Annotated in this window: 108 protein-coding genes and 7 pseudogenes (2 of these 115 cut by a window edge); 77 read left to right on the top strand and 38 right to left on the bottom strand. The window is 64.7% G+C overall.

Annotated features, from left to right (window positions below; translation table 11 throughout):
- From KIH31_RS15680 to KIH31_RS15655, 6 genes are all read left to right on the top strand, one after another.
- Positions 1-1076, top strand: the 3' portion of a protein-coding gene (locus tag KIH31_RS15680; protein WP_214428066.1) for a hypothetical protein. The gene continues 1834 nt to the left of window position 1, outside the view; 1076 of the gene's 2910 nt are visible here — the last part of the coding sequence; the start codon falls outside the window, past its left edge; the stop codon is at positions 1074-1076.
- A gap of 65 nt (positions 1077-1141) precedes the next feature.
- The gene (locus tag KIH31_RS18430) at positions 1142-7432 is read left to right on the top strand and encodes an RHS repeat-associated core domain-containing protein (protein ID WP_214428065.1); all 6291 of its coding nucleotides are present in this window, start codon (positions 1142-1144) and stop codon (positions 7430-7432) included.
- Positions 7429-8022 (top strand): SMI1/KNR4 family protein, encoded by a 594-nt coding sequence (locus tag KIH31_RS15670; RefSeq protein ID WP_214428064.1) that lies wholly within the window; start codon positions 7429-7431, stop codon positions 8020-8022. The genes KIH31_RS18430 and KIH31_RS15670 overlap by 4 nt, the downstream gene beginning before the upstream one ends.
- Before the next feature lie 584 nt (positions 8023-8606).
- Entirely contained in the window at positions 8607-9023 is a 417-nt protein-coding gene (locus KIH31_RS15665; RefSeq protein ID WP_214428063.1) for a hypothetical protein, read from the top strand.
- Between the two features lie 260 nt (positions 9024-9283).
- Positions 9284-9538, top strand: a complete 255-nt coding sequence (locus tag KIH31_RS15660; protein ID WP_214428062.1) for a hypothetical protein — start codon at positions 9284-9286, stop codon at positions 9536-9538.
- Positions 9539-9807: 269 nt separating this feature from the next.
- Positions 9808-10455 (top strand): recombinase family protein, encoded by a 648-nt coding sequence (locus KIH31_RS15655; RefSeq protein WP_214428061.1) that lies wholly within the window; start codon positions 9808-9810, stop codon positions 10453-10455.
- 686 nt (positions 10456-11141) lie between these two features.
- Here the strand turns inward: KIH31_RS15655 and KIH31_RS15650 are convergent.
- Positions 11142-11759, bottom strand: coding sequence for a bacterial transcriptional activator domain-containing protein (locus KIH31_RS15650; protein ID WP_214428060.1), 618 nt, complete (start codon positions 11757-11759; stop codon positions 11142-11144).
- 580 nt (positions 11760-12339) lie between these two features.
- On the opposite strand from KIH31_RS15650, the gene KIH31_RS15645 reads away from it, so the two are divergent.
- Positions 12340-13014, top strand: a complete 675-nt coding sequence (locus KIH31_RS15645) for a DUF1345 domain-containing protein (protein WP_214428059.1) — start codon at positions 12340-12342, stop codon at positions 13012-13014.
- Positions 13015-13208: 194 nt separating this feature from the next.
- Here the strand turns inward: KIH31_RS15645 and KIH31_RS15640 are convergent.
- The 4 genes and pseudogenes from KIH31_RS15640 to KIH31_RS15630 form a co-directional block, all read right to left on the bottom strand.
- Positions 13209-14465 (bottom strand): annotated as a pseudogene (locus tag KIH31_RS15640) (IS256 family transposase).
- A 205-nt stretch (positions 14466-14670) separates the two neighbouring features.
- Positions 14671-14847: a DUF3105 domain-containing protein gene (locus KIH31_RS18195; RefSeq protein ID WP_307857678.1), complete on the bottom strand. Its 177-nt coding sequence runs from the start codon at positions 14845-14847 to the stop codon at positions 14671-14673.
- Positions 14781-15296, bottom strand: coding sequence for a DUF3105 domain-containing protein (locus KIH31_RS15635; protein ID WP_250546080.1), 516 nt, complete (start codon positions 15294-15296; stop codon positions 14781-14783). The genes KIH31_RS18195 and KIH31_RS15635 overlap by 67 nt, the downstream gene beginning before the upstream one ends.
- A 70-nt stretch (positions 15297-15366) precedes the next feature.
- Positions 15367-16551 carry a TDT family transporter gene (locus KIH31_RS15630; RefSeq protein WP_214428058.1) on the bottom strand — a complete coding sequence of 395 codons (1185 nt, stop codon included), beginning with the start codon at positions 16549-16551 and terminating at the stop codon, positions 15367-15369.
- 106 nt (positions 16552-16657) lie between these two features.
- Here KIH31_RS15630 and KIH31_RS15625 point away from each other — a divergent pair, with 106 nt between their 5' ends.
- The 7 genes and pseudogenes from KIH31_RS15625 to KIH31_RS15600 all read left to right on the top strand — a co-directional run bounded on the left by KIH31_RS15625 (position 16658) and on the right by KIH31_RS15600 (position 27095).
- Positions 16658-17605, top strand: coding sequence for a LysR family transcriptional regulator (locus KIH31_RS15625; protein WP_214428057.1), 948 nt, complete (start codon positions 16658-16660; stop codon positions 17603-17605).
- 150 nt (positions 17606-17755) lie between these two features.
- Positions 17756-18730 carry an IS481 family transposase gene (locus tag KIH31_RS15620; protein ID WP_214428056.1) on the top strand — a complete coding sequence of 325 codons (975 nt, stop codon included), beginning with the start codon at positions 17756-17758 and terminating at the stop codon, positions 18728-18730.
- A 653-nt stretch (positions 18731-19383) separates the two neighbouring features.
- Positions 19384-21195, top strand: a complete 1812-nt coding sequence (locus KIH31_RS15615) for a glycosyltransferase family 2 protein (RefSeq protein WP_214428055.1) — start codon at positions 19384-19386, stop codon at positions 21193-21195.
- A gap of 206 nt (positions 21196-21401) precedes the next feature.
- A pseudogene (locus KIH31_RS18520) lies at positions 21402-21635 on the top strand (lecithin retinol acyltransferase family protein); the annotation flags it as partial.
- A gap of 129 nt (positions 21636-21764) precedes the next feature.
- The gene (locus KIH31_RS15610; protein WP_250546078.1) at positions 21765-23942 is read left to right on the top strand and encodes a bifunctional diguanylate cyclase/phosphodiesterase; all 2178 of its coding nucleotides are present in this window, start codon (positions 21765-21767) and stop codon (positions 23940-23942) included.
- Positions 23943-24200: 258 nt separating this feature from the next.
- The gene (locus KIH31_RS15605; RefSeq protein WP_214428053.1) at positions 24201-24782 is read left to right on the top strand and encodes a recombinase family protein; all 582 of its coding nucleotides are present in this window, start codon (positions 24201-24203) and stop codon (positions 24780-24782) included.
- Positions 24783-26123: 1341 nt separating this feature from the next.
- A complete protein-coding gene (locus tag KIH31_RS15600; RefSeq protein ID WP_214428052.1) occupies positions 26124-27095 on the top strand; it encodes a magnesium transporter CorA family protein in 972 nt (323 codons plus the stop codon).
- 504 nt (positions 27096-27599) lie between these two features.
- Here the strand turns inward: KIH31_RS15600 and KIH31_RS15595 are convergent.
- Complete coding sequence (locus tag KIH31_RS15595) at positions 27600-28241, bottom strand: DedA family protein (protein ID WP_214428051.1); 642 nt, start codon at positions 28239-28241, stop codon at positions 27600-27602.
- Between the two features lie 84 nt (positions 28242-28325).
- Positions 28326-29033, bottom strand: a complete 708-nt coding sequence (locus tag KIH31_RS15590; protein WP_214428050.1) for a phosphatase PAP2 family protein — start codon at positions 29031-29033, stop codon at positions 28326-28328.
- Between the two features lie 152 nt (positions 29034-29185).
- Here KIH31_RS15590 and KIH31_RS15585 point away from each other — a divergent pair, with 152 nt between their 5' ends.
- Positions 29186-29857 (top strand): response regulator transcription factor, encoded by a 672-nt coding sequence (locus tag KIH31_RS15585; RefSeq protein WP_214428049.1) that lies wholly within the window; start codon positions 29186-29188, stop codon positions 29855-29857.
- A gap of 127 nt (positions 29858-29984) precedes the next feature.
- Here the strand turns inward: KIH31_RS15585 and KIH31_RS15580 are convergent, their stop codons facing one another.
- Together KIH31_RS15580 and KIH31_RS15575 are read right to left on the bottom strand one after the other, a co-directional pair.
- Positions 29985-30281: a hypothetical protein gene (locus tag KIH31_RS15580; protein ID WP_214428048.1), complete on the bottom strand. Its 297-nt coding sequence runs from the start codon at positions 30279-30281 to the stop codon at positions 29985-29987.
- A 100-nt stretch (positions 30282-30381) separates the two neighbouring features.
- Positions 30382-31776, bottom strand: coding sequence for a cell wall metabolism sensor histidine kinase WalK (locus KIH31_RS15575; RefSeq protein ID WP_214428047.1), 1395 nt, complete (start codon positions 31774-31776; stop codon positions 30382-30384).
- A gap of 157 nt (positions 31777-31933) precedes the next feature.
- Between KIH31_RS15575 and KIH31_RS15570 the strand changes: the two genes are divergently transcribed.
- The 8 genes from KIH31_RS15570 to KIH31_RS15535 all read left to right on the top strand — a co-directional run bounded on the left by KIH31_RS15570 (position 31934) and on the right by KIH31_RS15535 (position 38117).
- Positions 31934-32263: a hypothetical protein gene (locus tag KIH31_RS15570; RefSeq protein ID WP_214428046.1), complete on the top strand. Its 330-nt coding sequence runs from the start codon at positions 31934-31936 to the stop codon at positions 32261-32263.
- Between the two features lie 216 nt (positions 32264-32479).
- Positions 32480-33229 (top strand): ABC transporter ATP-binding protein, encoded by a 750-nt coding sequence (locus KIH31_RS15565; RefSeq protein WP_214428045.1) that lies wholly within the window; start codon positions 32480-32482, stop codon positions 33227-33229.
- Positions 33226-34152, top strand: a complete 927-nt coding sequence (locus KIH31_RS15560) for an ABC transporter permease (RefSeq protein ID WP_214428044.1) — start codon at positions 33226-33228, stop codon at positions 34150-34152. Before KIH31_RS15565 ends, KIH31_RS15560 begins: the two co-directional genes overlap by 4 nt.
- Positions 34149-35180, top strand: a complete 1032-nt coding sequence (locus KIH31_RS15555) for an ABC transporter permease (protein ID WP_214428043.1) — start codon at positions 34149-34151, stop codon at positions 35178-35180. Before KIH31_RS15560 ends, KIH31_RS15555 begins: the two co-directional genes overlap by 4 nt.
- A gap of 3 nt (positions 35181-35183) precedes the next feature.
- The gene (locus tag KIH31_RS15550) at positions 35184-35762 is read left to right on the top strand and encodes a hypothetical protein (protein ID WP_214428042.1); all 579 of its coding nucleotides are present in this window, start codon (positions 35184-35186) and stop codon (positions 35760-35762) included.
- Positions 35763-35996: 234 nt separating this feature from the next.
- Positions 35997-36452, top strand: a complete 456-nt coding sequence (locus tag KIH31_RS15545; protein WP_214428041.1) for a DUF3566 domain-containing protein — start codon at positions 35997-35999, stop codon at positions 36450-36452.
- 275 nt (positions 36453-36727) lie between these two features.
- Positions 36728-37411 (top strand): DedA family protein, encoded by a 684-nt coding sequence (locus KIH31_RS15540; RefSeq protein ID WP_214428040.1) that lies wholly within the window; start codon positions 36728-36730, stop codon positions 37409-37411.
- A 553-nt stretch (positions 37412-37964) separates the two neighbouring features.
- On the top strand, positions 37965-38117 hold the full coding sequence (locus KIH31_RS15535) for a DUF3566 domain-containing protein (RefSeq protein ID WP_214428039.1): 153 nt from the start codon (positions 37965-37967) through the stop codon (positions 38115-38117).
- 266 nt (positions 38118-38383) lie between these two features.
- Here KIH31_RS15535 and KIH31_RS15530 read toward each other — a convergent pair whose 3' ends face one another.
- The gene (locus KIH31_RS15530; RefSeq protein ID WP_214428038.1) at positions 38384-39112 is read right to left on the bottom strand and encodes a hypothetical protein; all 729 of its coding nucleotides are present in this window, start codon (positions 39110-39112) and stop codon (positions 38384-38386) included.
- Positions 39113-39636: 524 nt separating this feature from the next.
- Between KIH31_RS15530 and KIH31_RS15525 the strand changes: the two are divergent.
- The 5 genes and pseudogenes from KIH31_RS15525 (at position 39637) to KIH31_RS15500 (ending at position 45945) form a co-directional block, all read left to right on the top strand.
- Positions 39637-40790, top strand: a pseudogene (locus tag KIH31_RS15525) (IS3 family transposase).
- Between the two features lie 1086 nt (positions 40791-41876).
- Positions 41877-42293, top strand: coding sequence for a DUF6153 family protein (locus KIH31_RS15520; RefSeq protein WP_214428037.1), 417 nt, complete (start codon positions 41877-41879; stop codon positions 42291-42293).
- A 124-nt stretch (positions 42294-42417) separates the two neighbouring features.
- A complete protein-coding gene (locus tag KIH31_RS15515; RefSeq protein ID WP_214428036.1) occupies positions 42418-43044 on the top strand; it encodes a DUF305 domain-containing protein in 627 nt (208 codons plus the stop codon).
- A gap of 145 nt (positions 43045-43189) precedes the next feature.
- The gene (locus tag KIH31_RS15510) at positions 43190-44743 is read left to right on the top strand and encodes a multicopper oxidase family protein (RefSeq protein WP_307857677.1); all 1554 of its coding nucleotides are present in this window, start codon (positions 43190-43192) and stop codon (positions 44741-44743) included.
- Between the two features lie 38 nt (positions 44744-44781).
- A pseudogene (locus tag KIH31_RS15500) lies at positions 44782-45945 on the top strand (permease).
- 247 nt (positions 45946-46192) lie between these two features.
- On the opposite strand, the gene KIH31_RS15495 reads toward KIH31_RS15500, so the two are convergent.
- From KIH31_RS15495 to KIH31_RS15485, 3 genes are all read right to left on the bottom strand, one after another.
- Complete coding sequence (locus KIH31_RS15495) at positions 46193-46753, bottom strand: sulfocyanin-like copper-binding protein (protein WP_307857676.1); 561 nt, start codon at positions 46751-46753, stop codon at positions 46193-46195.
- The gene (locus KIH31_RS15490; protein WP_214428034.1) at positions 46750-47001 is read right to left on the bottom strand and encodes an SHOCT domain-containing protein; all 252 of its coding nucleotides are present in this window, start codon (positions 46999-47001) and stop codon (positions 46750-46752) included. The genes KIH31_RS15495 and KIH31_RS15490 overlap by 4 nt, the downstream gene beginning before the upstream one ends.
- Positions 47002-47104: 103 nt before the next feature.
- Complete coding sequence (locus KIH31_RS15485; protein ID WP_214428033.1) at positions 47105-47782, bottom strand: metalloregulator ArsR/SmtB family transcription factor; 678 nt, start codon at positions 47780-47782, stop codon at positions 47105-47107.
- Positions 47783-47888: 106 nt separating this feature from the next.
- On the opposite strand from KIH31_RS15485, the gene KIH31_RS15480 reads away from it, so the two are divergent.
- Together KIH31_RS15480 and KIH31_RS15475 are read left to right on the top strand one after the other, a co-directional pair.
- Positions 47889-49283 carry a rhodanese-like domain-containing protein gene (locus KIH31_RS15480; RefSeq protein ID WP_214428032.1) on the top strand — a complete coding sequence of 465 codons (1395 nt, stop codon included), beginning with the start codon at positions 47889-47891 and terminating at the stop codon, positions 49281-49283.
- A complete protein-coding gene (locus KIH31_RS15475) occupies positions 49280-50569 on the top strand; it encodes an MFS transporter (protein ID WP_214428031.1) in 1290 nt (429 codons plus the stop codon). Before KIH31_RS15480 ends, KIH31_RS15475 begins: the two co-directional genes overlap by 4 nt.
- Positions 50570-50793: 224 nt before the next feature.
- On the opposite strand, the gene KIH31_RS15470 is transcribed toward KIH31_RS15475, so the two are convergent.
- The 9 genes from KIH31_RS15470 to KIH31_RS15430 form a co-directional block, all read right to left on the bottom strand.
- Positions 50794-51618: a cation diffusion facilitator family transporter gene (locus KIH31_RS15470; protein ID WP_214428030.1), complete on the bottom strand. Its 825-nt coding sequence runs from the start codon at positions 51616-51618 to the stop codon at positions 50794-50796.
- Positions 51615-51941, bottom strand: a complete 327-nt coding sequence (locus tag KIH31_RS15465) for a helix-turn-helix transcriptional regulator (RefSeq protein WP_214428029.1) — start codon at positions 51939-51941, stop codon at positions 51615-51617. Before KIH31_RS15465 ends, KIH31_RS15470 begins: the two co-directional genes overlap by 4 nt.
- 52 nt (positions 51942-51993) lie before the next feature.
- Complete coding sequence (locus KIH31_RS15460) at positions 51994-52908, bottom strand: cation diffusion facilitator family transporter (protein ID WP_307857675.1); 915 nt, start codon at positions 52906-52908, stop codon at positions 51994-51996.
- Positions 52905-54041, bottom strand: a complete 1137-nt coding sequence (locus tag KIH31_RS15455) for a cation diffusion facilitator family transporter (protein ID WP_214428028.1) — start codon at positions 54039-54041, stop codon at positions 52905-52907. Before KIH31_RS15455 ends, KIH31_RS15460 begins: the two co-directional genes overlap by 4 nt.
- Positions 54038-54418 carry a metalloregulator ArsR/SmtB family transcription factor gene (locus KIH31_RS15450; RefSeq protein WP_214428027.1) on the bottom strand — a complete coding sequence of 127 codons (381 nt, stop codon included), beginning with the start codon at positions 54416-54418 and terminating at the stop codon, positions 54038-54040. The genes KIH31_RS15455 and KIH31_RS15450 overlap by 4 nt, the downstream gene beginning before the upstream one ends.
- Before the next feature lie 1442 nt (positions 54419-55860).
- Positions 55861-56274, bottom strand: coding sequence for a hypothetical protein (locus tag KIH31_RS15445; RefSeq protein WP_214428026.1), 414 nt, complete (start codon positions 56272-56274; stop codon positions 55861-55863).
- Positions 56268-56903 (bottom strand): AAA family ATPase, encoded by a 636-nt coding sequence (locus tag KIH31_RS15440; RefSeq protein ID WP_214428025.1) that lies wholly within the window; start codon positions 56901-56903, stop codon positions 56268-56270. The genes KIH31_RS15445 and KIH31_RS15440 overlap by 7 nt, the downstream gene beginning before the upstream one ends.
- A 239-nt stretch (positions 56904-57142) precedes the next feature.
- A complete protein-coding gene (locus KIH31_RS15435; protein WP_214428089.1) occupies positions 57143-59002 on the bottom strand; it encodes a MarR family transcriptional regulator in 1860 nt (619 codons plus the stop codon).
- Positions 59003-59229: 227 nt separating this feature from the next.
- A complete protein-coding gene (locus KIH31_RS15430; RefSeq protein WP_214428024.1) occupies positions 59230-59457 on the bottom strand; it encodes a hypothetical protein in 228 nt (75 codons plus the stop codon).
- 458 nt (positions 59458-59915) lie between these two features.
- On the opposite strand from KIH31_RS15430, the gene KIH31_RS15425 reads away from it, so the two are divergent.
- The 15 genes from KIH31_RS15425 to KIH31_RS15355 all read left to right on the top strand — a co-directional run bounded on the left by KIH31_RS15425 (position 59916) and on the right by KIH31_RS15355 (position 74479).
- Positions 59916-60440, top strand: a complete 525-nt coding sequence (locus KIH31_RS15425; protein ID WP_214428023.1) for a hypothetical protein — start codon at positions 59916-59918, stop codon at positions 60438-60440.
- Positions 60437-61435, top strand: a complete 999-nt coding sequence (locus KIH31_RS15420) for an MAB_1171c family putative transporter (RefSeq protein ID WP_214428022.1) — start codon at positions 60437-60439, stop codon at positions 61433-61435. Before KIH31_RS15425 ends, KIH31_RS15420 begins: the two co-directional genes overlap by 4 nt.
- 26 nt (positions 61436-61461) lie before the next feature.
- Positions 61462-62562, top strand: coding sequence for a S9 family peptidase (locus tag KIH31_RS15415; RefSeq protein WP_214428021.1), 1101 nt, complete (start codon positions 61462-61464; stop codon positions 62560-62562).
- A 93-nt stretch (positions 62563-62655) separates the two neighbouring features.
- The gene (locus tag KIH31_RS18185) at positions 62656-63096 is read left to right on the top strand and encodes a hypothetical protein (protein ID WP_250546077.1); all 441 of its coding nucleotides are present in this window, start codon (positions 62656-62658) and stop codon (positions 63094-63096) included.
- 87 nt (positions 63097-63183) lie between these two features.
- Positions 63184-64239, top strand: a complete 1056-nt coding sequence (locus tag KIH31_RS15405; RefSeq protein ID WP_374224892.1) for a CHAP domain-containing protein — start codon at positions 63184-63186, stop codon at positions 64237-64239.
- Complete coding sequence (locus tag KIH31_RS15400) at positions 64236-64745, top strand: hypothetical protein (RefSeq protein WP_214428020.1); 510 nt, start codon at positions 64236-64238, stop codon at positions 64743-64745. The genes KIH31_RS15405 and KIH31_RS15400 overlap by 4 nt, the downstream gene beginning before the upstream one ends.
- Before the next feature lie 41 nt (positions 64746-64786).
- Positions 64787-66175, top strand: a complete 1389-nt coding sequence (locus tag KIH31_RS15395; protein ID WP_214428019.1) for an AAA family ATPase — start codon at positions 64787-64789, stop codon at positions 66173-66175.
- A 33-nt stretch (positions 66176-66208) separates the two neighbouring features.
- A complete protein-coding gene (locus KIH31_RS15390) occupies positions 66209-66814 on the top strand; it encodes a DUF6668 family protein (protein WP_214428018.1) in 606 nt (201 codons plus the stop codon).
- Between the two features lie 11 nt (positions 66815-66825).
- Entirely contained in the window at positions 66826-67095 is a 270-nt protein-coding gene (locus KIH31_RS15385) for a hypothetical protein (protein WP_214428017.1), read from the top strand.
- A 29-nt stretch (positions 67096-67124) separates the two neighbouring features.
- Complete coding sequence (locus KIH31_RS15380) at positions 67125-67886, top strand: hypothetical protein (RefSeq protein ID WP_214428016.1); 762 nt, start codon at positions 67125-67127, stop codon at positions 67884-67886.
- A gap of 1 nt (position 67887) precedes the next feature.
- Positions 67888-69183, top strand: a complete 1296-nt coding sequence (locus KIH31_RS15375) for a type IV secretion system protein (protein WP_214428015.1) — start codon at positions 67888-67890, stop codon at positions 69181-69183.
- Positions 69170-70678, top strand: a complete 1509-nt coding sequence (locus KIH31_RS15370; protein ID WP_214428014.1) for an SCO6880 family protein — start codon at positions 69170-69172, stop codon at positions 70676-70678. Before KIH31_RS15375 ends, KIH31_RS15370 begins: the two co-directional genes overlap by 14 nt.
- Positions 70679-70722: 44 nt before the next feature.
- Complete coding sequence (locus tag KIH31_RS15365; RefSeq protein ID WP_250546076.1) at positions 70723-72291, top strand: helicase HerA domain-containing protein; 1569 nt, start codon at positions 70723-70725, stop codon at positions 72289-72291.
- Positions 72288-74045 carry a type IV secretory system conjugative DNA transfer family protein gene (locus KIH31_RS15360; RefSeq protein ID WP_214428013.1) on the top strand — a complete coding sequence of 586 codons (1758 nt, stop codon included), beginning with the start codon at positions 72288-72290 and terminating at the stop codon, positions 74043-74045. The genes KIH31_RS15365 and KIH31_RS15360 overlap by 4 nt, the downstream gene beginning before the upstream one ends.
- A complete protein-coding gene (locus KIH31_RS15355; RefSeq protein WP_214428012.1) occupies positions 74042-74479 on the top strand; it encodes a DUF4913 domain-containing protein in 438 nt (145 codons plus the stop codon). Before KIH31_RS15360 ends, KIH31_RS15355 begins: the two co-directional genes overlap by 4 nt.
- 236 nt (positions 74480-74715) lie before the next feature.
- On the opposite strand, the gene KIH31_RS15350 is transcribed toward KIH31_RS15355, so the two are convergent.
- On the bottom strand, positions 74716-75720 hold the full coding sequence (locus tag KIH31_RS15350; protein WP_214428011.1) for a hypothetical protein: 1005 nt from the start codon (positions 75718-75720) through the stop codon (positions 74716-74718).
- Between the two features lie 119 nt (positions 75721-75839).
- Between KIH31_RS15350 and KIH31_RS15345 the strand changes: the two genes are divergently transcribed.
- The 6 genes from KIH31_RS15345 to KIH31_RS15320 all read left to right on the top strand — a co-directional run bounded on the left by KIH31_RS15345 (position 75840) and on the right by KIH31_RS15320 (position 80155).
- Positions 75840-76256 carry a GNAT family N-acetyltransferase gene (locus KIH31_RS15345; RefSeq protein ID WP_214428010.1) on the top strand — a complete coding sequence of 139 codons (417 nt, stop codon included), beginning with the start codon at positions 75840-75842 and terminating at the stop codon, positions 76254-76256.
- A gap of 261 nt (positions 76257-76517) precedes the next feature.
- Positions 76518-77405 (top strand): hypothetical protein, encoded by an 888-nt coding sequence (locus KIH31_RS15340; protein WP_214428009.1) that lies wholly within the window; start codon positions 76518-76520, stop codon positions 77403-77405.
- A complete protein-coding gene (locus tag KIH31_RS15335) occupies positions 77378-77770 on the top strand; it encodes a hypothetical protein (RefSeq protein ID WP_214428008.1) in 393 nt (130 codons plus the stop codon). The genes KIH31_RS15340 and KIH31_RS15335 overlap by 28 nt, the downstream gene beginning before the upstream one ends.
- A 26-nt stretch (positions 77771-77796) precedes the next feature.
- Positions 77797-78384, top strand: a complete 588-nt coding sequence (locus KIH31_RS15330) for a M15 family metallopeptidase (protein ID WP_214428007.1) — start codon at positions 77797-77799, stop codon at positions 78382-78384.
- A 253-nt stretch (positions 78385-78637) separates the two neighbouring features.
- Positions 78638-78907, top strand: a complete 270-nt coding sequence (locus KIH31_RS18515) for a hypothetical protein (protein ID WP_374224890.1) — start codon at positions 78638-78640, stop codon at positions 78905-78907.
- Positions 78908-78964: 57 nt separating this feature from the next.
- Positions 78965-80155 carry an ATP-binding protein gene (locus tag KIH31_RS15320; RefSeq protein ID WP_250546075.1) on the top strand — a complete coding sequence of 397 codons (1191 nt, stop codon included), beginning with the start codon at positions 78965-78967 and terminating at the stop codon, positions 80153-80155.
- A 132-nt stretch (positions 80156-80287) separates the two neighbouring features.
- Here KIH31_RS15320 and KIH31_RS15315 read toward each other — a convergent pair whose 3' ends face one another.
- From KIH31_RS15315 to KIH31_RS15305, 3 genes are read right to left on the bottom strand one after another with little or no spacing between them, the layout of a single operon-like run.
- Positions 80288-80980: a hypothetical protein gene (locus KIH31_RS15315; RefSeq protein WP_214428006.1), complete on the bottom strand. Its 693-nt coding sequence runs from the start codon at positions 80978-80980 to the stop codon at positions 80288-80290.
- Positions 80971-81762 (bottom strand): hypothetical protein, encoded by a 792-nt coding sequence (locus tag KIH31_RS15310; protein ID WP_214428005.1) that lies wholly within the window; start codon positions 81760-81762, stop codon positions 80971-80973. The genes KIH31_RS15315 and KIH31_RS15310 overlap by 10 nt, the downstream gene beginning before the upstream one ends.
- Positions 81759-83117: a hypothetical protein gene (locus KIH31_RS15305; protein ID WP_214428004.1), complete on the bottom strand. Its 1359-nt coding sequence runs from the start codon at positions 83115-83117 to the stop codon at positions 81759-81761. Before KIH31_RS15305 ends, KIH31_RS15310 begins: the two co-directional genes overlap by 4 nt.
- Positions 83118-83357: 240 nt before the next feature.
- Here KIH31_RS15305 and KIH31_RS15300 point away from each other — a divergent pair, with 240 nt between their 5' ends.
- The 6 genes from KIH31_RS15300 (at position 83358) to KIH31_RS15275 (ending at position 87097) form a co-directional block, all read left to right on the top strand.
- The gene (locus tag KIH31_RS15300) at positions 83358-83546 is read left to right on the top strand and encodes a hypothetical protein (protein WP_214428003.1); all 189 of its coding nucleotides are present in this window, start codon (positions 83358-83360) and stop codon (positions 83544-83546) included.
- A 67-nt stretch (positions 83547-83613) separates the two neighbouring features.
- The gene (locus KIH31_RS15295; protein ID WP_214428002.1) at positions 83614-83811 is read left to right on the top strand and encodes a hypothetical protein; all 198 of its coding nucleotides are present in this window, start codon (positions 83614-83616) and stop codon (positions 83809-83811) included.
- Positions 83812-83838: 27 nt separating this feature from the next.
- Positions 83839-84624 carry a hypothetical protein gene (locus KIH31_RS15290; protein WP_214428001.1) on the top strand — a complete coding sequence of 262 codons (786 nt, stop codon included), beginning with the start codon at positions 83839-83841 and terminating at the stop codon, positions 84622-84624.
- Positions 84625-84627: 3 nt separating this feature from the next.
- Complete coding sequence (locus tag KIH31_RS15285; protein WP_214428000.1) at positions 84628-85767, top strand: hypothetical protein; 1140 nt, start codon at positions 84628-84630, stop codon at positions 85765-85767.
- Positions 85764-86474: a hypothetical protein gene (locus KIH31_RS15280; protein WP_214427999.1), complete on the top strand. Its 711-nt coding sequence runs from the start codon at positions 85764-85766 to the stop codon at positions 86472-86474. Before KIH31_RS15285 ends, KIH31_RS15280 begins: the two co-directional genes overlap by 4 nt.
- The gene (locus tag KIH31_RS15275) at positions 86471-87097 is read left to right on the top strand and encodes an OmpA family protein (protein ID WP_214427998.1); all 627 of its coding nucleotides are present in this window, start codon (positions 86471-86473) and stop codon (positions 87095-87097) included. The genes KIH31_RS15280 and KIH31_RS15275 overlap by 4 nt, the downstream gene beginning before the upstream one ends.
- A 40-nt stretch (positions 87098-87137) precedes the next feature.
- Here KIH31_RS15275 and KIH31_RS15270 read toward each other — a convergent pair whose 3' ends face one another.
- Both KIH31_RS15270 and KIH31_RS15265 read right to left on the bottom strand, forming a co-directional pair.
- Positions 87138-87305, bottom strand: coding sequence for a hypothetical protein (locus KIH31_RS15270; protein ID WP_284676031.1), 168 nt, complete (start codon positions 87303-87305; stop codon positions 87138-87140).
- Complete coding sequence (locus KIH31_RS15265; protein ID WP_214427997.1) at positions 87302-87478, bottom strand: hypothetical protein; 177 nt, start codon at positions 87476-87478, stop codon at positions 87302-87304. The genes KIH31_RS15270 and KIH31_RS15265 overlap by 4 nt, the downstream gene beginning before the upstream one ends.
- A 396-nt stretch (positions 87479-87874) precedes the next feature.
- Between KIH31_RS15265 and KIH31_RS15255 the strand changes: the two genes are divergently transcribed.
- Positions 87875-88177: a DUF4193 domain-containing protein gene (locus KIH31_RS15255; protein WP_214428085.1), complete on the top strand. Its 303-nt coding sequence runs from the start codon at positions 87875-87877 to the stop codon at positions 88175-88177.
- A gap of 194 nt (positions 88178-88371) precedes the next feature.
- Here the strand turns inward: KIH31_RS15255 and KIH31_RS15250 are convergent, their stop codons facing one another.
- Complete coding sequence (locus tag KIH31_RS15250) at positions 88372-88842, bottom strand: MarR family transcriptional regulator (RefSeq protein WP_214427996.1); 471 nt, start codon at positions 88840-88842, stop codon at positions 88372-88374.
- 9 nt (positions 88843-88851) lie between these two features.
- On the opposite strand from KIH31_RS15250, the gene KIH31_RS15245 reads away from it, so the two are divergent.
- From KIH31_RS15245 to KIH31_RS15230, 4 genes and pseudogenes are all read left to right on the top strand, one after another.
- On the top strand, positions 88852-89982 hold the full coding sequence (locus KIH31_RS15245) for an ABC transporter substrate-binding protein (RefSeq protein WP_214427995.1): 1131 nt from the start codon (positions 88852-88854) through the stop codon (positions 89980-89982).
- 81 nt (positions 89983-90063) lie between these two features.
- Positions 90064-91515, top strand: coding sequence for an APC family permease (locus tag KIH31_RS15240; protein WP_214427994.1), 1452 nt, complete (start codon positions 90064-90066; stop codon positions 91513-91515).
- Between the two features lies 1 nt (position 91516).
- Positions 91517-92524, top strand: coding sequence for an acetamidase/formamidase family protein (locus KIH31_RS15235; protein WP_250546074.1), 1008 nt, complete (start codon positions 91517-91519; stop codon positions 92522-92524).
- A gap of 93 nt (positions 92525-92617) precedes the next feature.
- Positions 92618-92915 (top strand): annotated as a pseudogene (locus KIH31_RS15230) (DUF4193 family protein).
- A gap of 56 nt (positions 92916-92971) precedes the next feature.
- Here KIH31_RS15230 and KIH31_RS15225 read toward each other — a convergent pair.
- The 7 genes from KIH31_RS15225 to KIH31_RS15195 form a co-directional block, all read right to left on the bottom strand.
- Complete coding sequence (locus tag KIH31_RS15225) at positions 92972-93934, bottom strand: D-2-hydroxyacid dehydrogenase family protein (RefSeq protein ID WP_214427992.1); 963 nt, start codon at positions 93932-93934, stop codon at positions 92972-92974.
- 101 nt (positions 93935-94035) lie between these two features.
- Positions 94036-94686 carry a GntR family transcriptional regulator gene (locus KIH31_RS15220; RefSeq protein ID WP_214427991.1) on the bottom strand — a complete coding sequence of 217 codons (651 nt, stop codon included), beginning with the start codon at positions 94684-94686 and terminating at the stop codon, positions 94036-94038.
- A gap of 131 nt (positions 94687-94817) precedes the next feature.
- Positions 94818-95711: an NAD(P)-dependent oxidoreductase gene (locus KIH31_RS15215; RefSeq protein ID WP_214427990.1), complete on the bottom strand. Its 894-nt coding sequence runs from the start codon at positions 95709-95711 to the stop codon at positions 94818-94820.
- The gene (locus KIH31_RS15210; RefSeq protein WP_214427989.1) at positions 95708-96103 is read right to left on the bottom strand and encodes a carboxymuconolactone decarboxylase family protein; all 396 of its coding nucleotides are present in this window, start codon (positions 96101-96103) and stop codon (positions 95708-95710) included. Before KIH31_RS15210 ends, KIH31_RS15215 begins: the two co-directional genes overlap by 4 nt.
- Complete coding sequence (locus tag KIH31_RS15205; protein ID WP_214427988.1) at positions 96093-96503, bottom strand: cupin domain-containing protein; 411 nt, start codon at positions 96501-96503, stop codon at positions 96093-96095. Before KIH31_RS15205 ends, KIH31_RS15210 begins: the two co-directional genes overlap by 11 nt.
- Positions 96500-97432, bottom strand: a complete 933-nt coding sequence (locus KIH31_RS15200; protein WP_214427987.1) for an NAD(P)-dependent oxidoreductase — start codon at positions 97430-97432, stop codon at positions 96500-96502. The genes KIH31_RS15205 and KIH31_RS15200 overlap by 4 nt, the downstream gene beginning before the upstream one ends.
- Positions 97429-98244, bottom strand: coding sequence for an N-acyl homoserine lactonase family protein (locus KIH31_RS15195; protein WP_214427986.1), 816 nt, complete (start codon positions 98242-98244; stop codon positions 97429-97431). The genes KIH31_RS15200 and KIH31_RS15195 overlap by 4 nt, the downstream gene beginning before the upstream one ends.
- A gap of 258 nt (positions 98245-98502) precedes the next feature.
- Here KIH31_RS15195 and KIH31_RS15190 point away from each other — a divergent pair, with 258 nt between their 5' ends.
- The 11 genes and pseudogenes from KIH31_RS15190 to KIH31_RS15140 all read left to right on the top strand — a co-directional run bounded on the left by KIH31_RS15190 (position 98503) and on the right by KIH31_RS15140 (position 109808).
- On the top strand, positions 98503-99864 hold the full coding sequence (locus KIH31_RS15190; protein ID WP_214427985.1) for an MFS transporter: 1362 nt from the start codon (positions 98503-98505) through the stop codon (positions 99862-99864).
- 38 nt (positions 99865-99902) lie between these two features.
- Positions 99903-100208: a hypothetical protein gene (locus KIH31_RS15185; protein ID WP_214427984.1), complete on the top strand. Its 306-nt coding sequence runs from the start codon at positions 99903-99905 to the stop codon at positions 100206-100208.
- Entirely contained in the window at positions 100205-101050 is an 846-nt protein-coding gene (locus KIH31_RS15180) for an alpha/beta fold hydrolase (RefSeq protein ID WP_214427983.1), read from the top strand. The genes KIH31_RS15185 and KIH31_RS15180 overlap by 4 nt, the downstream gene beginning before the upstream one ends.
- An 11-nt stretch (positions 101051-101061) precedes the next feature.
- Positions 101062-101820: a carboxymuconolactone decarboxylase family protein gene (locus KIH31_RS15175; RefSeq protein WP_214427982.1), complete on the top strand. Its 759-nt coding sequence runs from the start codon at positions 101062-101064 to the stop codon at positions 101818-101820.
- Complete coding sequence (locus KIH31_RS15170; protein ID WP_214427981.1) at positions 101817-103235, top strand: aldehyde dehydrogenase; 1419 nt, start codon at positions 101817-101819, stop codon at positions 103233-103235. The genes KIH31_RS15175 and KIH31_RS15170 overlap by 4 nt, the downstream gene beginning before the upstream one ends.
- Before the next feature lie 242 nt (positions 103236-103477).
- Complete coding sequence (locus KIH31_RS15165) at positions 103478-104485, top strand: IS481 family transposase (protein WP_214427980.1); 1008 nt, start codon at positions 103478-103480, stop codon at positions 104483-104485.
- Between the two features lie 87 nt (positions 104486-104572).
- A pseudogene (gene istA, locus KIH31_RS15160) lies at positions 104573-106248 on the top strand (IS21 family transposase).
- A pseudogene (gene istB / locus KIH31_RS15155) lies at positions 106245-107036 on the top strand (IS21-like element helper ATPase IstB); the annotation flags it as partial. The pseudogenes istA and istB, both read left to right, overlap by 4 nt.
- A 174-nt stretch (positions 107037-107210) precedes the next feature.
- Positions 107211-107618 (top strand): large conductance mechanosensitive channel protein MscL, encoded by a 408-nt coding sequence (gene mscL, locus KIH31_RS15150; protein ID WP_066435231.1) that lies wholly within the window; start codon positions 107211-107213, stop codon positions 107616-107618.
- Between the two features lie 195 nt (positions 107619-107813).
- Positions 107814-108035, top strand: coding sequence for a hypothetical protein (locus KIH31_RS15145; protein ID WP_056741113.1), 222 nt, complete (start codon positions 107814-107816; stop codon positions 108033-108035).
- Between the two features lie 459 nt (positions 108036-108494).
- Positions 108495-109808 (top strand): hypothetical protein, encoded by a 1314-nt coding sequence (locus KIH31_RS15140; RefSeq protein WP_214427979.1) that lies wholly within the window; start codon positions 108495-108497, stop codon positions 109806-109808.
- A 579-nt stretch (positions 109809-110387) separates the two neighbouring features.
- Here the strand turns inward: KIH31_RS15140 and KIH31_RS15135 are convergent.
- Both KIH31_RS15135 and KIH31_RS15130 read right to left on the bottom strand, forming a co-directional pair.
- Positions 110388-111128 carry a hypothetical protein gene (locus KIH31_RS15135; protein ID WP_214427978.1) on the bottom strand — a complete coding sequence of 247 codons (741 nt, stop codon included), beginning with the start codon at positions 111126-111128 and terminating at the stop codon, positions 110388-110390.
- A gap of 379 nt (positions 111129-111507) precedes the next feature.
- Positions 111508-112083 (bottom strand): hypothetical protein, encoded by a 576-nt coding sequence (locus KIH31_RS15130; RefSeq protein WP_214427977.1) that lies wholly within the window; start codon positions 112081-112083, stop codon positions 111508-111510.
- Positions 112084-112887: 804 nt separating this feature from the next.
- On the opposite strand from KIH31_RS15130, the gene KIH31_RS15125 reads away from it, so the two are divergent.
- The 4 genes from KIH31_RS15125 to KIH31_RS15110 all read left to right on the top strand — a co-directional run.
- Entirely contained in the window at positions 112888-113163 is a 276-nt protein-coding gene (locus tag KIH31_RS15125) for a type II toxin-antitoxin system Phd/YefM family antitoxin (RefSeq protein ID WP_214427976.1), read from the top strand.
- Positions 113160-113453, top strand: a complete 294-nt coding sequence (locus tag KIH31_RS15120) for a type II toxin-antitoxin system RelE/ParE family toxin (RefSeq protein WP_307857673.1) — start codon at positions 113160-113162, stop codon at positions 113451-113453. Before KIH31_RS15125 ends, KIH31_RS15120 begins: the two co-directional genes overlap by 4 nt.
- 534 nt (positions 113454-113987) lie before the next feature.
- On the top strand, positions 113988-115127 hold the full coding sequence (locus KIH31_RS15115; RefSeq protein ID WP_214427975.1) for an EAL domain-containing protein: 1140 nt from the start codon (positions 113988-113990) through the stop codon (positions 115125-115127).
- A gap of 49 nt (positions 115128-115176) precedes the next feature.
- Positions 115177-115343: the beginning of a hypothetical protein gene (locus tag KIH31_RS15110; RefSeq protein ID WP_214427974.1), read on the top strand. Its footprint extends 421 nt past the window's final position; only the first 167 of its 588 coding nucleotides appear in the window; its start codon is at positions 115177-115179; its stop codon lies beyond the right edge, outside the window.

Below are 115343 nucleotides of genomic sequence, written 5' to 3'. Positions count from 1 at the left end.
TTGCCACCGACGCCACCGACGGCACCGACTCCACCGGCGTCGTCGGTAAGAGTGGCTACGACTTCACCATCACCAACACTAACCCCGACAAACTCGCCGTCACAGGCTTCATCTACGCGGTCACCAGCGGCACTACGACCGAGACTTTCCCCTCCGATCTCTCACCTACCGACGCCACCTGTGGAAAGCGGCTGCGGGAATTCGTTGTTGTCTGCCCCTCTGACGGCTTTCACGCCACAGTCCACGTCACAGCCCTGGACGCGACGACCGCGGTCACCGCGTGGGCCTACAACAAGGCAGGCAATGTCAGTGCCACGGAAATGAACAGCAGCGACAACCCGCACCCCTACCAGTACGTACTGCAGGTTGGTAAGGAGCCCACGGTGCAGGGAACCGTGCTGCCCTTCACGCTCCACGGGGCAACGAGGGTCGACGTCGCCACCCTCGGCGGCAATCCACAGACCGCCTGCCAGGACGCCGGAGACCCGTCCAACGCGGACGGAACCGCGCCCGCGATCCAGTTCACCAACCCCGGCGACTACGCCGAAACCGCCTGGGCCGTTGACACCTCAAAGAGTTTCAGCGTTGCGGCCTGGGTATGCCCGTCCACGACGGGCACCACACCCTTCCAGTCCCTCATCACCCAGATGGCCGGAACCGACAGCACCTCCCCAGGTGGAGGCCTGCGCATCAAGGCCAGCACGGCGGAGCTGGCAACCTGGGGGGCGGCGAGCTCTCCCCCTCCCACGGAAGTGGCAGGACCGGCCTTGAGCGCCGGCACCTGGTACTACGTGACAGCCGTCTATGACCAGGCCAACCAGCAGCTGCGCATCTCCCAAACCACCACCGGCTACACCTCCACCTGGACCTACGCCTTCGCCGGCGCCCCCCTGGCCGCCCCGTCAACCCAGCCCGTGCTGCTCGGCGCGGCAGACACGTCCGGAACCAACCAGTTCACCGGCCAAATCCTCCGGCCCGTCTTCACCCAGAACGTCCTTAGTTCCAGCGCGTTCGCCAACGCCCAGTCGCAGCTCACATCCGGCCCCGTCGCAGGGCAGTTCGGAGTCCTGAAATGATGCACCGCCGAAACCGTCCCGCCACCGGGACCCGCGGCGTCCTCTCATCGGTCATTACTACTGCCGTGGTGACAGCGACAGCAGGGTTCACCGTGCTGCCCCCGCTCCCGCAGGCCGAAGCGGCGCCGGCACCGGCAGCCACACAGGAATCCTCCGTTCCCTCCCATCCCTGGACCCCGGCAACAGCGCCGGTGCCCAGGACCCGGCCGCTGCTGACCGGCCACGACCCGGCCCTGCGCCACGCCGCTGTGACCGGCACGGGGAAAGCCACCGTCACCGGCGCCCCCCTGCCCCCCAAACCGGCAGCCCCTGCAGCTCCGAAGACCACCCCGAAACCAACCGTGCCCGCCAAACCGGCCATGCCAACTCAACCGGTCAAACCAGCGGCCGGGAACACCGGCTCACCGGCGGCGGCCAGGCCCGCGGCCCCGGCGGCCAAGACGACCTCCACCAAACCGGTCCCGGCGAAGACGACGGGCACCACCACGACGGCGGCGCCGATGGCAACCGCATCAACGACCACCACATCGTCAACGGACCAGGGGACCGGTGACTTCAAAGCCGTCCCCGGTGTCTCGGCCGGGGCGTGGGGTTCACCCGGGCAGACCGGCGGTTTCACCTGGGCCTACCCGTTCACCCTGCGCAGCGCACCCGCCGGCCCGACCCCGTCCCTGTCCCTGTCGTATGACTCGACCAGGGTCGACGGGCTGACCAGCTCCACGAACAACCAGGCCTCCAACGTCGGTGACGGGTGGGCTCTGGCCGGGGCCGGGAGCATCCGGCAGAAATTCTCCCCCTGCATGGACCAGGGTGTGCAGAACTCCTACGACCTGTGCGGCAACCCGGGCGGCCAGTCGTTCACCATTTCCTTCGGTGGACGCTCCGGCCTGGTCATCAGGGACGCCGCTACGGGCACCTACCGGCTGCAGTCCGATGACAACACCCGCATCGAGTACCTCACCGCGGCCGGGAGCAACGGCACCTACGACGGCGGCTACTGGAAACTCACCGACACGTCCGGCACCCAGTACTTCTTTGGCCGCAACAAACTGCCCGGCTGGGCGGCCGGGCAGGAAACCACGAACTCGGCCGACACCGTGCCCGTCGGCGCTGCCACGGGATCCCAGCCCTGCGCCGCCGGGTCCTTCGCCGCGTCGCTGTGCTCCCAGGCGTACGCCTGGAACCTGGACTACGTGGTGGACGTGCACGGCAACAGCCAGGCCTACTACTACACCCAGGACACCAACACCTACTCCACGCAGGCCGGAACCGGGGACCTGAAAACCTATGTGCGGGCCAGCAGGCTCACCCGCATCGATTACGGCATGCGCGCCGGATCGGAACTGGCGGCCCCCGCACCGCAGCGGGTCGTTCTCGCCTACACCGGCCGGTGCACCGGCGTGGACTGCAGCGTCGGCAACGACATCCCCTCCGGTAACGCCTGCCCCGCCGCCGGCCCCTGCACCGTGTACTCCCCCACGTTCTACTCCGACCAGCGCCTGCTGACCGTGACCTCCCAGACCAACGTCACCGGCACCTACCAGAACGCCGACATCTGGACCCTGCACCACTCCATGCCCGACCCCGGTGACGGCACCAGCCCCGCCCTGTGGCTCGGCTCCCTCGACCACCAGGGCGCGAACACCGCCACCGGGACCGGCGGCACCATCCAGGACCCGCCCGTGGTCTTCAGCGGACAGACCCTGCAAAACCGGGTCTGGGTCAAAGACGGCCTCGCGCCTCTGGACCGGTACCGCATCTCCAGCATCAAAACCGACACCGGCGCCGTCATCGCCGTCACCTACACCTCCCCGGAATGCAGCCCCACCAACCTGCCTGCCGCCCCGGAAACCAACACCCTGCGCTGCTTCCCGCAATGGTGGACCCCAACGGTGCCCATCATCCAGGCACCCCGCATGGACTACTTCCAGATCTACCCCGTCGCTTCCGTCGCCACCAGCGCAGGCCCCGGCGGCGACGGAAGCGCCGACCAACTCACCCAGTACCAATACCTCGGCACCCCCGCCTGGACCTACGACGGACCGAAATATGTGGCTGACAGCAGCGGGTCCCAGGCCACCTGGTCGGTGCTAGCCGGCTGGTCCCAGATCAAAACCACCACCGGCAACACCACGGCCAATCCGGCCACTATCAACACCTACCTGCGCGGGTTGGACGGCACCCCCTCGGATACCAGCGGGGGAACCAACGCCACCACGGTCACCGCCAGCGACGGCACCAACGTCACCGACTCCCCCTGGCTCGCCGGGACCCTCCTGGAAGCCCGCAGCTACCTGGGCCAGACCTCCACCGTGCTCTCGGACAAAGTCAACACCCCCTGGTCTTCCGCCCCCACGGCCACCGGCAGCGCCGGCACCGGCGCAGCGCAGGCCCGCCACACCGGCACCGGACAGGTCATGACCCGCACCGCGTCCAGCACCGGCAACGGATGGCGGACCGTGACCACGACCACCACCTTCGACTCCCTCGGACGGCCCGCCGCCACCTCCAACACCGGCGACTCCACCGTCAACGGGGCCGACGCCAGCTGCAGCACCACCTCCTACGCCGACAACACCGCCGCCAACCTCCTCGCCCTGCCCGCCGTCATCTCCACCTACGCCGGCGAATGCTCCAACGGCTCCCCTGCAGGGAACCTCCTCACCTCCTCCCGGATCCTCTACGACGGCTCTACGTCCGCCGACCCCGGATCCTCCGGCTACACCACACCCACCCTCGGCAACCCCGCCCGCACCGACACCGCCACCGCCGTCACCGGCACCACCGTGTCCGCCTGGCAGCAAGGACCGGACATCGCGTTCGATGACCTCGGCCGGGCAGTAAGCTCCACCGACTCCAGCACCGGCACCGCCCGCACGACCAGCACCGCCTACACACCCGCCACCGGGCCGGTCACCTCCAGCACCGTGACCAACCCGCTCGGCTGGACCGCGACCACCAGCTACGACGCAGTCCGGGGACAGCAAACCGCCGCCACCGACGCGAACACAAACACCACCACCTACCGGTACGACGCTTCCGGGCGCGTCACCGGCTTCTGGGACCCCACCCGCCCGCAGGCTTCGAACACCACCCCAACCACCGGCACCGCCTACCAGATCTCCCAGACCGCGCCGTCCTGGGTCCGGCACGACAACATCAACAGCTCCGGAGCCGTGAACAGCTCCTACAGCATCTACGACGGACTCGGCCGCATCCGCCAGACACAGGAATACGCCCCCGGCGGCGGGACCATCGCCCACGACACCTTCTACAACTCGATCGGCGCCGTCAGCCTGGTCCGCAACGCCTACTACTTCAGCCCCAACCCCGCCGGCACCCTCCAACTGCCCGGCCTCGCCGTGCCCTCGAGCACCCAATATGACTACGACGGGGCCGGACGCCCCGTCACCGTCACCGCACTGGCCAACGACAACCAGGTCCAATGGACCACCAATCTCGCCTACACCGGCCTGGACACCACGACCACCACAGGCCCCGGCAACGCCTCCGCTACCACCGTCATCACCAACGCCGAAGGCACCACCGCCAGCCGGGTCCTCTACCACGGCACCACCGCCACCGGGGCCGCGGACACCAGCACCTACACCTACGACCCGCTCGGGCAACTCACCGGCATGAAGGACACCGCAAACAACACCTGGTCCTGGACCTTCGACGCCGCGGGCCGTCAGACCCGCGCCACCGACCCCGACACCGGAACCCTCACCACAGCCTGGGACGCATCCGGACGCAAAGCCAGCACCACCGACGGCGCCGGTAACCTCACCGCCTACACCTACGACGCCCTGGACCGGGTCACCGCCGAAACCGTCACCCCCTCCGGAGGAACCGCCCACACGCTGACCACCACCACCTGGGACCAGGAAAAGAAAGGCCAGATCAGCAGCACCACCCGCTACAACGGGGCCAACTACGACCAGGCGGTCACCACCGCCGTCTCCGGGTACAACGCCGCCTACTGGCCCAAAACCACCACCGTCACCCTTCCCGCCGCGCTGGGCAAATTCGCCGGCAGCTACACCACCACCACCCTCTACACCAAGACCGGGAAGATCAGCTCCCTCGCCACCCCCGCCCTCGGAGGCCTGGCCGCCGAAAGCCAGTACATGGGCTACGACGAATCCGACCGGCCCTCCTCGAACCGCAACGCAGCCTGGGACACCTTCGCCGGCAACACGCAGTACACCAACCTCGGCCACCTGGCCACCTACCAGCAATTCGACGCCAACGGGCTGAACAACCCCAGCGGTGACACCACCGGCACGGTGCAGACCAACTTCACGTGGGACGCCACCACCGGCCGGCTCACCAACCAGTCGACCACCGACCTAGCCAAAAGCGTCACCACCGACCTGGGCAAAACCACCTACACCTACGACCCCTCCGGCCGGCTCACAGCCACCGACCTGCTCTACGGCGCCCGCACCGGCAAACCCGAAGACACCCAGTGCTACGCCTACGACTACGCCTCCCGCCTCTCCGCTGTCTGGACACCCTCCGCCCACACCTGCGGGACCGCCACCGCCCCCACCGCCACCACCGTCACCGGGCTCGGCGGCCCCGCCCCCTACGCCCAGACCTACACCTACACGCCCGCCGGAGACAGGTCCCAGACCAAACGCTTCGGCCCCACCGGCGCCCTCGGCAACACCGAAACCGCCACCTACCCCGCCGCCGGCACCCCCGGCCCGCACCAGGTCAAAACCATCACCTCCACCCCCGCCACCGGCAGCGCCGTCACCGAGAACTTCACCTGGGACGCGGCCGGGCGGATGACCAACCGGTCAGGCCAAACCCTCACCTACACCCCCGACGGGCTCACCGCCACCGCTACCGGGGCCAGCAACATCCCCGCCAACCCCAACCCCGGCGCCACCGCCGGCACACCCCCCGCTCCCGCAGCCGGGACCGCAACCACCACCGCGAACCGGTACTACGACGCCAACGGCACCCTCGTCGGCATCACCGACGGCACCGGAACCACCGCCATCATCGGCAACATCACCGCGTTCGCCACCACCACCGGAACCGTCACCGCCACCGCGACCTACGGCTTCGCCGGCAAAACCGTCGCCCAGCGCACCGCCGCCAACGGCGCCACCAAACTCAGCTTCATCCTTCCCACCACCGTCAACACCGCCCAAACCCTCCTCCAACCCTCCGTCGGCACCACCGCAGTCACCACCATCACCCGGTACACCGACCCCAACGGCCTCGCCCGCGGACCCACCCAATCCGCCACCGGCACCGGCGCCTACGCCACCTCCCCCTCAACAGTGAAAGGCGTCGGAACCAACGCAGCCAACCCCGCCGGGTACGACGCAGCCCTGGGCTACATCGGCAAACTCGCCGACACCGTCAGCACCCTTACCCACCTCGGCGCCCGCGACCTTGACCCCGTCACCGGCACCTTCACCACCCCCGACCCCATCCTGGACACCGGATCACAGACCGACTACTCCCCCTACCTCTACGCCCAAGGCGACCCCGTCAACTACTCCGACCCCACCGGCCTCTACATCGGCCTCGCCCTCTCGGATGACGAGGGATCCTGGCACGGAGTCAAAGCCACACCACGCAAACCCGCCCCCTACGTCTCCTGGACGCCACCATGGCGCCCGAACGTCCAAGGCACCCAAATCGCGTCCCAGCAATACTTCCAAAACCAGGCAAACCAACGCTTCCAACAAACCCTCTACCGAATCCAAGCCGCGCAAGACCTCCGCAACGCGGCAACACAGGCACAAACTGCCCAAACTTGGCGTCGAATTGGTGTGGGAGCCGCACTTATTCTCCTCACTGTCGCGACGATAGCCTCAGCCGGCATAGCTGCGCCCGAGACTAGCCTCGCCGGCACAGGACTTGTAGGCGGAGAACTCGCTGCTGAAGGAGCCGCGGCCGCAGCCCGAAGTGCGGCGGTCGCTAGCGAGTCGGGCCTAACAGATACGGGGCTAGCGGATGCCGCCGAAACCGGTCTCACACAAGGTGCAAAGGAAATTCCGCAAGTCACCTTCAGCCGGGGTCGCGCGCCGGGACTAGCGCGAAACTTCGATCAAGCTGTTTCCGATGGAGCGCCCACGCGACTCAACCGAGTAACAGGAAACGCGCGCCTTCAAAACCGCAGAGAAGCCCTAAAGGGCGCCGAGCGAGCGCCGAAGGGGCAGTCCCTTGACGAATACCCGTTTGCGTGCAGTAGCCAGGGCGGAGCGGGTTCCTGCGTCAGCGCAGTCCCAACCAGCGAACAGAACTATCAAGGGGGCGTTTTGAGTAGATTTTTCCAATCCAACGGCATCAAGGACGGCGAGCCGTTCGATGTAGTCTTTGGACCATGATGAGCGACCTCACTTCTGCCCTACGGCAAATTATCCTCGGCAACGAAGAACTCGGAAGATTGGAGTTCCTTCGCCGTCTGCAGCCTGGTGTCCCTTCCGGCGTTACGCGAGGGGAATTTTCGAAGCTGGGCCTTCCTTTTCCCGGAGATCAACTCTCATCACTCTACGAATGGCGTAACGGCACAGACAGTGATGGTGTAAAGCTGGGCCATATATACCTGTTTCCGGGTTTCTACATGCTTTCTCTCGAGGAAGGGCTCGCAAGCTATAACAACTTCGTTGGAAACGAACGATGGGACCGCGAGTGGTTTCCACTGTTTGCAGATGGTGGTGGCGATTTTTACGTTGTCACTTGCTCTCGCACGTCATCGCGGAATGGGAAAATTGTCCACTTCATGATCGACGAGCCTGATCATCCCGTCGAGTACGGGTCCCTCGCTTCGATGCTGCTTACGATGGCTGAGGCGTATCGGCGCAAGATTTTCTTCTTGGATCAGGACGGATACCTTGATGAGGATTCCGAAGCCTTCCTCTCACTAGGCGAGGAACTCAACCAGGACGTTTCTTGGTGGACGGATTCGATTGGGTAGTCAGAATACGGATCGACCGCTTTCGCTGCGGGGCCCCCAACCTTGCAACGATGGATGCTCGCAAAGCAAACCCTCTACCGAATCCAAGCGGACGCCCGCGCCCAGGCATCCGCTCCCAAACGCCCACACAGTCCAATGAGTCTCAAACAGACGCTGCTCGCCATGCAGGGTCCCACCGGACGAGAACCGATCTTGGAATGACGCGCTCCGATCCGTCGGCGAGATCGCCGCTGTACTACTCCCTGGCGGTGCAGGAAAGGAAATCGGCGCCGAAGTAGCAGCCGCAGCCACCCAAAACGGTAGTACGGTCCTCAACTTTGGAAGCAGGGCGGCTGCCCGCTCTGGACTTCAGGGGGAGGCGGGCAACGCGGCTAATCGATTCTTTCGAGGTGCAATATCGAAGAGCATCGACTTCGAGGCACAAGAAATGGCGGACGGGGGATACCGTTTGCAGTTCTTTTCACCCGCAAACAACCCAGGATATGGGAAACTTTTCGTTCAAGAGATCGATAAGAACGGAAATGTCCTGTGGGAGTTCAAGAACACGATGGGACCTGACGGGCTGATCGAGACAAAGTGGGTGCATGGTGGTCCATGATTCCGAACGCTTGCGAGAAGCGCTTGTGCGCCTCGTCAAAGGTGACTTGCGCGGGCTCCCCATGGTCCTGTTGGCCGACCATGCCACCATACGGGAGGTCGCAGCAGCCGCCGGTGAACCACTCATTGTCACTCGTTTGGCCACTGTCTTAGTCCTGCGAGGATTGCTCGACGGGACCTTCTCCTCTGCTCTAGCGCAGGCATGGGCGTCATTTGTTCGGCGAGGCTATGTAGCTGGATCGGGTGACGGTCCGGTTCTCCCTATCGATATTGAGTTCGCGCACGCGGACGAGGATGGCATTTCGACAGCGGTATCAAGGCTGGATGAAATCGGCGATGTGATTGACGGACAGTTGTCCTCGGCCGAGATTCTGGCGCTCCTTCAGTTGCTTGGCGAGCCATGAAGCCTACTCCTGGCACCGCGGAAGTGTTGACTCATTAGGTGCGTCGGGGCCGACAGCGTTGACTTGTTCGATGCCGGATACGGAGCCCTCTCTTGGTAGCTGATCACTCGCGCAACTTGCTGAAGGGGCCAAGCGCTCTAGTTCTCGCAAGATTACGCAACAAATGTTCAACCGACGGGATAGCTGTCACTCTCCTTCTCCTAGGGCTAAATGTCTTCAGAGTTCCGCAGTCTTGGCTGACTGATGGCGTCATTGGTGCCATGCTGGTAGCGATTGTTCCAATATGCGTCCTGATACAGTGGTCGGCGACCAAAGATCGCAAGGAACAAAAAGCCGGATACACCACTATGCAGAACTGGCGGAAAGACCTGGAACAGCGCGACCCTTATATGGGTCGCGTTATCCGTAAGGCAGGCGCCGAGTACCTCGAGCGTTCGGAGTTTCTCGCGATTGTTCAGGCAGCGAAGCTTGAGGCCAAGGAATCCGCACGGATGAACGCACGATCGCGGGGCTAAGCGGCACGGCTCGAATAAACGACAGCTCTCATCAAAGATCACCTGCGCAGACTTGAAACGCAAGCTCGGGTGGGCCGCCGTTCATTTCTCCAAAATCACAAAATGCAACCCCACTCACGCGGATTCCGGCGTCAGGTTTCGTTACACCCCAACCTGACGTCAGGCAGCCTTATCAAACGACGTCAGATTAGACCCGGAATCAGCTTTTCTTGACACTGCTCGCTGAAGGTCCTAGATTTCAACCTGACAACTTCAGGATGGGGGACCGGATGTCAGGTCAGAGGATCGGGTACGTGCGGGTCAGCACCCTGGACCAGAACGAGCAGCGCCAGCTCGACGGGCTCGTGCTCGACCGGGTCTTCACCGACAAGGCCTCCGGCCGGGACACAGCCCGGCCCCAGCTGACCGATCTTCTCCGCTTCGCCCGCGAAGGCGACACCGTGGTCATCCACAGCATGGACCGGCTCGCACGGAACTTGGATGATCTGCGCGCCCTGGTCCAGACACTCACCCGCAAAGGTGCACGGGTGGAGTTCGTCAAGGAAGGGCTCGTCTTCACCGGAGAGGACTCCCCCATGGCCAACCTCATGCTCTCCGTCATGGGAGCTTTCGCCGAGTTCGAACGCTCCCTTATTAAGGAACGCCAACGCGAAGGCATCACCCTCGCCCAAAAGCGCGGCGCCTACCGCGGCCGCAAAAGAACCCTCACCCCCGAGCAAGCCGCCGAGCTGGTTACCCGCGCCGCCGCCGGCATCCCCAAAACGACCCTCGCCAAGGACTACGGGATCAGCCGCGAAACCGTCTACCAGTACCTGCGGCAAACCGCATTGGCTCATACTCCGCCGCCGGTTCCTGAATCGGGCGCCGTGAACGCCGTCAGTTATCGGATCAACAACGCGAGTGCGGCGCCCGGTTGAAATAGCGGCACGTTCGACCGTGGAGTCGCGGAGCAACCAATATCCATCAGGCCCCGAACGATTCATTTGCGTGAGTTTCGTGCGCGAGTCCCCCCAGGAAGAGGTTCATGGCCCATGGCCCGCAAACGCACCGGGGCAAATAATCGCGACTGACCCTAACCGGCCGGGTTACCCGAGTCACCCCCGGCATGGCATATTCTTTTCGGGCACCTGCGTGGTGCGGTCCGCCAGGCCGCCCGGCAGCTCCTGGGAACCCTTCCCGGTCCGGGGCCGTCTCAGCGAGGAGACGTCCATGTCCAGTCCTGATGTGCTTACCAGGGGCCCGGCGAGGTCCGGCCCGTATGTGTGATTGCCGGCGTACTGCTGGCCGTGCCTATCCTGGTGCCTCAAGGACGGCCCGCCAAGGCCGTGCACGGATGCTTGAAGACCTGCCGGAGATCAGCCCCTGCGCTTCTCGGGCCGAGCCGTAGATCATGGCGTCCGACTCAAAAGCGTCCTGCCCAGAGGCGGCCAACACGACGGGCAATTGGTGACCACCGGCGGGCCATCGAGATGACCATTAGCGGGCACGCCCCTGGCCGCCTGCGGGCAATTCCTACTGGCCGCTAACAATCGCGGGTCTCGATGTCAGGTTAGCTTGCCCCATCTGGTGCGCGTTCATCTTTCAGGGTCGTGCGGGGTAGTGCTCACGGGCCTGTTCTCAGCAGGGCCGTGAGCCCCGGGCCGGGGGCGGTCCCGAGCTGGGCCCGGATTATCTGTTCGAAGTGCCGGGCGCGGCGGCCGGCTTCGCCCGGGCACCCGGCGGCAAGGTGCGCGCGCACGATCATCCGGTGGGGTGCTTCCCGAAGCGGCTCCAACACCGCCGCGCCTTCAGCGGCAACGATCGCCCGATCAAGGTCACCAATAGTCAGGCAGTGCTCCGCCGCGCACTCAAGCGCGTCCACCCGGTCCTGGAGCAACCGGTCCTGCTCAAACAAAACCCAGTCCTCGTACCAGCCCGGCAGCAGATCCGCCCGCAGCAGCACAGCAATCTCCCGCGACGTCGGCACCCGCGCACCCTGCTTCACCTCATGGATCAGTCCCCTGACCCGGGCCAGGTCCGTCCCCACCGAAGCTGAGAGCGCAAGCATTGTCCCGTGGCTTTCGACCAGGCCCGGCTGGTCACCGCCGACACGGAAAACAGCGGCCCTCAGGTTCGCCAGTCCCAGGCCGCCGCGGGCCTGCGGCCACAGCAGGGAAGCAAGCGCACCGCGGGAACGGCCGCCCCCGATGGCCAGGGCCGTGATCAGGCGTTGCTGACGCACGCCCGTCAGCAACGGTTGCCCGCCCGCGGTGAGCATCCAACAACCAAGAAGGTTCAACTCCCAGCGGGTTCCCGCACCGGAAGAACCCGAAGGAGCGCCCCGGTCGTGATCGGTCGAAAAGGGACCGGCGATGGTCTGGGGGGAAGTCTCGGTCTCACAAGACTTATCCATCGCCGGCCCCCGTTGCAGGGCCTGCGCGCCGCGACGCCAGGCAGGCGGCTACTTCTGCTGCGCCTGTTTCAGTACTGCCACTGCCATCCATCCCCGGACCCGCCTCCCGCACCCGGGACAATCTCCCGAACACCCCCAAGCCTAAGAACATTACCCCCCCCCCCGCACACGAGTAACCACTACCCGCATCACCCACCCTGCTGCCCGCCGCGGCCACCGGCCACTACCCGTTCACGGCGGCAGGTAGTAGCCGGCCCCTTGACAACCACTCCCCGGCAGCTTCATGGGCACGCGGCTGACCCGCCGCCCGGTTCCCCTCGGGTTTTGGGGACGCGAGGTGTTCAGGTTTCGTTAAGGCCCGCGGTTTGCACCCGGTCCCGGGCCCGCTTGCCTGTGAAGATCAGGTGCCATGAACACTTTCGAGCCCCCGGCCGACGCGCACGAGGACTTCAACACCAGGTCACATCATTCCCGCCTCCGGCTGGCCGTGATGCTGGCCGTCGGAATCATCACCGCCGTACTGGTCGGCACCGTGAAGAACTGGACGTACGCGCCGTCGCTGGGCTGGGCGGCCGCGTCAGCGACCTACCTGATCTGGGTGTGGGCCGTCGTCGGCAAACTCAACGCCTCCGCCACTGCAGCCCACGCCCGCCGCGAAGACCCCGGACGCGGATACTCCGACGCCCTTGTACTCACAGCCACCCTGGCCAGCTTCGCCGGGGTCGCACTGATCCTGCTCGACGCCTCCAACGCCCAAGGCCGCACGAAGGACGCCATCGTCGCCGTCGCCCTGGGCAGTGTCGCCCTCTCCTGGTTCCTCGTCCACACCCTCTTCACCCTCCGCTACGCCTCCCTCTACTACCGAGACAAAGACGGAGTGGACTTCAACGAGCAGAAACCACCCAAGTACATGGACTTCGCCTACCTGGCCTTCACCGTCGGCATGACCTTCCAGGTCTCCGACACCGACCTGAAAACCGACGCCGTCCGCGGCACTGTCCTGCGCCACGCACTGCTGTCCTACCTCCTCGGCGCCATCGTCCTCGCCACCACCATCAACCTCGTCTCCGGACTCCTCCACTAACCCCAGGAAACACCGATGAGACTACGGCTCCTCCTCGGCTTCCTCATGCTCCTCGCCGCGGCCGGCATCACGATCCTCGTCGGCGACCGGCTCACCCGGGCACAAACGGACGACATGCTCACAGGCATCCGGGCCCCGGGCCCTGGGCTCCGGGGGGTCTGTCAATTATTCGGTGTAACTGGGGTTGTCTTTCTCTAGCTCCTGCCGGCGGACAGGCGTCCGTCGAAGGTGATCTCGAAGGCGTTGAGTGCGGCCTTCCAGCGGTTGCTCCAGCGTTTCCGGCCCTTGCCGGTGGGGTCCAGGCTCATGATTGCCAGGTAGATGCACTTCAGCGCGGACTGCTCGGTCGGGAAGTGGCCGCGGGCGTTCACGGCGCGGCGGATACGGGCGTTGATGCTTTCGATCGCGTTCGTCGTACAGATCACGGTGCGGATCTCGTTGTCGAACTGCAGGAACGGCACGAATGCGGCCCACGCGCTGGTCCGGAGCCCGATGATGGCCGGGTACCGCTTCTCCCACTTGCCCGAGAACTCCGCGAACCGGTCCAGCGCCGCCGCCTCGCCCGGGGCGGTGTAGACGGGCTTGAGGTCCTTAGCGATCTGCGACCAGTCCTTCCTGGAGGCATAACGGAAGCTGTTGCGCAGCAGGTGCACGATGCACGTCTGGACCACCGTCTGCGGCCACACCGCCCCAACCGCGTCCGGAAGGCCCTTCAGCCCGTCGCAGACCAGAATGCAGCAGTCGGCCACGCCGCGGTTCTTGATCTCGGTCAGCACCCGCAGCCAGTACTTCGCGCCCTCGCCGTCGCCGTGCTCGCCGGCCCACAGCCCGAGGATCTCCCGGGTCCCGTCGACTGTCACGGCCAGGGCGACGTAGATCGGGCGGTTCGCGACCTGGCCGTCGCGGATTTACACGTTCACACAATCGATGAAGATCACCGGGCACACCGGATCCAGCGGCCGGTTCTGCCACTCTCCCATCCCCTCCAGCACCCGATCAATGATCGTGGAGATGGGCTGCTTGGACACCTCAGCCCCGTACACCTCGGCCAGATGCGCGGCGATCTCGCCATGGGTCAGGCCCTTGGCCGAGAGCGAGATGACCAGGCCATCCACCCCGGTCAGCCTGCGCTGCCGCTTGGCCACGATCCGCGGCTCGAACGACCCGTCCCGATCCCGGGGCACCGAGATCTCCACCGGCCCGGCCTCAGTCAGCAGCGTCTTGGACCGCCGGCCGTTACGGTAATTGCCGCCGTCGCGCCCGGCCGGATCATGCTTGCCATAGCCGAGATGATCGTCCAATTCGCCATCAAGCGCGGACTCCATGACCAGCTTGGTCAGCTTCTGCAGCAGCCCGCCCTCCCCGGCCAACTGCAGTCCCTCGGCCCGGGCACGCTCGGTCAGCTGCCGAACCAGATCCTCGTCCACCGCATCCGCCGCGGCAGCTGTCACATCTGTCTCCTCTTCATCAAGAGTTACACCGGAAAATTTACAGTCCCTACGGTGAGCGTGTGATTTTTAGTTGGAGTTGGCGGTTAAATCGCCGTTTAGATTGGCGGTTTGTCGTCCCGCCCGGGAGCCATCAACGGGTGAACGGGAGTCCATGGGCCGGCGGGCGTTGGGGTCTGATCGGCCGAGCGGCGGTCTGTCTCCTGATTTATCCGTTGACTCCGCCGCTGCAGGTCTCGCCGGGTTGGGGTGTCTGCGGACCTTGCTGAAATGCTTTGATGAATGCGAACAGCCGCGGGTCTGCCGGGTCTGTGACGCTTAGTTGTTTTCCCCAGGCGGTTGCTTCGATGCGGGATCCCTGGCCAGGAAAGGGACTGACCAACACGTGGCTCTGGTTGGTTGCAAGCCGGGCGAATTGGCGATGTCATCGGCGGGAAGCTCGGGTTGGTAGCTGATCCAGACGGCACCGTGTTCAAGGGAGTGCACTGCCCGGGTTTCCTGAACGGGCCGGTCGTATGCTCCGCAGTTCGTCCACACCGGTGAGTGGTCTCCGCCGACGCCGGGACGTTGCGGATAGGTCACCGCGGTCTGGACGTGGTTCCTGCTCAGGCCGGCATAGGTGATGACTCCTTCGATCACGGTCGGGCCCTTCTCGGCTGACGGGGTCGGTTGGCCGGTGCCGTTTGCGGTGATTCCGTAGGTGAGCGCGCCGGCTGCGAGGAAGAGTGGCACGCCGACGGCGATCAATGGCCGCTGGAATCGGGCGGGCGACCTGGCCCCTTTTGTGTTGGTGGGTAAGCGTTGCTTTGAAACGGGTGTTGTCCGGGGTTTCATGAGGCCACCTTCTGGCGCTGTGAACGGTTGCTTGTTTGCGTAAGGGGTTGCTGGTCCGCTGCGGGCCCGCCTACGGTGCGGTCGTTGCGGGCTTCTGAAAGAGGGTGCCTTCGAGGATGCTGCCGTGGAAGGTCCGCGCGGCGACGATGATCCACGCGACGACCAGCAGGGTGTAGCCGGCGACGGCCATCGCGTCGAACGCGGCGAGGTGGGTGTGGGCGGCGAGGCCGGTCAGGCCGGTGACGCAGGTTCCAACCGGGAAGGTGAAGGACCACCAGGTCAGGGAGAACGGCAGGCCCTGACGGGCGGTGCGGATCGTGATGGCGGTTGCGAGGCCGGCCCACATGAGCGCGAAGCCCAGAACCGGCACCCCGTACAGGACGCCGAAGGCTTCCATCGCCCGGGCCAGGGTCCCGGACACGGCGAGGTGGGCATTCCCGCCCAGGAGGTTCGCGGCGGTGATGGACTGGCCCAGCGGGCCCAGCACGATCCACAATGTGGGAACGGCCGCGGCGGCCCCGATCTTGTGCCCGGCGAGGCGGTTCCAGATCAGTGTGGTGATGATGATGGAGGCCAGCAGGCTCAGTCCGAACATCGCGTAGCAGCCCATCAGCAGGGTCAGGCGTGCCTGCCCGGCCACGTAGGGCAGCAGCAGGGCCCCGGTGGAGGCCGAAACCATGGGCGGGACGACAGGCATGAGCCAGCCGCCGAACGCGCTGTCCTGTGTGACCTGATGCCGGGTGAACTGCAGGTACGGGACCGCGACTGCGCTGGCCAGCCCCAGCAGAGTCCCGGCGATCCACAGCACCGCATCGATGCTGAGGGCCAGCTGTTCGCCGAGGACGTCTTTGCCCAGCAGCAGGGTCCCGGCGCCGACGGTGAGCATGGCCATGGGTGGTGCGCCGTAGAAGTGCGCCATCACCGGGTGGCTGTGGTGGCTCTGGGCGGTTTCCCGGTGCCGGATCCAGTGCACCCCGCTCGCGGCGCTCAGCAGGATCAGCAGCAGGGACGCCAGAGCCCAGACGACGGTGGCGGCGGTGCGCAGGCCGGGGAACTGCAGGGGCAGCGTCGCGGCTGCGGTCGCGACGATCCCGGTACCCATGATGGAGGCGAACCAGTTCGGGGTCAGGTTCGCGAACAGCTCCGAGGGCTTATCCAGTCGGCGCAGGACGCACCCGCCCCCGGTACGGCCGCCCGGGGTCTGTGCCGGTGGTGTGGTGTGGTGTTTGTCGGCGGTCAGCAGCAGTGGTCCCATACCGTCCATGCTCCCGGACCGGGACCTGCCGCAGTAGGGGGCATACACTTGTCCGGGTACAAGCCGGACTTGTATCACAAGTGACGTTTCTGAAGGAGATTCTCTGATGCTCAGCCCCCGGATACCGGATCTCTCCGCCCTGGAAATGCTGGCCGCGGTTCATGATCTGGGGTCCCTCTCCGCCGCCGGGAAGCATCTTGGGCTGTCCCAGCAGGCTGTCTCCTCCAGGATGCGTTCCCTGGAGTCCCGGATCGGGTCCGCCCTGCTGACCCGGACACCGCGGGGATCCACCCTGACAGAGTCCGGTGTACTGGTCGCCGGGTGGGCGGCGGAGGTCCTCGCAGCCGCGGAACGGCTGGACGCCGGGATCGCCTCGCTCCGTTCCGACGCCGCCCGGCAGCTGAAGGTTGCGGCCAGCCAGACCATCGCCGAGCACCTGCTGCCGCTCTGGCTGGTCGCGTTGCGCCGCCAGCAGGAGAGCCTCGGACTTGTCCCCACTGTCGTAGAGCTGACGGTGAACAACAGTGAAGCCACCGTAGCCCTGGTCCGATCCGGACAGGCAGCCATCGGCTTCATCGAAAGCCCGCACCTTCCCCCGGACCTGAGCGCCGCGGCGGTGCAGGACGATGACATGGTCCTGGTCGTCGCCCCGGAGCACCCCTGGGCCCGGCGCCGGACCCCTGTCACAGCAGCCGAACTGGCAGCAACCGCGCTGGTCACCCGGGAACACGGCAGCGGAACCCGGGACGCCCTCGAGCACCTGCTCACCGCCGCAGAGGCCCCGCCCCTGGCAGATCCGCTGGTGGAACTCTCCACGACGGCGGCCGTCCGCTCCGCCATCACAGCCGGCACGGCCCCCGGAGTACTCAGCGCACTCGCCGTCCGCGACGACCTCGCCCTGCAACGGCTCATCGCCGTTCCCGTCCGAGGGCTGCCCCTGCGCCGCACCCTGACCGCCATCTGGCAGACCGGCACCACACCACCGCCCGGACCGGCCCGTGACCTGGCAGCCATCGCCGCCAGAGCTGTCCCGGGAGCCGGCACCCGGCCGTAAGTCATGAAACCAGGCGACTTCGCGTGTGACTTTCGGCGATAAGTGGCGGCGTTCTAGCTGTACTGAGTCAGGACGTTGGTTACATCGTGAATAGGTGAGGACCTCTTAGGTTGGTGGTTACCACACACAGCCAACGATTAAGAGGTCCTCATGTCCCACGGTAATGCCCGCCTTACTCCGAACGGTAGGCGGATCATCATCGAGCGCGTCCTCGCCGGCCGTCCCGTCGCCCACGTGGCCAAGGAGATGGGCGTCTCACGGACGTGCGCGCACCGCTGGATCAGCCGTTACCGGTCCCACGGCTGGGACGGCCTTGAAGATCGCAGTTCCCGTCCAAGGTCATGCCCGCACGCCACGCCGGCGAAGGTTGTTGCCGAAGTCCTGAGTCAGCGGGTCGAACACCGTGACGGGCCAACGGACCTGGCGGTCCGTTGCGGGGTCAGCGCCCGGACGGTTTCCCGGATCCTGGCCCGGGCCGGCATGCCCCGGCTCCGGGACCTGGACCCGGTAACGGGGACACGTATCCGGGCATCCCGTGCCTCCGACCGCCGCTATGAGCGCGACGCCCCGGGAGACATGATCCATATCGATGTCAAGAAACTCGGCAGGATTCCCGACGGCGGCGGTTGGCGGGCAGACCCGAACCAATCCGCCCGCAACCATTCCACAGGCCACACAAGGGCCGGTTTTGATTACGTCCACGTGGCCGTGGACGACCATTCCCGGTTGGCCTACGCCGAGGTCCTACCCGACGAGAAAGGCCCGACCTGCGCCGGGTTCCTCACCCGGGCCGCCGCGGCCATGGCAGCCAACGGCGCACCGGTCAAACGGGTCATGACCGACAACGCCTTCGCCTACCGGCTCTCCCGCGACTTCCAGGACGCCCTCGCCCGGCTGGGGGCCAAACACATCCTGATCAAACCCCGCCATCCATGGCAGAACGGCAAAGCAGAACGCTTCAACCGCACCCTGCAAGAAGGCTGGGCCTACCGCCAACCATTCACTTCCAACCAAGCCCGCACGGACGCCCTGCAGCCATGGCTAAACTTCTACAACAACCACCGCCCACACGGCAGCCTCGGAGGAAACCCACCCATCAGCAGATGCAACCAACCTACTGACTGAGTACAACTAGAGAACGCCGCCTCGCTCTGGATAAGGCGCTCCGGGACGTCGTGGCCGGGAAGCTTGATAAGCATTGGTCACCCGCGCAGATCAGTCGCTGGCTCAGGCGCCGCTGGTCCAAACGCAGGTCCTGGCATGTCTGCGCCGAGACCATCTACGAAGCCGTCTACCGTGGCCTCATTGCCGCGCAGGACAGTCTCACACTTCGCACTGGCCGGACGTACTGCCATAAACGTGGACGCGGCAGGACCCGTGAAGGGGCGTTGAAGCAGTCCACCAACATGAAGCCGATTAGCCAACGCCCTGCAGTCGCCGAGACTCGCACCCGCATAGGGCAGTGGGAAGGCGGTCTCATCATCGGCAAGGGTCCTCGCCGGTCCACTCTGAACGTTCAGCGCGGGAGCCGACGCCCGCCGGTGCGGGTATGCTCGCTTCGTATCGTGCATTGATCTAGCTGAGGGGCTCACGTGCCGGTTGATCCGCAGCGCCTTAATGTAGTTGCAGGGTTGAGGGATTCCCCGGCATCAGCCGGAGGTGCCAGGGCGTTGTCCAGGGCTGGCATTGCGGGCTGGGCGGCGCGGCTGGGTTCGCCGGGACCGGAGGACCCGTTCTCCCGTCGCATGGCCCGCCTGGGCGGGGTCGTGGCGGTCGCTGTGCTGATTCTGTATCTTCTCTGGCGGGTGATGTTCACGATGCCCGCTGGCGGTTCGAACCTGATGATGGCCTGGGTCCTTGTCGGTTTTGAAGCGCTCCCTTTGGCAGGGCTGGTCCTGAAGGTTGTGTCGTTGTGGAACATCAACAGCCAGCCGCCTTTACCGGTCACGGAAGCGCCCGGGGGGATGCGTGTGGCTGTGCTGATCCCCACCTACGACGAGCCTGTTGAAGTCCTGGCCCCGACAATTGCTGCTGCCTGCGCCCTGGAACCGGCCCATGAGACGTGGGTGCTCGATGACGGTGACCGTGCCTGGGTTGCCCAGATGTGCGCCGCGTTCGGTGCCCGGTATGTCCGCCGTGATGACCATGACCATGCCAAGGCCGGGAACATGAACCACGCGCTTAGGCTGATGGCTGCGGAGGAAGATGAGGGGGCGGACGGTATCGATATCATCGCCGTGTTGGACTGCGACCATGTTCCTTTACCGGCTTTCCTGACCGCGACCCTGGGCTGGTTCACCGACGAGAAAGTCGCGCTGGTTCAGGGCCCGCAGTCGTTCTATAACAGCGGCGCTTTTGATGATGACGGCATCACCGGTGAGCAGGGGATGTTCTTCAACGTCCTGATGCCTTCGCGCAATGTTCCCGGGGCCGGCCCGTTCTGGTGTGGATCGACCTCGCTGCTGCGGGTCAAGGCGTTGCGCGAGGTCGGTGGCGTGGCGACGGAAACGATCACCGAAGACATGCACACCACCTTGAAGCTGATCCGTGTCGGTTGGAGGACCGTTTACCACCACCAGACCCTGGCGGTCGGTCTGGCCCCTGCAACACCGGACCAGTATCTGCTTCAGCGCCGGCGCTGGGGTATGGGGGCGATGCAGATTCTGGTCCGTGAGCGGTTGTGGGCTGCCAAGGGCTGGATGTCGTGGCGGAACTATCACGAATACCTTCAGGGCACGTTGTGGTGGCTGGAGGGCATCGGGACTCTGGTCGCTTTCCTGATCCCGGTGGTGGTGATGTGTTCCGGTGCGAAGACATCGACGGCGGATCCGGTGGTTTTCGGTGCCGTGTTCATCCTGATGTTTTCGCTGCGTCTGTGGGGTTCCAAACGGCTGATGCGTCAGGAGATCCACTGGCCGACCGCTTTCGCCCTGCGGATCTTCCGTGTCCCCGTGGGGTTGGCCTGTCTGTGGTGGCTGATCTCCCGGAACGTCCTGGAATTCCAGGTGACCCCCAAAGGCGGAACCGATCTGCGACGGCGGGGAAGGACACCGCCCGTGTTGAGCGGCATGATCGTAACCGTCGCAGCGGTTCTTCTCTACGCCGGCGCGGGGGTGATGGGATGGGTGCCCTGGAGGGCTGACCTGAGCTCAACGGTGGCTGCGGGCTCCTGGCTGCTGCTGGCCGCGATTGTGCTTGTGATGGGTACCCGGCGGATCCGCGCCGCGGACTACGCCACCTCGCGCCGGAACGCCTACCGCACCGTGGTGTCGGCCCCGGTAGAGATCAATGGGGTCCACGGCGAACTGGTGGATATCTCGGTAGGCGGCGCAGCCGTCCAAATCCCGCAGGGCGCGTTGCCGGGCTCGGGTGCGGTCAGGCTTGAACTTCCCGGCACGGCGCCGGTGACCCTTCAGGTCCTCCGGCTGATCCCGGGGCCGGAGGGTAGTCAGACGGTGTCCTTGAAGGCGGCCGAACGTGACTGGGAAGCCTACCGGATCCTGTCGCTGTGGCTCTTCCACACCCCGGAAGGTGCGTTGCCCCAGTTCCCACAGGGAGTGCCCGCGGTCGCGTCTCTGCGGGTCCTGTGAATCATCAACGCCCCCTGGCACGCGGCCGCGTGTGGGGCTGTGACAAGGCGAAACGTCATCGCTGTGCTATGAAAAGGGATTAAGAGTTCCCTACAAGAATTCAGGACGTACGCATTGGTCAGGACAGCCCCGGTATTCGTTCCGTGCTCTTTCTGTGCGCCGGTTCCCGCGCGTGTTGGCTCAGAGATGCGGGAGGATGTTGACTAATGCGGGGTGATCACATTGTTGTGCACCGTGCTGACGGGTCCCATCACGGCGTTGATGTTGGGGACGGTCGTGTCATCCACTGCGAGGAACCCTCCGGGCCCGAGGCCGGGGATCCGATCATCCGTTACGCTGCGCTGGAGGAATTCGCTCCCGGGAACATAGCGGAGATCCGGGAGCATCGTGAGCGGCTGAGTGTTGAGGAAACGGTCGAACGGGCCAAAAGCCGTTTAGGGGACCACTGCCTGGGCGGGGACCAGGGCGAGGATTTCGCCCTGTGGTGCGTGACTGGCCGCACCCCTGACCGGCCCTCGAGCGGGTCTGCTTCACGTGGAGCGGCCAGTGCTGCTGAACCGGAGAACGGTTTGCCCAGCGGTTTCATCCCGGGTGTTCCCCGGTCCCTGTTCGGGGCCGGTATTGCCGATGCCGGTATAGGGCGGGAGCGGAGCCTGCGGCGTGAATGGTCCCGCGCGTTCGTGGTGTTGCTGGTGCTGCTGATTCTTGCCGGGGCCGGGTCTGTGGCGGGGATTCAAAACGTGATGGACCATATGCAGGGGACGGTCGGCCAGCTCCAGCGTGAATCCGACAGTGTCGCAGCCCTGCGCACGGCCATGATCGGGCACGAGCAGGCCGGGCAGCAATTGCTTTCCGGGGCCCCCGTGGACAAGGCTGCCTTCCTGGCACAGCAGCAACAGCTACTGGACCTGTTTGAAAAAAGCCCAGCAGATTTCCCGGCAGGCAGCGACGCGCACGGTATCCTGGGCCGGGCCGCCCGGACCTGGCAGGACGGACTCAGCGCTCATGGCTTGTGGGGAACCCAGGTGCAGGGCCTGAACGGAAACCGTGCAGCGGAGATACCGGCTTTCGCTGCTTCCAGCGACGCAGCCCGGGAACTTTTGAACCGGCTTCACAGCGCTTCCCTCGATGCCATGAATGAAGGCACCGCGTACGGCGCCCGCCTGGAACAGACCCTGGTCGTTTTCCTCATCGCAGTGTTCGTATCCGCCCTGGCGGTCACCGTCTACTTCCGGCGACGGATGCTCACCGACCTGATGGGTCCGGTGGACATCCTCCACGCAGGTGTCCTCAGGCTGCAGGCCGGGGACTACAACTACCGCATCAACGTCCCGCGCCGGGACGAACTCGGAGAACTCGCCGGTGCTTTCAACACCATGGCCGAAGCCCTGCACAAAAGCTACCTGGCCCTGACCCGCCGCGCGACACAGGACCCGCTGACCGGGCTGGCGAACCGTGCCGCCGTTTCCGAGCAATTGAACTCGTTGTTCGCCCCTGACGGCCCCCGACAGGACACCGGTCAGAGCCTGCTCTTCATTGACGTCGATGACTTCAAAGACATCAATGATTCCCTGGGTCACGAGGGCGGGGACGCGCTGCTGATCAGTCTGGCGGCCAGACTCAAAGGGTGCGTCCGCTCCCGGGATGTCGTCGCGCGCCTGGGCGGGGATGAATTCGCCGTCATCATCACCGGCGGAGACGCGAACACGGCCGGGGAAATTGCCGAACGCATCCTGCGCGCCCTGAACGTGCCGTTCCTCCTGAACGGGCACCGCGTCACCATCACCGTCAGCATAGGCATAGCGCACAAGCACCCCGGCACCCGGGACGCTGCGGAACTGCTGCGCCAAGCCGACTTCGCCATGTATATGGCCAAAGGCTCCGGAAAGGCCCGGTACCAGCTCTTCGATTCCCACATGTACAACCAGATGGCCGATCACGCCTCACTCAGGGCCGACCTCGCCGAAGCAGCTCCTTCCGGGCAGCTTCGCCTCGACTACCAGCCCGTTGCCGATCTGAAGAGCGGGGCGATCCTCGGCGTTGAAGCACTCGTGCGCTGGGACCACCCGGTCCTGGGGCTGCTACAGCCCCAGGACTTCATCCCGCTGGCCGAAGAAACCGGGGACATCGACGCCATCGGCTGCTGGGTACTGGACACCGCGGCCCGCCAAGGCACCAGCTGGCGCGAAAGCATTCACGGGCGTGAGAACCTCTGGGTCGCGGTCAATCTCTCCACCCTCCAGCTGCCCAACCCCAAAAACCTCGCCGCCATCAAAGCCATCCTGGACCAGCCCCAAGCCCAACCGGACCACATTGTTCTGGAAGTAACCGAAACGGCTCTCGCCACCAGCGCCGACGGCGGCATCACCGCGCTCACCGCGCTGAAGGAAAGCGGGGTCCGGATCGCGATCGATGACTTCGGAACAGGCTACTCATCCCTGAGTACCCTCGCTGCCCTCCCCGCCGACATCCTGAAAATCGACCAGTCCTTCCTCGCCCGGGTCACCTCCGATCCCGCCTCCCTGGCCATGCTCGAAGGCATCCTCGGGCTCGCCGGCAAACTCCGCCTCGACGTCATCGCCGAAGGTATCGAAGAACCCGAACACATCGAACTGCTCCGCCGCCTCGGCGCCAAAATGGGCCAAGGCTACCTGCTGGCCCGCCCCGCCCCCGCACAAGCCATCCAAACCCTGCTGGCCTCCGGCCAGCCCCTCCCCACAGGTCACGCACAGAACCTGAACCACTGACCCTTAACCGCCCCCGGTGGACGATGACCGCAGGGAGGTCGCTGCGGCAGCGGCGGACAGGTTCAACCCCGCACGGCACGCGGCGGATGGAGTAAGCCATGGCTGCTGCGCGGCTCTACCGCAAACGGTCGTCTGCGATAGGGTCGCCGCCGTCTCCCTGCGTGAATGCCAGGCCCGAGCTGCGGCCTCACAAAACCCGCAACGAAATCTAAACAACGAAACACTCCCTGGAGTATGGGTTTTGTTAGATCGGAAGGCATGGGACACAAAATCGGGTACGCGAGGGTCAGCACCACCGACCAGGACCCCCGGCTGCAGCTCGATGCACTCGACGCCGAGGGCTGTCTGAAGATCTACAAAGACACAGCGACCGGCACCAAAGCCGGCCGGCCACAGTGGGCCCGCTGTCTGGATGACCTGCGGCCCGGAGACACCCTGGTCGTCTGGAAAATCGACAGACTCGGACGGAACCTACGCGACCTCATCGACATCGTCACCACCCTCGACGAACACGACATCGGCGTCCAATCACTGACCAACGGAATCGTGGACACCACCACCGCCCACGGGAAACTCGTCTTCGGAATGTTCGCGCTCATGGCCGAATACGAAGCCGCACTGATCCGGGAACGGACCCAGGCCGGACTCATCGCCGCCAGGGCCAGAGGACGCAAAGGTGGACGCAAACCCAAAATGACCCCAGAGCTCATCAACAAAGCTCAGCGCATGTACGACGCGCGGCAATTCACCATGGCCGAAATCGCTGCCTCCTGCGCCGTCACCCCCATGACCATCTACCGCAACATACAAACCACCAAAGCAGTGCCGGAGCACCCTTAGCGTCAACGGCTGCACCGAAACTACTCAACCCCAAGGCTCAACCACACCTAGATTGCCCCTGGGGACACGCTCAGGAGTACTGGGCCGAGGTAAGAGGTTTGTATGCGTGGTGGCCGGCCGGCGGGACGTCCGCGGACGGGATTGAGAGCTGCGGCGCTGCTCCTGTGTACATAGGGGTCTCGGACCACGTCGCCAATGACGTGCGCGCGGATGCGATAGGAGCGGGAACCTCGGAGTTTCGGAAGAAACTGGCCATAGTCCTGCCCTCGATTCTGAAGATCCGCCCGGCGCCCGGCGCACGGCGCTCAGCGATGAAGAAACATCGTTGATGAACGTATGGATATCGGAGCGTCTTGCCCTGAGCTGGTGCGAGCTTGCGCATGCAAGACAGTATCAGCGTGCGCTGAGCGCGGCGTTCGACCCGGTCCTGAACAGGCGGCACATGGACGCGGAGGATTTTTTGGCTCAGATCCCGATCTGCCGCCCGGCGTGAGTGGGACGCCGTCAGCCCGACCGACGGGCCGCCCGAGGGCGGTCTCCGCTCCTTTGTCTTTCGCTCCTTCCTCAGCCGCGTCCTGACACCCATGCCTCGCCGGCGCCGGTCGGGGCGGCAGCGCAGCTGCAGCAACGCCGGTGTTGGTGTCGCCGCCCTGGATGACTACGGAACGGCGGACTCCACCCTCGCGCTACTTCAGGTACTTCCATTGAGGACCGTCAAAATCGCCAAGTCCTTCATCGGCGGGATCGCCGCGGCCGCGGTCCCGGTGCTTTACGTGCTCTGGCGGGTGGTGTTCACGATGCCGACTGGGGCCCGGATTTGGCCGCGGCCTGGGCCCTTGTGGCCTTCGAAGCCCTGCCCGTGGGCGGGGTTATCCTGAACGCGGGTGGCCTTGTGGGACATCGACAGCCGGGCCCCTGCACCGGTCCTGGCCGACCCGCACGGGATGCGCGTGGCTGTCCTGATTCCGACGTAGAACGAGCCTGTTGAAGTCCTCGCACCGATTGCGGCCCCGGCGCGCCCTGAAACCCTTCCACGAAACGTGGGGCCTGGACGATGGGTGCAGGAAGCGGGTCAAGGACATGTACGCAGCCTACGGCGGTCATTATGTGGACAGGGAACACCACGACCATGCCAAGGCTGGAAACACGAACTACGCCCTGGCATTTATGGCTACCCCGACCTGTTGCGGCATACGGTGAGGGGACCGCAATGGGACTGGCTAAACGCCAGTGCCAGTAACCGTACTCAGCCGATTCAGAGCAGGGGTGCGACTTTCCGTCGGCGGTGGGATGTCGCCGCGGTCGGGAATTCTTCAAGTTCCTCCCCGTACCATTGGCCGGATGGTGTTCATCCGGTTGTACCGTGAAGGCAAGCTCGAGCGCGAGGACGTCGCCGTTCAGGAGATCGAATCCCTCGCCCGTCAGGACGACGTCGTGTTGTGGATCGACTACACGGACCCGGCGCCCGATGACCTCTCCGTGGTTGAGACGGTCTACGGGCTGCACCGGCTCGCGGTCGAAGACGCCGTGCACGACTTTCAGCGGCCCAAGCTCGACCGCTACCCCCACCACCTGTTCCTTTCCGCGTACGAGGCCAGGCTCACCCCCGGCAGCAGCGACCTCGCCGTTGCCGAGATCTCAGCGTTCATCACCCGCAACGCCCTGGTCACCGTCCACGGACCCGACTTCGACACCGACGGGCTGAGGGCGCACTGGGACGCCGAACCAGATCTGGCCGCCCACGGGGTGCCGTTCCTCTTCTGGGGGCTGCTGGACATGATCGTCGACGGCCACTTCGACGCCGCCCAGGAACTCGACGGCTGCATCGACGCCCTCGAAGATTCCCTCTTCGATGACCACATGCCCGACCACGACCTGCAGCGCCGGACCTTTGAGGTCCGCAAGAACCTCGTCCGGCTGCGTCGGGTTGTCCTGCCCATGCGCGAGGTCCTGAACACGCTGCTGCGCCGCGATGACCTCGTGGGCTGCAGCCCGGCCATGCAGCCCTTCCTGCAGGACGTGTACGACCACGTCCTGCGCGTCTCCGAATGGACCGAATCCCTCAGGGACCTGGTGACCACCATCCTGGAAACGCACATCAGCATCCAGGGCAACAACATGAACCTCATCATGAAGAAGGTCACCAGCTGGGCCGCGATCATCGCCGTCCCGACCGCTGTCACCGGATTCTTCGGCCAGAACGTCCCGTTCTTCGGCTTCCAGGACCAGTACGGGCTCTGGCTCTCCATGGGCCTGATGGTCTTCGGCACCGCGTTCCTCTACGGCATCTTCAAGAAACGCGACTGGATCTAGCCCCCTGCCTGCCAACCCTGGCTGATGTCCCTCTGACGAGCCGGCGGCCCTCAAAGGCGCCTTCATCGTGCGTTTCAACGCACGGGTCGTACGAACAGCGAAATTCCCATGTTCCGTCCGTTTCCCGGAGCAGCGTCTCCAGGCGCGCAGCGGATGGAGCAAGCCATGGCTGCTGCGCGGCTCTACCGCAAACGATCGTCTGCGGTGGAGCCGCACCCGTCTCCCTAGGCGAATGCCAGACACGGGCGCCTTGTCGATCCGTTCATGGTGGAAGATCTCGTTGCCCTGGGCCCGCGTCAGAGACCGCTGAAGGGCCCCGGGGGGCTCCGCGAACGTCCTGATCAGGGCATCGCCGCCGTTCTGCGCCGGGCGTGCGCCACGAATGGGACGAGCACCGTGAGCGTGGGGTTGCGCTCAGTGAGCGTGGCGCTGGCCGGTGGCGATGATTAGATCGCGTTCCTTGCGGTGTTGTTGTGGGTGATTCCGGCTGGCGGTCCGGCGCGCTCAGTCGGGGGTGCGGGCAGCCGTCGCCGGGTTTTTGTCGTGGTTGCGGGCGCGCCGTCGGAGGCGCCATGTGAGCAGGGCGACTGCGGCGACTGCTGCCGCCAGGATGGTGCCGGCAGTGCCGAAAGAGGATGCGAGGGCCTGGTAGCTGTTGCCGCCGAAGTATCCCAGCAGCACCGCACCTGTTGCCCACACGACGCCGCCGGCCGCGTTGTAAGCGAAGAAACGTCGGTAGGGCATGGCCGCGGTTCCCGCGAGGGCGGGCATCACGGCGCGGAAGAACGCGGTGAACCGTCCCAGGAAGACCGCTGTTCCGCCTTTGCGGCGCAGCAGGTCCCTGGCCGTCTCGAGCCGGGCCTGCCGGTTGCGCAGCAACCGTGTTCGCAGCAGTCGGGGCCCGAAGCGCTTGCCGATTTCGTAGCCGGCGGTGTCTCCTGCGATGGCGGCGGCGGCGACTGCCGGGATCATGACCCACAAGCGGGCGTGTCCTGTCGCGGCCATGAGACCGCCCAGGATCGCTGCTGTCTCTCCGGGAATGATGAAGCCGACGAAGACGGCGTCCTCGGCGAAGACGAGAGCCGTGACGATGGTGTAGAGCAGGGCCGGCGGGGCGTGCAGGACGGTGTCGACGAGGGCGTTCACGGCCGGGGCGCCGAAGGGCGGAGGAACGGTCGTCCTGCGCCGGTGAACACTCTCCCGGGCCGGGGAAGGGATCTCATGGAACCCTCAATTCCCGGCCCGGGCCAGCCGGGCCAGGCGTGGTAGCCGTGTGAGGCGGGGGAAGAGAAGCCTGTTCCAGACGAAGAGCCAGATCAGGATGCCGCCGGCGCTGATGAACACGGACCCGGCGACGTCGGTGGGGTAATGCACACCCAGATACACGCGGGACAGTGCCACGACGCCGGTGAATAGCACGCCCGCTGCGGCGGCCGTGAGGCGCTGGTTGCGGTTGTTGGCCAGGACGAGGATAACTGCGAGGGAGAGCGAAGCGGCGAAAGCGGTGTGGCCGCTGGGGAAGCTGTCAGCCCTGGTTTCAATGAGCAGCGCATGCACGGCATCGGTCGGGGGACGCAGCCTGGCCACGGTGAACTTGCCGATTCCCGAGCTCAGCCAGCCGGCGGCAGTGACGGAGCCGAAGGCCAGGGATTTCATCGGTTCCCGTGCCACCCACATCAGCCACGCGGACACGGCGGCGATGATCGCCACGGCGGCCGGGGGCCCGATCAGGAAGTGGATGATGAGTGATCCGGCGCTGAGCACCGGGGCCCGGGACTCGCCCAGTTCCACGTCCACGGCAAGGTCCGGGCTGGCCGCGCCGTAGGACTTGGACACAAAGCCCAGCAGAAGACTCAACGCGAAAAGCACCGTTCCAGCGGCAAGGACAAACCAGCTGCGCAGCGCCGGCAGGGGGTTGGGGAGTCGGGGAACGCTCATCATTCCTTCACCTTGATGGTTGTTGACCTCATTTTGGCCAGGGCCGGCTGAGAAAAAGCTGAGGAACCCTCTTCCTCAGGAATCACTCAGAAGCTTCAGGCCATACTGGAGCCAACCCCGGACCATGCCGGGCGTGAGCAGGGAGGTGCCGGGTGCGGGTATTGGTGGTGGAGGACGAGAAGGTTCTGGCCGAGACGCTGCGGCGGGGCCTCACCGGCGAGGGCTTCGTCGTGGACGTCGTCCATGACGGGGTGAGCGGGCTGTGGGCTGCAACGGAGAACCCGTACGACGCGGTGATCCTGGACCTGATGCTGCCCGGCAAACACGGCTACACGGTCCTGAAGGAAATGCGCGAACGCCTGATCTGGTCCCCGGTGATGATGCTCACCGCCAAGGACGGCGAATACGACCAGACCGATGCCTTCGACCTCGGCGCCGACGACTACCTGACCAAGCCGTTCAGTTTCCTGGTACTGGTCGCCCGGCTGCGGGCACTGATCCGGCGCGGGGCCCCGGAACGGCCCGTGAACCTCACCGTCGGGTCCTTGGTGCTGGACCCGCTCCGCCGGTCAGTGCACCGGCACGGCACGGAAATCAGTCTCACCGCCCGGGAGTTCGGGCTGCTGACGTATCTGATGCGCCGCCCCGGGGAAGTGCTCTCCAAGGCCGAGATCCTCGACAATGTCTGGGACCCCATGTTCGAAGGCGGCGACAACGTCGTGGAAGTCTATGTGGGGTACCTGCGCCGGAAAATCGACGCCCCGTTCAAGACGAACACCCTCCTGACCGTCAGGGGCATGGGATACCGTCTCCTCCCCGACTGACATCGGCGCCGCTCTTTCAGCGGACACCGGTCCCCGGGAGCGATTGAAGGCGGCCCCTGCTTGGAGACAGATGCCTCGCGCCCGGCCGGCGCGTCGGGCAGCAGGTCGCGCGGGACCGTAGTGAACCTCAAAGGACCCCGGCGCTGAACCGGCCCAGCGTAGGTGGGGCTGCTTCGGTCAGTTCGAGCTCCTCTTCGACTCTGCGCTCATCCGTGTGGCTCTCATGCGGGTAGCCGGTTGGCAGATCCAGATCCCCGGCCGGTCCCGCGGCCGGACGGGCCGCGCCTGACGGTGATGCGGTGCTCCCCGCAGGTGCGGCGGCAGCCCCCGGCCCGCGGAGGCTGCCAGGTGTTCCGGCGCCGGCCCCGAGCATGAGCGCGCCGATCAGGGCCAGGGATGGGAAGGCTGTCCTGCGAAGGTCCATGACTACCACTGTTGGGCATCGATCCTGAGGATCCACTGTGATCAGGTCTGCGTGATCAGGGCTGCAGGCGGGCACCGGGATTGATCTGGGTTTCGGTGATTTAGTTCTGTGGCAGGTCGATGGTGAAGCGGCAGAGCCCGTCCGGGCCGGTGCCGGCGTTGATCGTGCCCCCGTGGGCTTCGGTGAGGGAGCGGGCGATGGACAGGCCCAGGCCGCTGCCGCCGGTGTCTCTGGACCTGCTGTCGTCGAGGCGGACGAACCGGCCGAAGATCCGTTCCCGGTCCGCATCGGGTACGGGTGGCCCGTCGTTATCGATCGTCAGCCGGGCCCGCCCGTCTTCGCTGTTCAGGGTCAGGACCACCAGGGTCGCTGCGTGGCGCTGTGCGTTATCGAGTACGTTGCGCACGACCTGGGCAAGGCGCCGGGCGTCGCCCTGGACACGCACGGGGGTAAGGTCGGCCCGGATGCGCAGCGACGGGGGCGCCGTCGCACGGGCGCGGGCTGTTTCCCGGGCGACTACGTCGTCGAAGTCCACGTCTGTGCGCTCGAGCCTGAACGCGGCGTCGTCGCTTTTGGACAGGGTCAGCAGGTCCTCGATCAGATCCCCCATGCGGCGGGCCTCGCCGGCGAGCAGCGGTGCCAGCTGTTTCCACTGCCCGCTGCCTCCTTCGGAGGAGGCCACTTCCAGGCCCGTGCGCAGGGAGGTGAGCGGGCTGCGCAGTTCGTGGCTGGCATGGGAGAGGAACTGTCGTTGGCGCACATCGGCGGCCTCGATCCGCTCGAGCATCGCGTTCATCGTCACCGCCAGCGCCTGAAGCTCATCCCGCGTCGGCGGGACCCCTACCCGGGATCCCAGGCTTCCGGGGCTGACCTGCTCCACCTGGGCGCGGATGAGCTCCACCTGCCGCAGGGACCGGCCCACGAAGTACCAGACGGACACCCCGACAATCAGGAGCAGGAACGGGGCGGCCAGGAGCAGGAACAACGCCACGGTGCGCAGAGTGTCGGATTTAACCTGCACGTTCTGGGCCGCGAGCACCACGTACTGCTGGGAGCCGGAGCTGACCCCGACGGCCACCACATAGTAATCCTCCCCCGCCCCGAGTGCCCCGGCGTTGGCCAGTTGCTGTGCTGCGGTGGTGCCCGGGGCCGGGCGCAGAAGGCTCAGCGGTCGGGATGCCAGGGCAGGTTCGGAGGCGTGGACGACGTGCCCGCCGCTGTCCAGGATCTGCACCGCGATCGTCCCGGCCGCCCCGGTGGAAATCGCCTGCCCGGCCTCGTTGACGTCCTGCCCGGCCACCAGTGCGGCCACATCGTGGGCCTTCGTGCGCAGCACGCTGTCGGTCGCGGTCGTGAGCGCGTTCTGCAGCAACAGCAACAGCAACAGCCCACCGGCCGCCAGGGCGCCGGCAACCACGATCACGGCCACGGCGGTCGAGCTGGTACGTATCCCCCACGCCCGGCGCCGGAACAGGGACGGAACCCGCAGCAGCATGCTTCCCAGCATTCAGGCCCGGCACGATTCCCGCAACCCGGGCCCCTGTGCCGGCCCTCAGCGATCCTCACCGTCCTCTCAGGTCCCCTGGGGCAGGGTGGTGGCATGGCCGATAAGCCCGCCACCCGGCGGACCGGCCGGCAGGAAAGGATTCATCATGCAGGTCAAGACCAGAATCACCGCGGCCGCTCTCGGACTGATCGCCTTGGCAGGCATCGGCGCCGGAGCCGCCAACGCGGCCACCACGGCCCCGCCCGCCGCGTCCTCCGCGTCCTCCGCGACCGCCGCATCCACCGCCGTTGACGCGCCCACCCCGGGGGAGACCCCCGACACCGCCGGCGCCCAGACCTCGGGTGCCCGGACCTCGGACGGCAAGGACTCACCGGAGACCGCCGGTAAGGAAGCCCCGGGCGCGGCCGGCAACGGCGCGGACGTGCAGCAGAGCGGGGAGCACACCGACCCCGGGGACGCCCCCGGTTCCCGGTAGGACCGGTCCGGCGGGGTGATCCTCTTGCCCGCCGGCTGATACTTCCCGTCCCCCGCGGGAAGCACGATGGCTGTTCCCGGCGCGCCCCCGCCGGGAACAGCCATTTTTTCGTGCCCGGAACGCGGCACACGCCGGGGTCTTCCGGCCCCGCCGCCGTGCCCGGGGCGGCCGGTTGTCTCAGCGCTTCCTCAGGGACCGGTGGCTAGCGTTCGGGGTATGGCAGAAACAAGCACAGCGGTCCGGGTCGAGGACCTCACCAAAAGCTACGGTGCCCGGCCCGTGCTGCACGGAATCAGTTTCACTGTCGGCGCCGGTGAGGTGTTCGGGTTCCTGGGCCACAACGGTGCCGGGAAAACCACCACCATGAACATCCTGACCACCCTGGTGAAACCCGACGCGGGCAGCGTGCGTCTTTTTGACACGGATGTGCGTGAGGACCCGCGCCGGGCACGCGGGCTGCTGGGGTACCTTCCGGAGAACGTGAACTTTTACGACAACCTGACCACCACCGAGAACCTGTGGTACCTGGGGCGCTTATCGGGTTTGCGGGACCCGCGCCGGCGGATCCGTGAAGTACTCGAATTCCTGGACTTCACCGCCCACGCCGACCGGCGGGTGGGCAGTTTCTCCAAAGGGATGCGTCAGCGGGTCGGTCTGGCCCAGGCCATCCTGCATGCCCCGAAGGTCCTCTTCCTCGACGAACCGGCCTCCGGACTGGACCCCGCCGGCGTGAGGCAGCTGCGGGAGCTGATCCTGCGGCTGAACCGCGAACTGGGGATGACGATCTTCATGAACACCCACCAGCTCGCCGAAGTTTCCCTGACCTGCACTTCGATCGGGGTGCTCAGCGCCGGCGCCCTCGTCTACCAGGATTCCCTGGCCGCGACCCTTGACAGGTTCCCCGACGAGGCGTCCCTGGAACAGATCTACCACCAGGTCGCCGGCGGCGTGCGGAGCATGGGATGAGCCCGGCCCTGGTCGTCGCGGCCCACGAACTGCGCTCGGCGCGCCGGGACACCACCGTCCTGCTGGTCCTCGCGCTTTTCCTGGGCATGACCCTGCTCGCGGGCGTGATCGGATACACCAGTTCCAACGCCGTGGACACCACCTACCGGTTGAGCAGCGACCTGCTCCACGGCGCCGTGCCGGCCAACCCCTTCGATACGGTGTCCCGGCTGTCGCTGCAGCGAAACCTTCCCATCTACTTCTTCCTGCTCGGGTCCCTGCTCGCCGTCGTCCTCGGGTCAGGCACCGGCATCGCGGACCGTCACAGCCGCACCGTGGCGCTGCTGCTTTCCCGGCCGGTCTCACGCACCTGCTGGGCTGCGGGCAAAATGCTCGCGGTCCAGGCGGGACTGGCCGCATGCCTGGCCGCAGCACTGGCCGCAACACTGTTCCTGTGCCTGCTGGTCCCGGCCCTGGCCCTGTCCTGGGCCCAGACCGGCCGGCTGGCCCTGTTTTTCGCCTTCTCCTACCTCTACCTGTCCCTGTTCGCCCAGGCCGGTCTGATCGCCGGCATGCGCGCCAGGTCCCGGGCCGCTGCCCTGCTCGGACCAGTCGCCTTCTGGGTGATCACCGGATTCGTGATCCCGCAGCTGAGCACCGCCGCTGAACCCACCGCCACCCTGAACCCCGCAGCCCTCACCGCCGCCGCACCCGCTGCCGGGATCACCGGCACCCTCCACAGCATCCTGGGCCCGCTCAACATCGCCGCCGCCTACAAACAGGTGTCCTCCGGGCTGCTCGAATACGGGCCCCTCACCTCCCCCGGACCCCTTCTCCAGGCCCACGGCATCGCCCTGGCCGTCATGACAGCAGCGGCGCTGGGCGCCGCCGCCCTGGCCCTGCAGGCGGCCCGGCGCACCCCCGCGGCGGAGGCCCTCCGATGAGCGCGAGCGTGTCCGCGCCCCGGTCCCGGTCCCGCACTCCCGGGTACGGGTTTCCCGCCGCCGCGTTCCTTGCCGTCGCCGGAAAGGAAATCAGGGACGCGTTCAGGGACCGCACCCTGCTGATCCTGACCCTGGCACTCACGGGCCTGGTCGCGGTCTCCGTCCTGGGCGCCTCCTTCGCGTTCCATGACAAGGTCACCGCCTACCAGGCGGCCGTTGCCCAGCTCAAAGCCGCCGGGCAGCCCACGAACATCCTCACCGTCCCGCAGTACTCTCCACTGCAAATGCTGCGCAACAGCATCGAATACATCGAAATCGTCGGCGCGGTCCTGGCCGTCCTGCTCGGCCACCTCTCCGTTGCCCGGGAACGACGCAGCCGCACCATGGACCTGATCCTGACCCGCCCCGTGCACCCGCTCGCCTACATCGGCGGCAAGATCGCCGGCGCCGCCGTCCTGCTCACCGCGGTCAGCGCCGTCCTCTTCGGTTTCGCCGGCCTGAGCCTGGGCCTGCTCGGCTCCGTGCCGCTGACCGGGGCCGAATGGGTCAAAGTCCTCACCGCGGCCGCAGCGGCGGCCGCGTACCTGATGATCTTTTTCCTCACCGGGGCCGCCCTCGCCGCCGTCATCGGCAACCAGTCCGCGGCCCTGGTCCTGGCCCTGGCCCTATGGGTGGCCTTCGTCCTGGTCCTGCCCCAGATCGGGGACACCATGGACGTGGACAACATGGTGCCCGGCGGGCTGTTCAACAGCCTGCACCTGGCCAAAGACCAGCAGAGCACGGTCCTCGGGCATCTCCAAGGCTACGAATGGGTGCGCAACGCCACCGAAGTGCTCAGCCCCACCAAACACTTCGAACGCCTGGACTTCGCTGTCCTGGGCATCAAAGACATGTACAACGGGCACCCCCTCGCAGAAATCCTGCGCGCCCGCGCCGACAACACCATCACCCTGGCCTGCGTGCTCACCGCAGCCCTGGCCGCAACAGTGACGGGCTTCGCCCTGAAACGAAACGACTGGAGAAACTAACCCATGCACCCCTCAGCAAAAACCGGACTCGCCGGCACCGCCCTGGTCCTGGCACTGGCCCTCACCGGCTGCGGCGCCGCAGCCACCACCAACGCCGCCCCGGCCGCCACCTCCCACACGGCCGGCACCAACCCGCAGGACGTCGCCCCGGGAAGATACCCGAACCCGATTACCAACACCTCCACCCGACCAGGTCTGAGCGTGACCAACGCCATCGTGGAAAACAACGTCCAGCCCGGCACCCAGACACCAGTCAACGACCACCTCGAACTGCAGGCCCGAAACGATACCGCCAAACCCATGAGCGGGCTCCAGATCTTCTACACCCTCACCGACACCGCCACCGGGGCCAAGGAAAGCTACTCCCGGGACCTCACCGGCCTCACCATCGCCCCGCACACCACCTCGACCATCCACTTCGACAACGGCACGAGGCCAGGACACTACGGGATCAACACCAACGGCATGTACTACAAATCCACCGACAAAATCGACTTCACCATCGAACTCAGCGCCCCCGGGTACAAACCCGTGAACCTCACCGTCTCCAAAGCCGCCGGCGGCGCCGAAAAGAAAGACTAGAAACAACCAACCCCAAAAGATGACCGCGCACCCTGAAACACACACCGGGCCCCCAACACCCGGTGTCCGCCCCGCACCGGCCGCCACGTCCGATGAACCCGACGCTCCCGGTAACCCCGAGCCCCCGCCCTCTCAGCTGCCTCCCAGCACGGGACGAGACACTAACCGGCAGCCCCACCCCCGCACGAAGCAGTAAACGGCCGCACCGGCCGCCAACACACCAAAGGAGCCGACATGACCATGCCCCCGCCTGCCCGCTCCCCCGCCCCGGCAGGGACCGCACAACCGCGGTTCCCCGACGCGGCGCCGCCCGCACCGGCCGGTGTGCGCCGGGCACGGCTCGTTATTGGCAGTATCTCCCCGTTCAAAGTCCTGAGAACCGTGTTCCTTGTCTGTGTGGCCCTCGGCGCCGCAACAGTCATCGCCCTGGTCCTGCTCTGGCTCATCCTGACCGGTACCGGGCTCATCGGCCAGTTCGACGCCTTTCTTTCCGCCCTCATCGGCGCCCCCGGCGGCACCCCCGTGGACCTGCAGCACACCATCAGCGTCGGGCAGGTCGCAGCCTTCGCAACGGCCCTCGCCGTTGTCAACACCGTGCTGCTGACCACCCTGTCCACCCTGGCGGCAGTCCTCTACAACGCATGCGCAAAACTTGTCGGAGGGATCGGGGCCACCCTGACCGACGGATAAAAGCCCATTCCCGGCCAGCCCCTCTCACCGCTAAAGCACGGCAAGGAGCTGATGAAACAACCTAAGCGCCCCGCCGGGCGCCTGCCCACCGGCCCGGGCAGGTTTCCCGGCATAAACGAGCCCGGCAAAGCCAACACTGGGCACACCTGTCACCCGGTCAAAGACACGCCCAAGCCAAGGGAACCCGTGCCGGTTCGCCCCGGCCATCGGCAAGCGAAACCCGGTCGGTGATTTCCTCAGCATCCGCTCAGCCGCCGGGGTCTAGGCTTGAGCACATGCGTCTTCCCGTTTCCCTCTCCGGAACCGCCGTCCACCCGGTCACGGGCTTACTGCCGGCCTGGATGGACCCGAACGTGTTCCTCCGCGACCCGTCCGTGTCACCGTGGCTGCTGCTGGTAGTGTGCGCGTTCCTGTTCATCGAAACGGGCCTGCTGGTCGGGTTCTTCCTGCCGGGCGATTCGCTGCTGTTCACCGCCGGGCTGCTCGTGGCCACCGGCACCGTAAACCTGAGCATCGCCGTGCTGGCCGGGGCAGCATTCGCCGCCGCGTTCGCCGGCGACCAGACCGGCTACCTCATCGGACACAAAGCCGGCCCCGCAGTCTTCAACAAACCACAGTCACGGCTGTTCCGTCAGGAATACGTCGAGCGGGCCCACACCTTTTTCCAACGGTACGGGCGGCGGTCAGTCATCCTGGCCCGCTTCGTGCCGATCGTGCGCACCTTCATCCCGGTCGTCGCCGGCGTCGCGCGCATGCAACACCGCACGTTCATCGCCTTCAACGCAGTCGGCGCCCTCGCATGGGGCATCGGCGTCACCCTGCTGGGGTTCTGGCTCGGGCAATACGAATGGATCGGGCGGAACATCGACCTGATCTTCATTCTCATCGTCCTGATCTCCGTGGCCCCCATAGGCGTCGAACTGCTCAAAGCACGGCGGACCGGCACCGCCGCTGACTGAACCGACAACGCCCCATCTCAGCCTGCACCCAGCACCGACCGGCACAGGACCAGCACCGTCCCGGCCACTATCCAGTGCTTCCACCACCTGCCCCGCCACCACCGAGGCAGCGGCAGCGGAAAGAACCACGGCGCTAGCCAGCTCAATCGGCCGCAACCCGGGAGAGCGCGAATTCCAAAACGCCTCACGAGCACCTCGGAACCATCCAAGGACCTGTACGCGGCCCCTCGAAAGCGCTGACGGTTCCTCAGCAGCGACCCTTGGAACGACTCGCCTGCCTCTGGCGGGCACGCCCCGCCGGGCCCTGACTTTAAGACCACCGTCGGGGGTTCTGCCGTTCCGACCGGTACGCCGGGCACGGCTGGTGCTCTCGACGGTTTCTCCGTGGCGGGTTTTACCTGTGGTGTTCCTTATCTGCGTCGCCCTAAGCATCCTGACGGCGATGGCGTTCACCTGCTGTGGATTGTCCTGAACGGTACCGGCTGATCGGGCAGCTGGATTCGTTCCTCTCCAGGACAGGAACGTCAGGTGCCACACCGGTGGATCTGCAAAAATGATCAGCATCGGGCAGGTAGCGGCATTCGCCACCGTTTTGGCCCTGGTCAACACGGTCGTGCTGACCATCACGTCCACTGTGGCCGCCATGGTGTACAACGCGGGCGGACAGCTCGTCGGCGGCGTCTCGGCTACATTGGCAGACGGGTAACCACCAGCTCCCGGCCGGCGCGCGGCCATCTCCACTCCCGGGCTCCTCTCTCCCCGTTTTCCCGCAGCCTCCCTCACCGCACCGAGTCAGGAGACCACGCGGTGCACGCCTCCGGCTCAAACGGACGCCGACAGCAGAAGTACATCACCACCCGGTCACCGAATATGCCGGTCCGTCGATGGCGGACGAAACCCCCGAGCGGGCGGATCCCGCCGCACCCGGGCTCCTTTGAGGGGGCCCGGTTGTCTCTGCGGAACCGGGCGGGGTTACCGCACCGGTTCGAGCGTGCGGTCAACGTCCCTGCCGGTGGCCTGCAGGTAACCGACGAGCACCACAATCAACAGCCCGAGCGCGGCCGAGACAGGACCATCACCCCAGCCAAGACCCCCGCCCCCGACGGACTTGCCCGTCCAGTCCGCGAACGACGCCCCCAGCGGGCGGGTGACGACATACGCCGCCCAGAACACCAACACCGTATTCAACCCGAACGAGATCCGTCCAACGGCCGGGAGCGAGAACAGCACGGCAAACACCAGACCCGCCGCGAGGAACCCCAGCCCGGCGGAATAGGCCACCAGGTCCCCGGCGGCGGTACCGAGCGCGAAGGACGCCGACACCGCGGCCCAGTAAAACGCTTCCCGCCGGCGGGTGGTGATGCTGTGGATCGACAACGTCCCCTCCGACCGCCGCCAGATCACGAAAACCAGGGCCAGCGCGGTCGCAAACACGACCGTTGACACCAGGTACGGCACGCCGAGCACCACATGGATCACGTCGGCCACCATCGTGCCAAACACCGCGACCATCACCACCGCGAACCAGTACACCCACGGCACATACCGCACCCTGCTGAACTGCAGAACCAAAGCAACCGCGAACACCACAAAGCCGACCCCCACCACCAGGTACGGGTCATAACTGTTTACCAGGTAATCCGACACCGATTCACCCAGCGCCGTGGTCAGCAGCTTGACCACCCAGAAAACCGCCGTCACCTCCGGAACCTTCCGCCACAACGTCCGCTCGCCTGTCAGCACCCGGCTTCCTTTCAACAGGAACATCACCGGCGCCAAACTACACGGAAAAGATCAGAGCCATCTTTGAAAGCCCCTGCTCCGTCCGATGCCCGAGCGGCCCGCGGGAACTGTCCGGTAAACAATGAAGATGGAGTTGCGGCTTCGGGCGGGTCTGACTTGCTGATTAACTGACGTGCTCTCGGGCATGGTCCTGACACCGACGGGTCGGCTCGTGCCGGGGTCGCGCTCCTTTCGGGTGGCCGGACCGGGCGGGACGTGACTTCATAGGACCTTGCTCGATCAATGACTCGTAATTGTTGTGTCCGCCCGGCCTGGCGAGGTCATCCCTCATCGAAGGGAGACACCACCAGCATGAGCAACAACGCGCAGACGACGCAAGCAGTGATGGGACTGCTGAAGGTTTAGTTGACAGGCTGACCTGCCCCAGGGATTGGTTACCCGAAATGGTTTGAGTTTTGGGCTCTCGCTGAGAGGCTTCAGACATGCCAAGACCCTATCCACCGGAATTCCGCGCACGGGCAGTGGCCCTGGTCCGGGCCGGTAAACCCATCAGCCGAGTGGCCGCCGAGCTGGGCATCAGCGAGGGCGGCCTGCACAACTGGGTCCGTCAGGACCAGATCGACCGCGGCGAACGCCCAGGACTGACGACGCCGGAGAGCACCGAGCTGGCCAAAGCCAGGAAGCGGATCCGTCAGCTGGAAACGGAAGTGGAGATCCTCAAGCGTGCAGCCAGGTTGCTCGGTGAGGACCGGCCGGACCCAAAAGGATCCACCCGGTGATCGGAGAACTTACCGGCGCCGGGTTTCCCGCGAAGGTCTGCTGCCGGCTTCTTGGCGTGAGCAGTCCGGGCTACTACAAGTACCGGAAGAGGCCGCTGTCACCGACACGGATGCGCCGGCAATGGCTGACCGGGCTCATCCGGGAAGTCCACACCGCCAGCCGCGGCACCTACGGCTCCCGCCGGATCCATGCCGAGCTGACCCGTGGCATGAACGTCACCGTCAGCGAGCATCTGGTCGCGGAACTAATGAGTCTGGCCGGGATCGCCGGCCTTCCCGGGCCGGCTAAGGTCAAACGCCTGCGGGGCATCGCCACCAGCGATGACCTCGTGCACCGTAAATTCCACCGCCTGTCACCGAACGAACTCTGGGTCACGGACATCACCGAACATCCCACCAGGGAGGGCAAGGTCTACTGCTGCGCCGTGATGGACACCTTCAGCCGCCGGATCGTTGGGTGGTCGATCGACAGCAGCCAGGACTCCGCCCTGGTGGTCAACGCCCTGGACATGGCCATTAGAAACCGGCGCCCCGGTCCCGGTGGCATCGTCCATGCCGACCACGGCGTCCAGTTCACCTCCTGGGCCTTCACCAACAAGATCCGTTCCGCCGGCCTGATGCCCTCGTTCGGGACGATCGGGGACGGGTACGACAACGCGATGATGGAATCCTTCTGGTCCAGCATGCAAATCGAGCTCTTGAACAGGAAACGCTGGAAGACCCGCACCGATCTGGCCAACGCGATCTTCGACTACATCGAGATTTTCTACAACCGACAGCGCCGCCATTCCGGACTGGACTACCGGACTCCCATCGAACACGAGCTACACTGCCAGAACCCATCCCAAACAGCCTGAGACTCATTCTTCACCGGGTAACCAATCCCTGGGGCAGGTCACCAAGTCAACAAAAGCCGGGGCAGTCCCATCCTCCACCGGGACACCTCCAGTCATCCGATGCCTCAGGTGTTACTGCGTAGGTGGTGCTGTTGGGCCCCTAAGCAATAACAACTTCGAACGCACCCTCAATTAGTCCGGTCGGGTTGTCGGCGTCGCCCTCCGAGCTGTGACATCAGGCGGGTCTCCAAGCCGACGGCCGCGGCGGTGGCTACGGTCAGGGGACCGCCGGCCACGAGGGGAAGCCGGGCATCAATGCCGATGACCGCTCCGGCTAGGGCGGTTCCGACAGCGGCCGCGGTGACTTTGAGAGCTGCCGTCCAGATAAAGACCTGGTCCCGTGCATTGTCCGGCGCATATTCGGCCCGCGAGGCAAGTGTCGCTGTGAAGAACAACGAGTTGACGACTCTGGCTAATCCAAAGGCTATGAGCGCGTAAGGGAATGCCGGGACGAGCGCCTAGAGGGCGAAAGCCAGGCCGGCCGCTGCTGCGAGCCGGATTACCGCTTTCTCGGCAGACCCCCTGAGGGAGCGAGCATGAGCGCCATGGAGCCTGCCAGGGTGCCAAGTCCGAACACTGCCGGCAGGATTAAGAAGAGACTCCTAGTTCTCGAACTGTCGGAGGCAGTCGGCCCGGCGCGGGTCCACCCGCCGGGGAAGATCTGCGAACGCCCGCGAGAGCTCTTCGAGTCGGCAGCACGGAATCCTCGAAGCCTGCCGCACTCGGGAGTGGACGGAACTTCCCTGCCTAAGCCGAAACCTGACCGGCTTTCGACGAAGCGGCGAAAAGGTGCAACCGGGCATGCCTGGCCTGGCGGCTCCCGGAGGTTGGACGAGTCTGTTCGGGCACAGGTGGACATCGATGATGCACGCCCGCTCCGTCGGCGCCGTCATTGTCTTTCTGCTCCGTGCCCCGGCAAGTCCGCCTCCCATGCCCCTGTTGGGAAGCGTGCGCTGCGCGTACACACCCCGGCCGGGGCGCCTGCGAGGAAAAAGCTATCCTTGATAGCGGACCTGCTGAAGGGATACTGCGGAACGGAGGAGCGCCATGGCCATTGTGAGCCGCCGCTTCCTCGCGTTCGCCCGCTCCGTCGCCATGATCCTCGGCCTGCTTGCCCTGGTCGCGGGCCTGCTCGGCATGCATGTCCTGGCCGGCGGCCACGGCACCGGAGCCGCGGGCCAACCCGGGACCGCGATGGCCATGCAGACGGTATCGGCCGTGCACGGTCACCACCCCGATTCGGTCCTCTCCCGGGGCTGTACGGACGGCACTGACCATATGGCCATGGCCGGCGCCTGCACTCTTGACCGTCCGCAGGCTTCCGTGGACGGGGTGGCGGACCTCCCCTCCGCAGTGGCACCGTCCCTGCGTGCTGCGGCACTGATCCACCCGGCCTGTGCCCGCGGGTCGCTGCCCGGCGCGGATCCGCCGTCCCTGACCCTACTTGGCATCAGCCGAATCTGAGAACACCGCCGTTGACGGGGCGCGCTGCGCGCCCGTGACGGCCCTGCACCCGGGCGGCCTTCCCCTGTCCGCTCCGCCGGATATTACCGGCACGCCGTGCACGTTCCCAGAAAGGACCCTTGTCTTGAACCGAAACCTCCCTCTGTCCGTTGTTGCCCTGGCCGCCGCCGTAGCCCTGTCCGCCTGCGGCTCCACATCTTCAGGCAGCAACAGCCCGGGCATGACCAACATGCCCGGCATGGACCACCCGTCTTCGATGATGACCGGCCCCTCCGCGGCAACGACCGCGTCCTCCGCCAGCCACAATGCGGTGGATACCATGTTCGCCCAGATGATGGTCCCGCACCACGCCCAGGCCATCGAAATGAGCGACACCATCCTCAAAAAGCAGGGCATCGACCCGCGCGTCACCGCCCTGGCGAAGAAGATCAAAGCCGCGCAGTCCCCCGAGATTGACACCATGACCGGCTGGCTGCAGGCCTGGGGCGAGCCCGCCTCGATGTCCGGGGACCAGTCCATGGGCGGCACGATGAGCGCCGACGATATGAACAAACTCAACGCCGCCACAGGGGCCGACGCGTCCAAACTCTTCCTGACCCAGATGATCCAGCACCACCAGGGTGCCATCACCATGGCCAGAGACGAACTCGCCCAAGGCTCCGACAAGGACGCCCTGAGCCTGGCGCAGTCCATCAGCAGCAGCCAGCAGGCCGAAATATCGGAGATGAACTCCATCCTGGGCTTGCTCTAACACCGGCCCCTGAGCGCGGCATGGCCGGCGACGGGAAGACCCTCAAGGGGTCACCCGGCGCCGGCCGTGCCGCCTCATCCCGCCGTTTTCCCTACGGCACCTCCCCGCTTCTTCGCTGACCTTTTCCAAGCCCCTAGGAACTCCCGTGAACCCTGACCTTTCCCGCCGCGCCTTCCTCGGCGCGGGTCTGGCCGCTACCACCATGGCGACGATCGCCGCCTGCACGCCCGCACGGCCGTCCCCTGCCGCCGGCCCGGTGAACCGGATCATGCCCGACAATCCCCTGGTCGCTGCCGCCGAAGCCTCGCGTCCCTCCACCGGCGCGACGGTGACCCGACCCCTGGCCGCCGGCACGCTGACGGCCGGTGTCGGCGGCCACCGCGTGGCGACGTGGGGGTACAACAACTCGCTCAACGGGCCGGTGATCCGCGCCAAGGCCGGGGACCGGCTGAACGTGCCCTTATCGAACAGGCTCGAGCAGCCGACCACGGTCCACTGGCACGGGCTGGCGCTGCGCAACAACATGGACGGCGTGCAGGGCCTCACCCAGACCGCGGTGGCTGCGGGCGGGTCCATGACCTATGACTTCCGGCTGCCGCACCCGGGCACCTACTGGTACCACTCCCACGTGGAAATGCAGCGCGAACGCGGACTGTACGGGGCGTTGATCATCGAAGACCCGCACGAGCCGCTGGCCTATGACCAGGAATGGGTCATCGTGCTCGATGACTGGCTCGACGGGATCACCGGCACCCCCGACGAAGTCGTCAAAGAACTCTCCCGGGGCATGGGCAACACGGGAACCATGGGCGGAATGAACATGGGCTCCGACACGGCGTCCCCGTCCACGGGCATGACCATGGACCACATGCTCATGGGCAGCTACAGCGCCTTCCTCGGCGGCGACGCCGGGGACGTCAGTTACCCCTTCCACCTCTTCAACTCCCGCACCCCCGACCGGCCTGAAACCTTCAGCAGCAAACCCGGTCACCGGATCAGGCTGCGCGTGATCAACGCGGCCGGGGACACTGCCTACCGCGTCGGCGTCCCCGGCCAGCAGGTCACCATCACTCACAGCGACGGGTACCCCGTGCAGCACCAGGACCTCGACGCCGTCGTCCTTGGCATGGGCGAACGTGCCGACCTGCTGCTCACCGTCAAACCCGGGCAAACCCCGGTGCTGGCCCTGCCCGAAGGCAAACCCGGACGCGCCTACGGCATCGTAAGCACCGGCACCGGCAGCGCGCCCGCAGCCGCCGACCTGCCACGGACGCTCGACGGGACCGTCCTCGACGGCGGCAACCTCAAAGCCGACCCGTCGGTGCTGCTGGCCGCCAAAGCGCCCGATATCGTGCACGAACTGCACCTCACCGGTGGCATGGCCAAATACGACTGGGGCATCAACGGCCGCCGCTTCGACATGAACAACCCCCTCGCGGGCACCTTCGACATCAGGCAGGGCAACCGCGTCCAGGTGCGGTTCATCAACGACACCACCATGTGGCACCCCATGCACCTGCACGGGCACACCTTCCAGCTCGCCGGCAGCGGCGCCCGCAAAGACACCGTCATCGTCCGGCCCCGGCAAACCGTCACCGTTGAATTCGAGGCCGACAACCCGGGCCAATGGCTCACCCACTGCCACAACGCCTATCACGCCCAGCAGGGCATGATGGGCGTCTTCTCCTACCTCGCATGACCTGTTCGGGACCGAAAAGCCCATGAAAGGAGCACCGCATGAACATCCTCAATGAAATCGGTCACGCGCTGGCCGTCGCAGGGGCGATGGCCTGGGAAATTCTCTGGCCCCTCGTCCTCGGCTTCACCCTCTCCGGCATCGTCCCGGCGGTCGTCCGCAAGGAACAGATCACCCGCCTGCTCTCCGGCGATTCGCCTAAAGCGCTGGCGGCGGCCACCGGGCTCGGCGCCGCCTCCTCATCGTGATCCTACGCCGCGGTCGCACTGGCCAGGTCCCTGTTCCGCAAGGGCGCGAGCTTCGCCTCGGCCATGGCGTTCGAGATCGCCTCCACGAACCTGGTCATCGAACTGGGCATTATCCTGGCCCTGCTCATGGGCTGGCAATTCACGCTGGCCGAGTTCATCGGCGGCCCGGTCATGATCGTGCTCGTCGCCCTGGCATTCAGGCTCTGGATGCGCGGCAGGATCGTCGACGCCGCCCGCGAGCAGGCGAACAAGGGCATCGCCGGTTCGATGGAGGGCCACGCCGCCATGGACATGTCCGTCCAGGGCGACGGGACATTCCTTCGGCGGCTGTTCTCTCGCGAAGGCCTCGATTCGGTGGCCAGCTACTTCGTCATGGACTGGGCCGCGGTCTGGAAGGACATTGTCGGCGGAGTGCTGATTGCCGGGGCATTCGCGGCCTGGGTTCCCAAGGAGTGGCTGCGGGCGTTCTTCTTCGAAGGGAACCCGGTCCTGGCTGTCGTGTGGGGGTCGATCATTGGACCTGTGATCGCGATGCTCAGCTTCGTCTGCTCCGTCGGCAATGTGCCCCTCGCCGCCGTGCTCTGGAACGGCGGGATCAGTTTCGGCGGGGTCACCAGCTTCATCTTCGCTGACCTGATCGTCATCCCCGTGATCCTGATCTACCGCGAGTACTACGACACCCGGTCAGCCCTGCGCCTCACCGGCATCTTCTACCTGGCCATGGTAGCCGCCGGCTACGTCGTCGAACTGCTCTTCGCCAACACCGGCCTGACCCCCCAGGCACGCAACGCCACCGTGCTCGAAGCCGCCGTGTCTTGGAACTACACCACCTGGCTGAACCTCGTCTTCCTCGCCGTCGCGGCGGTCCTCCTCATCCGGTTCCTGCCCAACGGCGGCAGGGACATGCTCAAAATGATGGGCGGCAGCCCTGACCGGCACGAACACCACCATGGCTGACCGCGCAGGACCGGCACCAGCGCTGACAAGGGCACCCGCGCCTTACGAGGGGGCCCGGAGCAGTGCGGCTGTCCCGGAGGATCTGTGCCCAGACGGAGGTTTGAACGCCAACACCGATGGCAGTGAAAAGGACCATCACCGGCGACGACGGCCCCGCCACGTCCAGGACGAGCTGCGTCGGCGGGAACCCTAGCGCCGCCCAGACAACCGCCCGTATCCTTGCTTCGTGCATGACCCCGGCCTCCGATCAGGAGACGGTGATCTGGGTGTACATGCCCGCGGAATAGTGGCCGGGGAAGTTGCAGACCAGTTCGTAGCGGCCGGGTGCAAGATCCACGCTGACCCACCCGACGGTGCGGGGAAGGATGCCCTGCCCGGCGCCATCGGCGCAGGTCGCGGACGCTTCGCCGAGGCTGCCGGCCTCGTCGATCTTCCCGTCGCCTCCGACGGGGCGTGTTCCTGCGCTTTGGGTTCCCGGCAGCGGCAGGATCACCATCTCGTGGGTGTAACGGCCGGCGTTGGTGACGAGAAAGCTCACCCGACCGTGCGCGACAGATGCACGGTCGGCGGTCAGCCGCATCGGGCCGACGCGTCCGGCTCCGCCCATCATCGGCCCTCCCATGTCGGTGGCGGTGACGTTCACGACGGTGCCGCCCAGTGCCGGCGCCGCGCAACCGGCCCTCCCGGCGAGGGTGCCGGCCGGTCCCGGGGGGCGCAGGAATGCGACGGCGATGATCGAGAGTGTGCTCAGCACCAGTGTCGCGAGGACACCGATCAGCACGGCGCTGCGCCGGGAGAGTTTTCTCACGCTTTCCGCCTCAGGGCAGCCCGCCGCGCGGTGAGCTCCGTTTCATCGATTTCCCCGCGGGCAAACCGTTCGTTGAGGATCCGCTCGGCGTCATCGCGAGCGGCGACGGATCCGGGGCCTTCAGCACCCGCGCCGCGGCGGAGCAGCAGGATCACCACGGTGACGACCCCGCCCCAGAACAGCAACATCACCAGCACCATTGGTGCCCAGCCCCAGGCTCCCCAGCCGCCGTCCCATCCGTACATCATGTGAAACCCTCCCTGTGCGTGAATCCCCGTCTTCTTCTGTTATGCCCGGCGCGGGTCCGTGCCGGAAGTGCCGGTGGACCCTGTGGGTGCGGGCCGGCGTGTGTCAGGCTGCAGCGGTTTCCACGGGCAGGCCGGCCAGGCGCCATTCGAGCATGCCTTCGCTCAGCCGGCGCGCTGGGCGGCCGTCGGCCCGGAGCAGGTCGATAGCTTCGTAGGCGAGCACGCAGTAAGCGCCGCGGCAGTACGCGACCACCTCAGCGCCCTCGGGCAGCTCGTTGAGCCTGCCGCTGAGCTCATCGAGCGGGATCGACAGGGCGCCCGGGATGTGGGCCGAACGGTATTCCTCCCCGGGGCGCACATCCAGCACCGTGACCGTTCCGGCCCGGGACCGGGCCAGCAGGTCCTCGCGGGCGACTTCCTCCTCGGCGGCGCGGGGTCCTTCGAGACCGAGGTAGGCGGCCCTTTTGGGTTCGACGCCGGCCACCCGCTCGCGGGCGACGGTGCGCAGCAGGCTGTACAGTGCCAGCACGTCAGGCCCGGCGAGGTCGTAATGGATCCGGTTCCCGTCCCGCCGCGTGGTCACCAGCCCCGCCTGGCGCAGCGTCTGCAGGTGCGCCGAGGCGGTGCTCAGGCCGAGGCCGGCCGCGGCGGCCAGGGTTTCCACGCTCCGCTCCCCCTGCGCGAGCAGGTCCAGCAGCTCGAGGCGCTTGCCGTTGGCCATCGCCTTGCCGACCCGGGCGAACTCCTCGAAAAGTTCGGACTTCCTGGCCTTGTCTCCCACTTGCGCCTCCAGCGTTCCGTGTAATACTGGAATAGATTCTATTCCATGTTTTTGTGAAATACCATTGTATCGCCGGGCCCTTGCGCCGGCGGGGAAGGAGCCGGTCATGGGCTCGCTGAACCTGATTCCCGTCATCGATGAGGGACTGGGCAATTCCACCTACCTGTTGGACCTTGGCGACGGGCGGGCGCTGGTGATGGACCCGGAGCGTGACCTGCGGCAGGTCCGCGCCGAGGCCTCGAAGCGGGGGCTGAGGATCGCCTACGCGGTCGAAACCCACCTGCACGCGGATTTCATTTCCGGGGTCGCGGAACTGGCCGAGGTTGAGGGTGCGCAGGTCCTGGCACCGGAGGTCGGGCCGCGCGGTTTCGCGCACACGGCTCTCACCGACGGGCAGAGCGTGGAGATGGGCTCGTTCACCCTGCAGGCCCTGCATACCCCGGGGCACTCGCCCGAACACCTGTCCTATCTGCTGCTCGAAGCCGGGAACCTGGCCGGGATTTTCACCGGCGGCTCGCTCATGGTCGGCACCGCCGGGCGCACGGACCTCGTCAACCCCGAACAGACCGTGCCCCTGGCCCGCGCCCAGTACCGTTCCCTGCAGCGGCTCATGGAATTCCCCGACAACACCCCGGTGTGGCCCACGCACGGCGCAGGGTCCTTCTGCTCCGCCGGCGGGTCCGCCGAACGCGTCACCACCATCGGCCGTGAACGGGCCACCAACGCGCTGCTGCAGGCCGGCAGCGAGGACGCCTTCGTGGAGGCATTGCTAGGCTCGATGGGAACCTTCCCCGATTACTTCCTCCGCCTGGGCGAAATCAACAAGCAGGGCCCCGCCGTCCTGCACGGCGAGCCCGGCCTCGCCCCGCTCACCGCCGCCCGGGTGGCCGCCCTCGCCGAGCAGGGAGCGCAGGTGATCGACGCCCGGCAACCCGCGGACTACGCCGCCGGGCACGTCCCCGGATCCATCTCGATCCCGTTCCGGCCGGTCTTCGCCAGCTGGCTCGGCTGGCTGGCCACCCCGGACCGGCCCGTCGTCATTGTCCGCGGCCCGGAACAGGACCCCGCCGACATCGCTGCCGCCGCCGCTAAAGTCGGCTTCGACACCCTCGCCGGTGAACTGGACGGCGGCTACCCCGCCTGGACACAGGAATACCCAGGCACAGCCGAGGTGGCCCTGATCGACCCCGCACAGATGACAGCCCGGCTGCAGGACGGGGCCACCGTGCTGGACATCCGCCAGGCCGGCGAATACGCGGCCGGACACGTCCCCGGCGCCGTGAACATCGAACTCGGCAGCCTCACCGACAGGCTCCAGGAGATTCCCGCCGGTGACCTCATTGTGATGTGCGGACACAGCGAACGCGCCATGGGCGCAGCCAGCATCCTCACCGCCGCCGGCCGCACCGGCACCGCCGTGCTCAGCGGCGGCCCCGCAGACTGGGCCGCAGCAGCCGGCAGCAACCTCGAAACCGGTGCGAGCCGGGTGGCCGCCAAATGAGCCGTAGCGGCAGCACCACCGAAAAAAACGGGGCAGCCGCCCGCCGCCCCGTGACGCTGGGCCTGTCCCAGAACCTTGCCCAGTTCGTCCTCCTGGTCTCGGTGAACGCACTGGTCGGCGGCACCTTGGGACAGGAACGCACCGTGCTGCCGCTGCTGGCCGGGCAGGTCTTCCACCTCGACCAGTACACCAGCGCCCTGACCTACATCCTGGCCTTCGGCCTCGCCAAGGCCGGCATGAACTATTTCGCCGGCACGCTCTCGGACCGCTACGGACGCAAACCCGTCCTCGTGGCCGGCTGGCTGGTCGCCATCCCCGTGCCGCTGCTGCTGATCTTCGGACCGTCCTGGGGGTGGATCGTGGCCGCCAACGTGGTCCTGGGCATCAGCCAAGGGCTGACCTGGTCCACCACCGTGGTGATGAAAATGGACCTCGTCGGCCCGTCCCGCCGGGGCCTGGCCATGGGCCTGAATGAGGCCGCCGGCTACCTCGGCGTCGCCGGCACCGCCCTCGCCACCGGCTACATCGCCGCGGGCTACGGCCTGCGCCCGGGGCCGTTCCTGCTCGGCGCCGCCTACATTGCGCTCGGCCTCGGCCTGTCCGTGCTCGCCGTGCGGGAGACCCGTCACCATGTGGCGCTGGAAGCGGCCAACCACACCGCTGCCCACGCGCAAGCCGGCGCCGGCCTGAGCACCCGCGAAATCTTCACGCTGACCAGCTTCCGGGACAAGTCGCTCTCCTCGGTCAGCCAGGCCGGCATGGTGAACAACCTCAACGACGGCCTCGCCTGGGGCCTGTTCCCGGTGCTCTTCGCCTCCGCGGGCCTGTCGGTGGGCCGGATCGGCATCCTCGCCGCGGTCTACCCGGCGGTCTGGGGCGCGGGGCAGCTGGTCACCGGGGCCCTCTCGGACAGGATCGGACGCAAGGGCCTGATCGTGGGAGGCATGCTCGTCCAGGCCGCCGGCCTGACGATGACGGCCTTCGGCACCGGCTTCGGCCTGTGGCTCGTCGCCGCCGTCCTGCTGGGCGCCGGCACCGCCATGGTCTACCCGACGCTGCTGGCCGCCATCGGCGACGTCGCCCATCCGCAGTGGCGGGCCCGCTCGGTCGGCATCTACCGGCTCTGGCGCGACGGTGGCTTCGCGGTCGGCGCCCTGCTCGCCGGCCTGGTCGCCGACGCCTTCGGCATCCCGGCGGCGATAGCCGTCGTCGCAGCACTCACCGCCGCCTCCGGGCTGCTCGTCGCCGTGCGCATGCGCGGCACCGACCACCACCCCGTTGCCTGACTCCGTAACTGCCTGCTCCATGACTGCCTGCTCCATGACTGTCTGACTCCATGACCCGGGCGATCCGGGCCCGCATGCTGTTCGGCGATATTGATTTTCCGGCATTCCATGGGTGTGGTTCCCGGCATTCCAGGGTGTGGTTCCCGGCAAAGCAGGGCGGAGCTGCGGGCCCGTTGCGGTGGATGCCGGTTCGGGGAATGGGGCGCCCGGCGGCATCGGCTGAGTCAGTCGTTCCGCCGTCCCGGCGTCAAGGGTAGCGCCGGGCGGAGGCTGCCGGCCGAGAGACCGCAGTCCGGGCAACAGGCCCCGGGCGTTTCGGGGCGCGGTTCCACGCCGGTCAACTGCAGCGGTGACGGGGGCTCCGCCGGCGACGCTGCACAGCACTCATCCACACCCGGCGCACGGTCCGCAGCGCCGGACGCGACCGAGCAGCACGCCTCACCTTTCCAGGCGTTGATGCCTTCACGGCCCGCGATCACGGCGATGACCAGGGCGGCACCGGGATCGGCCCACCACCAGCCCAACGTGCTGTTCAGCACCAGGCCGGCCAGCAGGACAGCGGAAAGATACGTGCACAGCAGGGTTTGCTTGGAATCCGCCACGGCGGTCCGGGAGCCCAGCTCCCATCCGGCACGGCGCTGCAACCAGGACAGAACCGGCATGACCCCGAGGCTCAGGGCCGCGATGACGATGCCCGGGGTGGAATGCTGCGCCTCGCCGCCTCCGGCCAGGGAGCGGACCGCGTCCACCGCGACGAACACCGCCAGGGAGAAAAATGACACCGCGATGATCCGCAGCGTCAGGTGCTCGCGCCGCTCAGGATCCTTAGCGGAAAACTGCCAGGACAAGGCGAGGGCCGAAGCCACTTCAATCACCGAATCCAGGCCGAAACCGATCAGCGCCGAGGAATCCGAGACACCACCGGCCCAGAGGGCCACGACCGCTTCGATGATGTTGTAGCTGATGGTCGCGGCCGTCAAGAATCGGATGCGGCGGCTGAGCACGGCGCGCCGGGCCCGGGAAGGCGAACGGTGAACGGCCCTCGTCATGCCAGGCACGTCCCGTCCGGGGCGCAGCAGGCCGGGTCCACGGCCAGCACGACCCCGAGCAGATCGGTGATCGCGTGGCCCAGCCGGGCATCGGCAAGCTCATACCGGGCGCGCCTGCCGTCCGGCACCGCGACCACCAGGCCGCATCCGCGCAGGCAGCTCAGGTGATTGGACATGCTCTGCCTCGATACCCCGAGGGAATCGGCAAGATCAGAGGGGTAGGCTGCGTGAGCAGCCAGGGCCAGAAGGATCCTGGCTCTGGTCGGGTCAGAGACCGCGTGACCGAACCGCGCCAGCACCGGGGCATGAATGAGGGTTTCCACAACCCCACAGTACACGGTTCAGTGTATTCACGTGCTTATGTAGGGCGCCCGGCTAGTGGTGAAGGTTCTCCTGGTCGCGGTGAGCGGCGGTCTCGAGCTGGAAGGTGGAGTGCTCGACGGGGACGCCGAAGTGTTCGGCCACGCATTCCTGCAGTTTGACCAAAAGTTCCTGGGAGTGACCGTCGGTGAGGCATTCGTCCTCAAGGGTGACATGGCCGGTGATCACGGGCGTGCCGGTGCCGATGAGGGTCGCGTGCAGGTCGTGGACATCGAGCACGTGGGGCAGGGCGAGCATGTGCGCGCGGACGCTGCGCAGGTCCAGGCCCTTCGGGGTCGCGGCCAGGAGCACGTCAGTGGTTTCTTTGAGCAGCCGCAGGGTTCGGGGCACGATGAGGGCGCCGATGAGCAGTGAGACGAGGGCGTCGGCGCGGGTGAAGCCGGTCAGACTGATGACAATGGCGGCAACGATCACGGCGGCGGAGCCGAGGGCATCGTTGAGGACTTCGAGGAAAGCGGCCCGCAGGTTGAAGCTGCCGTGCCGGCCGCCAACGAGGACGAGCAGCGCCACAGCATTTCCGGCCAGGCCGACGACACCGAACCAGAGCATCGCGGAGGACCCCACCTGGGGCGGTTCGATCAGGCGCCGGATGGCCTCGACGAGGATGAAGCCGCCGACGACGAGCAGCAGCCCGGCCTGCAGCGCGGCGGCGAGGACTTCGGCGCGTTTGTATCCCCAGGTCCGCTCGGGGGTACGGGGACGCATGGCCAGGGAGGCGGCGATCAGGGCGATCACGAGCCCGGAGGCGTCGGTGAACATGTGCCCGGCGTCGGCGAGCAGCGCCAGTGAACCCGACAATGCGGCGCCGACGATCTCGACCGTGAGGATCAGGACGGTCACGCCGAGCGCGCCGATCAGTCGTCTGCGGTCCTGCATGCCGTCCGTGTGCGAGTGGTCGTGCCCGCTCACGGGTGCTCCGCTTCTTGAGCGGTCGTGCTGCTTAGAGGCGTCCCGCCGGAGCTCACGGCGACGGTGATTTCCTCGACGTTGGGCAGGGCGTGGCCGAGCCGGTGCCGCGCTTCATGACGCACTTCGTCCGCCGCTTCGACCGTCGTGCCGGGGGCGACATTAACGACGGCGGTGCCGTGGATGCGGTGACCGATCCAGCGCAGCTGGAGCTTTTCGACCCCCGCAACTCCGGGGGTCTCCCCGAGGGCATGCTCGGCCCGGTGAACCAGCTCCGGTTCGATGCCGTCCAGCAGGCGCCGTCCGATACTGCGGATCGTGCCCCACAGCAGGACGAAGATCGTAATGCTGATGACCAGGCCCACGATCGGGTCGGCCAGCGGGAAGCCGAGCATGACGCCGAACGCGCCCACCACGACGGCAAGGGAGGTGAACCCGTCGGTGCGGGCGTGGATTCCGTCCGCGACCAGGGCAGCCGAGCCGATGCGCCGCCCGACCTTGATCCGGAAGATCGCGACCGCCTCGTTGCCTGCAAACCCGATCAGGCCGGCCACGACGACCCACCAGAGATTTTCCAGCGGGTGGGGGTTGAACATCCTCACGACCGATTGCCAGCCCGCGACGACGGCCGAAAGTGCGACCACGGCGATGATGAACAGGCCGGCGAGGTCCTCGGCCCGGCCCAATCCGTAGGTGTAGCGCCTCGTTGCCGGGCGCCGGGCAAGAATGAACGCCACCCACAGGGGCACAGCGGTCAGGGCGTCCGAGAAGTTGTGAACGGTGTCCGCAAGCAGGGCCACGGAGCCGCTGATGAGAACGACGAGGAACTGCAGGATCGTCGTGGCCAGCAACGCGAACAGGCTGATCTTCAGGGCGCGCACGCCTTCGGTGCTCGCCTCGAGCGCGTCGTCGATCGAGTCGGACGCGTCGTGGGTGTGCGGGACGAAAAACTCCTTAACCGTGGCCAGGAAACCTGTCCCGTGCTCATGCCCGTGGGAATGGCCATCCCCGTGGTCGTGGGAGTGGCCATGTCCGTGGCCGTGGCCGTGGTCGTATCCGTGCTCATGCGCATCGTCGTGATCGTGACCATGATCAGCTTCCTGCGGGTGTGCTCTGTGGCTGTGCTCGGTGCTCATGCGCTTACCTTCCTGATCGCTTCGGCTTCGGGTTGGTGGTGCTGCGGCACCCCTCCCAGGGAATGCTCGGCCTGGAAGATCGCGTCGGAGACCATTTGCGAGGCGTGCTCGTTCGCGAGGCGGTAGAACGCTCGCGTGCCCTCGTGCCGCACCGCCACGATCCGCGCGAGCCGGAGCTTGGCCAGGTGCTGCGACACCGCTGGCGGGGCCTTGGCCACCGCCTCCGCGAGACTGTTTACTGACAGCTCCCCGCTCTCGCGCAAGGCCAGGATGATACGGACCCGTGTCGCGTCGGCGAGCATCGAGAACACCTCAACCGCGAGCTCCACATACTCCGAATCCGGGTTACGCCCACAAACTTTCTTACCTGCATCCATACGCAGATAATTGCACGGACGGGCAAACGACAGCAAACGGCCGGACCGTGGGGTCGGGCCAGCGTTTCCCTTTGCCAAGGAAATCAGAGGTGACGGCGATGCCCGTGAAGTTGGCAGTGCCCCGCACATTCCTGGACCGGAAGCATCCTCCCCCACGGCTCCGTACAGCCGCCCTGAGCGGCCGCTCCCCCGTGCCCCGGGCGACCGATCAGGGGGTGAAGGTAGTAGGGATTTTGCGCAGTAATCAGACACAGGAAGTAGAAGCCGAGGCCGATACCTACCAGGAGGGCAAGGCCCTGCTGGAGGCGCGGATCCCCGAGGGCTGGCAGCTGCAGTCCGTCGTCACCAAGTAGCCCGCAAACCCCGACTACTCCCCCGCTTTGAACAGGGCCGTGGTCTCGGTGACGGGTTTGATGAGTTCGGACCCGTTGTTCCGAACCGACCCGACTTTCTTATCCACCTCGCGGTGTGCCGGTTCATCGCAGCGGCGAGGACCTGATCAACAACACTGGAGCCAAGGACCCCGATGGCGCCAGCGCTGCGACGACCGGTTCGACCATGCTCCCCCGAGCCGGGTGATACCAGCCAGCCTTCGTCCGCGGGGCCCAAGCAGTCGCGGCTGGAACAGAAACGATGACCGGGCATTTGCGGCACCTACTCTACTGTCGGGCGCGGGCCCACCACGTGCCAACGGTACCAGGCTCGTACCACACCGGTGTGGCACCGGGCGCTATCTGGCCGCAGACTATCGGGCGTCGTCTCGGAATGGCCGCGTATGTCAAAACCACTGTGGCATCTGCCCACCGAAGTTGCAGGGACTCGGACCGCTCCAACAGTCCGCGAGTACCGGTACCACGCCGGTACCGTACCGGTACTACACCAGTAGATGTGCCATCCCTTTACCGCACTGGTGTGGTCGTGGGCAGTCCACAATTCGCGCGGGCCCACCACGCGCCAGGCGGTACCATGTTAGTACCACACCGGTGTGGCACCGGGCGCGGTATCGGACCGCGGATTATCGGACGTCATCTCAGAATGGCCCCGTATGTCAAAGCCACTGTGGCATCTGCCCAACCGAAGTTGCAGGGACTCGGATCCGCTCCAACAGTCTGCAAGTAACCAGTACCACCCCGGTACTACACCAGTACTACACCAGTATTTGCTACACCACACTTGTACCGCACCGGTGTGGTCGCGAGCAGCACACAATGCGCTCATGCTGGTGCGGTACTGGCCCGAGCCCAGACAGCACTAGTGTGGTACTGATGTGACACCGGGCTTATCGAGGCGCTCTAATCTTTGCCGTGGCCGTCATGAAGTACTGGTGCGGTACCGCACCAGTACCGCACCAGTACTTCTTTAAAGCTCTTCTACCAACGGGACGACTGAATAGGATCCCGGTTCTTATTGTTCGCCGAGCGTCGCTGGCGAGGACGGAGTACTTACTCGGCGCTGCCGGTCCCGTATCGTTCCTCGAGGATGGGCCACACGAGACGTTCTAGGACCTTCTGCTGGCTAATCTCCTCCATAAGCGCCGCCTGGCGAAGAAGATCCAGTTGCGAGGCACTCGCCCTGAAATTGATTCCGCCCGTCTTCGGTTCGCGGTTGCGGCGCTTCCAGTCGACAAGCAAAGGAGAATTCAGCATAGGGGAGGGGGCTGCCTTCTTCGGTGCCACGTTCATTGATATGGCCTCATCCGTTGCAACACCCGGTCCGGCAACTTCTCGGAGCTCTACAGCTGCCTGGACATCAGGAACAGCCTTAATAAGCGGGGGAGCCGGCTGTTCGGCCTGTGCCGCAAAAGCCTCGATCTGCTTTTCGGTCTGGACATCGGTCCTAGGTCGGCTTCTCACCATGTCAGAACCTCCTCCGTCAGAAGCTGGATCTCCGCTCTCGCTTTCCCATCTTTCATCTCTACTACCCCAAGACCCTCCGACAGACTGTTTTGGTACGCTTTGCGTTCGTGCAGCCTAGTCTGAGCGACTCGCAACTCAGGAAATTCGGACAGATAAGACCGGGCCTCGCGGACAGAGTCGGAGAAGACGTTCGTCGGGACCCTGTTTAGGACCGCCAAAGCCTTCAGATCAGGATTGAAGTCCTTTGCTTGGTTGATCGTGATGACAAGTCCCTGCGTCGTGTCGAGGTCCGGCTGGGTCGGCTGGATGGGGACAAGGATCATGTCCGCCGCAGTCATAGCGGTTCGCATCTCTGAGCTGTCCTTCCCCGGCGCGTCTACAAGGACAACGTCGTACTTATTGTCCAGATCAAGCAGAGTAGCCCTGAGGTTGCCCGTCTTCTGAACCGTCTGGATGGGGGAGTGACCGGCCTCTTCCCTATCCTTTGCCCAGTTACTTGATGTATGAACGGTCGGGTCCGCCTCTACGATTATGACGTCCTTGCCCCGAGCTGAAAGTTCCACCGCCACGTTCACCGCAACAGTGGATTTACCCACTCCGCCTTTTTGATGGGCCACAAGAATTATCACGATCTGTACCGTCCTAGCATGGTATCGGTGTGGTACCACTCTTGGACAACAGGAGGGCCCCACCTTGTTACTTATTTGCGCCTCGCCGGAACTCTTGACCTCTGTCTAGCCAAAACTTCACCAGCCGACTTCCTGCCACTGCTCCGACCAACGAGCCCGGACCCACCAACGGACCGTCCTCCGTACCTATGATTCCGGACTAAGAATGAACACAGTCGAAGGCTCGCCGGGGGAGGTGGCTAATGGTCGCCCCTGAGCGCCCCTTGAGAAACAAGGGGAGGCACTCGCCCCAAACGACTAAACGCCAAGTCAACTAGGGTCCAATCATCGGGCGGCCCCTCAAAGCTGTCCCAGGGATAATCCTCGTCAGGGTGAGGGATCAACAACTCGTGAACTGTATGGGTAGCGAGCCAGTGGCGCCAGCGCTCCCGTTCCACCTTGTAACGTCGAAGCTGAATCGAAATCTCCTCCACGACGCCGAACTGTTCCGCGAGCAGTCTGAGGCTAGTAGACGCCACAATCGACCAAGCCCGATCCTCCCCCCTTGCCACCAGATTCCAGGCGGCAAGCACATCGAGTGCTTCTTCGACCGCGGTTCGAGACAACTTACTAGAACGCACAAGCTCAGCAACAGATAAGCCACCGTGTCCGTGTTCAAGTGCCTCGTACACAAAAGCAGCAGGCAACCCAAGAACACGGAACGCTGGACGAAGTGCGTGGACTTTACCCCGGCGCCAAGACTGTTCCTCAGCTGCTGTCCTCACAGACACAGGCACAGTCAACATGTAGAGGTCTCCCTTTGTGCCACGGCCCTGTTCGACGAGAGTGATGAGCGGATCCCCCTCCCGACGGAGCGCCCGCAGATGGGCCCCGACCGTCGTATGGTCAAGACCTGTAGCTACTGCGAGAGACCTGTCACCAAACTCAACAAACCTGCTGCCGGACATATGCGCTGCTTCTCCAAGCGCACGTAACACCATCCGGCGAGCCATCCCGTTACGGGACTCGGTATAGCGCCGTTCACTAAGCCGGAGAGAGTTCCTCCAGGTTCGAATGAATCGATGTTCAGCGTCCGAGTTCTTGAGTACGCCAGCGAAATTATCCCGGTGTAACTCCTGCGCCTGTGTATTTGGCTGGCTTGTGGGGGATTTGTGGGCATTGCTCGATACCGGTGAGGTCTGCCGATTTTTCTTCAGATAATCAAGCGCCTTCATCCAGTCACGCTTCAGCGATGCAGCCCGGTGTCTACCGGGGTATCGGGCATAGAACGACGCCAGGCCCGGCCAAATACCTTGCTTTATGCGGCGGTCGACGTCGGATAAAGTCATGCCGGCTGCGGCGGCGGCTGTGATGACGGCTTGCCGTGCATCGGAATCGGAGGTGTAGCGGTTCGCGTCATAGAGGCCGGTGAGAGCCAGCTGCTGCATCGCACGCGACATTCGGCCGCCCACTGGTGAAGCAGTGGGCGCGTTCATATCCGGGGCGAATGTCTGCTGCCGGCGGTGCGTCCTGACCGCAGCGATCTCCTCGGATATGTCCGCTGTCATGGCCTGCCAGATGGCGGCGGGGTTTGGACGGCGAGCGACATCGTATGCTTTGGCGAGGCTCATCGCGAGCTGCTGGTGACCGCCTCGTTTATGCGGGGATCCAGGCGTGCGCATGCAGCCGTGCAGGAGGTTCTGGTGCGGAGTCTTGTCTAGGCTCCGGGCACGGTTGGCCAAGGCCTCGACAAGGTCGCGCGCATCGGTGAAGGCGACGGGCACGGCCAGCGGGACGTAGAGGTGCCGCCCGCCGTTGGGGGAGTAATCCTCAATCCAGCGTGCCCCGGTCCTACCCAGCCAGGTCTTGACCGCCGCAGTGTCGGACTCCACTAATTCGGTGCCGCCGATTGAGGAGTCGAAATCAAGGAAGATTGCGCGGCAGCAACCATCCTTACCGAAGATACGCACGGCGGCCGGAACACTCGGCAAACCTTGAGTTAGGTCACGTTCGTACTTCTGTGGATACGAGCGGCCGCCGTCCCGCGAGAGACGGACTCGCGGCTGGCCCGCAAGTAATGGGGCGAGGGCGGACCAAGAGAGGGCCGGATCCGCCGGCATATCTGACACGCCGGTGCTTTGGGGGGCTCGCTGGGCCTGAGCATGCTGATGTACGATGAGACTATTCCTTTAGCGGGGAATGAGTAGGAGCCGGTCTGCCAGGACCGGTTGTTGCACAAAGGTAGCCCTGAGAAGGTCCACCAACCGATTTACGATTTGACCGCCGGCAAGCAATCCAAATCGTGAATCATAAGCTTCGAAGGCCCGCTCCGGCGGGCCTTCAACTTTTAAGAGGCCATTGAAATCGGCAGCTCCTCTTGGCGCTTGATCTTCGACAGGTCTGTGTGGTCGATTCGCTCTGAAACCACGTGCGCAAGCCAGTCGCTGACGTGCTCAAAGCCCTCCGCGACCGCAAGTTCCCGCACAATGTCGACCTTGGGGGTGGCGAGCCTAAACGCAACCACCCTGCGGTCGCCTTTGCCCGGTCGACCAGCTCGACGGTTTGAAGCAGTCATGATTCTCACTGTCCTTTGAATTCCAGCACTCCGAAGGAGCCGCTCGATCTGTTCTTGACGTGACTTCGGGGCACCTGCGCATGTCCGAGACAATTGCAGAAATTGCTTCCGATAGCTCGAAGCTACCATCGGCATCGCGCTTCCCTTGGGATTAAGCAATTGCAGAAATTGCCGCGTGTCGGACCGGGATGCGCTCGCGGCAGCTTCCGCGTCTGAGCAGCGGCATCTGCTTGCAGCCGCGGCAAAGACGCGGTCAAGACCGCGTATAGCTGATCGCGCAGGAGGTGGGAGCACCTCGATCCAACATTGCTGCGTTGAGCTCTCATTGCCATACCTCCGCAGGTTTTCCGTTCCTGGCTCCCCGTGCACCCTTTGTTCTTCGAAGGCTGCAGGACTAAGTGCCACTCAGACAATTGAAACATGATTCGCACATGGTTCAAACTGGTCATGGTCACGCTATGAGCGCCATGATTGAAAACGTGACAAGCGCAGGAAACCTCACATCGTCTAGATCGTCGGCCCCCATAAGCGTGGCTCGCGAAGCCTTCTGTAACGCAGAAGTACCTAAGAACCTCACGCTCGATATTCTCACCACCAGTATCGAGAAGATGCGGGGAGCAAGGATAAAAATCTTGTCCGCGCCGATGTTAACAGCAACCCGTGTTTGCGGTCTGTGGGTCCCGCGCGAGAAGCTAGACGTCATCCTGGTGGCTCCCACTCCCTGGCGGCTGCAGTACGAACAGTATGTTCTACACGAGCTTGCCCACATGATTCTGGGGCATGATCGCCTCGCCGGAGGGATTGCAGGTCTTCCATCAGACCTTTTCGCCGAGCTACCTGATCACGTAGTTGCACGGGCGCTAGCGCGGCACGATTTTCGGACAGCAGAGGAGCAGGCTGCGGAGCATCTGGCTGACCTTCTAGCTGAAGCCATACGCAACAGCCCAACCGAGCCCGCTTCGTTTGAACAGGTGTTTGGATGACAGAGATGATCGCCGCAGGTCTCATGTGGGCGCTCACGGTGGCGCTAGCGGCAACCCTCCGGCCGAAAAAAGACCCCAGCATCCTCGTAGCGGCCGGATTCATCGCTTTGGCAACCACGCTCAACATTGATTCGGTGTACGTCACAGTTGACTCGATTGTGGGTGGTCACAACCTGTTCGACCTGATTGCCAACGGATGCCTCATGGTGGGAATCTACTTCCTGTCGGAGGCCATCGTGCGGGCAGCACGCCCCCAGGGGAGTCGCAGTGGACGGGGTTACGGCAAGTGGGGCAGGTACGCGCTGTCCATCACGCTGACAGTGACCGCGGTGAGTTTTGCCAGTATCCGGGCCCCGCAAACCTCGACCACTTTCATGCTTTCCTACGGCACTCAACCGGGGGCCTTCGTATACTCGGTCGCCCAGTACCTGTACATCGGCGCTGTGATGGCGCATGCCGGGTGGACGTGCCTGCGTTTTCGAGGAAGTTGGCACAGCTCCCTGTACCGCACGTCTTTCGCTCTGATCGAAGCCGGTTGCGCACTGGCGCTCGTGACGGCGCTGGCGGTATTCACGATGGACATCTTTCACATGAGCGGAAACTCATCTGCCCTGCGGGTTGTCTCAGCTATCTACGATCCGGCATACGTTGTTGCTATCGCCCTCCTCTGCACGGGGTTAGGCCTGCCTCCTGTGATCCGCGCATGGAAGACCAAGCTTGTCAACGCTCGAGCCGCCGGACTGATTCGAGAACTTCAACCCACGTGGAGGATAGCCATTGCGAACTACCCTCAGTTGCATCTGGACAAGACCGGTGGCAACGAGAATCGTCGAACGGGTGAGACGCTGCGCGGAGAGCTACACCGAATGGTAGTTGAGACGCACGACTGTCTAGCCTTCGACCCTTCCCTAAATGAGCGAATTGGCGAGGACGGCCTTCGTCCGCTCCACGCAGCCTCCTTGCTACTCGAGAGCAGCAGGAGTGCAGGATCTTGACGGGCTGGCGGAAAATCTTGCGTGCGTTGCTCACAACGATCCCTCTCCTGCCCGTAGCGGTGACGATTTATGCCGCTCGACGGATCGTCAGCATCCCAGGGGCGAGCAAGAACGATCTGACTGTCCTGTCCGCCTCGACGACGACCGTAACGTTTCCCAAGACACGACGGACAAGCCTCCCAGGTGAGTTCGGCTTTCGCTTCCCGGGCGGGGAAGCACATATCGGTGGCGTTGTTCACCATGACAACGCCACCGTTGTAAGGACCTTGGTGGAAGCGTCGAAACCTCTGGTGGCCGGCCTGAAGGGAAGATGGAGCGGTATCATCTCCACAGACCCGAGCAAAATCGACTCTCCATACACCGAAGTAATAGTGCCAGCAGCTACCGGAAGCCTTCCTGCATGGCTTTTCCCCGGTGAGAAGTCGTCGGTCTGGGCCCTCCACGTGCACGGCCACGCAAGTGACCGTACACAACCCCTTCGGGGCATCTACAGCGCTCAAAAGCAAGGTCTCACTTCGCTGGTGATTTCATACCGCAATGATGGGGCATCAACGAAGGCGGCCGATTCTGCCTGCCATCTGGGCGACACAGAATGGGAGGATCTGGCAGCTGCGATGGAGTTCGCGGCTGGCTGCGGCGCGCGAAAGATCATTGTCTACGGGTGGTCCATGGGAGCAATGATCGCTTTGCTCGCGCTGGAGCGTTCAAAGTACCGCGACCTTATTAGCGGATTGGTGCTCGTCTCCCCGGTCCTCGATTGGCGACAGGTGCTGGCCGCCAACGCAGTCAGGAGCAGCTTTCCCCAATGGCCTCTGAAACTCGCGACTTTTGCGATCGGTGCCCCCATCCTTCATAAAATTGCCGGGCTGGATACACAAGTCGAGATGAATAGAATGAATTGGATCGCGCGGGCTCGCGAGATCCAGGTGCCGGTCTTGGTTCTGCACGGGACCGAAGATGACTCCAGCCCGTTCGCCGCCTCAAGGCAGTTTCAGGAAGCGAACCCTTCATGCGTCACCCTGGTGGCTTTTCCGAGGACAGGGCACACGCAAGAGTGGAACGTCGATCGAAGTCGGTGGGAATCCGCAGTTGAAGAGTGGTATCGCATGGCCGGTATCGAATTGTGAAACGTGGAAGGCAGGCAGTGGGGGAGTCCGAAAAGTCGTTCTACTTAGGGCAGGACGCAACGACATCTGTCGTTCGCGCCGGGATGGGGTGTGATGGCCAAGAGTGAAAGCGCCGCTGAACGGCTTCGCAAAGCAGAAATATTGGCAAGAAAGATCAACCTGCTCCTGGACGTAGTGGTCGCCGAAGGAGGCGAGCCCTACGAGTTCTCAGAGGTACAGGCTGGCGTGAAGCAGTTCGGATACGACCTCTCCCGGACCCGCTGGTACCGATTGCGGAGCGGTGAGTCTGCCGAGCGCGTTCCGGAGGCCGCTCTTGAAGCAATCGCCCGGTTCTTCAGTGTCGATCCTCGCTATCTCCTGGAGGAGATCGGAGAGTTGCCTGAACGCGTGCAGAAGGAACTCGAACTATTGCGGTCGATGAGGAGAGCACAGGTGAAGAGTTTCGCCGCCCGCACGCTCGGACCGGTGGATCCGGCCACTCTGGAAGCTCTTACCAAGCTAATAGATGACGTGGACGGCTCTGCCGATCGTTAAATGTTTGACACATGATTGACCCATGTTTCAACACCGTCATATGATCGATGCGTGGGGACATTTGGGAGGCTAAACCAGTCGCGGCTGATAGCTCCCGGAACTGTTTTCGCTCTAGTCATCCTTGTGTTGGCACCGGTATCGCTCGTTGTGATCTTCCTGGTTGCGATTGCGGGCGGCACGCCAGCGGCGGCTGCGTGCCCTGTCAGCGTCAGCGTGAACGCTTCGAACATCCCCGGAGGACGTGTTGCCGGTTACTCAGGGGACCAGCTGAGGAACGCGGCAGCGATCATCAATGCGGGCAGACAGGCCGGACTCTCCCCTCGCGGGCAGACGATCGGCCTGATGGTGGCGATGGGGGAGTCCTCACTGAGTGTCTTGGACCGGGGGGATGCTGCGGGCCCGGATTCCCGGGGTCTTTTCCAGCAGCGAGGCAACGGCGCGTGGGGGTCACTGGCTGACCGGATGAACCCGAACGTCAGCGCCACCAACTTCTTCACGGCCCTGCGGAAAGTACAGGGCTGGGAGCAGCTGGAGCCGACAATCGCCGCCAGCCAGGTCCAGGGCAACGCTGACCCCTATCACTACCAGCGCTACTGGGGCCCGGCAACGAAGATCATCCAGGCGCTCTCCAACACGAAGTTTTCCCTCGCCAGCGCTGGATGCGGCCTCCAGCCAGACACCGGTGCCGGTGATGACCTGCCCTGGGCCAACGCCGCCGTTTATCAGCCCAGCGCGCTGGGGATGTTCAGCCGCGAGTGTGTGGACTTCGCCCTGTGGCGGGTGAACCAGCAGCTGGGCAGCAGCAGCGCCCCGTTCAAACTGACCAACAGCAACTTCCGCCCCGACGGGGCCCTGCTCGGCTCAGCGGTGACATGGAAAACCGGCTGGGATGCCAAGGGCTGGCCCACCGGCCACGCACCCCGTCCCGGGGCCGTCGTCTGGTACGCGCCGGGCGTCGGCGGCGCCGACGCCACGTATGGCCATGTGGCAGTCGTGAAATCCGTCAACGCCGACGGGACCTACCTGGAGGAGGGCTACAACGGCAATCCCGCCCCGGAAGACCACCGCTACTACACGCGCACCGTCAAGAACGACGTGCCCAGCGCATTCCTCTACGTGCCGGGACCAGAGGAGACGAAGTGAAACCCACCCTGACAGCACTGGCCGCCATACTCCTGTGCACCGGATGCGCGTCAGCAGCCACCACGCGCCCTGCCTCACCCTCATCCACATCGTCAGTGTCCTCTCCCGCGTCCTTAAGCGCCGGCGGGCGGCCGCAGGCTCCCGGCGGCACTGTCCCTGCCAGCATCGGCATCGCCTGGGACGAGCAGAGCAGAAAGGACGCGGCTACGGTCGCGTCCCGAGCCATGGCCGACTACGCGCGCCCCGGCTCTGACCGGACACGTTGGGCCAACGACTTTGCCCGTTGGCTCACCCCGCGGGCCACCGCCGACTACTCCACCGTGGACCCGGCCAACATCCCTGTCTCCAAGGTCACCGGGCCGGCCACACTGCGGGTAGATGAAACCAACGGCTACGGCGTCACGGCGATGGTGCCCACCAACGCCGGGACCTACACGCTGCAGCTGCTCCGCACGGGTCGGGACGCCCCGTGGAAGGTCAACCGGCTCGCACCCCCCTCGTCCTAAGCACCGCAGGTCTCCGTCTCATACACGTAAGGAAGAAGCTCATGGGTACTGCACCAACCGAGGCCATGGCCTTTCCCCGCATCAGGGCCATCGTCCGCGATAACGGGACCGCCGAGGTCGTCGTCGCCGGCAACTCCCGCCTCGTTCCTGCAGGGGAATCCCTGCAGGACCTTCGCAACAATGCACTGGCTCTGGTCGTGGTCGAGGCAAAGACGCTTCAGCGCCCCGTCAGGGTACAGATCGAGGACCCCGAAGGCCACGGTGAACTCATCGTGCACCCGGACAACAAGATTGAATCCGTCTCCTATGAAGCCCGGCCACCCCGCCGGCGTGCAGAAGCCCCGAAACCCGCTCCCTGGACCGCAGGCTTGACTGTGATTGAGAGCGTCCCCGTCGCCGCGGAGGGCGCCTCAGTCCCCGTGGCTGTTACGCCGGATCATTCGACCGCCGGAGTCACCGGGAAGCCGGCACCGACCCGGCGCAGTTTGAAGGACACGTCATTCCTGGTTAGCGAGCCCGTTCTCGAGCCGGCAACACAGGGTTGGCGGGGAACGCTCACCCGCCTGGGCCTCCGGATGAACCCTTCGGCGGAAGAACTGTCCGAGCGCGAGGATATTCGCACGGTGAGCCAGCACTGGCCCGGGCCCCGGACCATTGCCGTGGTGAACCGTAAAGGCGGGGCGAACAAGACTCCCACCGTGGTCATGCTCGCAGCCATCCTCGCCCGCTACAGCGGGGCTGCGACCGTGGCCTGGGATAACAACGAGTCCCAGGGCACCTTGGGCTGGAGGACGGAAAAAGGCTCCCATGACCGCAGCGTCCTGGACCTGATTGATTCCTCGACCGAGTTGCTGTCCCCGTCGACCAATGCGGCGGAGATCGCCAAGTTCGTCCACCATCAGAGCGCCGATAAGTTCGACGTTCTGCGCTCGGACGAAAACGATGAAGGCGACCACGAAGTCACCGCCGAGGAAGTCGACATCGCCCACCAGGTCCTCACCCGGTACTACCGGCTCGTCGTCATGGACTCGGGCAACACCGCCCGCGCCGCGAACTGGCGGCGGATGATCGACCACACCAACCAGCTCGTCGTACCGGTAACAGCCATCGAGGACCGCGCGGAAGCCGCGCGCCTGACCCTGCAGACCCTCATGGCCCGCGGCGGCCACGCCACGGACCTCGCACTTAACGCCGTGGTGATCGTCTCGGAGTCCACTGACGCCAAACGCAGCATGAGCGGAGATGCGCTCAAGCGGGCCAAAGCCGAAGCGCAGCGCATCGCCGAAGGCTTCGCCCCCTACGTCCGGTCCGTCGTGCGGATCCCGTACGACCCGGCCTTGGTCAACGGCCCCATCCGCTACGAAGCCCTGCAGCCCGCCACGCAACGGGCCTGGCTCGCCGCCGCCGCTGCAGTGGCCACCGGTTTCTAATCACTTCCCAACGGCTTTCCGAAAGGAGGAACCATGCAACAGACTCTGAACCCCTGGATCACTAAGCCGCGCACCGTCGCCGGGGACGAGGCAGCCCAGGATGCGTACGTGCCGCCCGCGGCCGCGATCAGCGCACCGCTGAGGGGCATGGTGGAACCTGACGCAGCGGACCGCTTGGGCCGGCGCACCGTCACCGGAAACGCAGAACTGTGGGTCACTGGAGCGCGCGGCGGATCCGGTGAGAGCCGCGTCGCAGATCTTCTTGACGGGGCACGGCCCATGGGGCACTGCTGGCCCGTGACCCAGGACTCAAGCACCCCGCAGGTGCTGCTGGTGTGCCGCGCTGATATGCGCGGGCTGACAGCGGCCCGCTGCGCGCTCACCCAGTGGGCCTCCGGCGCAGCCCCATTGGTTGATCTGCTCGGGCTCGCCGTCCTGGCGGATGCCCCAGGGAAAACTCCCAGGGCGCTGCGTGACTTCGCGGCCATTGTGGGCGGCGGATCGCCCCGGCTCTGGACCCTGCCGTGGGTCGAGGCCTGGCGGCACGAAGACAGCCCCAGTGTCCCCGGGGCCCGCGAATACCAACGCTTCACCACCGACATAGCTGCTCTCGTAGCTGACACCAGCACCACCGAATGAAAGGTCTCACCATGAACATCACCTCCCGCCTCCGGTTCGACGTCATCCCCAACCCCACCCCGGTTGTTCCGGCACAGGCCGGGGGTCTGCTCACGATCCTGAACTGGGCCTCCGGCATCGGTCTCGTGCTGGGTGTTCTTGGCGTGATCATCGTCGGCATCGGCATGGTGATCCAGCTCCAGCGCGGCGAGGGTGCCCAGGCCATCGGCAAGCTCGGCTGGGTCCTGCTGGGCTGCATCATCATCACCGGAGCGTCCGGCATCGTCCGCGCCTTCGTCTGAGCCGGAACCAACACAACGGGAGGTTCACAATGAGCCAGTCGACAGAGAGCACCAGTGAGAGCAGCCCGTTCACCAAACCCGGCTTCATCATCGCTGCCGCGCTGGTGGTCGTGCTGATCGCAACTACCCTCGTCATCTTCCTGCTCCCCAAAGACCGGAACAACGCCCAGGCGGCACCCGGCACCGCGCAGTCCAGCACGTCTGCGCCCATGACCAGCCCCGGTACCGCTCCGGCGGCTGACGAAAGCATCTGCGGGCTGCCCTCGTCCCCGGACACGGCGCTGGGCACGGCACCGAAGACGAAATGGGAACTGGTAGGACGCATGGCGACACCGACGGATCCCGCAACCTTCGGCCCGGGAGTGACAGACGCGAGCGGTTTCAGGTCGTGCTTCGCGCACTCCCCGACAGGTGCCCTTTACGCAGCGATGAATGTCGCCGCCCTTGGATCATCGGGGTCCCGGGAGCTTGAGAAGAAGCTCGCTGACAAGCTGCTTGTACCCGGCACAGGCCGGGATGCTGCCCTGCGGGAGATAAACGCTGGCAGTAGTTCGGCAGGGAACGGCACCACCATTCAGGTCCAAGGCTTCCTCATCAAGTCGTATACGGATTCGGAGGCGGACGTCGATCTTGCTTTCAAGACGGATACCGGCGCTCTGGGGCATACAACCCTGTCAATGCGGTGGATGAACGGTGACTGGAAAGTGAAGCCGGCCGATGACGGGGTGACGTTCAGCAGCGTTTCTCAGCTCAGTGACCTAAGCGGGTTCATCCTCTGGGCCGGAATCTGACATGGCTGACTGCACGTGGGCGGATGTGACTTGCGGGTTCGGAAACGTACTCCAAGGCCTGACGAATGACGCCCTGGGCAACATGGCCAAAGCCGTCATGGAGGGCATGAGCCAGATGGTGACGACCCTGTCTACCTTCTGGGTGTCGATGCCCACGGTGAACCTGACCAGCCGGGACGGAACGACGCCGAGCCCTGTTGTTTCGATGGTGAACGGCGATCTGATGGTGTGGACGGTGACGCTGGCGGTCCTCGCTGTCATTCTTGGCGGCATCCGCATGATCTGGGAACAGCGCGGGGCACCGTTGAAAGATCTTGTTCGCTCCCTGGTCACGCTGACGCTGGTTTCCGGGCTGGGCCTGGGAGTGATCTCAGTTCTGGTCGTCGCAGCCGATGCCTTCTCGGCCGCGATCATCGCCCGCTCCACGGACGGGAAGGGTTTCGCGGAAGCCATGCGGGTCCTGGTGGTCACGGGCCAGTCCAAGCAGGGGGTGTTTATCCTCATCGTGCTGGGCCTGATCGGGTTGCTTGCCTCTCTGGTCCAGATTGTCCTGATGGTGGTCCGCAGCGGCATGCTGGTGATCCTGGCCGGCGTCCTTCCGACCACCGCTGCTTTCACGAACACCGAGATGGGCCGGCAGTGGTTCCAGAAAGCGGTCGGCTGGACCATCGCGTTCATCCTCTACAAGCCGGCTGCGGCGATTGTGTACTCGGTGGCCTTCCTGCTCATGGGACAAACCGGCGGCCCGGATTCGTTGATCAGTTCCATCACCGGTTTCACGCTGATGATTGTCGCCCTGTTCGCGATGCCGGCCCTGATGCGGTTCGTGACGCCGATGGTCGGGGCTGTGGCCTCGGGCGGGGGAGCCGCGGCGGGTGCAGCGGTTGGTGCGATGGCCACGGGGGCCGTGTCCTTTGGCAGCGGGGGCAGCGGCCGTGGCAATGCTGCCCCGACACCGGCCAGCACGCATAGCAACACCCCGGGCACCGCACCGAAGGGCACCGACGGGACACCGGGTCCCAGGGGCAGCGGCGGCCGTCCCGTGCGAGGGTCGTCCGGTCCCGCGGGTCCGGGCGGCGGCACAGGCTCCGTTGGAGCCGGCTCACCGGTCAGCGCAGGAGCCGGGGCGCCAAACGCCGGGGCCACTTCAAATGCTGCGAAAGCCGCCGGCCCAATGGGGGTCACCGTGGCCACAGGAACACAAGTAGCATCCCGGGTTTCACGGGCCGCTCAACAGACCGCACAGGATTCAACCGGGCATGATTCAGCACAGGAGGGCCCCAGTGGCAGCAATTAACACTGAATACAAGGAACCGTCCTACGGCAACTGGCGTGTGCCGCGCTCGGCCGGGCTGGGCAACCTCGGTGCCATCGGCACCGGCATTGTCATGGTCGGTCTGTTGCTGGGCATCACGAGCTTCGCTATATGGGGCCTGCTTCCCGGCCTGGCGGTCCTCGCAGTTGCCGGGATCAGCGCCCTGCTGCTGACGGTGAAGGACAAGCATGGCCAGTCCATCGTGGACCGGTTCGCGACCCGGATGAGCTTCCGGATCTCCAAGTCTTCGGGCACGAACCTTTACCGTTCCGGCCCTCTGGGTGTCACGCAGTGGGGCATGTACCAGCTGCCAGGACTGGCTGCGAAGTCCACGCTGTACGAATTCTCCGACTCCTACAAGCGTCCGTTCGCCCTCCTGCACGTCCCGGCCACGAACCACTTCACGGTGATCTTCTCCACCGAACCCGACGGTGCGTCCCTGGTTGACCCTGAACAGGTCGATGCGTGGGTGGCCAACTGGGGCGGCTGGCTCGCCGGCCTCGCCGACGAAGCCGGCCTGGACGCCACGGCCGTCACGGTCGAAACCGCACCCGACTCCGGCTACCGTCTCCGCAACGAGGTCGAGATGAACATCGACCCGAACGCCCCGGCCTCCGCCCAGGCGATCCTGCGCGAAGTCGTGGACACCTACCCCGAAGGCTCCGCCACCGTGCGGGCCTGGATATCCCTGACGTTCAACGCCTCCCTCCGGTCAGGTTCCAAGAAGCGCACCCCCGAGGACGTGGCCCACGACCTGGCCTCCCGCATTCCGGGCCTCTCGGCCCGGCTGCAGTCCACCGGTGCCGGCATCGCCCGGCCCATGTCCGCGCAGGAACTCTGTGAAGTCGTCCGGATCGCTTATGACCCGCCGGCGGCCCTGATCATTGATGAAGCGCACGCCGCCGGTTCCCCTGTCTCCCTGAGCTGGGGCGAAGTCGGACCGACCGCGACCCAGGCCGGCTGGGACGACTACCGCCACGACAGCGCATTCTCGGCGTCATGGACCATGACCGGCGCCCCTCGCGGGTCCGTGAACTCCTCGGTGCTTTCCCGTCTCCTGGCCCCGCACGGGGACATCGACCGCAAGCGCATCTCCCTGCTGTACCGTCCGATGGACTCGGCCCGGGCAGCCGTCGTGGTCGAACGGGACCAGAACAACGCCAACGTCCGCATCACCTCCGGGACCCGGCCCTCCGCCCGCGCCCTGGTCGATGCCCGCTCCGCCGTGCAAACAGCTCAGGAAGAAGCCCGGGGCGCCGGTCTGGTGAACTTCGGCATGGTCATCACGGCCACCGTCACCAACGGGGGACGCCTCGCGGACGCCGTCGCTGCCGTTGAACAGACTTCCGGCACGGCACGGGTGCTGCTGCGCCGCGCCTACGGGGCGCAGGACACCGCGTTCGCCGCGTCACTTCCCCTGGGACTGGTCCTGCCCGCACACAGCATGCTGCCCTCCCAAATCAAGGACGCCCTCTAATGGCCCGCTTCAGCTTCCTGCCAGCAAAGACGGTAAAGACAGTAATGCCGGCAAAAAAGGCCGCCGTCGAGGGTCGCGTACCGCGCCGTTTCCGGCATGCCCAGCCGGGCGCCCGCGGCTGGGCTGGCCGCGGGGGAGGGGCGGCCGTCCTGGTTCCCTCGCTCAGGGAGTACCGGGGAACGACGGTGCAGGTGTGCGGGTTGTGGCCGTTTTCTTCCGGTGCGTCCTCGCCCATGATCGGTGTGCCGCTGGGACGGCACGAGGAAACGCAGGCCACGGTGTGCTGTGACCCGATCAGCTGGTTCCAGCGCGCCCGGCTCATCTCCAACCCGTCCGCGTTCATCCTCGGCAAACCAGGTCTCGGAAAGTCCACACTGGTGCGCCGCATGTTCCTGGGCCTGTCGGCCCAGGGCGTCCATCCGCTGGTCCTGGGGGACCTCAAGGGCGAGCACGTCAAAGCCGTGCAGGCCCTCGGCGGGCAGGTCATCACCCTGGGACGCGGTGTCGGGTATCTGAACATCCTTGATCCCGGGCAGGCCGTCGAGGTCGCGCATTTGCTCGAGGACCATGGCCACCACGAAGCGGCCACCCGTGTCCGCGCCGACGCCCACGGCCGGCGCCTGAACATGGTCGTTTCCCTGATCACGATCAGCCGGAACAAGCCGCCCACCGACCAGGAACAAACCATTCTGGACCGGGCCCTCAGACTTCTCGATGACCGGTTCGACGGGGTTCCGGTCCTCAAAGACCTTCTCGACGTCATCGTCTCCGCACCGGACGAGCTGCGCCAGGTCGCACTGGACCGCGGCAACATTAACGTCTACCTGAAGGAAACCCGGGCGCTGGAAGCAACCCTCCTGGGGTTGACCGGCGGCGGGAAGCTCGGAGAAATTTTCTCCCGACAGACCACCAACCCCATGAGCCGGGACCGCGCCATCGTCTTCGACGTCTCCACCATCGATGAGACCGAAACAGACCTGCAGGCCGCCGTGCTGCTGGCGTGCTGGTCCTACGGCTTCGGAACGGTCAACGTCGCCAACGCCCTCGCCGACGCCGGCCTGGAACCGCGGCGGAACTACTTCGTCGTCCTGGACGAGCTATGGCGTGCGCTGCGCTCCGGCAAAGGCATGGTCGACCGGGTGGACGCCCTGACCCGGTTGAACCGGTCCGTCGGCGTCGGACAGATCATGATCTCCCACACCATGTCCGACCTGCTGGCACTCCCGGCCGAGGAGGACAGGATGAAAGCGCGTGGCTTCGTCGAACGGGCCGGCATGGTGATCTGCGGCGGCCTGCCGGCCGCAGAGATGCCATTGCTCACCCAAGCGATCCCGCTGTCCCGACGGGAACAGCAGAAACTCATCGGGTGGCAGGACCCGCCCGCGTGGGACTCCCGCGGCGTCGACGCCCAACCGCCGGGACGGGGAAAGTTCCTGATCAAAGTCGGCGGCCGTCCCGGGATCCCCGTGCAGATCGGGTTGACCTCCATCGAACGGGCCGAAGGTCTGAACGACACCAACACCCGCTGGCACATAGCCGCCCGGACACCGGAAGCTCTTGGGGCGCCGGAAGCAGTTTCGTTACTTGCGTCGCCGGGGGAGGGGTTGGAGTGAGCGCACCGAACCGCAAAGGTACCGGGTTCGGCGATGCCATCGGGATCTGGCTGGTCCTGGGCACAGCCACCGTGGTCGGGGGAGGGGCCTGGGTTTCCGCTCACCTGGGTTCCCGGCTGGCCGGGCTGCCCGCCCCGCCGGCCCACCCGATCGACCTGATCGCCGGGCTCGTTAAGGGACGGGTTCCGTGGCCGTTCCAGTCCACAATGACCGCCTGCACCCTCGGCGCCGTACTCGTGGCACTGGCCGTGACCGCGCTGGTTGCCCGCTCCCGGCGTGCGGGCCGGCGCGCTCGGGTGGATAAGGCCGCCGTCCACATGGGCCGGGGCAAGGACCTGAACCATCTCACGACCAAAGGCGCCGCCGACACGGCGGCACGCCTCGGCGTGGACGGCCCGGTGGGGGTGCGGCTGGGGCGCAGCGTCGCCGGGAAACGCCCGCTCTGGGCATCGTGGGAGGACATGCTGATCCTCATCGCCGGCCCCCGCACCATGAAAACCACGTCCTACGCTGTCCCCGCGATCCTCGACGCGCCCGGTGCGGTGATCGCCACCTCCAACAAACGCGACATCGTTGACGTCACCCGCCCCCTCCGCTCAGAAGCGGGCCGGGTGTGGGTGTTCGACCCGCAGGCCGTCGCCGAAGAACCACCCTCCTGGTGGTGGAATCCGCTCTCCTATGTGACGAATGAGGCCACCGCCGGGACGATGGCCCAACACTTCGCCACAGGGTCCCGGGAACCCGGTACCAAACCCGATGCCTACTTTGACCCGGCCGGGCAGAACCTGCTCAAAGCCCTCCTGCTCGCCGCCTCCCTGGCATCGGTCCCCGTCACGCAGGTCTACACGTGGCTGACGCGCCCGCATGACGACGCGCCCGCCGACATTTTGCGCGCCGCCGGGTATGGGCTGCTCGCCGACATGGTCATCGGCCACATCCGCGAACCCGAGAAGCAGCGGGCCGGCGTGTACGGGACGGCCCGGCAGATGGTCTCCTGCCTCACCGACCGCGACGTCGCCCGATGGGTCACCCCTGCACCCGGCGCCACCGTCGACACCGACCCGCGCCCGAAGTTCGTCCCGGAGGAGTTCGTGAGGGGGAGAGGGACCCTGTACAGCCTGTCCCGGGAGGGGGCAGGGACCGCCGGCCCCCTGGTCACCGCGCTGACCGTCGCCGTCGTCGAAGCCGCAGAAACGTACGCCACCTCCCAGCCCGGCGGCCGGCTCGCCACCCCGCTGCTCGGGATCCTGGACGAGGCCGCGAACGTCTGCCGGTGGAAAGCCCTGCCCGATCAGTACAGCCACTACGGCTCCCGCGGCATCATCCTGATGACCATCCTGCAGTCCTGGTCCCAGGGCGTGGAAGTCTGGAACCTCGAGGGCATGCGCAAGCTCTGGTCCGCGTCCAACGTGAAAATCTACGGCGGGGGCGTCTCCGAAGTCGGATACCTCGACGAACTCTCCCGCCTGATCGGCCAGTACAGCTACATCAACGTCTCCCGCAGCCACAGCCGGCACGGGTCCTCCTCCTCCCGGCAGGAAAACAAGGACGAAATCCTCTCCGTCGCCGACCTGACCGCCCTCCCACGGTTCCGGGCCGTTCTGTTCGCCTCCGGCGCCCCGGCCACCCTGATCGAAACCATCCCCTGGATGAACGGCCCCCACGCCCAAAAAGTCAGAGACTCCCTGGCCCCACAGGAGCAGGCGCCCCGGGCGCCGGTGACCGTCCCGGCAGGCGAAGGCGGCAGGGGATGAGCGCCGAGTTCGGGGACGCCTTCAGCGCCGACCAGGACGAGCCCGGCGGGGGAGCGGGCAGCGATGCCGGGAGCGAGCCGGAGCGCAAGCTCGTGTACCCGAACGCGGTCGAGTTCTTCTCCGACCTTCTGGCCCCGTCCTACGTGAGGGACGTCAACGAAGGCGCCGCCTTCGCCTGGTGCCCCGAATGGTACAAACACCCCGAAGCCCTTATCCGCATGGAGGCGATCTGGCGGGCCTGGGAGCATCTCCGCCTCGAACCGGCGCTGGGCATCAGTGTCTGGTACCTCAACCATGCCGACCCGCACATGCGCGCCCTCATGGACACCGAAGGCCCCTTCAAGAAGTGCGCCTACGACGGCCACAAATCCCCCCGTGGTCCCGGCCTGGCGTCCCTCCCGCACACCGAACCAGAACCCGGCATTTTTGATTAGGCCACCAACAAGCTGTAGCCCCACCCGCGCCTGCCCTGAGACTCTTTAGGATGGATGCCAAGGCCGCGCCCGGGGTCTCGCCCTTGCCCAAGGATGACTTGGGTGTTTCGGGAAGCTGGCGGCTCGTCGCCGGTCGGGACGACCCAGTCCGTCTGAACCGCCCGTGCCCCACCTGGACGCACCTTTGCGGCGTGACGTCAGTGACAGATCCCCTGCCTGGATCCGGCTTGAGCTTGTTAGGAACCGCCGCCTTCTTGAAGTGACAGGGCCTTCCGGTACAACGCGTGGTACCCACGGATAGCTGATCTGATCTCCTGCAGGTAGCTCGCTGCGGAGAAGGTCTGGGTGTAGGGCCCAAGATCTGACGCTTCCGGCGAAATCCCCACAGTTTCTACCGACGCATGATAGGGAACCCCCAGGTATTCGATGGCGGCCGCACCTTGGTAGGGAACGTAAATTGGCGTCGTGACGAGAAGAATCCTGCTCAGGCGGAGGTCCTTCTGCCGGCTCGCCCACCATGCGAAAGTATCTGCGGTGTTGGCTCGACGGATTAGAGGCTCACTGGAGGGAGCGGCTATTACTTCTAGCGGAGGGGCAGTTCGAAACTGGGCAACCGCCCAGTCTCCATTCGCTCTTGACCCCGCTCGTGCCTCCCTGAGATCCGGGGCGCTGCTTTCCGGTATAGCAAAAGCACGCCGCAGCCCCTCCACCATAGCCTCGAATTCATCGTCGACGGTCAAGCCCATTGCTGCGGCTACGCCGATTTCGTCGCCCTCAAGGGTCCGGAAGCCGCCTAAAGCGGTCACATTCTCAAAAGTCAGGCCTTGAGCGACAAGCGCAGCGACGTACTTTGGACGGGTCAGACAGGCTCGAATCAGGCCGCCAAGAACGAGTACATGATCGTAATGTCTGTGCAGAGGCGGCTTGAACTCAGCTAGACCGAGCGACCGGGCCGCAGCGTGAGCGGCAGTCACCTGGCGTGGATCCAGGCGGGTCGCTGTTGTTTGATTGCGCTCACGACCGCCTCGGAAATCCCACTCGTCTGCAGAAAATGATTCGAACCATCGATACATGTCAAGGGGGGAGCGGTGGGGCGGGACATGACCGTTCCACGCCTCAGCAAGCGTCTGCAAAGCCGGATTTGCGATCCATGCTTCTAGCTCGTGGCCGAGCTGGGTCCTGCTTTCATCCTCGCCGAGACCGGCATCCCACCGAACTGTGGGGACTTCCAGATTTGGCATATGCGACTATACCAAGCGCCGATTGCGGCTGACTCCGTGCTGAACCGGCTGTTGTTCAATCAACCGCGCGGAAGGCCCTTGGCGGTGTCTCGCGCTCACGGTCGCGTACGATGACCCAAGTGATTAACCTCCGTCGGGCAACCCAGGCAGATACCTCCTTAGTCTGTGAGCTGTTTGAAGAGCAACTCCACCGCACACCGAACCAGGGATTAATCTCGGAGGCGTTGGGGAACGCACCTTCTGCTCTGGCGTTCAGCAACGATAAGTTGGTTGGTTTCGTTTACTGCGCTTATATGGCGCCCGACATCATGGAAATAATGAACATCCTGGTCACCGACACGGAGCGCGCGAATGGCGTCGGTACCAGGATGTTGGAGTTCGTCGAAGAAGAGATGCCGCCGCAGGTGGTCTCGATGATGCTCGCAAACAGCAGTCTGTATCCCGATGTTAAGGGCGGAAAGCTGCCCGCAACCTCCTTCTACATTAGGAATGGCTACACTGTCATCGCTGATACGGGAAAGACCCGCATATTTTGAAAAGACCTTGTAAGGGCTTCAGACAGGGCCGAGTGATCTCCCTATCTGGTCGTTGTAGATTTTCGTCAGGCTAACCATCGGGCCTAACCGCCCGATCAACGGGCTTGCCGCGGTGGGTCGCGGCCGCAAATGGGGTATGGGGGACTCATGGATGACTGTGCCGGCCACGTGGCCGGGCTGTACAGGGGTGAGCGTGTGCAGATGGACATGTGCGTAGCGCCCTACCACTCTTTGAGTCGCTGCAGCATCGTCCATGGTCATGTGTCCACGCCTACCGGCACTTTGGTCAACAAGGTTCTCCTTGAAGGCTCAGCCACCCCGATTGTGGACCGGTACCTCGCGTTCGTGGACAACGGATGTGTTGAAAACGTCAGGAACATGCTCTTCCAATTCGGAAGCGCAGCGTTTGTCCAGGAAACACTTTGGATTGAATTCCCGGCGATTCGGACGTACGACCATGAGTCGGAGACCGCGGGCGGAATTACCGATACCGTCAGCGTCTTTCTACTTACCCGCGAACAGATGGCATGCATCGGCACTAGCCCCGGCAGGGCCGGCGAGACCGATTTTGGCAGTACCAAACATTTTCTTTTACCGAATGATCAAATCATTCATGTGCCGGACACTGCGGAACCGTACCGCCGCATCCTTCAGCGGTACCTCCCCTCAGCGCAAAGAATACAGGCCGACGGCGCGCGCTTCTTTCAGAGTTTTGACTCTTCTGATTACATTGAGGGCCACGGAAGTCCCCATTCATACTTCGCGGTGGTGCACACAAGCTATCAGGATGCATTCGGTGGCTCCTGGGTTCTCGTCTCAACGCCTAAGCTCGCGTCGGTGGAGTTTGGCGAGGAGAATCATGTGCTGTCTTTCCCGGTCTTGATCCGGTTCAGTGACACCATCAGCCCGTTCAACATCGCACTCGATCAGACCGTATCGACTGCAATTGGGCTGAATGAGGGCGAAGTTGTGGAGCTAAAGGCACTCAATATCAGGGCGCGCAACTTCCGACGAAGCATCTTCTCTTTCCGGCACACTATCGTCCGTGTATCATCCACCAACGCCATGGATATGGAAAAGCCCATCGTCCGTATCGAGGCCGGTGTACAGGAATTCTCGGTGTGGCCACGGGCGACCGAGTCGTCATAGAGTCCTACCACAGGGGAAAGGGTCGTCTCGGTCGGATAGTCATACGACAGCTGGAGGACCGCGGCGTCATTGAGGATCGAAGCCGCGGCGCGCTGAGTATCTCCGCCCTCACCGGAGACATGGACATCCCGATCGTCTCAATGGACCTGGCGACACGGAAACGCCTCGGGGTGCAACGCGGGGACGCGGTCTATCTCCGGCCATCCATATTGGCGGCGCTCCTCAAGGAGTTTTCCGCGCTATCTCTTGTGTTGCTCTCGAGCCTTATCGGTGCCGTCGCCGCGAACCTCCCTGTCCTCGCGATGGCCTTAGGGGGCACTTATGGGCTCCTGGCAATAGCAATGCTCTGGTCAAGATTCAAGTGATTCGAAACATCTAGGGAGTTTGATGCATGGCTAAGTCTTTCGCCTATCAAAGTTCAACCGTTCGCCGGGAAGAACTCCCCTTCACATACACGCCGGGGTGTCCCGTGTCCCTGGACAATTTAGCTAAAATCGAGTTTGACCATTTCGATTTCACTGGGCGGCTTCGCACCGGCTCACTGATCGTGCATGCGTCCATTATCTCGAAGATGCGCAACGTGCTGGGAGTCTTCTATGAAGAACGCTTCCCGATCCACACCGCCATCCCGATCGATGAATCATCATTCCAAGGCGATGATGAAAGGTCGATGGAGGCTAATAATTCATCCGCCTTCAACTTCCGAAAGATAGCCGGCACAGATCGACCATCAAATCACTCTTATGGTACCGCTATTGACATAAATCCCATCCAAAATCCTTATCACTACGTCGACGGGCATTGGGGACCGCTTGCGGAGGACGCCGACTACACTGATCGCTCGATTCGTCGGCCAGGAATGTTCTTCCCCGACCTGCCCGTGGTGAAGGCCTTCCTACAAGAAGGATTCGACTGGGGCGGCCTCTGGGAGAGGGCGGATTTCCATCATTTCGAACTCAAGGGACGCCATCCCGCGTGAGGATGCACTCGTGCGGCCTCGCGACGCTGCGTGGATACGCTCCTACAAATAGTCAAACCCTGACATTTGTGATCGGTGAAGGCGCCGGACACGAGACCGTCCCGCGGCCCGATCGGTTACCTCGCCGTAGCACGATGGACTGATTAGGACCATGTCGTGTGGAGGGCGCCTGCCGAAGCCGAACCAAACACTACGGCTCACCCTCCGCCTGCCACGTGATGAACAGCGCTGAGCTCAGCGATGTGCCGGGCAGGTGCGCGTCGCCGACGGCGGCATCCTCGACGGACGCTGGGGCTACGAAGCCGGCCAGAGCGGCGTCGGCGACATCTTCAGCTGGTTCGTCAACAACAGCGTCCCGGCCGCCTACGCCGAGGCGGCCGCGGCCGGCGGCACGAGTACCTCACCGAGCTACCAGTTCCTCGGGGACACCGAGGACGCGCTTCCCGGCCCTTCGCACCGATCTGCGTTCGGCGCGAGCTTCCTGAATGTGATCAACAGCGATCCGGGGGCTGCTCGCTCGTAATGATAGTGAAATCTATCGAGGTCTATCGTTTTGCTAGACTTCACTACATTTCCATAGATGTTGTCTGAGATGAGGTTCGCGTTGGATGCCGTATCGAATCCGTATTCGCCCGGTGCCGGGAGGAAACCCGCTGCTCTTGTTGGACGCGATCAGCCCCGCCGGGACTGGCAGGTTGCCATCGAACGGGTCGAGGCAGGCAGGACGGCTCAGCCTTTCGTTCTTTATGGGTTGCGGGGAGTGGGCAAGACGGTTCTGCTCTCGGACTTCCGCCGGGCCGCGAGCGATCGGGACTGGCTTGTGGCGCAGGTCGAAGCGGGCGCGGGTAAGTCGTTGCGCGAGGCGCTAGGGGAATCACTCCATGCTCCTCTCGCTGATCTGGCGCGCCCGTCGGCCGGTCGGCGCCTGCTGAAGGCGCTGAAGACCGCGGTCAGCTTCAAGGCGTCCTACGATCAAAGCGGAACCTGGAACTTTGGCCTGGACCTGGCCGGGGCTTCCGGCGGGGGAGCGGACACCGGCGTTCTCGAGACTGACCTCCGCAAACTTATCCACGACCTGGCGTCAGCTGCGGAGGAAGAGAACGTTGGTCTGGCGATTCTGATAGATGAGGCTCAAGATCTCGGGGAAGCCGAGCTCGTGGCGCTCTGCGCAACCGCGCACGCGGCCGCGCAGGACGACTGGCGTGTACTTTTCGCGTTTGCCGGTTTACCCAGCCTGCCGCGGGTCCTTGCTGAGGCCAAGTCTTATGCCGAACGTTTCCATTACGAAAAGATTCAGGAACTCCGCGGTACCGTAGCTTCCGAAGCTTTGACGAAGCCGGCAAGTGAGGACGGGGTCGAATGGGACGACTCCGCCGTCGCTCTTATTGTGACCGAAAGCGCCGGTTACCCCTACTTCCTGCAGCAGTACGGACAGGACACCTGGAACGCCGCAACGGGCGAGAAAATAACCTATGACGATGCCCGGGTCGGCGCGGCCAACGGCCGGGCCGCCCTCGACAGCGGCTTTTTCCGTGCCCGCTGGGACCGCGCAACACGAGCCGAACAGAACTACCTCCGGGCAATGGCCGAAGACGGCGACAAAGGCAGCTCCTCCGGTGAAATTGCCGCGCGACTGGGACGAGGGCCGGCCAGCTTCGGACCGATCCGGGCGAACCTGATCGCAAAGGGCCTCGTCTACGCGCCGGAACATGGCGTTATTGCCTTCACCGTCCCGGGGATGGCGGCCTTTATCAAGCGCCAACCTAAGTGAGCACTTCTGCCCGATACAGCCAGCTCCTCGGCAATCGACTTCCTTGGTCCGTCCAGTCATGGAACCACGCCGGTATCCGACATCGGGCGATTCCGCGATGGGAGCAGCTCAACCCGGATCTGGGTGCACTGCCTAGGCCGGCGTGGCGGGACGGTTCCGGGAGCGGCTGTGGCGGGGGTGGTTCTTCTGCCACGCGACGTCGACACGCAGGGTGGTCGAGGTGGCGGGCCAAGGCTGCGGGAGAGGCTTGAACCGTGACCAGTCGAACGGCGCGTGCCCGAGTTTGGGGTGGCGCGTGTCGTAGATCAGCGCGGCGCCCCACAGACTTACGGCCGCGGTGATGACTAATTTGCTGGCGGGCGGGCCTGCGGAGGCGAGGGCGGTGGGGACCGTGGAGGTCAGCAGGTAACCATGCACGGGGTAGATCACGAACTGGTGGTAGATCTTCGTCGGGGCCCACGCTTGCTCGCGGATATAGAAGAGTGTTTTCAACTCAGTTCTGACCTGGTGGAGGCCAAATACGAGACCGGCGGCAGGGATGAGCCATCCGGTCGGCCCCGATAACCAGAGGGGAGGCGATAGTTGCTCTTGGTCAATGACGGCGGTGGCGGTCCCGGCAGCAACGGCAAGGGCCAGGTCTCCCAGGACGAGTGAGAGGAAGTCACGGGAGGGGCGGAGCATGCGGTGTTCGGTCAGGGCCGCCAGCAGGAGGGGCATCCCCGGTGTGATGATGAGCGAGGCCAGCAGGACGGCCCAACCGCCACCGGTGATCAGGGCATCCCACCCGGGGAGCCACCCGGGGCGGGATGCCGGATCTAGTTCCACAGGTTGTTCCGGCACAGCCTTTCGAAGGCCGGATCCCCGAGGGTCATGCGGTGGCGGATGGCGAAGTGCATCAGCGCGTCTTTGGTGTTCCTGTTGCCTTTGCTGTCTTTGTCGAAGGATGCCGGGAATTCGAGCATGCGCAGCTGCTCGGGGATGGAGGGCTCGAGGTCCTCGTCTGAGAGCACACGGGAGATAACGTCCGCCCGCCATTTGCTCGCCTTGTTCGAGGACGCTCCGCTGCCTGCCGCGTGTGCCTGCCACATGAGCAGGTCCTGTTCATTGGAGAAAAGGACGTCGACGGCCCGCTGATCCCGGTGCCGGGGGAGGCGGTATCTGTCGGTGGTTTCGTTGTCGATCCGGCGACCGGTGAAGAAGCAGGTCAGCGCCCTTGCCAGTTCCTCATCGTTGTCTTTGGGCACGATCCCGGCCGGGCGGGTGAACCGGAACGCGGCCATTGCCGACAGCACCCGCCCGCCGCCGTAGTCGTTGATGTCGCTGTATATGAGGTAGGGGGTGTAGGGGAGGTTTTCCTCGAGGAAGGAGATCGCGGCCAGGCCGCTCTCCCGGGGGCGTTGATAGTTGTTCACTGTTTCCATGCCCATATCCAGATCAACGACGATCAGGTTGGGCACTTCGCTGCCGGTGACGCGTTTACGCAGCGCGTCGACTGAGCCCACCCGTTTGACTTCCAGCCCCGCAGCCTGGGCGAGGATCCTTTGGGCTTCTTTTTCGATCGTTCCCGCCGGGCCCTGGTGGTCATCGAGTACCCAGATTCTTTTCATGCGAACGTGTTCTCCTTTGTCGGGTTGGCCGGGTACAGGGAATGCCAGCGGGCCTCCACCGTGGTGTTCCCGGGCCGGGAATCTATATCGAGGGTGCCGTTTCCTTCTTCCCGCGCCAGAACCTGATTCAGGGCATGCAGGCTGGAACGCGGGTCTGAGAGGGCATTAGACCCGTCGAAGCCGGGACCGTTGTCGGTGACGCTGATGCTGATAATGCTGCCGGCATCTGTGGGTAGCCGGTGGATGTCGACTCGGATTTCCGTGGCCGCCAGGGCCGCGTTGGCGAGCAGGTCCGTGAGGACGAAGCGGGCGATGTCCCAGTCCGTGCCATCGAATGCGATGGAAGCTGTGGCAGGTGTTATCTCCAAAGCCACCTTGTTGCTGTTCAGGGGCGGAATGGCGGTTGCCGACGAGCGGATCAGGTCAGCGGCATTGGAGGAGCTCCTGCGGCCGATCCCGGAGAGCAGGTCTTCTTTGACTGTCACGAGCCGGGAGCGCAGATCCCGGGCATCGCGCAGCGCTTCCCCGATGGCGGGTTCGGGTGCTTCCAGTGCGGCGATCAGGTTTTTCAGGCCCGGGTTGAGCAGATGCAGGAATCTGGCCGAGTCCTGCCGCTGCCGCTGGGTTGCCTCCGCGGTAACCTTCGCGGCCGCACGTGTTGAGGCGTCATACACAAAAATCGCCCAGTACACCCAGACCGGCAGCAGCACGGCCATCCCTGCGGCCAAAGTGTTGACCTGCACGCCGGATGCGCCTGCCACCACAACCCAGAGAGCGAGCGCCCCGCTCAGGAGGCCCGGCAGGGCCAGCCTCTCGATCGCGTGACGGCGGGCGGGCTGCCAGGACGACGCGGGATCAGGGATGGTCCAGGTGGGGACCAGCACCATGTTGATCCACTGGAACGAGGTAAACAGGGCCACGAGGACAAGGCCGATGGTCCGCACGTCCGCTGCCGCCAGATTTGCGTGGACATCAAGGGCCAGAGGGAAGGGCCCGACCACCAGTGACATTGCGAGGATGGCCCCGAGTCCTTCCAGGGCCCCGGGCAGGTCGATGCGGCGTCTGCGCACACCGGTGGCGCCCAGGTGCACGGAAAGGCGGCGGGGGAGAAGACCAGTCAGCCGCTCGCGCAGGTCCTGGCGGTGGTGGATGAAAGCTATCGCTGAGCCGAGCAGGAGCACGCCTACCCGCACCGCCGTTCCCCAGGAAACGGCGTCGGCGCCAAGGACAGCCCAGAACAGGAAGGCTCCGGCGATAGCGACGCGCACGGACGATGTCGCCCACAGCACGCTGAGTGTGAGGCGTTCGGCTGCGGAGAGGCGACCCGCCGCGTCCGCCGCGGAAATCAGTGTCATTCCACCATCATCGCGTCCTGCGGCGCACCCGTTCACCCACAACATGCCCTCGCCCGGCATCATGATGCCGCGCCGCCTCATCCTCATCCCGGCCCCGGGCGCCGGCGTGCCCGCCCCGGTCACGGTCTCACCCCACGCGCCCGCTGATCCCGGAAAAGATCGTGGAACAGCGGAACCCGGGTCCGCCCCAACCGGGCGGCGGACCCCCCCCCGCACCGATCGAAAGGATGTGGCAGACAAATGGCTTTCCCGATGCCCCCGATCCAGCCGCCGGCTCAGCACCGGCGCGCCGACGCGGACGCCCAGAAGCGCGCCGAGGAATACCGCAAGAGGCAGGAAGAGGACGCACGCCGCCGCCGCGAAGAACGCGAACGTGCCCTGATCGCCGAATCGCGCCGCCGGGCGGCCGAAAACAGCAAACGCAAGTAACCCCCATTGGGTGTGCCCCGGCCCGCGGGCCGGGGCACACCCCATCCCGACCAGATTGGAGCACACCGTGGACAAGGACACCAGGAAACTCATCAGGAAACTCACCCGGCAAGGCTTCGACGTCCGACGCACCCGGGGCGGCCACTTCGCAGTGCGGGCCGCCGGGGTGCAGGTCACCGTGCTCGCGGGCACCGCGAGCGACTGGCGCTCAACACGCAACGATCTCGCCCGGCTCCGCCGCGCAGGATTCACCCAATCCGCTTGACCACCCAGCAGGAGTAAGGAAACCACGATGCACCTGATCACGAAAATCACTGCCCTTGCCGCCGGCCTGGCAATCCTCGCCGGCGCTACCGCCTGCGACCCCCAGCCCACCGGTGACCTCTCCCGGCTGCAGAGCCTTGCCCGCAGCTGCCCCTCCGGGTCCACCCGCACCGCCTACGTAGCTGACGACGTAAGCACCAGCTCGAACACACCCGACGCTGCCACGGCGCGGGCTGCAGCCGTCAAAGACATCGCGACCAGGGTCGCTGTCTGCGGGGGCAACCTTCGCGTAGACGCCTTCACTTCCGGTGCCGCGGCCAGCCGCATCGTCTACGACGGCACGCTCGATCCCGCCGGCGCCACCGAGATCGCAAAACTGCGCAAGGTCACCGGCCTCGTCGAGTCCGTCATGGGTGAGGTCGAAACCGGGCTTGCGGCCGCCGCCCGCCAGCTGCCTGACGGGTCCGACATCACCTCCCAATTCGCCCTCGCCAAGGAATACGCCGCCCAGAAAGCGGTCAGCCACAAAATTCAGCTCTCCGTGGACCTGCTCACCGACGGGGTCCAGACCACGGGTGTGGTGCTGAACACCCCGGCGCTGACCAACGCCTCAGCGGTCAGTCTCGCTAAAACAGCTCCTGTCACAGTCCTGCCCGCAACGACCACCGTGCGGATCTCCGGGCTTGGCAAGACCGGAGGAGGCGCCGCACCGACCACTTACGTCGATGCCCTGAAGACCTTCTATTCCACCTACTGCACCCGCACCGGCGCCGCGTCCTGCGAAGCCGTGACCGACTACACGGCAGGAGCCTGAGCCATGTTCGCAAAGAAACCGTTCCGCCCCGCGCACGAAGACGACACCGGGGAGGTAATCAGCCGCGCTGAGAGCATCAGCTACCTCCCGCTCGATGAAGCAACCGCGGTGCCGCGCCCGGATACCATCAGCAGCGGCTGGCACGAACACGAATTCGACGGCCTGGGAGCCGAACAGAAACGCCTCTGGGCCGCGGAGGGAGAAAAAGAGGCACGCAAGGCCAAGATCAGAGGAGCGGCCGAACGCGTGCGCCGCGACACCGCCGTGCACCAGGTGGAAGTGCAGAAAGACGAGCTGGCGAAAGCCAAGGCCGACCTCGACCTGCACGAAGAGGCCCTGGCCGGATACACCCGCCGGGAACCGCACGCTAAAACCATGTACCTGCTGCGCTGGGCACTGCTGCTGCTGGGCGACATCGCCGGTATCGCCGGCGCCGCGATCCTCCTGGGCGAAATACCCTCCCTTGCCCTCCTGCAGGCCGTCGCCTCCGCCGTCGCGGCCGTGACAGCGGGACTGGCCGGAAACGACATCCGCGACGCGCGGCTCGCCCGCCGGCGTGCCCGGGACACCAAAGACCTGCCCCCGCAGCACCAGCGCTTCGCCTGGATCTTCAACGGCGGGGACACCGGAGAACGCATCGTCAAAGCCATAGTCCTGGCCGGCATCACCATCACGGTGCTGATCATCGGGGGCATCTTCGCCCTTCGCGCAGGCGTCGAAGGCAGCCTCGGCGGTATCGTATTCGGCTGCCTCGCCGGCGCGATCTGCCTGGCCAGCGTCCTGAACACCTACCAGTACGCCGACGAAGTCGCGGACCTGCTCGACCGCGCCTACCACCGGTACATCCGCGCCTCCAACCGGCTGAGGACCCTGGCCGGCGCACCCGCCATCGCCAGGTACGAGTCCGCGGCCGCGGAAGCCGCATCCATCACTGCCGAACACTCCGAGCGCGGCACCGCGGGCCAGCTCAAACTCACCGCACTCAAACACGGGGTGTCCCGGGCGAACCCCGCCGTCATGGGCCACGGGCCCGCCCCGCGCAGCTCCTTCCGGGAACCTGACCTGTTGACCCTGCTCGAGAGCGCGGACGGGCAGAACGGGAACCACGACATCGCTGCACGCACCAACGGGGCCGCGTCGTGAACGCCGCGGTCCTGCCCGCCCGTCTCGCCCGCGGGCGGCTGCTCGGAACCGGAGGCCTGGGCAACAACGCCCCGGCACCGAAGCTGAACCTGGTGCTCGGCCACCCCGGGACCTGTCCCGCGGAGCCGACCCTGACCATCTGCATTTTCGATGATTCAGGGTCAATGCTCGGCGGGGCCGATTCCACCGGAGAGCGGTACACCGAAGCCGGTATCGTTTTCGACCGGATCAGCCGCAGCTGCAGGTGCGACCGTGAGAAAGCGGCCATACTGCACATGAACCGGCCCACCTCCGCCGACCGGGCGCCGCTGGCCCTGAACCGGCGCGCCAGGTCTGACTTCGCCGGCGCCCTCACCGTCCCCACCGACGGGGACGGTGCCAGCACGATGGGCGCCACCCTCGAAAAAGCCCTTCAGATTGCCCGCGCCCACCCCTCCCACCGGACCGCGCTGCTGTGCTTCTCGGACTTCGAACTCACGGACACCCCGGCGCGGCTGGCAGCCGACCTCGCGGCTTTCCCCGGCGACGTCCACGCCGTCGTCATGAGATCCGAGCCGCCGCAGGAACTGCTCAATCAGGAGGCCATCACCATCACCCGCATCGCCGCCGGCGCAGCACCCGGGGCGGTCGCACGCGCACTCTTCCACACCCTGACCATTCACCGGCCCGGGGCCGCCGCCAACGCCAGGAACAGGACATCATCATGAGCCTCACCATCCGCCGGAACTCCGTTGCAACGCTCACCGCAGCCCTCAGCGCCATCCTCACCGCCGCCGTGCTCAGCGGCTGCTCCGCACCGGGCAGCTCAGCATCCCCGCCCGGTACCCCGGCGGAGTCCGCGCGACCCGCATCACCGGCGAAAACGGCCGTATCCGCAAGCGGTGGCACGGACCCGCTGAGCACCGATGAGAACCCCTGGTGGCAGCACGTCGGCGGCCCCGTCCCTTCCCCGACGCCCGTGGAGGTGCCCCGGACCGAACGGTACCGGCTCAACGGAGCTGTCCTGTTTGAAGCCAACACCTCCGGCCTGACCGCGGGCGCGGCAAGCCAGCTCGAGATCATCCTCACCGCCCACCGGCTCCTGCCCCGCTCAACCCTGACCGTCGACGGCTACACCAACCCCGTCCCCGGAGGGAACAGCCAGCGCAGCCTGACGCTCTCAGCGGAGCGCGCAGAAAGCGTCAAAGCCTGGTTCGTCGCCCATGGCGTCACGGCAGCCCGCATCAGCACCCGCGGCTGGGGTGACACCCGCCCGCTCTATCCTGCCGACACGGACGAACACCGCGCCGCCAACCGCCGCTGCGAGATCACCCTCACACCGCACCGCTGAAGCAAGAGGGGGACCGGGACCCTCCGGGAGCCAGACTTTGTCAGCCCCAACGACACCGGATGATCAACCATCGTGCCGGGCGGTTCCACTCGGAAACGCGCAGCCTGCGGCAGGCCTGGTCCACGGCCGCCACAGCGGCTTGGCCGGTCAGGCCGCGCCGGCGGCGCAGGGTCGCAGTGATGCTTGTCCCAGGGGCGGGGGGGCTCATGAAATGTTCTCCTTCGGCGCTGTCTTTGCCGGGTGTTCGGTGCGTTTGGCCAGCAGCTCGCCGTAGACGCCGATCGAGGGCACCGGCCGGGTGTCCGGTCGGAGCCAGGCCATGACCGCCGCCGGGTCCGTGAACCGTCGCCGGGTGAGGACGAACACGCGTTGCACTCTCATCGCTTTCCGAGCACCGCGATGACGGTCCGAACCGGGACCACCCCGGGAGAAATGGTTGCTCGTCGGCGGGGTTCGCCCTCGTAGACGACACCCTCTGCAGGGAACACCACAACGAGACCATCGGCGTCCTCATCTGCGGCACGACGAGCGACCGCAGCCTCGGCTACAGCCGGGGGCCGCTCCGCCTCACCCATGGCCGTCGCCGCCTACACCTACGACAAGCTCCCCGAAGCAGAACAACAAGCACTGCCCGCCGGGAGGCACCTGGCCGCCGCACTGGACTGGACCGACACGCCGGAAGACTGGATGGCGCAGGCGGGGCGAGGGAATGACCGCTCGCGGGGTGTATGTTTTCTGTCGGGTTTGATGGGAACAACAGAGAAGAGAACGCCCCAAGTGGCAACTGATTACGACGAAGTGCGCTCCGACGTCAAGGAATCACAGGACAGGTCTTTGGAAGCCCTTCAATCCGCGAACGCACCGGATGCCAGGAGCGTCGTCCGTGAACTCGACGAAGCCGATGCTCTGGATGAATGGATCACCCCCGGCGGAGAAATTGTTGCCGAGGAACTCATAGTCCAGGTCATACCTCAGGCCGACGACGAGTTCACCTGCTACTCCTGCTTCCTGGTCCGCCACCGCTCCCAGCTGGCCCGCGAGAAGAACAGCCATTCCTACTGCATCGAGTGCGAAGGCTAAGACTCAGAGCAGTCGGCCGTCCGGGGGTCTTCCCGAGCCGTTCCGGGTCGCGGCACGACGCGGGAATCGGCCGCCGGTTGGCTGCTGCGCATTGTCCACGTTTCTTCAGGCCCGGGCGCACTGCTGCCGACGTTCCGGGGGCACAGGTAGGTGGTGTTGCCGTGCGAGCGGATCCGGTGTGGGTAGCGTCGCGCTTATACGGGCAGGCGGTGGTGAAGCTCGAGCCGTTCCCCGCACAGGTCGATCGCGAGGCGCAGGGCGTGGACGGTTTCAGTGCCTAGCCGTGCCTGGGTCAACTGCTCCCATGCGGAGACGACGCTGCTCATTCGGGCGAGACGTGCAGTGCCGTGCTCGGAGAGCTGAACGGTGATCCGGCGGCGGTCTTCGGGACTGGGAAGCCGGAAGACCGATGCTGTATCTTCCAGTGCATCGATGACCCGGCTCAGGGATGCGTTTGCCATGTCCGATGCGGACGCAAGTTCACCCATTGTCGGTGCGCCAAGCTTCGAAACCAGATCCAGCACCCGCCATTGTTCTACGGTGGCATCCACCTCGCTGAGCGCCAGGCCGAGTCCATCGTGGAGCTGTTTCTCGACGGCGGAGAGGGCGGTGAGAACCCATGACAAGGCAGGCTCGTGTCGATTGTCGTCTCGAATGGCGGGCATGGATCCTCCTTGATCGCGCTGCAGGCCTGGATGCGGCAAGATCTGTCTGTGACCTCCGCAGTCAGCCTAGTGCTTCCGGGCACGCTCATTTTGCGCGGCCCGCCATCCGGAACTCTCAGCATCGGGCTACTCGTGCCGCTCTCGGGCGTCATGGGGATCGCGGGCCCGTCCATCCTGAACTTTGCGCTGCTGGCCGCCGAGCATGTTGCCGAGCGGGTCGGTAAGGTACCCGAGCTGGTCGTGATCGACGCCGGCCGCGGTCCTGATGAGGTTGCCGCCTTAGTGGGGCAGCTTGTCAGCGCCGGTCTTGTTCATGGCCTCGTGGGCGCGCACACGTCCGATGTCCGTGCCGCCGTCGCGAGGGTGGTCGCTGACCGGGTGCCGTATGTTTTCACACCACCGCGTGAGCGTGATTCGATGAGGTCCGGCACAATCTTCACGGGTTCAGACCCGCGCATGCAGTTGCAGCGGCCGCTCGAGTGGATCATTGCCCATCATCGGGTACGAAGGTGGGCACTCATCGGCAATGAGTACGTGTGGCCGCGCCAGGTGCACCGCGTCGCGTCCAAGGTGCTTCGAGACCTTGGACAAAGCGTCGTTATGGATCGGCTTGTTCCGCTCGGATCCGTCGATACGGAACGCCTGCTGGACGAGGCGGGGAAGAGCCGCGCTGAGGCCATCCTGCTCTCCCTCGTCGGACGGGACGGAATCAACTTTCACCGTCAGGCCACCGAGGCAGGCACCGGCCAACGCTTCATCCGCTTGTACACGACGTTCGACGAGAACTGCCTGCTGGCAGCCGGGGGAGACGAGACCGGTTTGCTTTACTCTGCGATGCCCTCGTTCATAGGACAGCAGGACGAGCGCCACGAACGTCTGATGGAGCTCTACCGCGACCGCTTTGGCGTCTCCGCGCCCTTGCCGGCGTCCTATGCGGAAGGGTGCTACGACGGGATCATGCTGCTCGCCGAGTTGCAGCTCAGCGGGCTGCTCGGGTCGATGCCCCCGCCCGTTGCCGCCCGGCGTGTGGCTGCGGCAGGAAGTTTGGGCGGCGCGGCTTACGCCGGTTCTGCCGTTCGCTCCCAACTCGCGGTGGCGGAAGGACACGAGTTGCTTGTCATCGGCAACAGTGCTGCGTAGGATCCAATTCATTCCATCTGGAAATAATTTCTGATCCCGGGGGCGTTGTCGTCCGCGGCTAAGCATTGGATGTCATCGACGATGAGCACAGAATCGCGCGGATCGCAGGAAGTCGCCGCTCTCCCCGGGGATGCCGGGGAAGCGGGTGACCGCATCGAAGAGTTCGGCTATAAGCAGGAGCTCAAACGCAGCCTCAAATTCTCCGACCTGCTGGTCTACGGGCTGATCTTCATGGTGCCGATCGCACCGTTTGCAATTTTCGGCAGTGTTTTCCAGGCCTCCGGCGGCATGGTGGCGATGGCGTACATCGTCGGGATGCTCGCCATGATGTGCACGGCGAACTCCTATGCGCAGATGGTTCAGGCCTTCCCGATGTCCGGCTCTGTGTACACCTACGTCGGGCGCGGCATCACCCGCGTCCTCGGGTTCGTAGCGGGGTGGATGATCCTCCTGGACTACGTCCTGATTCCCGCGCTGCTCTACTTAGCCGCCGCGATCGCCATGAACGGCATGATTCCTGCAGTGCCCCTGTGGGCATGGCTCGTCGCCTTCGTGGCACTGAACACCCTTATCAACTATCTGGGGATCGAATTCACCGCCCGCGTCAACAAGGTCATGCTCGTGCTCGAACTCCTGGTGCTGGGCATATTCCTGGTGATCGGCTTTACGGCCGTTGCCAACGGTCAGGGCTCCTTCAACTTCGATGCCTTCTTCAACCCCCACACCTTCAACTGGTCGCTGATCTTCGGAGCGGTGTCGATCGCTGTGCTCTCCTTCCTCGGTTTCGACGGCATCTCCACACTCGCCGAAGAGAACGCCGGGACGACCAAATCGCTGGGCCGCTCCATGATCGCCGCCCTGCTCCTGGTAGGTGTGCTCTTCGTCGTGCAGACCTGGGTGGCCTCCATGCTCGTGCACGACCCTGCCGGCCTGATCTCCAACGGCGATCCGAACGGGACCGCGTTCTACGACGCTGCACAGAACGCAGGAGGCCCCTTCCTGTTCATTCTTACGGCCGCGGCCACCGCCGTCGCATGGGGCTTCGCCAACGCCCTCGTTGCGCAGGCGGCGACCTCCCGTCTTCTGTTCGCGATGGCCCGGGACCGTCAGCTTCCGGCGTTCCTCAGCCGGGTCCACCCCAAGCGCGGCGTGCCGGTCAACGCCACGTTCGTTGTAGCCGCGATCTCCTTGGTGCTCGGGCTCTACCTCGTCACGCAGCCCAACGGCCTCACCGAAATCTCCACTCTCGTCAACTTCGGGGCGCTGACGGCTTTCTCCCTGCTGAATATCGCAGTCGTGTGGTGGTTCGTTGTCCGCCAAAAGTCACGCCGGTGGCTCGTTCACCTTGTGCTTCCGCTGCTCGGTCTCGCCATCCTGGTCGCAGTGATCATCAACGCCAACATCAGCGCCCAGATCCTGGGCGTGCTGTGGCTCGCGGTCGGTGTCGTGGTCGCGATCGTCCTGCTCAAGACCGGGCGGATGACCGACCGCGCTGGAGCCATGTCTCCGGTTGATGCAAAGGAAGTCCGTTGACATGGTGATTCACTCTCTAAAGCCCCGCCCCGACCAGTTCTCCTACGTCTTCGGCGGAACCGAGCCACTGCTCAGCGTGAAACCCGGCGACGTCGTCGAACTGAGCACCGAGGACTGTTTCGGCGGCCGCGTCACGAGCCCGGAGGACCTCCCGAGCAAGGTCGTTCCCTTCACTGAGCTCAACCCGGTATCCGGCCCGATCCACGTCGAAGGTGCAGAGGTCGGCGACGTGCTGGCCGTGCACTTCGTCTCGATCGTCCCCGCCCGGCCCTACGCCATCTCCAGCACGTTCCCCCTTTTCGGGGCACTGACCCCCACACACGAGACCGCGATGCTGTCTGCCCCGCTGGAAGAACGGGTCTGGTTCTACGACATCGACCTGGAATCCTGGACGGCCACATTCCGTGCCCGACGATCCGAACACGAACTACGGTTGCCTCTGGACCCAATGCACGGCACGGTCGGCGTCGCACCCGCCAGCGGGGAGGTCCGCCTCGTCGTGACCCCGTCCACCCACGGCGGCAACATGGACACCCCCGAAGTCCGGGCCGGCACCACGCTCTACCTCCCGGTAAACGTACCCGGGGCGATGCTCTCCCTCGGCGACGGCCACGCCCGGCAGGGTGAGGGTGAAATCTGCGGAACCGGCCTGGAATCCGCGATGAACAGCGTAATCGTGGTGGACATAGTCAAAGGCGGCGCCCTCGCGTGGCCCCGGCTGGAAAATGACGACTACATCATGAGCACAGGATCAGTCCGCCCGCTCGATGACGCTTTCCGGATCAGCCAAACCGACCTGGTCTCCTGGACATCGGATCTGACCGGCATGGACACCCTTGACGCCTACCAGCTCGTCAGCCAACTCGGTCTCGCGCCGGCCGCCAACGTCTGCGACCCCAACTACACGATGCTGGCGAAGCTGCCCAAATGGTCACTAAAGTCGGTCGAAGCATACGGCGGGGCCCACCGCCGGCTCCGTGCCGCCGCAGAGGAGTATAAGGCTCGGTAACGGATTACGACTGGGCCGGACCGGAGGCCACACCGGACCGGCCCAGACCTTGTCTCGGGTTTGGTTGGAACGGCAGAGAAGAGAACGCCCCACGTGGCAACTAATGACGACGAAGTGCGCTCCGACGTCAAGGAATCACAGGAGAGCTCCCTGGGAGCACTTCAATCCGCGAACACGCGGGATGCCAAGAGCGTGGTCCGTGAGCTCAACGAAGCCGGTGCTCTGGATGAGGGGATCACTCGGCGAAATTGTTGCCGAGGAACTCATCCTTCGCGTGATTCCTCAGGGCATGGACGAGTTCACGTGCTACTCCTGCTTCCCCGTTCGCCACCGCTCCCAGGTCGCCCGCGAGAAAAACGGACATTTGTACTGCATCGAGTGCGCGGGCTAACAGAACATGCCGTTCACGGCCCCCAACCCTGAGGGATTCAAGGATGGGGTGCAGGATCATCCCGCCAAGGTTCTGAGGGGTAGCCCGTCCAGCCAGGCCACGACGTCCTCGAGTGCTTCCCGGTAAAAGCGGGTGTAGCTTTCCGTCGTCACGTAGCCCAGATGGGGGCTTAGCACAGTGTTTGGAGCGCTTAGTAAAGGATGGTTTGCCGGCAGAGGCTCGATGTCGTAGACGTCCAATGCCGCTCCTCTTATCCACCGGTATTTAAGGGCATCGACGAGGGCATTTTGGTCGACGAGGGCCCCCCTGGCGGTGTTAATAAGGACGCCGTCGGGGCCGAGTAGCCGCAACTCCTTCTCACCGACAACGCCTTTGGATCTCTCGGAGAGCCGGGCGTGAAGCGTGACGATGTCCGATTCAGCGAAGAGCTGTTGCTTGGTGACTCTTCGTGCGCCTGCGGCTGAGGCTGTGTCTTCCCGGAGGTTGGGGCTCCACGCTATAACGTCCATTCCGAATGCTCGGCCATACCCCGCGATCCGGTGCCCGATCTTGCCTAAGCCGAGGATCCCCAGCGTCTTACCTGCCAGTTCGAAACCTACGCTGGTCTGCCATTGCCCTGAGCGCAGGGCGCTTTCCTGGGCGGGGATGTCGCGCGCGAATGCGAGAAGCAACGCCCACGTGTGTTCCGGTGCCGCAGTCGGAGACCCGGAGGTGCCGCACACTACGATGTTCTTTTCCCGGGCGGCATCGAGGTCGATGGCCGCGTTTGCCATGCCGGTGGTGACAAGGAGCTGAAGTTTCTCCAGCTTCTGGAGTACTTCGCGAGGAAATGGTGTTCGTTCACGCATCGCGATGACCGCGTCAAAACCGGTGAGCGCCGCGACGGTTTCCTCGGGGGAGCCGAAGGGCCTGTTGAAGGTGGTGATTTCAACGCTCCGCGCCTCCAGGCTTTGCCATGGGGCGAACCCCTTGGCAACGTTTTGATAGTCATCCAGGATGGCCAGGCGTGTGGATGTCATGCGTCCTCTACTCGTAATGGATGAAGACCACCCTGCGAGGCATCCCGAACGGACTCGCAGGCGCCGAACGGTGCTGCCCGGGCAAGAGCACCCGAGGGGTGTTAAGACGCCCGTTCGTTAGCCGCGCTCTCAGGGGGTTCGGTGAGGCGTTGCAGGGCGGTTTTCCCTGCTTGTTCGATGTGGTGACGGTAGGCTGCGACGGCGGCTTCAGTGTCTCCCGCTTCGACCGCGTCGGAGACTGCCCGCAGTTCCTTCACGGCGGTTTCACCGCGGCCGGTCGCTGACATTGAGGTCGCCCTGAGCACGTGGACACGGGCCTGGATGCCTTCAATCACCTGCCAGAGTGACGGAGAGGCTGCCCCGTCGAGCAGCACATCGTAGAACCGGTCCTTCACTTTCATGGTCTCGGTGATGGGCAGGCCGGCGTCAACAGCTTCTGCGAATTCTTCGACGGCGACGGCGAGCCGGAGACGCTGGGCCCGTGAGGCACGCTCGCAGAACTTGCTGACAAGCAGGCATTCGAGGACTGACCTGATTTCGTAGAGGTCGCGGGCGTCTTCCGCGTTGGGCTCGGTGACCGTTGCCCCACGCTGGGGAATGACGGTGACCAGGCCTTCACTGCTGAGAGCCTGCAGGACCTCACGGATGGTCGCCCGGGAGACGCCGTATTTCTCGACGAGTTCCCGCTCGACCAGACGCTGCCCGGGGGTGTACTGGAGGTTGCAGATGGCATCGCGAATGGCAGCGGTCACTTGCAGGCGCACAGAGCCATTCGACGGTGCCTGCGTCGCAGCCATTTCCCTCAGCCCTCCCCTCACGGATTAAAAATCACTTCCGGCTCCCAGCCACCTTGTGTGTGTGGAACCGTTGCCGTGACTCGATGCTACTCGGCGACCTTGTGAGTGACCCAGCGGGCGATCTCGGTGTGATCAGCGCCGGCCGGAAGATCCTGGGCGGCCTGCGCCCACACCGCGATGGAGGCGTCGGCCAAGCTGGTGGGTGTCCCGAGGTCCTTCGCGAGGGACGCGGCAATCCGCATGTCCTTGAGCAGCAGGTCAAGAGCGAAGCCGGAGTCGTAGCTTTCAGGAAGGATGAATTTGGGGTATTTCGTCTCGGTGGACCCGCTGCGCCCGGTGGAGGTGTTGATGATATCGATCAGCAGGGCCGGGTCGAGACCGAAGCGCTTGCCCGCTTCGACTCCTTCCGCGGAGATGAGCAGGTGGGTGGCGGACATCAGATTGTTGATGGCCTTCGCGGCGTGGCCGGCACCGACGTCACCGGCACGACGCGGCTTGCCCATTGCTTTCAGAAGGGGCTGTACCCGGTCGAAGTCTTCGGCGCTCGCTCCGACCATGATCGTAAGTGTTCCGTTGACGGCCCGAATCACGCCCCCTGATACGGGAGCATCGACGAGCGTAACGCCCTCTTCCTTCAGAGATCCGGCGAGCTTCCTCGTCGACAGCGGCTCTGAGGAGCTCATATCGATGACGGTGACGCCTTCCTTGAGTGCGTCCCGGGCTTCACTGATTACCGTTTCCACGATGCGTGAGTTGGGCAGCATGAGGATGACGTAGTCGGCGCCTTCGACTGCTCCTCCCGCGTCGGCGGCGGGTGTGCCGCCGGCATCCTGGAAGGCTTGCCGGGCTGTGTCACTGGGGTCGAATCCGACGACCGTCCAGCCAGCCTCCAGCAGGCACCTGGACATGGGAAGGCCCATGCGGCCGAGGCCGATAAAGGCGACGACTCCGTTGCCGGAGGAGTGTGCGGGGCCGGTCATTTCTTTGCCTCCTCGATGACTTGCTCGGCCACACGGAACGACTCGAGAGCGGCTGGAACGCCGACATAGATGGCCGTCTGGAGGAGGACTTCCTGGATTTCTTCGATTGTCACTCCGTTGTTGAGTGCGCCGCGGACGTGCACGCCGAGTTCATGGCTGCGGTTCAGCGCGGTGAGCATGGCCAGGTTGAGCATGCTGCGGGTCTTGGGTTCCAGGCCCTCCCTGGTCCAGACACCACCCCAGCAGTACTCGGTGACCAGCTCCTGCACGGGCCGGGAGAAGTCACTGACCCGCGCCAGGGAGCGTTCGACGTGGTCGGCGCCGAGGACCTGCTTGCGCATCGTGATTCCGGCTTCGTAGGTTTGCTTGTGCATATCGTCATCACTGAACATCGGCGTCTCCTTCAGCCTTGGGCGCTTCGTATTCTTCCTGGGTAACGGGCTCAGCCCACGAGGTCTGGCCGAGCGAGATTGCGGTGTGCACCATGAACGAGTCGGCAGCTGCCCCGTGCCAGTGGCGCTCACCGGGCGGGCACCAGACCGTGTCACCGGCCCGCAGCCTGCGGATGCCGTCCGCGTCCGTGCAGACCACGCCCTCGCCGGCGAGTACCTGAAGGATCTGTCCGTGCTCATGCTGGTGCCAGTAGGTTCGGGCACCCGGGGTGAAGTTCACGGTGTTGATCACGACGTTGTCAGTGGCCGGCATGGTCAGGTATGAGTGCACTGTGCCGGTGAACTGGGATCCGGATTTGATGCCTGTGCCGTGTTGGTTGGTTCCGTGGATGAGTTTCATTCCCCGCTCCTGCCTGTGTCGTAGTGCTTGTCATGGACCCGGACGCGGCCGGATAGGTCACCGATCGCGTCCACGACGGTGTTGCTGATGCTGTTTGCGTACCCGAGTTGAAGGGCCATCCCGAAAGCAGCGATCGGGGCGGCGGCGGTCGGGCTTGCCACCCCGAGTTCGGTGACAAGGTCGACATACGCCAAGATGTCCTTCATCATCAGGGCGTTGGTAAGGCCGCCCTTGAGGTAGTCACCGTTAATGATCTTCGGGAACCGCTTCTGCGTGGCGAAGTTAACCCCGGAGCTGGCGTTGACGGCGTCGAGCAACACCTCAAGGTCGAGGTTCGCTTTGCGGGCCGCGACCATTACCTCGGCGGTCGCTGAGAGCGCGATCGCATTGAGGAAGTTGTTCAGCAGCTTGGCCGTGTGGCCGCTTCCCACTGGCCCGAGACGGAACACTTTGGTGGCTATGGGGGCGAAGACAGGTTCGAGGTCATCGATCGTTTCATCGGGACCGCCCACCATGAGCGTTAGTTCCCCGCTTTCTGCGGCCGCAGCGCCGCCCGAGATGCCGGCGTCGATGAAATGCGCTCCTGCAGCTGCGAACTCGGCTGCGAGCTCGGCGGTTGAGGCCGGCTCGGAGGTGCTCAGGTCAACGACGACCGTACCCGGCTCGACGGCCGGGAGCAGCCCGGACTCGCCCCGGCAGACTGCTTCGACGACACGGCTCGAGGGCAGCGACAGCAGTATGACCCGGCATGCCCGGGCTACCTGCGCCGGGGAGGCCGCAGGTAGCACGCCTTCAGGCAGCGCCGCTTTCGGGTCGTGTCCGAGGACGCTGATTCCGCCGGAGACCAGGCGGGCCGCCATCCGGGCTCCCATGTTGCCCAGTCCGATGAATCCCACAAGGGCGTCGTTCGGGTCGAAGACCGTGCTCATGAGGCTTCCTCCGGGTGGCGGCCAATGATGATTCCATGCTCGGCGAGCGGACCGTCGAGGGGTCGGTGCCGGTGCATGACGTCGGGGTCATGACCAGGCAGGAGGACGGCGTTGTCGTTCCGGATCAGCGAACGGATCAGGTCGAATCCGCGGTACATCTTGTCCAGGTCTTCTGCGACGACGAACGGCTTGTCGTCATCGATTTCTTCGTAGTAATGGGCGGCATCACTGGCCAGCAGCACGAGACCGTCACTGGTGGGCACTGTCAGGATGCACTGGCCGTGCGTGTGGCCGCCGACCTCGATGGCCGAAATGCCCGGCGCAATCTCGGCACGCCCGGAGAAGGCCTGGAGCCGGCCGGCCCGGTCAATCTGCTCAAGAGTGGCAAGCTCGCTGTCCTCGCACGAGTGGTGCAGGAGCAACCTGCCGGCCGTCGGCCCGCGCCAAAAGTCGCGTTCGGCCTCGGTAATGAGGACACGCGCCCGGGGGAACGCCTCCAGATTGCCGATGTGGTCGTAGTGCGCGTGCGTGATGACCAGAGTGTCCACGTCGGCAGGGTCGGTTCCGAACTGCTTGAGCAGCTCGACCGGGTGGATGATGTGTCCGCGGTTGCGGTTACGGCCCCCGAGTTCGCTGTAGCCGGTGTCAACCACAATGGTGCGTTCGCTGCTGCGAATCACCCATACGTAGTAGTCCATCTGGATCGGTCCGTCAGGCTCGTCGTAGAGGTGGTAGTTGAGAAAAACTGCCGACCTCGTCGCCATCCGCGACGCGTAGCGCAGCGCGATGACCTCGTAGGACTCCGTTGTCATTGAGCATTACCTCCTGGGACCGATTGTGTCGAAAATGTCTGACGATTGCAAGCAATGTGTAACTCCATGGTCTGGCCCGAAAGAAACTGCCCTAAATAACGGCTCCTACCAGGAGCCCAGCAAGCCACTGAATCCTTGATCTGTCGGGGAAGGAGCAGAATCAGCGGCGACAGGGGAAGTCTTTGATAGGGGTCCTTGACATCCTTCGAAGTTCCAAGCAAGCTGTCTGACAATCCGATGTCCACAAAGGAGTGAGTCATGCGACAGACCAATGAAACAAGCGCCCCCGCCCAACAGCTGACGGCAGATGAGGTGGCGGCTCGCCATAAAACCGCCGGAAAGGCGGCAACGAAGGGCGCCGTCTACGCCGAGTTCGTCGACATGTTCGACATTTATCTGCCGACGGTGATCCTCACCCCGGCAATGGTGTTTTTCCGTCCCCCCAACCTTGACCCGGGTATGGACGCGATCCTGACGTCCCTCATCTTTGCCACGACGCTTATCGGGCGCCCCATCGGCGCGGCGATCTTCGGGCACATGGCCGACAGCCTGGGCCGGCGTAAAACCACGATCCTGTCGGTGAGCGGTTTCGGCATCATCACCCTGCTCATCGCGCTCGTCCCCGGTTACGAGACGATCGGGGTCGGGTCCTACTGGATCCTGATTGCCCTGCGCTTCCTCGACGGCATCTGTCTCGGCGGCGGCTACACAGGAGCACTGCCGCTGGCGATGGAATACAGCCCCAAGGAAAAGCGAGGCCTGCTCGGCGGTGTCGTGCTCGCCGGTTTCCCGCTGGCCTACATCGTGATCAACCTCATCGGTCTCGCTTCGTTCAACATCTTCAAGGTCGGGGACGTCCACTCAAGCTACGTTCAGTGGGGGTGGCGCATCCCCTTCATCATTGGAGCGCTCGTCGCTGGCGCCCTGGCCCTCTACTACACCAAGAGCGTCTCCGAGTCGGAGATCTGGAAGGTCTCCGAGTCCAAGTCCAAGGGATCCCCCCTGCGCGAGGTCATGCGCGGCCAGAACCTGAAAAACTTCCTGCAGGTTTTCCTGATGATGACCGGCTTCTGGCTGACCCAGAACATCGTCACCCTGTTCATCCCGTCCGCCGTTCTGCCCAAAACCCTCGGCCTTACCGGCACGCAGCTGACGACGACATTGCTGATCGCCTACGCCTGCCTCATCGGCAGCTACATCGCTGCCGGTCTCATCGCCCAGAAAATCGGACGCCGACGGTTCTTCATGATCCTCGGAGTGCTCATCGCCGTGGTCGGCTCGGCACTAATGGTCACCCTGATGAACAGCAAGGGCCAGTCCTGGGGGCTCATCACCGTCCTGGTCTGCGCCTTCTCGATCCTGGTCACCGCCCCCTGGGGTGCTGTCCTGCCGTACATCACCGAACGGTTCCACACCGGGGTGCGTGCCTCCGGCTTCGGGCTGGGATTCAGTGTCTCCGTCGTGATCCCGTCGTTCTACGCCTTCTTCCTCACCGGCCTGCAGTCCTTCCTGTCCGCAGCGGCCGCAGCAGCCACCATCCTCGTCATCGGAGGCATTCTCGGGTCGATCGGCGCCGCCATCGGCCCCGAAACCAAAGACGTCGACTTCACCACCGACTAATGAGTCCCTTCCAAACCCTCCTCAACCGGGAAACCTTCATGGCCGACACTGAACTCGCCCTGCTGGCGCGCTTCGCCCCGGTCCGCATCGACGTCCAAGTCGGTCCGGACCGGGGAGAGATCGCACTCGGCGACCCCGACGAACTCTCCGACCGGGTCACCATCAAGGGCACCGCTGACGACTGGGAGGATCTGCTGTGCCCGACACCGCAACCCGGCCGCCATGACCTCATCTCCCTGGGCCGGAACAGTCCGACCTTCGAACTGCCCGCGCCCCTGCATCCGTTGGTACGCAACCTCCGGGTTCTCAACCGGTGGATCGAAGTGGCCAGGAGCGCACGGTGAACGGGGGAGTCGAGGTCGTCGGCCGGTACGTTGATGTCACCATCGGCGGCCGGCAGTGCCGCGTGTATGTGGAGGAATCCGGCAGCGGGATACCGGTTGTGCTCCTGCATACAGCAGGAGCGGACTCGCGGCAGTACCGACACATGCTCGCTGATGCATCGCTTGCGGATAAGTACCGTCTCATCGCCTTTGACCTGCCCCACCACGGGAAATCCTCCCCGCCGGATGGCTGGTGGCAGGAGGAATACCTGCTCACCAGGTCCACGTACATCGAAACCGTTCGGGTTCTCGTAGCGGCGATGGGCTTGGACCGGCCCATAGTGGTGGGGTGCTCGATGGGCGGCTCCCTCGTACTGCATCTGGCGCTCGAGCACCCGGAAGAGTTCCGCGGCGTACTCGGGTTCTCCGGGGCAGCCAGGGTACAGGGCCGGTTCATGGACTGGTCCCTGCGCCCCGACATCAACGCCAACCAGTCCGTCCCCTCATGGACGTACAACTTGATGGCCCCGATGAGCCCCGAGAACGCCCGCCGGGAAGTCTGGTGGATCTACTCCCAGGGCGGCCCTGGTATCTATCGGGGGGATACGTACTTCTATTCCCAGGACTCGGATATCGAGGACCGGGTGGCATCGATCGATACCTCCCGCTGCCCGGTCCACCTCTGGACCGGTGAATACGACTACGCCTGCCGTCCCGTCGACACCCTTCGCACCCTCGAGCTCAACCCCGGGATCGTCGGCGGAATCCTTCCCGGGATCGGGCACTTTCCTGTCGCCGAGAACTACCCCGCTGTCCGCGACCTCATCCACCACACACTGAACGCCATCACGGATGCTCAATGAAGGAGTACAGCATGACACTGGACCAACGCGCCCTCGAGGCCAAGGACCGATTCGTAGCCGAACGCGGCGCCTGGGGGCCAACCTGGGAATCAATCGCTTCCCTCGACCCGGATTTCCTCGACGCTTACCGCGAATTGTCCATGACCCCCATCCGCAAGGGCCATCTCTCGCCCAAAGTGCAGGAGTTCATCTTCCTGGCCGTGGACGCTAACTCCACCCACCTGTTCGTCCAGGGCGTTGAGCCGCACCTGAAGAAAGCCCTTGAATACGGTGCAACGCGCGAAGAGCTGATGGAGGTGCTCGAGCTGATCAGCACCCTGGGCATCCACGCCATGAACATCGGCGTCCCGATCCTCGTCGATGTCATGGAAGAACTGGGCATGCGGGACGAACCCGCAGCCCTCACGGGCTACCAGCTCCGGCTCAAGGAGCAGTTCACCACGGAACGGGGCTATTGGCACTCCTTCTGGGACGAAATGCTCGAACTGGACCCGGAGATGTTCGATGCCTACCTGCAGTTCTCCTCCGTTCCCTGGCGAACCGGCGTTCTCGAACCCAAGGTGAAGGAGCTGATCTACATCGCCTTCGACACCGCAGCCACCCACCTCTACGAGCAGGGACTCAGACTGCACATCAAAAACGCACTCGGCTACGGCGCAAAACCCCAGGAAATTCTTGAGGTAATGGAAATCGCCAGCACCATCGGCATCCACGGTGCAATGGTGTCCGCGCCCATCCTGGACAAGCTCACCTCGGAGGACGCGTCATGACCACCCACGTATCGCACTGGATCAACGGGCACGAAACTGCCTCCACCGACGGGTACAACGACATCCTCAGCCCCGTGGACGGCAACGTCCACGTCGCCGTCGCAAAGGGCACCGCACAGGACGTCGACCGTGCGGCCAAGGCCGCCACCGACAGCGCAGAAGACTGGCGGTGGATGTCCGCAGCCGAACGTGGCCGGATCCTGCGGCGCATCGCTGACGCCCTCCGCGAGCAGGCTGAGTCCTTCTTGGCACTGGAGAGTGCCGACACTGGCAAGGTCCGCAACACGCTCATGGGAGAAATCGAAAACTCAGCGGCGTACTTCGAGTTCTACGGAACGCTCGTTAACCTCCCGATCGGCTCCGTCCTTGACGTGTCCCCGGACCAGCACGTGTACACCAAACGGGAACCATACGGCGTGGTCGGGGTCATCACTCCCTGGAACCTGCCCCTGAACCAGGCGGCGCGGGCCGTCGCACCGGCCCTCGCCGCCGGTAACACGGTCGTGTGTAAGCCTTCCGAGTCAACATCCCAGACCACCGTTGCCCTCGCCAGGCTTGCCAGCGAGTGCGGTCTTCCCGCCGGAGTCTTCAACGTCGTCTGCGGCTCCGGTTCAGTAGTGGGGGAGGAGATCGTGCGGCACCCCTCAGTCCGAAAGGTCGCTTTCACCGGAAGCGTCGGAGTCGGGCGCACGATCAGTCACCTCGCAGCTGACAAGCTCATCCCGCTGACCCTCGAACTCGGCGGCAAGAGCGCAAACATCGTTTTCGAAGACGCCGACCTGGACTTCGCGGCCTCCGAAGCCGTCCGTGCATTCGTATCCAACGCCGGCCAGGTGTGCTCCTCCGGAACACGGTTACTGGTCCAACGTTCAATCCAAAAAGACTTCGTCCAGCGCGTCGCCGCCCTCGTAGCCCAGCGAAAGCCTGGCGTTGACTATGGGCCGATGATCACCTGGAAGCAGTTCGACACAGTCAAGCACTACCTGGACCTGGCACAGTCACGAGGAATGCGCCCACTCGTCGGAGGAACCGTCAGCAGCGACGACGAGCTCAGCAGCGGGGCGTACGTTGACGCCACCCTCTTCGACAACGTCGCACCCGACAATCCCCTCGCTCAGGAAGAAATCTTCGGCCCCGTGCTGGTCGCCGTCCCCTTCGAAGACGAAGCAGAAGCTATAAGAATCGCCAATGACTCGGAATTCGGGCTGGTCGGAGCAGTGTTCAGCCGGGACATCTCCCGCGCCCTCCGTGTCGCCGAACGGATCGAAGCCGGACAAATCGGAGTCAACACCTGGGTGACCGGTGCCGTCGAGACCCCGTTCGGCGGACAGAAAAACTCCGGATACGGCCGCGAGAAAGGCATCGAGGCGCTCAACCACTACTCGCAGCTAAAGTGCATCATCGTCAAACTTTGACCCTCAAAGGTCGGCGGCCGCTTGGGCTAGGTTCGGCCGACGGGATTCGCGCCCGATCCTGTTGTCCTCCACCTCAGGTACAGCGACACAGTTGATGTCCGCGATTCCGGGCTAGGTGGACTGCCCAGGGACGTTGGTTGGGTGAATGTGATGACTCGCTGGAGTCGTTGAGCCAAAGCTGAGGACCTCCGGTTGCACAGTGGAGTTGCTTAGACAACCGCTGCAGCGACCAGGAGGTCCTCATGTCCCACGCTAATGCCGCTTTGACTCCACGCCAACGTTTACGCGTTGCGCGTCTGATCGTGGAACATGGTTGGCCGGTGTCCCGGGCTGCCGAGCAGTTCAATTGCTCCTGGCCGACCGCGAAACGGTGGGCGGCCCGCTACGCCGCGATGGGTGAGGCCGGCATGGCCGACAGGTCCTCGCGGCCGCACCGGGTGGCGAACCGGACGCCGCAGCAGCTGGTGCGCAAGGTTGTGCACCTGCGCTGGAAGCAACGACTGGGGCCGGTCGCAATCGGTGCGAAGCTTTCCATCCCGGCCTCGACCGTGCACGCGGTCCTGGTCCGGTGCCGGTTGAACCGCCTGCACCACGTGGACAAGCGCACCGGGGAGGTCATCCGACGATACGAGCACGACAGGCCCGGGGCCATGATCCACGTCGACGTGAAGAAGCTCGGCAACATCCCCGACGGCGGCGGCTGGCGCTACGTTGGGCGGCAGCAAGGAGGCCGGAACCGGGCCGGAACCCCGGACAAGGCGCGTAGCAGAAACCGCGAGCCGCTGATCGGGACCGCCTATGTCCACACGGTCATCGACGACCACTCCAGGGTCGCCTATGCAGAGATCCACGGCGATGAAACAGCGGCCACCGCAGTCGGAGTGCTCAGGCGTGCCGTGTCGTGGTTCGCCGCCCGCGGCGTCACCATTGAGCGGGTCCTCTCCGACAACGGATCGGCCTATAAATCGCACCTCTGGCGCGACACCTGTCAGGAACTGGGCATCACACCCAAGAAGACCCGCCCCTACCGCCCGCAGACCAACGGCAAGATCGAACGCTTCCATCGAACCCTCGCCGACGGATGGGCCTTCAAACGCTTCTACGCCACGGAATCAGCCCGCAGAAACGCCCTCCCGGCATGGCTTCACCACTACAATCACCACAGGCCCCACACCGCAATCGGAGGCCAACTGGCTGTGACAGGTTTATATGGCCCCGGCAGGACGGTTATTTCCGGCCCCACTTCATGACTCGCCGGGCACCTGTGGCGGTTATTTGTGGCCCCACCTTCAACGTTGGATTCATCACTGGATGGATGCGGCGGAAGGCTGGTCTGGATGGAGTCGAGAGTGGAGTTGTTCGCGCGGATTCGAAGGGACGCCCGGGTTGAGGGCCTGTCGGTTCGTGCGTTGGCGGTTCGGTACGGGGTTCACAGGCGAACGGTAAGGCAGGCACTGGATTCAGCTGCCCCTCCGGAGCGTAAACAGAGACAAGGCGTGTCCTGGAGGCTGGAGCCCTTCAAGGGCGCGATCGATGCGATGCTGACCGAGGACACACGGCGCCGCGGAAGCAGCGCCATACTGCACGCAGGATTTTGGCCCGGCTCATCGAAGAGCACGGTGCGCCGGAGCTGTCGTATTCGACGGTGCGGGATTATGTGCGGGTCCGCCGCGCCCAGATCGATGTGGAGGCCGGCCGCCGGGTTGAGGTGTTCGTTCCCCAGGAACACGCCCCCGGAGCGGAAGCCGAGGTGGACTTCGGTGAAGTCTGGATCATGCTGAACGGGGTGAAGACGAAGTGCCACATGTTCATCTTCCGGTTATCACATTCGGGCAGGGCCATCCACCGGATCTACCCGACCCAGGCTCAGGAAGCCTTTCTTGAAGGCCACGTGGAGGCCTTCAAAGTTCTGGGCGGCGTCCCGACTAAACATATCCGCTATGACAACCTCACCAGTGCTGTAACCGCTGTGGTGTTCGGCCAGGGCCGGCAGCGCCGGGAGAACGACAGATGGGTGTTGTTCCGTTCCCACTACGGCTTCGACCCCTTCTATTGCCAGCCCGGCATCGCCGGGGCCCACGAAAAGGGCGGGGTTGAAGGTGAGGTGGGCTGGTTCCGCCGCAACCGGCTTTCACCGATGCCGGTTGCTGACTCCCTGGACGAGCTCAACGACCGGATCCGCAAATGGGAAGCCCAGGACGAGGACAGGAGGATCAATGACAGGATCCGCACCATAGGCCAGGACTTCGAGATCGAACGGCCGTTCCTGGCCCCGTTGCCGGCAGAGGAATTTGATCCGGGTCTGGCGCTGAACCCGAGGGTCGACAGGTCCTCGATGGTCACCGTCCGGATGGTGAAGTATTCCGTCCCGGCCCGGTTCATCGGCCGGAGGGTCCGGGTGTCATTGCGGGCGTCCGAGGTCGTGGTGTTCGATGGCCGCACCGTGGTCGCCAGGCATCAGCGGCTCGCCGCCCGGTCCGGGCAGTCGGTCCAGCTGGACCACTATCTCGAGGTCCTCAAAACCAAGCCCGGCGCCCTTCCAGGCTCCACCGCTTTGGCCCGGGCGCGAGAGTCCGGGACGTTCAGCAGCGCGCACGAGGCATTCTGGGCCGCCTCCCGCCGGGTCAACGGCGACGCCGACGGGACCCGTGAACTCATCGACGTCCTGCTCCTCCACCGGTCCATGGACGCCTGCGACATCCACGCAGGCATCACCGCGGCCCTCGTAGTGGGCGCGGTCAGCGCCGACGTCGTCGCGGTCGAAGCCCGCAGACACGCCACGACATCTTGCCGGGGCGGGGCCAGTTCGGACCGTCATCCCCGTGTTCATGCTGAAGAGAAGGTGCAACGAGTTGTCAGTCTCACCCAGCGCCGCCTCATGGACCCCGTCGCCGTCATCGCCGGGCTGCCACCTGATAGCCGGCCCCTGCCATCGGTCCGCGCCTATGACGAGCTGCTGGCCAAACGTTCGGAACACCCCGCAGGAACCGCGTCAAAGGAGAACATCTCATGAGCCCCACCGCACCGGCGACCACCATCACCCCGGCCCTGCGCCGGCGGCGAGGCCTGACCGAACAGGCAGCGGTTGCCGCCGTGGACCAGGCCTGCCGCCGACTGCGCCTGCCCACCATCCGGGCAGTCCTCGATGAAGGCCTCGCCGTCGCGGGGAAGGAACAACTCTCCTACCAAGGCTTCCTGGCCGAACTGCTGCTGGCCGAGTGCGACGACAGGGACCGGCGCTCCTCGATCCGGCGCGTGAAAGCCGCGAACTTTCCCCGGGACAAGTGGCTCGGGGACTTTGACTTCGACGCGAACCCGAACATCAATTCCGCCACCATCCACACCCTGGCCACCGGAGAATGGATCCGCAAAGGACAACCCCTCTGCCTGATTGGGGACTCCGGAACCGGCAAATCCCACCTGCTCATCGGACTCGGCACCGCCGCCGCGGAGAAGGGCTACCGAGTCAAATACACCCTCGCCACCCGACTCGTGAACGAACTCATCGAAGCCGCAGACGAGAAGGTCCTGGCCAAGACCATAGCCCGCTACGGCCGCGTGGACCTGCTCTGCATCGACGAGCTTGGCTACATGGAACTTGACCGTCGAGGCGCCGAACTCCTCTTCCAGGTCCTCAGCGACCGTGAGGAGAAAAACTCCATCGCCATCGCCTCCAACGAATCGTTCTCCGGCTGGACCAAAACCTTCACCGACCCGCGCCTCTGCGCCGCCATCGTGGACCGGCTGACCTTCAACGGCACCATCATCGAAACCGGCACCGACTCCTATCGCCTGGCCCATGGCATCGCGCGTAGAAGTTCGGAACAGGTGAACAACCCCGCTGCAGGAACCCAAGGTCCCCACGGAGGTGAATCCGACCTCATGCCACGGGCGCCGGCAGGCACTCGGTGACTCCCCTCGAAACTTTCCCCAAAAGTGACCGATACGGCATCCGCGTGGGGTAGTTTGATCGCTATGTTGACCGGATTCAAGAATTTCATCATGAAGGGCAACGTCGTAGACCTTGCCGTCGCCGTCGTGATTGGTGCCGCCTTCGGTGCCGTAGTCACGGCCCTAGTCCAAAGCGTTCTCATGCCGTTCATTGCGGCCCTGGTCGGATCTCCGAACTTCGATAGTTTCGCCGTCGTGACCCTCAACGGAAACGACATCAAATTCGGTGTCCTGCTCACGGCAATTGTTAACTTCGTGCTCGTGGCGGCAGCCATTTACTTCGTCATCGTCGTGCCCATGAACCACATGGTCGAGCGCCGCAACCGGCGCCTCGGCATCAACCCGGACGTCAAGGAAGAAGCGGCCGAAGACCCCCAGATTGCCCTGCTTACGGAAATCCGGGATTCCCTCCGGCAAGACCGCAGGCCCTAATCAAGCCGGCGTACCCGAACCCCGCCAAAATCCGCTGTCAGCGCTGAACCGCGGCGCAATTGCTTCGGCACGCTCACGTTCCACAGACCGACGCTGCGATAGCGTGTCTCTCAGCGGCGCAGGGATAAATCCGGGCGTTCGTGCAGCCGCAGGCTGGCTGGGCTTGTTTTCCGTCATCGATGAAAGGACATGAAAATGGCTGTTTCGATTGAATTGGGCAAGGCATTGGACAAGGGCTACGAGAACTCGACTCTGGACGAGGTCCTTTCGGCCCCGCCCTCGGCTCTTGCCGGACTGACCGAAAAGCACGACGAACTGCTTGCCGGTATGGGAATCAAAACCATCCGCGATCTGGGAAGCAACAAATACTTCGCTACGGCAGGGGTACTGGTCGCACTCTCCGGCAAGGTTGGGTAGTCGGTCTGGACTGTTAGCGCGTCTAACTGAAAGGGTCCGGCCCGGCGCACGCCGGGTCGGACCTTTTCCATTCCAGAATGGATTTCTCCCACTCAAGAGATCTGACATGCTAGCAACGACGGCGCCCCGACTCCATACCCCCGACCGGCATCTGCCGTTCCCCCGGGCGATACAGGAACCCTTAGCCAACCGGTGCGAAAACCGTCCCGCGAGCCCGAGACCCACAACAACGTTCCGTGAACCTGGGGCCACTTTCAATCGCCCCTCTGGGGCCAAAAATACTTGACACAATCAGCCAACCGCCCATCAGCCGCTTAACCAACCTGCCTGGGCAGTACAGCTAGGCGGTGCTCACCGCCTAGCCCCGCGCCACGAGTAATTTCTTGCGTGGCAAGATTCGGCGTTGGTATAAATTTCTCGGACGCTGCCAGCGGGGGAGCGCGCACTCCTGGGGGAACCTTGAAGATCTTTGCCTGCTGCGTTGCTGTGTCCGGACTCATTGCGCTGGCTGGGTGCTCGAACGCATCATCTACGACGAACCGCGCGCCGGTTTCGGCGTCCACGGGCTCAGCCTCAGTCTCGGCGTCTCCAGCGGATTCGTTCGGTCCGCACTACGAGCAGAGCCTGAAGACGACGGTTCGTCTGCCGAGCAGGTGGGCGGGTGGCGGGGGCTGGAGGATTGCGGACCCATCAGCCTCGGTGTTCGGGCTGAAGCACTCCGTGGCCGTCATCCCGAAGTCGTGGACTGGTTCACCGAGCTCCCCGGTGCACACGCTGGCGACGATCTCCACGTACGACCAGCACGGCAACCAAATCGCCGCCTCCAAGGTGCCCTCGGGTATGTCCAGTAGCAACCTTTCCGGACTGGCAGTCGGCACGTCCTATTCCGGAGGCAAGGCTTATCTCATCATGGTCCAGTACGGGGCCCCCGCGGGAGGCGACGGTGCGGCTAATCCGAGCGCTGTCCACTATGTCGTCATCGAGGACGAGTCGGGGAAGATTGTCGCGGACTCCGTGTTCACCACCCCGGGGCCGATCATCAACACCGACGGCAAGATTCCGGGACTCGCAGCGATACAGATGGACGGCGAGTCCGTCTCTTTCCTCACCAACCACGAAAGGTACGTTATTAATCCGGCCGCGGGCTCCGTCGACACCATCACGCCGCCGAGCCAGGAGTACCGCTGGATGAAGCGCGTCGATGGCGTCGACATTTACCAGAAGGGGATGGACGGAGGACTGTCTGGTGCCGGCTGGCAGATCCCGGAAGGACTGCCATTCACCCACGGCGGGTATACCGACCCGAACAGCACCGTGCCGGCGTTCGGCCCCTACCTGAGCGTAGGGGACAGCTGCCAGCGCACCATCAACGTGCACACGGGAGCCGCTGCAGGAGGGTTCGAGAAGATAAACGGAAACTGCGATTCCACTTCCCTTTCCGCCTTGCCGGGATCGTTCTACCGTGGGGTGGTGGCGGGCACGGCTAATTGGTACCTGCGCCCCGCAGACGGAACCTTTGTGCAGCTCAGTGGAGCGAGCCCATTCGTCGCCTATAAGTTCGCCGGAGCTGACGGGATCATTTATGGAGCGACCGATAGGCCGACCGTGGCCGCCGGCCACCTCGACCTCTCCGAGGGGGTGGTGAAGGCGGACCTCCCTGCCGGGTCTGCCGCGCCAGAGGCTGTAACTGCCGATGGGCTCGCAGTGTTCGCGGACACCACCGATCTTGTGCACCTGAAGGGGCTAATCTTCGTGAATCCGGCAGCGAAGTAGGTTTCTCGCAGAGCGCTTGGAACAGCTTCGGCGGGATGCATTTTGCCAGCACTTACTGCGTGCAGCTCGACGGCCTCGCGCATAGAGACCGGGACGACGCCGAATCGGATCGCGTGCTGACTCTTGGCGTCGACAACATCGAAGCGCTCCCTCCGGGCGGCATCGTCAAATTGGCATGCGACATCAACCGTTATAGATTGACATAATCTTCATCATCGGCGCGAGAAATTGCCGGGCGAGAAGCGTCGGGGGGGCTCCCGGACTCTTCGGCGATGCCCGGTTGGCGGACGACGCGCTCCAGCCGGCCCAGCGAGCGACAACGTCCCTGCCGGGCATGCCCTGATCAGTCCTCACTACGCGACCGCGTCGCTCCCGCCTGACAACCAAGCTCCGGCTGGCACTGGGAAGGCAACTGCGGAGCGGAGGCCAGCACTAGATCCACAACTTGCCCCAATCGGCGGACGAGCTCTCCGGCAGTGGCGTGAGCATCTGAATGAAACGCACTTCACCGCGGCTCAATCCGGCCCGACCAAAGCTGCTATCCGCCTCTCAAAATCGCAACCAGACAAAAGCCACAGCTCAGAAATACGTCGTCCCGCGACGGTGGTTGAGCGCCGCTAGACCGGGAGTGCGCCCCTTCTCTTCAATGTATTCGGCGAACACCCTCGACAACGGGTCGCGTTTGGTTTCGTAGTCCCTCCAGACCAAGTACTGGACGTCGTTTTCGAACTTGATGCTCGTCTCATCGATCGTCGCGATGACATTCCCATCCCAGTCTGTACGACACCGCAGGTCAGACTCCCAGGACACCAGCTCAAACTCGAAATTCGGACCGACGTACAGGTGGTCACAGCTGACTTCGTCGCCTAGCCCGGCCTCTGACAGCGCCTCCCCGGCTCTGTCCCTGACAACTTCCCGTAAGTGCGCACCGTGCAGATGATAGTTCTTGTCATCAGGATCCCAGGTTTCAATTTTTCCTACACCCCACTGGCCGCCTGAGGGATTCTTGGCGATCTGTCCGTCGTCGAACAGAAGAAGGCTGTGGAAGACCCAGCATCGCTCGATCGGAGTGGCCGTGAACCGGTTGTATGACGGCGTGATTTTTCCGAACAGGCGCTTCTTCGTTGGCACGTGTTCGTGGTCCATTTCGACCACGATGTGTGGTTCCACCTGGTATTTGACCAGGGCCCTGCGGAATTCTTCGAGCTCTTCCTGAATGATGGGGGCAACGCGGCGCGCTTCGGCTTCCATCCTGACCATTGTTTCTGCCGTCTGCTGCTTCTGGTCGCGCCGGCGCTGCAACTCCTCCTCGATGCCCATGTGGCGATCCTAAACCGTCAAAGGCACTGGTGGGTGTGGTGTCGTCCGGCGCAGCCGGTGACGGTTCGCGTCTGTTCAGTACCACCCCGTGCTGGATGTCGTCTCGGATGAAGTCTTTCCGCCGGCGGCGGTACATGCCGTTGGAGTCCGGGTAGTTGTCGGTGGTGCGGGAAAAGTTGGGGATGTCGTTGTCGCTGTCCAGAACGGTAACGCGGTACTGGACCGGGCGGCCGTACATGAAGGTGTCGGGCAGGGTGCTCATGCCCTTTCATGTGTGCGGTGCCCGGAATTGCCCGCCCCGGCGGATGCAAAGGAGGCCCCCGCCGAGGCGGCGGGGGCCTCCAACCGGACCGGGATCAGCTGGAGATGGGCAAGCCGATCAGCTGAATCCATGCTGATGCAGGATTCCCAGAACTACAGATGCGGGAGTTCGACCCTCAAGCCCGTCGCGAATCGAATCCGCCTCAGCTTGCATCACCTGCTTCAGGGCAGGGAAGACGTGTCCCGAATCGGATCCGGGAGCAAACGCAACCATTATTCTCAGCCCGTCAAGGGACGTGAGATCGTTTCCCGCTCCCAGTCTCTGGTTGAGGTCAACTGGTTTCTGGGGTGTTACCGGGGACGAGGGCAGCTCCCGACCAGCCTTCTGAATGTCCAGACCCCGACGGCTAAGAATTTCATCCATCAGCGCCGGGGCGTCATACCCGAGCTCGACCTGACGAATCTGGTCGACCTCGGCCTGGGAGGCCTTGCCCAAAGCCAGATCCACGGCTCCGACTGGAATCCCCTGATATTGAAAGCCATCTATGTAGGTGGCCTCGCCGAAAGTCGCATCACTGTTTTGGCCTAGATGTTCCCAGGGCTGCGGCTGGGATGCAGAAGCCGGTGTCGCCGAAGTCGTCGGCAAGCTCTTGTTCCAGAGGTCAAGCTCCGAAGGCTTGCTGTTCTTGTCCACGACAGCCTTGACGCCAAAAGCCACGACAGCGGCGAGAACGATAAGTGAACCTACCAGAAAGACGATTCGTCTGGCTCGATTCGACCTTGCAGTGTCCCCAGCCACGTTCTGCCCTCAAATACTGGTCGTCTGAATTTACGTTCGGAAGATACATGGCCAATGCTGCGTCTACTGCATAAGCGGTGCGGCGGTTCTTGATCCCAGTGCCCGAATGCCGCTCAGACGCCGGGCCGGCACTTGCCAGTCCCGAGAGTGGCCAGGCCGGTGAGGTCGCCGGCGGCGAAGTCGTGGACCTGCTCCGAGCATGCTGGGTGCCATCTGCTGGGTCGGGTTGGCAACGTGGTCCAGGCGCTGTCTCGTGCTTTGATCGCGGCATAGCCGTCCGTCCCTGCGCCATGGTGTTCAGGGCGGCCGCGATGAGCCTGACCTGACCGGTGACGTAGGCGAGGTACTTTTCGTTGACGGTCACCGACATGCTCCCGCCAAGACCAAGAGTGGTCGCGGAGCCGGGGAGGGTGCTGGCGGTGAGCTGCGGTTCCTCGGCGTGGGTTTCCCAGGCGAACAGGACCCGGCGCCATTATGGAATCCTCAATGTTGCTTCGAAGCAACATCGCCAAGCCGAACAGTTGATCCTGTACAGCCCTCATGTAACTGCGCGGCCTCGGCGTTCAGATCTCCCAAAACGGGGAGGGGCGTATCACCGGGTCCTATTCTGCAATCGGATCACTTCAGGTTGACATAAGGTCCATTATCGGCCAAAAGTCTGGCTAGTGAATAGCCCGACTTTTGGCTACACTGGCTGACATGAGGACAGTACCGCTCAGTGAGGCCAAGGACAAGCTGTCCGCGCTCGTGGAAGAAGCCGACACCACGCACGAGATCATCCAGATCACCCGGCACGGACACCCGTCGGCGGTACTGATGTCAGCCGACGACCTGGAATCCCTGCAGGAAACGATCCACTGGCTGTCCCGGCCCGGGATCCGGGAAGACCTGGACCAGGCGCGCTGCGATATCACCGAGGGCAACACGACCAGCGGCGATGATCTGCGCCGTGGATTCGGACTCCCGCCGCGGTGAGCGGATCCGGATCAACCGCGTCAGCGGCTTGGAAACTTGAGATAACGAGTCCGGCCGTTCGGGGCTTCCGGCGCCTGCCGGAAAAGGCAGCGGCAGCAATCGTCGCGTTTGTCACGGGCGCGCTGGCCGACAATCCCTATCGGCTGAGCAAGCCCCTTACCAACGAACTATTCGGCCTGCGTACCGCCCGACGCGGCGACTACCGTGTGCTGTTCACCCTCGACGTCGAAGAGCACATCCTTTACATACACCGCATTGACCACCGCTCGGACGTCTGCAAAGCCCGCTGAACGTTCCACCGCCCGTGCGCTACTGCGGCGTTTGCCCCTAGCGGGGCGACTACCGCGTGCTCTTCACGCTCTACCTCGAAGACCCCGCCCTCTATGTGTGCTGCCTAGAACACCGCTCCGACGCCCACACAGCACGCCTCCTCCTGACCTCAGGCCCAACGGTGGGATCCGGGCCACCTCACCCAAGGGGCCGCAACACAGCGTAATCGATTCGTACACGAATTGTTCGTGCGCTAACTGTTTGATAGTTTGTTTCCGTTCCGCCCGGGCGGTGTCCCCCAATCCCCTCCGGGCGGAACCTGGCGCGTTGTTCCTTACGCATTTGATCCATTCCGCGAGAGTCCCTATGTCCAGGCACACCGGCAATTCCCCACGGACCCCGGCCACAGGCCCGATGCTGCATGTGATGACCGGCCCGGCCGCTCCTCGCACCGCCAACAGCGCAGCCCTCGCCGGCACATCCGGGACCTGTCTCGCGGGGCCTGGCCCCAACACCGAGGGACGCGGCCCCGTCCCGGCCCTGGGACGGGTGCGGTGAACTCAAAAATCCAGCGGGTGCTTGAGCTGGCCCGGGTTCACCTGCGGATGGATGTCTCCTTCCTCTCTGAATTCGTCACCGTCGGGCAGGGGTCCGCAGAGCCCGGGCTCGCCGGCGCGCTGGCCGGACAGGGCGCCGATCTCTACGAGGCGTTCCGCCGCCTCATCGGAGGCGACGCCCTCCTCCCCTCAGCTGATGCGCGGGACGAACCCGATGTCAGGGGCAAGGGCGCCAACGGATTCTGCCGGATCGGGCGCTACACCGGAATCCCCCTCTGGCTTTCCAACGGCAGCCTTTACGGTGTGTTCTGCTGGTGCAGCCACCCTGCCCACGCCCTGGACGCCCGCGACCTGAGCTATGTATCGATGCTCGCCGACCTTCTAGCCGATGAACTCGAGGCCGAACACCGGCTCGCCCGGGACCGCACATCCATCGACGCGATCCTGTCGAACGGCCCTGTCGAAACCGTCTTCCAGCCCATCATCCGCCTCGCTGACGGCCGCCGCCTCGGAGCCGAGGCGCTCTCCCGCTTCCCCGGCACCGTGACCCCGGACACCGTCTTCCAACGCGCCCACCAGGCCGGGCGTGGAATTGAACTGGAAATCCTCGCAGCCAGGCAAGCCGTCAAGTACCTCCCCGCAATCCGAGCCGGGCAGCACCTCGCCGTGAACCTCAGCCCCGCGGCAGTCAATGAGACCGCAGCACGGATGCTCGCCGACTGCGGACCGGACCTTGGCAGGCTCGTCCTGGAAGTGACCGAAACAGCCGTGGTCCACAATTATGAATCACTGCGCGCCTGCATTGCGCCGCTGCGCGAACAGGGACTGCGGCTGGCCATCGATGACACCGGTGCCGGCTACTCATCCCTGCGCCACATCATCGAACTGGGCCCCGACATCATCAAAATTGACCGCTCCCTCATCAACGGGGCCGCCGACGACGCCTCGCGCCGCAGCGCCGTCAGAGCTTTTGTGGGACTCGCCGAGGACCTCAACGCCGTCACCGTCGCCGAAGGCATCGAAACAGTTGCAGACCTCACCACCGTCCGTGACCTCGGCGTCACCGCAGGACAGGGCTACCTCCTCGGACCGCCCGCGGCCTGCCCCGCCGGAATACCCAACCTGCGGAAACACTGACAAACAACCGGCCCCCAACCGCCGCTTCGCACCACCGGAGAAGACAGAAGTGAACCAGACCCCAGTAAATGAGACAGACCGGGACGCCTTCGCCCGCCTCGAAGAACTCGCGCGCACCGTCGCCGCCGGTCTTGCCGCCGAAGGCCGGCCCTTCGACTCCTACCCGGCCGCTCCCCCTGCACCAGCCAAAGCACGGGGAATCTTCAAAAACCGGCG

It is taken from the genome of Paenarthrobacter sp. DKR-5 (assembly GCF_018531425.1).
Classification (GTDB): Bacteria; Actinomycetota; Actinomycetes; order Actinomycetales; family Micrococcaceae; genus DKR-5.
This window is presented reverse-complemented; position numbering and strand designations above follow the sequence as displayed.

Coding starts and splice junctions, on each gene's coding strand:
- KIH31_RS15270 (WP_284676031.1), bottom strand. CDS start 87,305: ATGAGCCCCCCCGCCCCTGGGACAAGCATCACTGCGACCCTGCGCCGC.
- KIH31_RS15450 (WP_214428027.1), bottom strand. CDS start 54,418: ATGGATGCAGGTAAGAAAGTTTGTGGGCGTAACCCGGATTCGGAGTAT.
- KIH31_RS15605 (WP_214428053.1), top strand. CDS start 24,201: ATGGGACACAAAATCGGGTACGCGAGGGTCAGCACCACCGACCAGGAC.
- KIH31_RS15420 (WP_214428022.1), top strand. CDS start 60,437: ATGACAGAGATGATCGCCGCAGGTCTCATGTGGGCGCTCACGGTGGCG.
- KIH31_RS15265 (WP_214427997.1), bottom strand. CDS start 87,478: ATGAGAGTGCAACGCGTGTTCGTCCTCACCCGGCGACGGTTCACGGAC.
- KIH31_RS15590 (WP_214428050.1), bottom strand. CDS start 29,033: ATGAGCGTTCCCCGACTCCCCAACCCCCTGCCGGCGCTGCGCAGCTGG.
- KIH31_RS15625 (WP_214428057.1), top strand. CDS start 16,658: ATGCTCAGCCCCCGGATACCGGATCTCTCCGCCCTGGAAATGCTGGCC.
- KIH31_RS15320 (WP_250546075.1), top strand. CDS start 78,965: ATGTTGTCTGAGATGAGGTTCGCGTTGGATGCCGTATCGAATCCGTAT.
- KIH31_RS15470 (WP_214428030.1), bottom strand. CDS start 51,618: ATGACGAGGGCCGTTCACCGTTCGCCTTCCCGGGCCCGGCGCGCCGTG.
- KIH31_RS15330 (WP_214428007.1), top strand. CDS start 77,797: ATGGCTAAGTCTTTCGCCTATCAAAGTTCAACCGTTCGCCGGGAAGAA.
- KIH31_RS15425 (WP_214428023.1), top strand. CDS start 59,916: ATGAGCGCCATGATTGAAAACGTGACAAGCGCAGGAAACCTCACATCG.
- KIH31_RS15350 (WP_214428011.1), bottom strand. CDS start 75,720: ATGCCAAATCTGGAAGTCCCCACAGTTCGGTGGGATGCCGGTCTCGGC.
- KIH31_RS15310 (WP_214428005.1), bottom strand. CDS start 81,762: ATGAAAAGAATCTGGGTACTCGATGACCACCAGGGCCCGGCGGGAACG.
- KIH31_RS15125 (WP_214427976.1), top strand. CDS start 112,888: ATGAGGACAGTACCGCTCAGTGAGGCCAAGGACAAGCTGTCCGCGCTC.
- KIH31_RS15240 (WP_214427994.1), top strand. CDS start 90,064: ATGAGCACAGAATCGCGCGGATCGCAGGAAGTCGCCGCTCTCCCCGGG.
- KIH31_RS15250 (WP_214427996.1), bottom strand. CDS start 88,842: ATGCCCGCCATTCGAGACGACAATCGACACGAGCCTGCCTTGTCATGG.
- KIH31_RS15135 (WP_214427978.1), bottom strand. CDS start 111,128: ATGGGCATCGAGGAGGAGTTGCAGCGCCGGCGCGACCAGAAGCAGCAG.
- KIH31_RS15385 (WP_214428017.1), top strand. CDS start 66,826: ATGAACATCACCTCCCGCCTCCGGTTCGACGTCATCCCCAACCCCACC.
- KIH31_RS15565 (WP_214428045.1), top strand. CDS start 32,480: ATGGCAGAAACAAGCACAGCGGTCCGGGTCGAGGACCTCACCAAAAGC.
- KIH31_RS18185 (WP_250546077.1), top strand. CDS start 62,656: ATGGCCAAGAGTGAAAGCGCCGCTGAACGGCTTCGCAAAGCAGAAATA.
- KIH31_RS15170 (WP_214427981.1), top strand. CDS start 101,817: ATGACCACCCACGTATCGCACTGGATCAACGGGCACGAAACTGCCTCC.
- KIH31_RS15635 (WP_250546080.1), bottom strand. CDS start 15,296: ATGAAACCCCGGACAACACCCGTTTCAAAGCAACGCTTACCCACCAAC.
- KIH31_RS15555 (WP_214428043.1), top strand. CDS start 34,149: ATGAGCGCGAGCGTGTCCGCGCCCCGGTCCCGGTCCCGCACTCCCGGG.
- KIH31_RS15195 (WP_214427986.1), bottom strand. CDS start 98,244: ATGACAACGGAGTCCTACGAGGTCATCGCGCTGCGCTACGCGTCGCGG.
- KIH31_RS15545 (WP_214428041.1), top strand. CDS start 35,997: ATGACCATGCCCCCGCCTGCCCGCTCCCCCGCCCCGGCAGGGACCGCA.
- KIH31_RS15575 (WP_214428047.1), bottom strand. CDS start 31,776: ATGCTGCTGCGGGTTCCGTCCCTGTTCCGGCGCCGGGCGTGGGGGATA.
- KIH31_RS15145 (WP_056741113.1), top strand. CDS start 107,814: ATGGCTGTTTCGATTGAATTGGGCAAGGCATTGGACAAGGGCTACGAG.
- KIH31_RS15630 (WP_214428058.1), bottom strand. CDS start 16,551: ATGGGACCACTGCTGCTGACCGCCGACAAACACCACACCACACCACCG.
- KIH31_RS15445 (WP_214428026.1), bottom strand. CDS start 56,274: ATGGTGAGAAGCCGACCTAGGACCGATGTCCAGACCGAAAAGCAGATC.
- KIH31_RS15435 (WP_214428089.1), bottom strand. CDS start 59,002: ATGCCGGCGGATCCGGCCCTCTCTTGGTCCGCCCTCGCCCCATTACTT.
- KIH31_RS15205 (WP_214427988.1), bottom strand. CDS start 96,503: ATGAAACTCATCCACGGAACCAACCAACACGGCACAGGCATCAAATCC.
- KIH31_RS15380 (WP_214428016.1), top strand. CDS start 67,125: ATGAGCCAGTCGACAGAGAGCACCAGTGAGAGCAGCCCGTTCACCAAA.
- KIH31_RS15290 (WP_214428001.1), top strand. CDS start 83,839: ATGCACCTGATCACGAAAATCACTGCCCTTGCCGCCGGCCTGGCAATC.
- KIH31_RS15305 (WP_214428004.1), bottom strand. CDS start 83,117: ATGACACTGATTTCCGCGGCGGACGCGGCGGGTCGCCTCTCCGCAGCC.
- KIH31_RS15395 (WP_214428019.1), top strand. CDS start 64,787: ATGGGTACTGCACCAACCGAGGCCATGGCCTTTCCCCGCATCAGGGCC.
- KIH31_RS15660 (WP_214428062.1), top strand. CDS start 9,284: ATGCTGGTAGCGATTGTTCCAATATGCGTCCTGATACAGTGGTCGGCG.
- KIH31_RS15225 (WP_214427992.1), bottom strand. CDS start 93,934: ATGACATCCACACGCCTGGCCATCCTGGATGACTATCAAAACGTTGCC.
- KIH31_RS15455 (WP_214428028.1), bottom strand. CDS start 54,041: ATGAGCACCGAGCACAGCCACAGAGCACACCCGCAGGAAGCTGATCAT.
- KIH31_RS15165 (WP_214427980.1), top strand. CDS start 103,478: ATGTCCCACGCTAATGCCGCTTTGACTCCACGCCAACGTTTACGCGTT.
- KIH31_RS15285 (WP_214428000.1), top strand. CDS start 84,628: ATGTTCGCAAAGAAACCGTTCCGCCCCGCGCACGAAGACGACACCGGG.
- KIH31_RS15475 (WP_214428031.1), top strand. CDS start 49,280: ATGAGCCGTAGCGGCAGCACCACCGAAAAAAACGGGGCAGCCGCCCGC.
- KIH31_RS15600 (WP_214428052.1), top strand. CDS start 26,124: ATGGTGTTCATCCGGTTGTACCGTGAAGGCAAGCTCGAGCGCGAGGAC.
- KIH31_RS15480 (WP_214428032.1), top strand. CDS start 47,889: ATGGGCTCGCTGAACCTGATTCCCGTCATCGATGAGGGACTGGGCAAT.
- KIH31_RS15430 (WP_214428024.1), bottom strand. CDS start 59,457: ATGACTGCTTCAAACCGTCGAGCTGGTCGACCGGGCAAAGGCGACCGC.
- KIH31_RS15235 (WP_250546074.1), top strand. CDS start 91,517: ATGGTGATTCACTCTCTAAAGCCCCGCCCCGACCAGTTCTCCTACGTC.
- KIH31_RS15550 (WP_214428042.1), top strand. CDS start 35,184: ATGCACCCCTCAGCAAAAACCGGACTCGCCGGCACCGCCCTGGTCCTG.
- KIH31_RS15300 (WP_214428003.1), top strand. CDS start 83,358: ATGGCTTTCCCGATGCCCCCGATCCAGCCGCCGGCTCAGCACCGGCGC.
- KIH31_RS15365 (WP_250546076.1), top strand. CDS start 70,723: ATGCCGGCAAAAAAGGCCGCCGTCGAGGGTCGCGTACCGCGCCGTTTC.
- KIH31_RS15520 (WP_214428037.1), top strand. CDS start 41,877: ATGGCCATTGTGAGCCGCCGCTTCCTCGCGTTCGCCCGCTCCGTCGCC.
- mscL (WP_066435231.1), top strand. CDS start 107,211: ATGTTGACCGGATTCAAGAATTTCATCATGAAGGGCAACGTCGTAGAC.
- KIH31_RS15490 (WP_214428034.1), bottom strand. CDS start 47,001: ATGATGTACGGATGGGACGGCGGCTGGGGAGCCTGGGGCTGGGCACCA.
- KIH31_RS15580 (WP_214428048.1), bottom strand. CDS start 30,281: ATGGACCTTCGCAGGACAGCCTTCCCATCCCTGGCCCTGATCGGCGCG.
- KIH31_RS15175 (WP_214427982.1), top strand. CDS start 101,062: ATGACACTGGACCAACGCGCCCTCGAGGCCAAGGACCGATTCGTAGCC.
- KIH31_RS15355 (WP_214428012.1), top strand. CDS start 74,042: ATGAGCGCCGAGTTCGGGGACGCCTTCAGCGCCGACCAGGACGAGCCC.
- KIH31_RS15275 (WP_214427998.1), top strand. CDS start 86,471: ATGAGCCTCACCATCCGCCGGAACTCCGTTGCAACGCTCACCGCAGCC.
- KIH31_RS15215 (WP_214427990.1), bottom strand. CDS start 95,711: ATGACCGGCCCCGCACACTCCTCCGGCAACGGAGTCGTCGCCTTTATC.
- KIH31_RS15645 (WP_214428059.1), top strand. CDS start 12,340: ATGAACACTTTCGAGCCCCCGGCCGACGCGCACGAGGACTTCAACACC.
- KIH31_RS15655 (WP_214428061.1), top strand. CDS start 9,808: ATGTCAGGTCAGAGGATCGGGTACGTGCGGGTCAGCACCCTGGACCAG.
- KIH31_RS15670 (WP_214428064.1), top strand. CDS start 7,429: ATGATGAGCGACCTCACTTCTGCCCTACGGCAAATTATCCTCGGCAAC.
- KIH31_RS15390 (WP_214428018.1), top strand. CDS start 66,209: ATGCAACAGACTCTGAACCCCTGGATCACTAAGCCGCGCACCGTCGCC.
- KIH31_RS15375 (WP_214428015.1), top strand. CDS start 67,888: ATGGCTGACTGCACGTGGGCGGATGTGACTTGCGGGTTCGGAAACGTA.
- KIH31_RS15620 (WP_214428056.1), top strand. CDS start 17,756: ATGTCCCACGGTAATGCCCGCCTTACTCCGAACGGTAGGCGGATCATC.
- KIH31_RS15185 (WP_214427984.1), top strand. CDS start 99,903: ATGGCCGACACTGAACTCGCCCTGCTGGCGCGCTTCGCCCCGGTCCGC.
- KIH31_RS15210 (WP_214427989.1), bottom strand. CDS start 96,103: ATGTTCAGTGATGACGATATGCACAAGCAAACCTACGAAGCCGGAATC.
- KIH31_RS15665 (WP_214428063.1), top strand. CDS start 8,607: ATGGTGGTCCATGATTCCGAACGCTTGCGAGAAGCGCTTGTGCGCCTC.
- KIH31_RS15570 (WP_214428046.1), top strand. CDS start 31,934: ATGCAGGTCAAGACCAGAATCACCGCGGCCGCTCTCGGACTGATCGCC.
- KIH31_RS15535 (WP_214428039.1), top strand. CDS start 37,965: ATGATCAGCATCGGGCAGGTAGCGGCATTCGCCACCGTTTTGGCCCTG.
- KIH31_RS15540 (WP_214428040.1), top strand. CDS start 36,728: ATGCGTCTTCCCGTTTCCCTCTCCGGAACCGCCGTCCACCCGGTCACG.
- KIH31_RS15200 (WP_214427987.1), bottom strand. CDS start 97,432: ATGAGCACGGTCTTCGACCCGAACGACGCCCTTGTGGGATTCATCGGA.
- KIH31_RS15560 (WP_214428044.1), top strand. CDS start 33,226: ATGAGCCCGGCCCTGGTCGTCGCGGCCCACGAACTGCGCTCGGCGCGC.
- KIH31_RS15190 (WP_214427985.1), top strand. CDS start 98,503: ATGCGACAGACCAATGAAACAAGCGCCCCCGCCCAACAGCTGACGGCA.